Annotated in this window: 108 protein-coding genes, 2 tRNA genes, 1 other RNA gene, 2 pseudogenes and 1 riboswitch (2 of these 114 cut by a window edge); of the genes and pseudogenes, 48 read left to right on the plus strand and 65 right to left on the minus strand. The window is 59.7% G+C overall.

Annotation, left to right across the window (positions count from 1 at the left end; all coding sequences use genetic code 11):
• From lpxC to rsmI, 18 genes are all read right to left on the minus strand, one after another.
• On the minus strand, positions 1 to 886 hold the 5' portion of the coding sequence (gene lpxC / locus ACYZT8_RS24515; RefSeq protein ID WP_131059427.1) for a UDP-3-O-acyl-N-acetylglucosamine deacetylase. 26 nt of this gene lie to the left of the window's left edge; 886 of the gene's 912 nt are visible here — the first part of the coding sequence; the start codon lies at positions 884 to 886; its stop codon lies beyond the left edge, outside the window.
• Between the two features lie 112 nt (positions 887 to 998).
• Entirely contained in the window at positions 999 to 2,192 is a 1,194-nt protein-coding gene (ftsZ, locus tag ACYZT8_RS24520; RefSeq protein WP_007943486.1) for a cell division protein FtsZ, read from the minus strand.
• A gap of 71 nt (positions 2,193 to 2,263) precedes the next feature.
• Positions 2,264 to 3,523, minus strand: coding sequence for a cell division protein FtsA (gene ftsA, locus ACYZT8_RS24525; protein WP_128873758.1), 1,260 nt, complete (start codon positions 3,521 to 3,523; stop codon positions 2,264 to 2,266).
• A 15-nt stretch (positions 3,524 to 3,538) separates the two neighbouring features.
• A complete protein-coding gene (locus tag ACYZT8_RS24530) occupies positions 3,539 to 4,408 on the minus strand; it encodes a cell division protein FtsQ/DivIB (RefSeq protein WP_461976647.1) in 870 nt (289 codons plus the stop codon).
• A 4-nt stretch (positions 4,409 to 4,412) separates the two neighbouring features.
• Complete coding sequence (locus ACYZT8_RS24535) at positions 4,413 to 5,369, minus strand: D-alanine--D-alanine ligase (RefSeq protein WP_461976649.1); 957 nt, start codon at positions 5,367 to 5,369, stop codon at positions 4,413 to 4,415.
• Positions 5,366 to 6,826 (minus strand): UDP-N-acetylmuramate--L-alanine ligase, encoded by a 1,461-nt coding sequence (gene murC / locus ACYZT8_RS24540; RefSeq protein ID WP_461976651.1) that lies wholly within the window; start codon positions 6,824 to 6,826, stop codon positions 5,366 to 5,368. The genes ACYZT8_RS24535 and murC overlap by 4 nt, the downstream gene beginning before the upstream one ends.
• Entirely contained in the window at positions 6,819 to 7,889 is a 1,071-nt protein-coding gene (murG, locus tag ACYZT8_RS24545) for an undecaprenyldiphospho-muramoylpentapeptide beta-N-acetylglucosaminyltransferase (RefSeq protein ID WP_131059432.1), read from the minus strand. Before murG ends, murC begins: the two co-directional genes overlap by 8 nt.
• Entirely contained in the window at positions 7,879 to 9,096 is a 1,218-nt protein-coding gene (gene ftsW / locus ACYZT8_RS24550) for a putative lipid II flippase FtsW (protein ID WP_461976654.1), read from the minus strand. Before ftsW ends, murG begins: the two co-directional genes overlap by 11 nt.
• Complete coding sequence (murD, locus tag ACYZT8_RS24555) at positions 9,093 to 10,439, minus strand: UDP-N-acetylmuramoyl-L-alanine--D-glutamate ligase (RefSeq protein WP_461976656.1); 1,347 nt, start codon at positions 10,437 to 10,439, stop codon at positions 9,093 to 9,095. Before murD ends, ftsW begins: the two co-directional genes overlap by 4 nt.
• 5 nt (positions 10,440 to 10,444) lie before the next feature.
• Positions 10,445 to 11,527 carry a phospho-N-acetylmuramoyl-pentapeptide-transferase gene (gene mraY / locus ACYZT8_RS24560; RefSeq protein WP_131059435.1) on the minus strand — a complete coding sequence of 361 codons (1,083 nt, stop codon included), beginning with the start codon at positions 11,525 to 11,527 and terminating at the stop codon, positions 10,445 to 10,447.
• The gene (locus ACYZT8_RS24565; protein ID WP_461976658.1) at positions 11,527 to 12,894 is read right to left on the minus strand and encodes a UDP-N-acetylmuramoyl-tripeptide--D-alanyl-D-alanine ligase; all 1,368 of its coding nucleotides are present in this window, start codon (positions 12,892 to 12,894) and stop codon (positions 11,527 to 11,529) included. Before ACYZT8_RS24565 ends, mraY begins: the two co-directional genes overlap by 1 nt.
• A complete protein-coding gene (locus ACYZT8_RS24570; protein ID WP_461976660.1) occupies positions 12,887 to 14,350 on the minus strand; it encodes a UDP-N-acetylmuramoyl-L-alanyl-D-glutamate--2,6-diaminopimelate ligase in 1,464 nt (487 codons plus the stop codon). Before ACYZT8_RS24570 ends, ACYZT8_RS24565 begins: the two co-directional genes overlap by 8 nt.
• Entirely contained in the window at positions 14,350 to 16,089 is a 1,740-nt protein-coding gene (locus ACYZT8_RS24575; protein WP_461959383.1) for a peptidoglycan D,D-transpeptidase FtsI family protein, read from the minus strand. Before ACYZT8_RS24575 ends, ACYZT8_RS24570 begins: the two co-directional genes overlap by 1 nt.
• Positions 16,089 to 16,382: a cell division protein FtsL gene (ftsL, locus tag ACYZT8_RS24580; RefSeq protein WP_461976662.1), complete on the minus strand. Its 294-nt coding sequence runs from the start codon at positions 16,380 to 16,382 to the stop codon at positions 16,089 to 16,091. Before ftsL ends, ACYZT8_RS24575 begins: the two co-directional genes overlap by 1 nt.
• On the minus strand, positions 16,379 to 17,326 hold the full coding sequence (gene rsmH / locus ACYZT8_RS24585) for a 16S rRNA (cytosine(1402)-N(4))-methyltransferase RsmH (protein ID WP_461976664.1): 948 nt from the start codon (positions 17,324 to 17,326) through the stop codon (positions 16,379 to 16,381). Before rsmH ends, ftsL begins: the two co-directional genes overlap by 4 nt.
• Positions 17,323 to 17,778, minus strand: coding sequence for a division/cell wall cluster transcriptional repressor MraZ (gene mraZ / locus ACYZT8_RS24590; protein ID WP_008147486.1), 456 nt, complete (start codon positions 17,776 to 17,778; stop codon positions 17,323 to 17,325). Before mraZ ends, rsmH begins: the two co-directional genes overlap by 4 nt.
• A 354-nt stretch (positions 17,779 to 18,132) precedes the next feature.
• Positions 18,133 to 18,486, minus strand: an RNA gene (rnpB, locus tag ACYZT8_RS24595) — RNase P RNA component class A.
• A gap of 76 nt (positions 18,487 to 18,562) precedes the next feature.
• Positions 18,563 to 19,468 carry a 16S rRNA (cytidine(1402)-2'-O)-methyltransferase gene (rsmI, locus tag ACYZT8_RS24600; RefSeq protein WP_165557428.1) on the minus strand — a complete coding sequence of 302 codons (906 nt, stop codon included), beginning with the start codon at positions 19,466 to 19,468 and terminating at the stop codon, positions 18,563 to 18,565.
• A gap of 174 nt (positions 19,469 to 19,642) precedes the next feature.
• Here rsmI and ACYZT8_RS24605 point away from each other — a divergent pair, with 174 nt between their 5' ends.
• From ACYZT8_RS24605 to ACYZT8_RS24620, 4 genes are all read left to right on the plus strand, one after another.
• The gene (locus ACYZT8_RS24605) at positions 19,643 to 21,454 is read left to right on the plus strand and encodes a penicillin-binding protein activator (protein WP_461976667.1); all 1,812 of its coding nucleotides are present in this window, start codon (positions 19,643 to 19,645) and stop codon (positions 21,452 to 21,454) included.
• Positions 21,454 to 21,816 carry a YraN family protein gene (locus ACYZT8_RS24610; protein ID WP_461982603.1) on the plus strand — a complete coding sequence of 121 codons (363 nt, stop codon included), beginning with the start codon at positions 21,454 to 21,456 and terminating at the stop codon, positions 21,814 to 21,816. The genes ACYZT8_RS24605 and ACYZT8_RS24610 overlap by 1 nt, the downstream gene beginning before the upstream one ends.
• Positions 21,817 to 21,920: 104 nt before the next feature.
• Positions 21,921 to 22,514 carry a phosphoheptose isomerase gene (locus tag ACYZT8_RS24615; RefSeq protein WP_008025961.1) on the plus strand — a complete coding sequence of 198 codons (594 nt, stop codon included), beginning with the start codon at positions 21,921 to 21,923 and terminating at the stop codon, positions 22,512 to 22,514.
• Complete coding sequence (locus ACYZT8_RS24620; protein ID WP_131059442.1) at positions 22,511 to 23,089, plus strand: BON domain-containing protein; 579 nt, start codon at positions 22,511 to 22,513, stop codon at positions 23,087 to 23,089. Before ACYZT8_RS24615 ends, ACYZT8_RS24620 begins: the two co-directional genes overlap by 4 nt.
• Positions 23,090 to 23,236: 147 nt before the next feature.
• Here ACYZT8_RS24620 and ACYZT8_RS24625 read toward each other — a convergent pair whose 3' ends face one another.
• The 7 genes from ACYZT8_RS24625 to rplM form a co-directional block, all read right to left on the minus strand.
• The gene (locus tag ACYZT8_RS24625; RefSeq protein WP_008155980.1) at positions 23,237 to 23,650 is read right to left on the minus strand and encodes a ClpXP protease specificity-enhancing factor; all 414 of its coding nucleotides are present in this window, start codon (positions 23,648 to 23,650) and stop codon (positions 23,237 to 23,239) included.
• A 16-nt stretch (positions 23,651 to 23,666) separates the two neighbouring features.
• Positions 23,667 to 24,284, minus strand: a complete 618-nt coding sequence (locus ACYZT8_RS24630) for a glutathione S-transferase N-terminal domain-containing protein (RefSeq protein WP_027922678.1) — start codon at positions 24,282 to 24,284, stop codon at positions 23,667 to 23,669.
• Positions 24,285 to 24,434: 150 nt separating this feature from the next.
• Positions 24,435 to 25,217, minus strand: a complete 783-nt coding sequence (locus ACYZT8_RS24635) for a cytochrome c1 (protein ID WP_461976669.1) — start codon at positions 25,215 to 25,217, stop codon at positions 24,435 to 24,437.
• A complete protein-coding gene (locus tag ACYZT8_RS24640; protein ID WP_083375773.1) occupies positions 25,217 to 26,428 on the minus strand; it encodes a cytochrome b in 1,212 nt (403 codons plus the stop codon). The genes ACYZT8_RS24635 and ACYZT8_RS24640 overlap by 1 nt, the downstream gene beginning before the upstream one ends.
• Positions 26,428 to 27,021 (minus strand): ubiquinol-cytochrome c reductase iron-sulfur subunit, encoded by a 594-nt coding sequence (gene petA, locus ACYZT8_RS24645; RefSeq protein ID WP_007905300.1) that lies wholly within the window; start codon positions 27,019 to 27,021, stop codon positions 26,428 to 26,430. The genes ACYZT8_RS24640 and petA overlap by 1 nt, the downstream gene beginning before the upstream one ends.
• Positions 27,022 to 27,288: 267 nt before the next feature.
• Entirely contained in the window at positions 27,289 to 27,681 is a 393-nt protein-coding gene (gene rpsI / locus ACYZT8_RS24650) for a 30S ribosomal protein S9 (protein ID WP_003216038.1), read from the minus strand.
• 14 nt (positions 27,682 to 27,695) lie between these two features.
• Positions 27,696 to 28,124 carry a 50S ribosomal protein L13 gene (gene rplM, locus ACYZT8_RS24655; RefSeq protein WP_007905295.1) on the minus strand — a complete coding sequence of 143 codons (429 nt, stop codon included), beginning with the start codon at positions 28,122 to 28,124 and terminating at the stop codon, positions 27,696 to 27,698.
• Between the two features lie 245 nt (positions 28,125 to 28,369).
• Here rplM and ACYZT8_RS24660 point away from each other — a divergent pair, with 245 nt between their 5' ends.
• Positions 28,370 to 29,410, plus strand: a complete 1,041-nt coding sequence (locus tag ACYZT8_RS24660; protein ID WP_461976671.1) for an NADP(H)-dependent aldo-keto reductase — start codon at positions 28,370 to 28,372, stop codon at positions 29,408 to 29,410.
• A 137-nt stretch (positions 29,411 to 29,547) separates the two neighbouring features.
• On the opposite strand, the gene ACYZT8_RS24665 is transcribed toward ACYZT8_RS24660, so the two are convergent.
• Positions 29,548 to 30,684 carry an acyl-CoA dehydrogenase family protein gene (locus tag ACYZT8_RS24665; RefSeq protein WP_461976673.1) on the minus strand — a complete coding sequence of 379 codons (1,137 nt, stop codon included), beginning with the start codon at positions 30,682 to 30,684 and terminating at the stop codon, positions 29,548 to 29,550.
• A gap of 245 nt (positions 30,685 to 30,929) precedes the next feature.
• Between ACYZT8_RS24665 and ACYZT8_RS24670 the strand changes: the two genes are divergently transcribed.
• On the plus strand, positions 30,930 to 31,826 hold the full coding sequence (locus tag ACYZT8_RS24670) for a GlxA family transcriptional regulator (protein ID WP_461959384.1): 897 nt from the start codon (positions 30,930 to 30,932) through the stop codon (positions 31,824 to 31,826).
• 172 nt (positions 31,827 to 31,998) lie between these two features.
• On the opposite strand, the gene zapE is transcribed toward ACYZT8_RS24670, so the two are convergent.
• The 3 genes from zapE to ACYZT8_RS24685 form a co-directional block, all read right to left on the minus strand.
• Positions 31,999 to 33,093: a cell division protein ZapE gene (gene zapE / locus ACYZT8_RS24675; protein ID WP_461976675.1), complete on the minus strand. Its 1,095-nt coding sequence runs from the start codon at positions 33,091 to 33,093 to the stop codon at positions 31,999 to 32,001.
• 90 nt (positions 33,094 to 33,183) lie between these two features.
• Positions 33,184 to 34,539, minus strand: coding sequence for a tryptophan--tRNA ligase (locus ACYZT8_RS24680; RefSeq protein ID WP_461976677.1), 1,356 nt, complete (start codon positions 34,537 to 34,539; stop codon positions 33,184 to 33,186).
• 24 nt (positions 34,540 to 34,563) lie between these two features.
• Complete coding sequence (locus ACYZT8_RS24685; RefSeq protein ID WP_461976679.1) at positions 34,564 to 35,193, minus strand: alpha/beta hydrolase; 630 nt, start codon at positions 35,191 to 35,193, stop codon at positions 34,564 to 34,566.
• Between the two features lie 144 nt (positions 35,194 to 35,337).
• Between ACYZT8_RS24685 and ACYZT8_RS24690 the strand changes: the two genes are divergently transcribed.
• Entirely contained in the window at positions 35,338 to 35,772 is a 435-nt protein-coding gene (locus tag ACYZT8_RS24690) for a Z-ring associated ZapG family protein (protein WP_131059452.1), read from the plus strand.
• A gap of 267 nt (positions 35,773 to 36,039) precedes the next feature.
• Here the strand turns inward: ACYZT8_RS24690 and ACYZT8_RS24695 are convergent, their stop codons facing one another.
• From ACYZT8_RS24695 to ACYZT8_RS24725, 7 genes are all read right to left on the minus strand, one after another.
• Complete coding sequence (locus tag ACYZT8_RS24695) at positions 36,040 to 36,747, minus strand: OmpA family protein (protein WP_461976681.1); 708 nt, start codon at positions 36,745 to 36,747, stop codon at positions 36,040 to 36,042.
• A 103-nt stretch (positions 36,748 to 36,850) separates the two neighbouring features.
• Positions 36,851 to 37,492, minus strand: a complete 642-nt coding sequence (locus ACYZT8_RS24700) for an MBL fold metallo-hydrolase (protein WP_461976683.1) — start codon at positions 37,490 to 37,492, stop codon at positions 36,851 to 36,853.
• Between the two features lie 88 nt (positions 37,493 to 37,580).
• Complete coding sequence (locus tag ACYZT8_RS24705) at positions 37,581 to 40,319, minus strand: LuxR C-terminal-related transcriptional regulator (RefSeq protein ID WP_461976685.1); 2,739 nt, start codon at positions 40,317 to 40,319, stop codon at positions 37,581 to 37,583.
• 377 nt (positions 40,320 to 40,696) lie between these two features.
• Positions 40,697 to 42,061, minus strand: coding sequence for a DUF1329 domain-containing protein (locus ACYZT8_RS24710; protein WP_109634739.1), 1,365 nt, complete (start codon positions 42,059 to 42,061; stop codon positions 40,697 to 40,699).
• A 28-nt stretch (positions 42,062 to 42,089) separates the two neighbouring features.
• Positions 42,090 to 43,976: a DUF1302 domain-containing protein gene (locus ACYZT8_RS24715; RefSeq protein WP_461976687.1), complete on the minus strand. Its 1,887-nt coding sequence runs from the start codon at positions 43,974 to 43,976 to the stop codon at positions 42,090 to 42,092.
• 337 nt (positions 43,977 to 44,313) lie between these two features.
• On the minus strand, positions 44,314 to 45,996 hold the full coding sequence (locus ACYZT8_RS24720; protein WP_461976689.1) for a fatty acid--CoA ligase: 1,683 nt from the start codon (positions 45,994 to 45,996) through the stop codon (positions 44,314 to 44,316).
• A gap of 162 nt (positions 45,997 to 46,158) precedes the next feature.
• Positions 46,159 to 46,788 (minus strand): LysE family translocator, encoded by a 630-nt coding sequence (locus ACYZT8_RS24725; protein WP_461976691.1) that lies wholly within the window; start codon positions 46,786 to 46,788, stop codon positions 46,159 to 46,161.
• 302 nt (positions 46,789 to 47,090) lie between these two features.
• On the opposite strand from ACYZT8_RS24725, the gene ACYZT8_RS24730 reads away from it, so the two are divergent.
• From ACYZT8_RS24730 to ACYZT8_RS24740, 3 genes are all read left to right on the plus strand, one after another.
• A complete protein-coding gene (locus ACYZT8_RS24730) occupies positions 47,091 to 48,056 on the plus strand; it encodes a 2-hydroxyacid dehydrogenase (protein WP_461976693.1) in 966 nt (321 codons plus the stop codon).
• Between the two features lie 33 nt (positions 48,057 to 48,089).
• Positions 48,090 to 49,088: a methyltransferase gene (locus ACYZT8_RS24735; RefSeq protein WP_461976695.1), complete on the plus strand. Its 999-nt coding sequence runs from the start codon at positions 48,090 to 48,092 to the stop codon at positions 49,086 to 49,088.
• Between the two features lie 38 nt (positions 49,089 to 49,126).
• Positions 49,127 to 49,251: riboswitch (yybP-ykoY riboswitch) on the plus strand.
• 89 nt (positions 49,252 to 49,340) lie between these two features.
• Complete coding sequence (locus tag ACYZT8_RS24740; protein ID WP_131059461.1) at positions 49,341 to 49,925, plus strand: TMEM165/GDT1 family protein; 585 nt, start codon at positions 49,341 to 49,343, stop codon at positions 49,923 to 49,925.
• Positions 49,926 to 50,074: 149 nt separating this feature from the next.
• Here ACYZT8_RS24740 and ACYZT8_RS24745 read toward each other — a convergent pair whose 3' ends face one another.
• Positions 50,075 to 50,893 (minus strand): M48 family metallopeptidase, encoded by an 819-nt coding sequence (locus ACYZT8_RS24745; RefSeq protein ID WP_461976698.1) that lies wholly within the window; start codon positions 50,891 to 50,893, stop codon positions 50,075 to 50,077.
• Positions 50,894 to 51,164: 271 nt separating this feature from the next.
• On the opposite strand from ACYZT8_RS24745, the gene ACYZT8_RS24750 reads away from it, so the two are divergent.
• A complete protein-coding gene (locus ACYZT8_RS24750) occupies positions 51,165 to 53,306 on the plus strand; it encodes a methyl-accepting chemotaxis protein (protein WP_461976700.1) in 2,142 nt (713 codons plus the stop codon).
• 118 nt (positions 53,307 to 53,424) lie between these two features.
• On the opposite strand, the gene ACYZT8_RS24755 is transcribed toward ACYZT8_RS24750, so the two are convergent.
• Genes ACYZT8_RS24755 through ACYZT8_RS24765 form a run of 3 tightly spaced genes read right to left on the minus strand, consistent with a single transcriptional unit; the run spans position 53,425 to position 54,536 of the window.
• A complete protein-coding gene (locus ACYZT8_RS24755) occupies positions 53,425 to 54,048 on the minus strand; it encodes an SOS response-associated peptidase (RefSeq protein ID WP_461976702.1) in 624 nt (207 codons plus the stop codon).
• Positions 54,049 to 54,083: 35 nt separating this feature from the next.
• Entirely contained in the window at positions 54,084 to 54,344 is a 261-nt protein-coding gene (locus ACYZT8_RS24760) for a putative signal transducing protein (RefSeq protein WP_131059464.1), read from the minus strand.
• Positions 54,345 to 54,353: 9 nt separating this feature from the next.
• Positions 54,354 to 54,536, minus strand: a complete 183-nt coding sequence (locus tag ACYZT8_RS24765) for a CPXCG motif-containing cysteine-rich protein (protein ID WP_461955671.1) — start codon at positions 54,534 to 54,536, stop codon at positions 54,354 to 54,356.
• A 139-nt stretch (positions 54,537 to 54,675) separates the two neighbouring features.
• Between ACYZT8_RS24765 and ACYZT8_RS24770 the strand changes: the two genes are divergently transcribed.
• Positions 54,676 to 55,842 (plus strand): 1-acyl-sn-glycerol-3-phosphate acyltransferase, encoded by a 1,167-nt coding sequence (locus ACYZT8_RS24770; protein ID WP_461955672.1) that lies wholly within the window; start codon positions 54,676 to 54,678, stop codon positions 55,840 to 55,842.
• A 60-nt stretch (positions 55,843 to 55,902) separates the two neighbouring features.
• Here ACYZT8_RS24770 and ACYZT8_RS24775 read toward each other — a convergent pair whose 3' ends face one another.
• Positions 55,903 to 56,181 carry a hypothetical protein gene (locus ACYZT8_RS24775; RefSeq protein WP_461976704.1) on the minus strand — a complete coding sequence of 93 codons (279 nt, stop codon included), beginning with the start codon at positions 56,179 to 56,181 and terminating at the stop codon, positions 55,903 to 55,905.
• Positions 56,182 to 56,373: 192 nt separating this feature from the next.
• Here ACYZT8_RS24775 and ACYZT8_RS24780 point away from each other — a divergent pair, with 192 nt between their 5' ends.
• Positions 56,374 to 56,580: a hypothetical protein gene (locus tag ACYZT8_RS24780; RefSeq protein ID WP_010458215.1), complete on the plus strand. Its 207-nt coding sequence runs from the start codon at positions 56,374 to 56,376 to the stop codon at positions 56,578 to 56,580.
• Positions 56,581 to 56,773: 193 nt separating this feature from the next.
• Here the strand turns inward: ACYZT8_RS24780 and ACYZT8_RS24785 are convergent, their stop codons facing one another.
• Positions 56,774 to 57,358, minus strand: a complete 585-nt coding sequence (locus ACYZT8_RS24785; protein WP_461976706.1) for a YajG family lipoprotein — start codon at positions 57,356 to 57,358, stop codon at positions 56,774 to 56,776.
• A gap of 205 nt (positions 57,359 to 57,563) precedes the next feature.
• Between ACYZT8_RS24785 and ACYZT8_RS24790 the strand changes: the two genes are divergently transcribed.
• Positions 57,564 to 57,797, plus strand: a complete 234-nt coding sequence (locus ACYZT8_RS24790; RefSeq protein ID WP_131059469.1) for a hypothetical protein — start codon at positions 57,564 to 57,566, stop codon at positions 57,795 to 57,797.
• Between the two features lie 738 nt (positions 57,798 to 58,535).
• Positions 58,536 to 60,044: a malate dehydrogenase (quinone) gene (mqo, locus tag ACYZT8_RS24795; RefSeq protein ID WP_461955675.1), complete on the plus strand. Its 1,509-nt coding sequence runs from the start codon at positions 58,536 to 58,538 to the stop codon at positions 60,042 to 60,044.
• Between the two features lie 217 nt (positions 60,045 to 60,261).
• Here mqo and ACYZT8_RS24800 read toward each other — a convergent pair whose 3' ends face one another.
• Both ACYZT8_RS24800 and ACYZT8_RS24805 read right to left on the minus strand, forming a co-directional pair.
• A complete protein-coding gene (locus tag ACYZT8_RS24800) occupies positions 60,262 to 60,549 on the minus strand; it encodes a PA4642 family protein (protein WP_090180157.1) in 288 nt (95 codons plus the stop codon).
• 63 nt (positions 60,550 to 60,612) lie between these two features.
• A complete protein-coding gene (locus tag ACYZT8_RS24805) occupies positions 60,613 to 61,098 on the minus strand; it encodes a hypothetical protein (protein WP_461976708.1) in 486 nt (161 codons plus the stop codon).
• Positions 61,099 to 61,255: 157 nt separating this feature from the next.
• Between ACYZT8_RS24805 and ACYZT8_RS24810 the strand changes: the two genes are divergently transcribed.
• Positions 61,256 to 62,314, plus strand: coding sequence for an IS110 family RNA-guided transposase (locus ACYZT8_RS24810; RefSeq protein WP_461982392.1), 1,059 nt, complete (start codon positions 61,256 to 61,258; stop codon positions 62,312 to 62,314).
• 418 nt (positions 62,315 to 62,732) lie between these two features.
• On the opposite strand, the gene ACYZT8_RS24815 is transcribed toward ACYZT8_RS24810, so the two are convergent.
• Together ACYZT8_RS24815 and ACYZT8_RS24820 are read right to left on the minus strand one after the other, a co-directional pair.
• The gene (locus ACYZT8_RS24815) at positions 62,733 to 63,206 is read right to left on the minus strand and encodes a WbuC family cupin fold metalloprotein (RefSeq protein ID WP_461976710.1); all 474 of its coding nucleotides are present in this window, start codon (positions 63,204 to 63,206) and stop codon (positions 62,733 to 62,735) included.
• A 4-nt stretch (positions 63,207 to 63,210) separates the two neighbouring features.
• On the minus strand, positions 63,211 to 63,768 hold the full coding sequence (locus ACYZT8_RS24820; protein WP_008025895.1) for a hypoxanthine-guanine phosphoribosyltransferase: 558 nt from the start codon (positions 63,766 to 63,768) through the stop codon (positions 63,211 to 63,213).
• A 176-nt stretch (positions 63,769 to 63,944) separates the two neighbouring features.
• Here ACYZT8_RS24820 and upp point away from each other — a divergent pair, with 176 nt between their 5' ends.
• Both upp and ACYZT8_RS24830 read left to right on the plus strand, forming a co-directional pair.
• Positions 63,945 to 64,583, plus strand: coding sequence for a uracil phosphoribosyltransferase (gene upp, locus ACYZT8_RS24825; protein WP_461955678.1), 639 nt, complete (start codon positions 63,945 to 63,947; stop codon positions 64,581 to 64,583).
• 2 nt (positions 64,584 to 64,585) lie between these two features.
• Positions 64,586 to 65,860: a uracil-xanthine permease family protein gene (locus ACYZT8_RS24830; protein WP_131059474.1), complete on the plus strand. Its 1,275-nt coding sequence runs from the start codon at positions 64,586 to 64,588 to the stop codon at positions 65,858 to 65,860.
• A 116-nt stretch (positions 65,861 to 65,976) separates the two neighbouring features.
• Here ACYZT8_RS24830 and hemH read toward each other — a convergent pair whose 3' ends face one another.
• Positions 65,977 to 67,002 carry a ferrochelatase gene (gene hemH, locus ACYZT8_RS24835; protein WP_461976712.1) on the minus strand — a complete coding sequence of 342 codons (1,026 nt, stop codon included), beginning with the start codon at positions 67,000 to 67,002 and terminating at the stop codon, positions 65,977 to 65,979.
• Positions 67,003 to 67,015: 13 nt separating this feature from the next.
• On the minus strand, positions 67,016 to 67,918 hold the full coding sequence (locus ACYZT8_RS24840) for a TIGR01777 family oxidoreductase (RefSeq protein ID WP_461976714.1): 903 nt from the start codon (positions 67,916 to 67,918) through the stop codon (positions 67,016 to 67,018).
• Positions 67,919 to 68,114: 196 nt separating this feature from the next.
• Between ACYZT8_RS24840 and ACYZT8_RS24845 the strand changes: the two genes are divergently transcribed.
• The 12 genes from ACYZT8_RS24845 (at position 68,115) to ACYZT8_RS24900 (ending at position 78,181) form a co-directional block, all read left to right on the plus strand.
• Positions 68,115 to 69,101: an NAD(P)/FAD-dependent oxidoreductase gene (locus ACYZT8_RS24845; RefSeq protein ID WP_461976716.1), complete on the plus strand. Its 987-nt coding sequence runs from the start codon at positions 68,115 to 68,117 to the stop codon at positions 69,099 to 69,101.
• The gene (locus ACYZT8_RS24850) at positions 69,098 to 69,313 is read left to right on the plus strand and encodes a TIGR02450 family Trp-rich protein (protein ID WP_461976718.1); all 216 of its coding nucleotides are present in this window, start codon (positions 69,098 to 69,100) and stop codon (positions 69,311 to 69,313) included. The genes ACYZT8_RS24845 and ACYZT8_RS24850 overlap by 4 nt, the downstream gene beginning before the upstream one ends.
• A gap of 135 nt (positions 69,314 to 69,448) precedes the next feature.
• Positions 69,449 to 70,411 carry a YbgA family protein gene (locus ACYZT8_RS24855; protein ID WP_461976720.1) on the plus strand — a complete coding sequence of 321 codons (963 nt, stop codon included), beginning with the start codon at positions 69,449 to 69,451 and terminating at the stop codon, positions 70,409 to 70,411.
• Complete coding sequence (locus tag ACYZT8_RS24860; protein WP_461976722.1) at positions 70,411 to 71,352, plus strand: MerR family transcriptional regulator; 942 nt, start codon at positions 70,411 to 70,413, stop codon at positions 71,350 to 71,352. Before ACYZT8_RS24855 ends, ACYZT8_RS24860 begins: the two co-directional genes overlap by 1 nt.
• Positions 71,353 to 71,372: 20 nt before the next feature.
• The gene (phrB, locus tag ACYZT8_RS24865; RefSeq protein WP_461982605.1) at positions 71,373 to 72,818 is read left to right on the plus strand and encodes a deoxyribodipyrimidine photo-lyase; all 1,446 of its coding nucleotides are present in this window, start codon (positions 71,373 to 71,375) and stop codon (positions 72,816 to 72,818) included.
• A complete protein-coding gene (locus ACYZT8_RS24870; RefSeq protein ID WP_461955685.1) occupies positions 72,811 to 73,233 on the plus strand; it encodes a nuclear transport factor 2 family protein in 423 nt (140 codons plus the stop codon). Before phrB ends, ACYZT8_RS24870 begins: the two co-directional genes overlap by 8 nt.
• Positions 73,230 to 74,012 (plus strand): SDR family NAD(P)-dependent oxidoreductase, encoded by a 783-nt coding sequence (locus ACYZT8_RS24875; RefSeq protein ID WP_461976724.1) that lies wholly within the window; start codon positions 73,230 to 73,232, stop codon positions 74,010 to 74,012. Before ACYZT8_RS24870 ends, ACYZT8_RS24875 begins: the two co-directional genes overlap by 4 nt.
• On the plus strand, positions 74,009 to 75,256 hold the full coding sequence (locus tag ACYZT8_RS24880; RefSeq protein WP_461976726.1) for an NAD(P)/FAD-dependent oxidoreductase: 1,248 nt from the start codon (positions 74,009 to 74,011) through the stop codon (positions 75,254 to 75,256). Before ACYZT8_RS24875 ends, ACYZT8_RS24880 begins: the two co-directional genes overlap by 4 nt.
• Entirely contained in the window at positions 75,253 to 76,068 is an 816-nt protein-coding gene (locus tag ACYZT8_RS24885; RefSeq protein ID WP_461976728.1) for a DUF1365 domain-containing protein, read from the plus strand. Before ACYZT8_RS24880 ends, ACYZT8_RS24885 begins: the two co-directional genes overlap by 4 nt.
• The gene (locus tag ACYZT8_RS24890; protein ID WP_461976730.1) at positions 76,055 to 77,326 is read left to right on the plus strand and encodes a class I SAM-dependent methyltransferase; all 1,272 of its coding nucleotides are present in this window, start codon (positions 76,055 to 76,057) and stop codon (positions 77,324 to 77,326) included. The genes ACYZT8_RS24885 and ACYZT8_RS24890 overlap by 14 nt, the downstream gene beginning before the upstream one ends.
• Positions 77,319 to 77,822, plus strand: coding sequence for a DUF2878 domain-containing protein (locus tag ACYZT8_RS24895; protein ID WP_461976732.1), 504 nt, complete (start codon positions 77,319 to 77,321; stop codon positions 77,820 to 77,822). The genes ACYZT8_RS24890 and ACYZT8_RS24895 overlap by 8 nt, the downstream gene beginning before the upstream one ends.
• Before the next feature lie 53 nt (positions 77,823 to 77,875).
• The gene (locus tag ACYZT8_RS24900) at positions 77,876 to 78,181 is read left to right on the plus strand and encodes a YkgJ family cysteine cluster protein (protein ID WP_131059487.1); all 306 of its coding nucleotides are present in this window, start codon (positions 77,876 to 77,878) and stop codon (positions 78,179 to 78,181) included.
• Positions 78,182 to 78,309: 128 nt separating this feature from the next.
• Here ACYZT8_RS24900 and ACYZT8_RS24905 read toward each other — a convergent pair whose 3' ends face one another.
• From ACYZT8_RS24905 to hemA, 6 genes are all read right to left on the minus strand, one after another.
• The gene (locus tag ACYZT8_RS24905; RefSeq protein ID WP_461976734.1) at positions 78,310 to 78,828 is read right to left on the minus strand and encodes an acyloxyacyl hydrolase; all 519 of its coding nucleotides are present in this window, start codon (positions 78,826 to 78,828) and stop codon (positions 78,310 to 78,312) included.
• 114 nt (positions 78,829 to 78,942) lie between these two features.
• The gene (murI, locus tag ACYZT8_RS24910) at positions 78,943 to 79,734 is read right to left on the minus strand and encodes a glutamate racemase (protein ID WP_461976736.1); all 792 of its coding nucleotides are present in this window, start codon (positions 79,732 to 79,734) and stop codon (positions 78,943 to 78,945) included.
• Positions 79,727 to 80,482, minus strand: coding sequence for a molybdopterin-synthase adenylyltransferase MoeB (locus ACYZT8_RS24915; RefSeq protein ID WP_461976738.1), 756 nt, complete (start codon positions 80,480 to 80,482; stop codon positions 79,727 to 79,729). Before ACYZT8_RS24915 ends, murI begins: the two co-directional genes overlap by 8 nt.
• Positions 80,476 to 81,306: a peptide chain release factor N(5)-glutamine methyltransferase gene (prmC, locus tag ACYZT8_RS24920; RefSeq protein ID WP_461976740.1), complete on the minus strand. Its 831-nt coding sequence runs from the start codon at positions 81,304 to 81,306 to the stop codon at positions 80,476 to 80,478. The genes ACYZT8_RS24915 and prmC overlap by 7 nt, the downstream gene beginning before the upstream one ends.
• Positions 81,307 to 82,389 (minus strand): peptide chain release factor 1, encoded by a 1,083-nt coding sequence (prfA, locus tag ACYZT8_RS24925; RefSeq protein WP_461976742.1) that lies wholly within the window; start codon positions 82,387 to 82,389, stop codon positions 81,307 to 81,309.
• Positions 82,386 to 83,675, minus strand: a complete 1,290-nt coding sequence (hemA, locus tag ACYZT8_RS24930; RefSeq protein ID WP_461955695.1) for a glutamyl-tRNA reductase — start codon at positions 83,673 to 83,675, stop codon at positions 82,386 to 82,388. The genes prfA and hemA overlap by 4 nt, the downstream gene beginning before the upstream one ends.
• Positions 83,676 to 83,857: 182 nt before the next feature.
• Between hemA and ACYZT8_RS24935 the strand changes: the two genes are divergently transcribed.
• From ACYZT8_RS24935 to ychF, 8 genes are all read left to right on the plus strand, one after another.
• Positions 83,858 to 85,582, plus strand: coding sequence for a tetratricopeptide repeat protein (locus ACYZT8_RS24935; protein WP_461976744.1), 1,725 nt, complete (start codon positions 83,858 to 83,860; stop codon positions 85,580 to 85,582).
• Between the two features lie 4 nt (positions 85,583 to 85,586).
• Positions 85,587 to 86,204, plus strand: coding sequence for a lipoprotein insertase outer membrane protein LolB (gene lolB / locus ACYZT8_RS24940; RefSeq protein ID WP_461955697.1), 618 nt, complete (start codon positions 85,587 to 85,589; stop codon positions 86,202 to 86,204).
• Between the two features lie 2 nt (positions 86,205 to 86,206).
• A complete protein-coding gene (ispE, locus tag ACYZT8_RS24945; RefSeq protein WP_461982607.1) occupies positions 86,207 to 87,058 on the plus strand; it encodes a 4-(cytidine 5'-diphospho)-2-C-methyl-D-erythritol kinase in 852 nt (283 codons plus the stop codon).
• A 36-nt stretch (positions 87,059 to 87,094) separates the two neighbouring features.
• A tRNA-Gln gene (locus tag ACYZT8_RS24950) sits at positions 87,095 to 87,169 on the plus strand.
• A gap of 45 nt (positions 87,170 to 87,214) precedes the next feature.
• Complete coding sequence (locus ACYZT8_RS24955; protein ID WP_003208392.1) at positions 87,215 to 88,156, plus strand: ribose-phosphate pyrophosphokinase; 942 nt, start codon at positions 87,215 to 87,217, stop codon at positions 88,154 to 88,156.
• Between the two features lie 141 nt (positions 88,157 to 88,297).
• Positions 88,298 to 88,900, plus strand: a complete 603-nt coding sequence (locus tag ACYZT8_RS24960; RefSeq protein WP_150713983.1) for a 50S ribosomal protein L25/general stress protein Ctc — start codon at positions 88,298 to 88,300, stop codon at positions 88,898 to 88,900.
• A 170-nt stretch (positions 88,901 to 89,070) separates the two neighbouring features.
• Positions 89,071 to 89,655, plus strand: a complete 585-nt coding sequence (pth, locus tag ACYZT8_RS24965; RefSeq protein ID WP_008153430.1) for an aminoacyl-tRNA hydrolase — start codon at positions 89,071 to 89,073, stop codon at positions 89,653 to 89,655.
• Between the two features lie 22 nt (positions 89,656 to 89,677).
• Positions 89,678 to 90,778 carry a redox-regulated ATPase YchF gene (gene ychF / locus ACYZT8_RS24970; protein ID WP_046053455.1) on the plus strand — a complete coding sequence of 367 codons (1,101 nt, stop codon included), beginning with the start codon at positions 89,678 to 89,680 and terminating at the stop codon, positions 90,776 to 90,778.
• Positions 90,779 to 90,882: 104 nt separating this feature from the next.
• Here ychF and ACYZT8_RS24975 read toward each other — a convergent pair whose 3' ends face one another.
• The gene (locus tag ACYZT8_RS24975) at positions 90,883 to 92,100 is read right to left on the minus strand and encodes an MFS transporter (protein WP_461976747.1); all 1,218 of its coding nucleotides are present in this window, start codon (positions 92,098 to 92,100) and stop codon (positions 90,883 to 90,885) included.
• Between the two features lie 322 nt (positions 92,101 to 92,422).
• Here ACYZT8_RS24975 and ACYZT8_RS24980 point away from each other — a divergent pair, with 322 nt between their 5' ends.
• Positions 92,423 to 94,480, plus strand: coding sequence for a methyl-accepting chemotaxis protein (locus ACYZT8_RS24980; protein WP_461976749.1), 2,058 nt, complete (start codon positions 92,423 to 92,425; stop codon positions 94,478 to 94,480).
• 116 nt (positions 94,481 to 94,596) lie between these two features.
• A tRNA-Met gene (locus ACYZT8_RS24985) sits at positions 94,597 to 94,673 on the plus strand.
• A gap of 71 nt (positions 94,674 to 94,744) precedes the next feature.
• Here the strand turns inward: ACYZT8_RS24985 and ACYZT8_RS24990 are convergent.
• Entirely contained in the window at positions 94,745 to 95,854 is a 1,110-nt protein-coding gene (locus ACYZT8_RS24990; RefSeq protein ID WP_461976751.1) for a DUF2817 domain-containing protein, read from the minus strand.
• A gap of 163 nt (positions 95,855 to 96,017) precedes the next feature.
• Here ACYZT8_RS24990 and ggt point away from each other — a divergent pair, with 163 nt between their 5' ends.
• Positions 96,018 to 97,850: a gamma-glutamyltransferase gene (ggt, locus tag ACYZT8_RS24995; RefSeq protein WP_461976753.1), complete on the plus strand. Its 1,833-nt coding sequence runs from the start codon at positions 96,018 to 96,020 to the stop codon at positions 97,848 to 97,850.
• Positions 97,851 to 98,043: 193 nt separating this feature from the next.
• Positions 98,044 to 98,223, plus strand: a pseudogene (locus ACYZT8_RS25000) (transcriptional regulator); the annotation flags it as partial.
• Positions 98,224 to 98,298: 75 nt separating this feature from the next.
• On the opposite strand, the gene ACYZT8_RS25005 reads toward ACYZT8_RS25000, so the two are convergent.
• From ACYZT8_RS25005 to ACYZT8_RS25015, 3 genes are read right to left on the minus strand one after another with little or no spacing between them, the layout of a single operon-like run.
• Positions 98,299 to 98,643, minus strand: coding sequence for a gamma-glutamylcyclotransferase family protein (locus ACYZT8_RS25005; protein ID WP_461976755.1), 345 nt, complete (start codon positions 98,641 to 98,643; stop codon positions 98,299 to 98,301).
• A gap of 33 nt (positions 98,644 to 98,676) precedes the next feature.
• Positions 98,677 to 99,771 carry a D-alanine--D-alanine ligase gene (gene ddlA, locus ACYZT8_RS25010; RefSeq protein WP_461976757.1) on the minus strand — a complete coding sequence of 365 codons (1,095 nt, stop codon included), beginning with the start codon at positions 99,769 to 99,771 and terminating at the stop codon, positions 98,677 to 98,679.
• Between the two features lie 10 nt (positions 99,772 to 99,781).
• Positions 99,782 to 100,423, minus strand: coding sequence for a LysE family translocator (locus ACYZT8_RS25015; RefSeq protein WP_461976759.1), 642 nt, complete (start codon positions 100,421 to 100,423; stop codon positions 99,782 to 99,784).
• Positions 100,424 to 100,576: 153 nt separating this feature from the next.
• Here ACYZT8_RS25015 and ACYZT8_RS25020 point away from each other — a divergent pair, with 153 nt between their 5' ends.
• Together ACYZT8_RS25020 and ACYZT8_RS25025 are read left to right on the plus strand one after the other, a co-directional pair.
• Positions 100,577 to 101,386 carry an AraC family transcriptional regulator gene (locus tag ACYZT8_RS25020; protein ID WP_461976761.1) on the plus strand — a complete coding sequence of 270 codons (810 nt, stop codon included), beginning with the start codon at positions 100,577 to 100,579 and terminating at the stop codon, positions 101,384 to 101,386.
• Positions 101,387 to 101,463: 77 nt separating this feature from the next.
• A complete protein-coding gene (locus tag ACYZT8_RS25025; protein WP_461976763.1) occupies positions 101,464 to 101,832 on the plus strand; it encodes a cupin domain-containing protein in 369 nt (122 codons plus the stop codon).
• 12 nt (positions 101,833 to 101,844) lie between these two features.
• Here the strand turns inward: ACYZT8_RS25025 and ACYZT8_RS25030 are convergent, their stop codons facing one another.
• The 4 genes and pseudogenes from ACYZT8_RS25030 to ACYZT8_RS25045 all read right to left on the minus strand — a co-directional run bounded on the left by ACYZT8_RS25030 (position 101,845) and on the right by ACYZT8_RS25045 (position 105,260).
• Positions 101,845 to 102,444, minus strand: coding sequence for a flavin reductase family protein (locus tag ACYZT8_RS25030; protein WP_461976765.1), 600 nt, complete (start codon positions 102,442 to 102,444; stop codon positions 101,845 to 101,847).
• 57 nt (positions 102,445 to 102,501) lie between these two features.
• Positions 102,502 to 103,110: a methyl-accepting chemotaxis protein gene (locus tag ACYZT8_RS25035; protein ID WP_461959387.1), complete on the minus strand. Its 609-nt coding sequence runs from the start codon at positions 103,108 to 103,110 to the stop codon at positions 102,502 to 102,504.
• Positions 103,090 to 103,866, minus strand: a pseudogene (locus ACYZT8_RS25040) (PAS domain-containing protein); the annotation flags it as partial. The gene ACYZT8_RS25035 and the pseudogene ACYZT8_RS25040, both read right to left, overlap by 21 nt.
• A gap of 80 nt (positions 103,867 to 103,946) precedes the next feature.
• Complete coding sequence (locus ACYZT8_RS25045) at positions 103,947 to 105,260, minus strand: MFS transporter (RefSeq protein WP_461976767.1); 1,314 nt, start codon at positions 105,258 to 105,260, stop codon at positions 103,947 to 103,949.
• Positions 105,261 to 105,460: 200 nt separating this feature from the next.
• On the opposite strand from ACYZT8_RS25045, the gene ACYZT8_RS25050 reads away from it, so the two are divergent.
• Positions 105,461 to 106,879, plus strand: a complete 1,419-nt coding sequence (locus tag ACYZT8_RS25050; RefSeq protein WP_461976769.1) for a short-chain fatty acid transporter — start codon at positions 105,461 to 105,463, stop codon at positions 106,877 to 106,879.
• A gap of 34 nt (positions 106,880 to 106,913) precedes the next feature.
• On the opposite strand, the gene ACYZT8_RS25055 is transcribed toward ACYZT8_RS25050, so the two are convergent.
• Both ACYZT8_RS25055 and ACYZT8_RS25060 read right to left on the minus strand, forming a co-directional pair.
• Positions 106,914 to 107,258 carry a HepT-like ribonuclease domain-containing protein gene (locus tag ACYZT8_RS25055; RefSeq protein ID WP_461976771.1) on the minus strand — a complete coding sequence of 115 codons (345 nt, stop codon included), beginning with the start codon at positions 107,256 to 107,258 and terminating at the stop codon, positions 106,914 to 106,916.
• The gene (locus ACYZT8_RS25060) at positions 107,255 to 107,545 is read right to left on the minus strand and encodes a nucleotidyltransferase family protein (protein WP_461976773.1); all 291 of its coding nucleotides are present in this window, start codon (positions 107,543 to 107,545) and stop codon (positions 107,255 to 107,257) included. Before ACYZT8_RS25060 ends, ACYZT8_RS25055 begins: the two co-directional genes overlap by 4 nt.
• A gap of 235 nt (positions 107,546 to 107,780) precedes the next feature.
• Between ACYZT8_RS25060 and ACYZT8_RS25065 the strand changes: the two genes are divergently transcribed.
• The 3 genes from ACYZT8_RS25065 to ACYZT8_RS25075 form a co-directional block, all read left to right on the plus strand.
• Positions 107,781 to 109,478: a molecular chaperone HscC gene (locus tag ACYZT8_RS25065; protein ID WP_461976775.1), complete on the plus strand. Its 1,698-nt coding sequence runs from the start codon at positions 107,781 to 107,783 to the stop codon at positions 109,476 to 109,478.
• Between the two features lie 11 nt (positions 109,479 to 109,489).
• Positions 109,490 to 111,205: a J domain-containing protein gene (locus ACYZT8_RS25070; RefSeq protein ID WP_461976777.1), complete on the plus strand. Its 1,716-nt coding sequence runs from the start codon at positions 109,490 to 109,492 to the stop codon at positions 111,203 to 111,205.
• A 74-nt stretch (positions 111,206 to 111,279) separates the two neighbouring features.
• Positions 111,280 to 112,168: the 5' portion of a hypothetical protein gene (locus ACYZT8_RS25075; RefSeq protein WP_461976779.1), read on the plus strand. The gene runs 284 nt beyond the window's last position; 889 of the gene's 1,173 nt are visible here — the first part of the coding sequence; it begins with the start codon at positions 111,280 to 111,282; its stop codon lies beyond the right edge, outside the window.

The following is a 112,168-nucleotide window of genomic DNA, read 5'->3' on the forward strand; positions in this document are numbered from 1 at the left end:
AAGAGATCGGTGCAGTGCTGGCGTCTTCGAAAGTCACGACTTCCCAAGCATCTGTCTGCTCAATCAACTTGCGCAGCAGCTGGTTGTTCAATGCATGTCCGGACTTGAAGCCCTTGAACTCACCAATCAGGCTATTGCCCAGCAGGTAGAGGTCACCAATTGCATCGAGGATCTTGTGCTTCACGAATTCGTCTTCATAGCGAAGGCCGTCTTCGTTCAGTACACCATCCGCGTCGACCACAATTGCGTTTTCAACGCTGCCGCCGAGTGCGAGGTTGTGCTTGCGCAGGTACTCGATGTCACTCATGAAACCAAAGGTACGGGCGCGGCTGACTTCTTTTACGAACGAAGTGCTGGAAAAATCCACGCTTGCACTTTGTGTGCGGTTACGGAAAACCGGGTGATCGAAATCGATCTCGAAGCTCACCTTGAAGCCTTCGAAAGGGACGAAAGTGGCGCGCTTGTCGCCATCTTCCACTGTCACTTCCCGCAGGATCCGGATGAACTTCTTCGGTGCGTCCTGTTCTTCCAGGCCGGCCGATTGAATCAGGAATACGAAAGGTCCAGCGCTACCATCCATGATCGGGACTTCGGACGCGGAGAGCTCGACGTAGGCGTTATCGATGCCCAGGCCAGCCATGGCCGAGAGCAAGTGCTCTACCGTGTCCACTTTTACGTCACCGTTAACCAGCGTGGTGGACATAGTGGTTTCGCCGACGTTTTCCGCACGGGCAGGAATCTGCACCACAGGGTCGAGGTCAGCGCGACAAAACACAATGCCAGTGTCGACAGGCGCAGGCTTGAGGGTCAGGTAGACCTTCTCACCGGAGTGCAGGCCTACACCTGTGGCACGGATAATATTTTTCAGTGTGCGTTGTTTAATCATGGCTTGGGCCGCTTCAGCGCAAATTGCGAACTGGTATCAACAAAGGCTGGCGATGATAGCAGACCACGCCTTTGCTGAACACCAATCACCTTCATAGCCCTTATACATTCCATCAATCAGCCTGACGACGCAGGAAAGCCGGGATGTCCAGGTAATCCAGATCATCTTGCGGATTCATCTTCGCGGCAGTCGCAGCACCGGCCTGAGCCTGGTTGCGCATGACGGTCGGACGGTCCAGGTCACGGTAGTTTACCGCCGGTTGTTCCTGACGAGCGGGCGCCGATTGTTGCGGCTGGGAGGCCATGGACGTGTGAACGGTGTTGTCGATGACCTTCACAGGCTTCTCGATTTTCGCGCCCAGACCGGTGGCAACCACAGTCACGTGCAGCTCGTCGCGCATGTCCGGATCGATAACGGTACCGACCTTGACCATCGCGTGCTCGGAAGCGAAGGCTTCGATGATGCTACCCACGTCGGAGTACTCACCCAGGGACAGGTCAGGACCGGCGGTGATGTTCACCAGGATGCCGCGTGCACCTTGCAGGTTCACGTCTTCGAGCAACGGGTTGCGAATGGCCGCTTCGGTGGCCTCACGTGCACGGTTCGGACCGCTGGCGCAGCCAGTGCCCATCATCGCCATGCCCATTTCGCTCATCACGGTCCGTACGTCGGCAAAGTCGACGTTGATCATGCCCGGACGCTTGATGATGTCGGAGATACCGCGAACGGCACCGGCCAGTACATCGTCGGCCTTGGCGAAAGCCGACAGCAGGCTGGCGTCTTTACCGAGGATGGTCAGCAGCTTCTCGTTGGGAATGGTGATCAACGAGTCAACGCTTTCAGACAGCAGACGGATACCTTCGTCGGCGATCTGCATGCGCTTGCGGCCTTCGAACGGGAACGGACGAGTCACCACCGCAACGGTGAGGATCCCCATTTCCTTGGCCACTTCGGCAATGATTGGCGCAGCACCGGTACCGGTACCACCGCCCATGCCAGTGGTGATGAACACCATATTGGTGCCCTGCAGGACTTCGGCAATGCGCTCACGGTCTTCGAGAGCGGCCTGACGACCTACTTCAGGGTTGGCGCCGGCGCCCAGACCTTTGGTCACGCCGGTGCCCAGTTGCAGGATGGTCCGCGCGCCGATGGATTTCAGCGCCTGGGCATCAGTGTTGGCGCAGATGAATTCAACGCCTTCAATGTTGCTCTTGACCATGTGGTTGACGGCGTTGCCGCCGCCTCCGCCAACACCGATAACTTTAATTACCGGGCTTGCGGGGATGTTGTCTACGAGTTCGAACATTTTCCCTCTCCTTTACGTTCTCTAGTTTTTTCGCCTACTGCGTGTATCTACAACGGTGCTGCGGTAAATCTTTAGAAGTTGCCTTGTACCCAGCTCTTGAAGCGATCGAGCAAGGCGACTTTCGGTTCTTCATTGCTGTAGCTGTCGCGGCTGCTGATGCCCGAGAACGAAATCCCGTCGGACTGCTTCTGCAGGCCGTACATCAACAAGCCAACGCCGGTGGAATAAATCGGGTTGCGCACCACGTCATCCAGGCCCTTGACGCCATGGGGCACGCCCAGGCGGACCGGCATGTGGAAGATCTCTTCGGCCAGTTCGACCGCGCCTTCCATTTTCGAAGTACCGCCGGTCAGCACGATGCCGGCCGGGATCAGGTCTTCGTAGCCACTGCGACGCAGTTCGGCCTGGATCAGCGTGAACAGCTCGTCGTAACGCGGCTCGACCACTTCGGCCAGGGCCTGGCGGGACAGCTCGCGCGGTGGACGGTCGCCAACGCTTGGCACTTTGATGGTTTCACCGGCACCGGCCAGTTTGGCCAGGGCGCAGGCGTAGCGAATCTTGATTTCTTCGGCGTACTGGGTCGGGGTGCGCAACGCCATGGCGATGTCGTTGGTCACCTGATCACCCGCAATCGGGATCACCGCGGTGTGACGGATCGCACCTTCAGTGAAGATCGCGATGTCGGTGGTGCCGCCGCCGATGTCCACCAGGCACACGCCCAGTTCTTTCTCGTCGTCGGTCAGGACCGAATACGCGGACGCCAGCTGCTCGAGAATGATGTCGTCGATTTCCAGACCGCAGCGACGCACGCATTTTTCAATGTTCTGTGCGGCGTTGACGGCGCAGGTCACTACGTGAACCTTGGCTTCCAGACGTACGCCCGACATGCCCAGCGGCTCACGCACGCCTTCCTGGTTATCGATCACGTAATCCTGCGGCAAGGTGTGCAGCACGCGCTGGTCAGCCGGGATCGCCACGGCCTGGGCGGCGTCGAGGACGCGCTCAAGGTCGGCGGCGCTGACTTCGCGATCACGAATTGCCACGATGCCGTGGGAGTTCAGGCTGCGGATGTGATTGCCGGCCACGCCGACAAATGCCGAGTGGATCCGGCAACCGGCCATCAGCTGCGCTTCTTCGATCGCGCGCTGGATCGATTGCACGGTGGACTCGATGTTCACCACCACGCCTTTCTTCAGGCCACGGGACGGATGAGTGCCGATCCCGACGATTTCCAGCGTGCCGTCGTCCGAGACCTCGCCGACCAGCGCCACCACCTTGGAGGTGCCGATATCGAGACCGACGATCATTTTGCCGCTTTGCACGTTTGCCATGGGTCCTGCCTCTTCTTAATTCTTCGCGACAGCGGGTTGGGCTGTCGTGGGCGCTACAGGTTCCCGCCAGCCAACAGCGAGGCCGTTGGCGTAACGCAGATCGATGCGCGCAATGTTCGTAATCTGTTCTTTAAGCGTCTTGTCGTAGATGGCAATGAAGCGGCGCATCTTTTCCACCAGGTTGCCGCGTCCCAGCAGCAGTTCGATCCCCGGGCCCGCGCTGCCGGCGCCGGTGGTCAGGAACCAGCTGCCTCGTTCACGCAATTCCAGGCGTGCAATCGAGAAGCCCATCGGCCTGAGCATCTGGCTCAGCACCTGGTATTGCTGCATCACTTGCTGTTGAGCCCGTTGTGGGCCGAACAGCTGTGGCAAGTGTTCGTAGTTCGCCAGCTCACGCGGGGTGAACGCCTGACCCTGGTTGTTCAACAGCGATTCATCGCCCCAACGGGCCACCGGCAGTTGTTCTTCCAGGCGGATCACCACTTGATCCGGCCATACCCTGCGCACTTCGGCGTGGGCAATCCATGGCATCGTTTCAAGCTCGGTACGCATGCTCTCCAGGTCGATGGTGAAGAAGCTCGACGCCACGTACGGGGCGATGCGCTGCTGTACCGCTTGCTGACTGATGTAACTCAAGTCGCCCTGCACGTTGATCTTGGTGATCGGCCGGTCAGCGTACGGCAGCAAACGCTGTGCGCCTTCGTAGGTACCGAAGCCCAACGCAACCAACAGCACCGGCCAGAACAGACTTTTCAGAAAGCCAAAATTGGCTTTCGGCAGGCGCGCAGACATCGGCTCTTTGGCCACCATTCGGCTGGCACCCCGTGGCACCGGCTTGCGGCCGGGTGCTGGAGGGGGCTGATGTCTCAGCTGTGCGCCTTGCATGCTCTTAACCCCGCGCCTCGATACTTGCGGCCAGAATCGCCAGAACCAGTTGCTGGAAATCCAGACCGGCAGCACGGGCCGCCATCGGCACCAGGCTGTGATCGGTCATGCCCGGTGCGGTGTTGACTTCGAGGAACCAGAACTGCCCGTCGGCGTCCTGCATCACGTCTGCCCTGCCCCAACCGGCGATACCCAGCGCCTCACAGGCTTTCGCCGTGAGGTCCATCAGTTCTTTTTCTTTGTTGCTGTCCAGGCCACACGGGATCCGGTACTGGGTATCGGAAGCCACGTACTTGGCGTCGTAGTCGTAGAAGCTGTGCGTGGTGCCCAGGGCAATCGGTGGCAACACCTGGTCACGCAGGGTGGCGATGGTGAACTCCGGACCTTGAATCCATTGCTCGACCAACACTTGCGAATCGTAGGTACTGGCCGCTTTCCAGGCGTCGATCAACTCCGACGCGGAACTCACTTTGGCCATACCGATACTTGAACCTTCATGGGCCGGTTTGACGATCAAAGGGAAGCCCAGTTCCGTCGCTGCCGAAATACAATCGGCCTCTGAGGTCAGTACCGCGTGGCGTGGCGTCGGGATGCCGAGGCTGTGCCAGACCTGTTTGGTCCGCAGCTTGTCCATGGCCAGTGCCGAAGCCAGAATGCCGCTGCCGGTGTACGGAATGCCGAGGCATTCCAGCAGGCCCTGCATGCTGCCGTCTTCACCGCCACGACCGTGGAGGATGACGAAGGCACGGTCGATCTTTTCGTTCAGCAAACGCTGCAGAAGGTCATCGCCCACATCGAGGCCGAACGCATCCACACCGGCACTTTGCAGCGCGTCGAGAACAGCGCGACCCGACTTCAGGGAAACCTCACGCTCGGCACTCTTGCCGCCGAACAGCACGGAGACGCGGCCGAAGTCTTTCGGCGCGACAGTGGAGACGAGGTTGGCGTAAGCAGCAGTCATTTCAATTTCCCCACAGTCGGCGCGGCAACAGCACCCGCGAATAGCGGACTGGCCAACAGTTTCGGGGCGAGACCACCGATATCACCGGCGCCCTGGCACAGCAGAATGTCGCCGGCACGCAGCAGCGGCTTGACCAGCGGCGCGAGATCGACGCCACGCTCGATGTAGATCGGGTCGAGCTGACCACGCTGGCGAATGCTGTTGCACAACTTGCGGCTGTCGGCGCCCGGGATCGGCTCTTCACCGGCCGGGTAGACTTCCATCAGCAGCAGGACGTTGGCATCGGCCAGTACATTGACGAAATCGTCGTACAGGTCGCGGGTGCGGCTGTAACGGTGCGGCTGGTAAACCATCACCAGACGGCGCTCCGGCCAGCCACCGCGTACGGCCTTGATCACGGCTGCGACTTCGGTCGGGTGGTGACCGTAGTCGTCGACCAGCATCACGTTGCCGCCGTCTACCGGCAGTTCGCCGTAGACCTGGAAGCGACGGCCGACACCCTGGAACCCGGACAGGCCCTGGACGATGGCTTCATCGCTGACGCCTTCGTCGCTGGCGATGCAGATCGTCGCCAGCGCATTCAAGACGTTGTGGTTGCCCGGCATGTTCACCGAGACATCCAGCGGCTCGCGTTCAGGACGCAGCACGGTGAAGAAGGTCTGCATGCCTTGCTGGCGTACATTGATGGCGCGCACGTCGCAGTCATCGCCGAAGCCATAAGTGACCGTCGGGCGTTTCACCAGCGGCAGGATTTCACGCACCACCGGGTCGTCCAGGCACACCACCGCCAGACCGTAGAACGGCAGGTTGTGGAGGAACTCGACGAAGGTTTTCTTCAGTTTGTTGAAGTCACCGTCGTAGGTCGCCATGTGGTCGGCGTCGATGTTGGTGACCACAGCCACCAGCGGCTGCAAGTGCAGGAAACTGGCGTCGCTTTCGTCGGCTTCGGCAATCAGGTAGCGGCTGGTGCCGAGCTGGGCATTGGTGCCCGCGGCATTCAGTCGGCCACCGATGACGAACGTCGGGTCCAGGCCACCGGCCGCGAACACCGAAGCGATCAGGCTGGTGGTGGTGGTTTTGCCGTGCGTACCGGCGACGGCGATGCCGTGGCGATAGCGCATCAGCTCGGCCAGCATTTCTGCGCGAGGCACCACCGGAATGCGGCGTTCCAGCGCGGTGGCGACTTCCGGGTTGGACGTGTTCACGGCGCTCGACACTACCAGCACGTCGGCGGCAGCGGCGTTCTCGGCACGGTGGCCGATAAAGATCTGCGCGCCAAAGGACTCGAGACGCTCGGTCACCGGCGATGCTTTCAGGTCGGAACCGGACACTTCATAGCCCAGGTTCAACAACACCTCGGCGATGCCGCACATGCCCACGCCGCCGATACCGACGAAGTGGATGCGACGGATGCGGCGCATTTCCGGTTGCGGCATGGCTTTCTGTTTCTCAACCATGGGCCACCTCCAGACAGGTATCGACCACGTTACGGGTTGCATCGGGTTTGGCCAGGCGGCGTGCTGCGGTGGCCATGTCGTTGAGTCGTTGTGGTTGCATCAGGACCTCGGTCAGGCGTGCGGCAAGATCCGCTGCGCCAGTCGTTCTTTGCGGCATCAGGAAGGCAGCGCCTTCACGGGCCAAATAATCGGCGTTGCGGGTCTGGTGATCGTCAATCGCGTGGGGCAAAGGCACCAGCATCGAGGGCAGACCGGCGGCAGCCAGTTCACTGATGGTCAATGCGCCTGCGCGGCACACCACCAGGTCGGCCCAGCCATAGGCTTGGGCCATGTCTTTGATGAAAGGCTGCACTTGCGCCTCGACGCCAGCCGCGCGATAGCGCTCTGCAGTCACTTCATCGTGGTTTTTGCCGGCCTGATGAAACACTTCCGGGCGCAGGTCGGGGGCGACTTGCGACAGGGCTTCAGGCAGCAACTTGTTCAACGGCTCTGCGCCCAGGCTTCCGCCCAGGATCAGCAAACGCGCCTTGCGACCCGCCAGGGCGGGGCGCTGTGTTTCGAGGAACAGCTCGGTGCGCACCGGGTTACCGGTGGTCCGACGGCTGTCCGACAGGGTAAAGGTGTCGGGGAACGCTTCACAGACGCGGGCGGCCAACGGCACCAGCAACCGATTGGCGGTACCGGCCACGGCGTTCTGCTCATGAACGATCACCGGCACGCCGGCCAGTTTGGCTGCAACGCCACCAGGGCCGGTCACATAACCACCGAAGCCGACCACACACACCGGCCGCAGCTGACGAATGATCGCTCGCGCCTGCCAGACGGATTTGAGCAACATGAACGGGGCCTTGAGCAGGGACAACTTGCCCTTGCCGCGCAACCCGCTGGCATTGATCCGGTGCAGCTCGATCCCAGCCATCGGCACCAGTTCGTTCTCGATCCCGCGCGGCGTTCCGAGCCAGTGCACGGTGTAACCGCGGGCCTGGAATTCGCGGGCGCAAGCCAGCGCCGGGAACACGTGGCCACCGGTGCCGCCCGCCATGATCAAAACGTTAGCGCCCATGGGTCGGCTCCTCGGCGAAGTCGCTCTCATGGAACTCCATCTCCTCGCTGCCCAGGTGGGTTCGACTCTCCCACTCGATGCGCAACAACAAGCCGAGACAGGCCCCGCAGATCACCAACGAACTGCCGCCATAACTGAGGAACGGCAGGGTCAGGCCTTTGGTCGGCAGCAGGCCGACGTTCACCCCGATGTTGATCAGGAACTGGCCGATCCACAGGAACGACAAGCCGTACGCGATGTAGGCGGCGAAGAACTGCTTGGCCTTCTCGGCCCAATAACCGATGTACATGCCACGCACACACACGAAGACGAAGAGCGCGACCGTGCACAAGGAACCCACCGCACCCAGCTCTTCGGCCAATACCGAGAACACGAAGTCAGTGTGGGCTTCCGGCAGGTAGAACTGTTTCTGCACGCTGTTGCCCAGGCCAACGCCCAGCCATTCACCGCGACCAAAAGCGATCAATGCCTGGGACAACTGATAGCCGGCACCGAACTGGTCGGCCCACGGATCGGCAAAGTTGGTCAGGCGCGCCATTCGATACGGCTGCACTTGAATCAACAGCACCACCGCCCCGACCGCGAGGACCACCATCAAGGAAAAACGGAACAGCCCCACCCCGCCGAGGAACAGCATCGCCGCCGCCGCGCCCATCATGACAACGGTGGCGCCGAAGTCCGGCTCCATCAGCAACAGACCGGCCATGGGCAGCAGCACGATGAACGGCTTGAAGAAGCCCATCCAGCTTTCGCGCACTTCTTTCTGGCGACGTACCAGATAACCGGCGAGGTAAATCACCACGAACACCTTGGCGATCTCGGAAGGCTGGACGTTGAAGAAACTGAAGCCGATCCAGCGCATCGAACCGTTCACTTCACGGCCGATCCCCGGGATGATCACCATCACCAGCAAGCCGAAGGCACCAATCAGCATCAGCCAGCCCAGGCGTTGCCAGGTGGCGATCGGAATCATCATGGTGACGATGCAGGCACCCAGGCCCAGCACGATGTAGATCAGGTGGCGAATCATGTAGTACAGGGCACTGCCCGACTGCACCGCCCCCACTTCGGTCGAGGCCGAGGCAATCATGACCAGCCCGAGGCCGATCAAGGCCAGGCAACCGGCGAGCATCGGGAAGTCGAGGTCGATCCCGCGCCCGGTGATGATCGGCGACGGATAAGGCTTGATGATATTGAGCAGGCTCATGCCAGTTCCTCCACGACGCGGACGAACTGATGACCACGGTCTTCGTAATTCTTGAACATGTCGAAACTGGCGCAGGCTGGCGACAGCAGCACGACGTCGCCCGGTTGCGCAGCGGCGCGGCACTGCTCGACGGCTTCGATCAGCGAAGCAGCGCGGATCAGCGGCACGGCGTCGCCGATGGCCTCACCGATCTTGTCGGAGTCACGGCCCATCAGGATCACGGCGCGGCAGTTGGCCGCCACCGGATCACGCAGATCATTGAACTCGGCGCCCTTGCCGTCGCCACCGGCGATCAGCACGACCTTGCCGTCGATATCCGCGCCCAGCCCTTCGATGGCCGCCAGTGCAGCACCGACGTTGGTGGCTTTGGAATCGTTGTAGTAGCCCACGCCATCCAGGTCACGGACCCATTGGCAGCGATGCTCGAGGCCAGCGAAGGTGCGCAGGCTCGAGAGCATGGCGTCGAACGGCAGGCCGACGGCGTGGCCCAGCGCCAATGCCGCCAAGGCGTTGGACTGGTTGTGGGCGCCACGAATTTTCAACTCGCGCACCGGCATCAGGTTCTGGAATTCGAAGGCGAGGTATTTCTCGCCGTCTTCTTCACGGATACCGAAGGCCTTGAAATCGGGTTTGCTCAAACCGAAGGTCCAGCACGGCTGGCCCTCGCCCATCAGCGGACGACTCAGAGCGTCCTGACGGTTGACCACAAACTGCTTCGCACCACGGAAGATCCGGTGCTTGGCCAGGTGATAGGCCGGCAGACCGCTGTAACGGTCCATGTGGTCTTCACTGACGTTGAGCACGGTCGCCACTTCGGCGTTGAGTTGATCGGTGGTTTCGAGCTGGAAGCTCGACAGCTCCATCACGTACAGCTCGACGTCGTCGCGAAGCAGATCCAGCGCCGGCGTACCGAGGTTGCCGCCGACCGCGACACGCTTGCCGGCCGCCGCAGCCATCTCGCCGACCAGGGTGGTGACGGTGCTTTTTGCGTTGGAACCGCTGATGGCGACAATCGGCGCCTTCGCGTTACGCGCGAACAGCTCGATGTCACCGGACAATTTCACACCACGGGCGGCAGCAGCCTGCAGGGCCGGGGTCGCCAGCGCCAGGCCGGGGCTCACGTAGAGTTCGTCGGCACGGCACAGGAATTCGACGTCCAGCTCGCCACAACGCACTTCCACGTGCGGATAGTCACGCTTGAGCGTGGCCAGTTCCGGTGGATTTTCCCGCGTATCGGCCACAGCAAACGACGTGCCCCGGTTCGCCAGGAAGCGAACCAGGGACATGCCGCTCTTGCCGAGGCCGACAACGATGCGGAAGTGGTCAGAAGCGATCAGAGACACTCGTTCTACCTCAGCTTCAGGGTGGCAAGGCCGACCAATACGAGAATCACGGTGATGATCCAGAAACGGACGATCACGCGCGGCTCGGGCCAGCCCTTGAGTTCAAAGTGGTGGTGAATCGGTGCCATGCGGAACACGCGGCGACCGGTCAGCTTGAAAGACGCAACCTGGATAACGACGGACAGGGTCTCCATCACGAACACGCCGCCCATGATGAACAGGACGATTTCCTGACGGACGATCACCGCGATGGTGCCCAGGGCCGCGCCCAGCGCCAGTGCGCCGACGTCGCCCATGAAGACTTGCGCCGGGTAGGTGTTGAACCAGAGGAAACCCAGGCCCGCACCGATCAAGGCACCGCAGAACACGATCAATTCACCGGCGCCCGGTACGTAGGGGATCAGCAGGTATTCGGCAAATTTCACGTTACCCGACAGGTAGCAGAAGATCCCCAGCCCGCCGCCGACCATTACGGTCGGCATGATTGCCAGACCGTCGAGACCGTCAGTCAGGTTCACCGCGTTGCTCGAGCCGACAATCACGAAATAGGTCAGAACGACGAAGCCTATGCCCAGCGGAATGCTGTAGTCCTTGAGCATCGGCAGGATCAGGGTGGTTTCCACCGGGGTGGCGGCGGTCATGTAAAGGAAGATCGCCGCGCCGAGGCCGAACACCGACTGCCAGAAATACTTCCAGCGGCTCGGCAAGCCACGGGAGTTCTTCTCGATGACTTTGCGGTAGTCGTCGACCCAGCCAATAGCGCCGAACAACAACGTCACCAGCAACACGGTCCAGACATAGCGGTTGCTCAGGTCGGCCCAAAGCAAGGTGCTGACACCGATGGACGACAGAATCAGGGCGCCGCCCATGGTCGGGGTGCCCGACTTGGACAGGTGCGATTGTGGACCGTCATTACGAACGGATTGACCGATCTGACGGTTCTGCAAAGTGCGGATCATCCACGGGCCAAAGCACAGCGACAAAACCAGCGCGGTCAGCACACCGAGGATCCCGCGCAGGGTCAGGTACTGAAAGACCGCGAAGCCTTTGTAGAACTGTTGCAGATACTCCGCTAGCAGCAGCAGCATTAATGTTTCTCCAGGCTGGACCCGCACAAAGCGGCGACGATGTTTTCCATCGCAGCGCTGCGCGAGCCCTTGATCAAAATGGTGGTGTTTGTGTCTTGCTCGGCGCCCAGGGCCTTGATCAGCTCAGCCTGTGTGCTGAAGTGAAAGGCCTGGGGACCGAATGCGTTCACGGCGTGAGCCATCAATGGCCCGACGGCGTAAAGCGCGGAAACCTTGCCACGGGCGTACTCGCCCACATCGCGGTGGCCCTGCTCCGCCCAATCGCCCAGTTCGCCGATATCTCCGAGCACCAGAACGGTGCGGCCGGAAAAGCCGGCGAGTATATCAACGGCGGCGCACATGGAGGTGGGGTTCGCGTTGTACGTGTCATCGATCACGCGCATGCCATTGGTGGCCAGTTGCGCGACGGTGCGACCCTTGACCGGTTGCACCGCGCCGAGACCGGTGGCGATGCCGAACAGCGACACGCCCAAAGCATGGGCGGCAGCGGCGGCGGCCATGGCATTGGCGACGTTATGGGTGCCGAGCAGGTTCAGTTGAACGCGCTCCACACCTTCAGGACTGTGCAGGTTGAAGGCCGGGCAACCGCGCGCATCGCGATCCAGGTCGCTGGCGTAGAAGTCGGCGCTGACATTGCTCAAGGCGAACGTCAGGACTTTGCGACCGGCAGCGCGGGTCTTCCAGATACCGAACGCCTTGTCGTCAAGATTCAGAACGGCGACGCCATCGGCATCCAGCCCTTCAATGATCTCGCCCTTGGCTTCAACGATTTTTTCCGGCCCGCCGAACTCGCCGACATGGGCGGTCCCGGCGTTATTGAGTACGGCCACATGCGGCTTGGTCATGCCGACGGTGTAGGCAATTTCGCCCAGACGCGAAGCACCGAGTTCGATCACGGCGGCGGAGTGTTCCGGCGCAAGTTCGAGCAGGGTCAGCGGCACGCCGAGGTCATTATTCAGGTTGCCACGGGTCGCCAGGACCGGACCGCGCGTGCGCAGTATGCTGGCGAGCATTTCCTTGACCGTGGTTTTACCGCTGGAACCGGTGATCGCCGCGACAGGGTTGGTAAACGCCGCACGGTTCATCGCGCCCAGCTGGCCCAACGCCTCGCGGGTATCTTTGACCAGCAATTGCGGCAGCGCGCTGTCGGCGACTTCGCGCTCGACCAGTGCGGCGACCGCGCCTTTGCTGGCAACGTCGTTCAAATAGTCATGACCGTCGAATCGCGGACCGGTCAGGGCAATAAACAGCTGGCCTGGCTTGATTGCGCGGCTGTCGATGCTGACACCCTCGAACGTGGCATCGGCCGCGATCAACTGTGCTTTCAGTGCGCCAGTCAGTTCGCTCAGTTTCAAGGCTTTAAGCATGGGCCACCTCCCACGCGGTCAAGGCGTGATCGGCCTCGACCAGATCGGAGAAGTCGTGGCGTTCGCCGTTGATTTCCTGATAGTCCTCGTGACCTTTACCGGCCAGGACAATCACGTCATCTGCCGAAGCGCTGGCGATCAACTGGGCAATCGCCTGACCACGGCCAGCGACGAAAGTAACTTTATCCACAGCCGTGAAGCCGGCGCGGATGTCATCGAAAATAACTGCCGGGTCTTCGGTACGCGGATTGTCATCGGTCACCAGCACACCGTCGGCCAGACGCTCGACCACTTCCGCCATCAACGGACGCTTGCCGCGATCACGATCACCGCCGCAGCCGAACAGGCACAACAAACGGCCTTTGGCGTGTGGACGCAGGGCCATCAATACTTTTTCCAGCGCATCCGGGGTGTGGGCGTAATCGACCACCACCAGTGGCTGGGTGCCGCCGCCAAGACGCTGCATGCGACCGGCCGGGCCTTCGAGTTTCGGCAGGACCTTGAGAATTTCGTCCAGCGCGTAGTCCAGGCCAAGCAAGGCGCCGACCGCGGCCAGCACGTTGCTCAGGTTGAAACGACCGAGCAGGGTGCTGCGCAAATGATGCTCGCCCTGGGGTGTGACCAGCGTGGCGCGTACGCCTTCGTCGTTGAACTGCGCTTCACGGCAATAGAGGTAGGCACTTGAGTCTTCAAGGCTGTAGGTGATCAGGCGCGACTCACGTTTGTCCGCAGCCAGTTGGCGGCCGAATTCGTCGTCGAGATTGATCACCCGGCACTTCAAATCGTTCCAGGCAAACAGCTTGGCCTTGGCTTCGCCGTAGGCTTGCATGGTGCCGTGGTAATCCAGGTGATCGCGGGACAGGTTGGTCATCACTGCCACATCGAACGCCAACGCCGTCACGCGGCCCTGATCCAGGCCGTGGGAAGACACTTCCATGGCGACTGCTTTGGCGCCGGCCTTTTTCAGGTCAGCCAAGGTCGCTTGTACGGCAATCGGGTTCGGCGTGGTGTGCAGGCCGCTTTCCAGCGCGCCGTAGAAACCGGTGCCCAGGGTGCCGACAATGCCGCAGTGTTGGCCGAGCAAGTCCAAGGCTTGCGCGACCAATTGCGTCACGCTGGTTTTGCCATTGGTGCCGGTTACGCCAACCAGGTTCAGGTGCCGGCTCGGGTCGCCATAAAAGCGACCGGCGATGTCCGACAGCTGCGCCGCCAGGCCTTTGACCGGAATCAGCGGCGCATCAGTGATCGGCAATACCGTTGCGCCTTCAACCTCATAAGCCACGGCAGCAGCGCCGCGTTGCAAGGCATCGGCGATGTGCGCGCGACCGTCGTACTTGCCGCCAGGGACAGCGAGAAACAGATCGCCAGCCCGCACGTTGCGGCTGTCCAGGGTCAGTTCGCGGATCAACAGATCGCGGCCGGCGTGGGCAAAAATCTTGTTCAGGCTCAGAGACATTAGCCGCGCCCTCCATTGGCTTTCAGCGGAACGACCGGTGTGGCGTTAGCGGTTTGGGTCGGTGGCAGGTTGTCCGGCGTGATGTTCATCAGGCGCAGTGTCCCGGACATCACTTTGCTGAACACCGGAGCCGATACCAGACCACCGAAGTAACCGGCCTTGGTTGGCTCATCGATCACCACGACGATGGCGTAGCGCGGATCGCTCATCGGGCCGAAGCCTGCGAACAGCGAGCGGTAGGAATTCTCGGCGTAGCCTTTAGTGCCTACCGACGTTTTACGCGCGGTACCCGACTTTCCGCCCACGTGATACGCCGGCACTTGGGCACGGAATACACCGCGCGGGGCTTCGATCACTTGTTGCAGCATGGTTTGCATGGTTTTCGCGACAGCTTCCGGCAATACCTGTGTGGTTTGCGGCGCCTTGTCGGTTTTGATCAGGGTCAGCGGCGCGAGGCGACCATTGTTGGCCAGGGCCGAGAAGGCGTGGACCAACTGGATCGCGGTGACGGAAATACCGTAGCCGTAGGACAGCGTGGCGGTTTCAGCCTTGCGCCATTCGCGGTAGTTCGGCAGGTTGCCGACGCGCTCGCCCGGGAAGCCGAGACCGGTGTCCTGGCCGAGGCCGACTTTCTGCGCCAGACGGAAAATCGTTTCGCCGCCGATATCGAACGCGACCTTGCTCATGCCGACGTTACTGGAATTGATCAGAATGCCAGTCAGGTCGAGTACCGGACCTTCGCTCTTGGATACGTCCTTGATGGTGTATTTACCAATCTGCAAGGTGCCCGGGTACACCTCGACGGTATCGGTCGGCTTCCAGCGCCCGGTTTCAATCGCGGCACTCATGGAAATCGCTTTCATGGTCGAACCCGGCTCGAACACGTCGATCATTGCGCGGTTGCGCATCATCGCCGGTTGCAGGTTGCGACGGTTGTTCGGGTTGTAGGTCGGCTGGTTGACCATCGCGAGGATCTCGCCGGTCTTCACGTCCATGATCACCAGGCTGCCGGCCTTGGCGCCGTTCTCGATGATCGCGTTACGCAGCTCGCGGTTGGCCAGGTATTGCAGACGCAGGTCAATGGACAACGCCAAGGGCTTTCCGGCCTTGGCGTTTTTGGTGACCTGGACATCCTTGATCAGCCGGCCACGCCGGTCCTTGATCACCTGTCGCTTGCCGGGGACCCCGGCCAGCCATTCGTCGTAGGCCAGTTCGACCCCTTCACGACCGTGGTCATCGATGTCGGTAAAACCGACCATGTGCGCGGTGACTTCACCGGCCGGGTAGAAGCGGCGGAATTCTTCGATGCCGTAAACACCCGGCACTTTCAGGTCGAGCACAGACTGGCCCTGCTCGGGGGTGAGCCCACGCACGAGATAGATGAATTCTTTGTTGGCCTGAGCTTCGAGACGTTCGGCCAGGGCTTTCGGGTCCTGCCCCAAGGCAGCCGCCAGTGCAGGCCACTTCTCTTTGGCCGTTTGCATTTCCTTGGCATTGGCCCAAAGGGTGGTGACTGGGGTACTCACAGCCAAAGGCTCGCCGTTACGGTCGGTGATCAGACCACGGTGAGCCGGAATCGGGATATGACGAACGCTGCGCGCATCGCCCTGACCTTTAAGAAAGGCACGGTCAACTACTTGCAGATCGATAATGCGCCAGGCAATCGCCGCGACCATGACGCCGAGCAAACCCAGCACCAGGCGGAAACGCCATGGGAACAGCGCGCCTTCGAGTTTCATCATGGCGCCACCATCTGCACTTCAGCGGCGCCGGGAATGCGCATCTTCAGTTGCTCGGAGGCCAGGACTTCGATACGGCTGTGCGCGGTCCAGGTGCTCTGCTCGAGAATCAACCGGCCCCACTCCGCCTGCGCCTTGTCGCGTACGCTCAACTCGGCGTAGAGCGAGTTCAGCAACTGGCGGTTCCAGTGGGCGCTATACGACACGCCAATGGCCGACACGAGCACGCCGATAAACAGCAGCAGCATGAAAAAGCTGCCGCCGGGCAGTGGCTTGGCGAAGAGCTTGCTCACCGCAGCTTCTCCGCGACGCGCATGACGGCGCTGCGGGAACGTGGGTTGGCTTTGAGTTCGGCGTCGGAGGCCGTCTGCGCTTTGCCATGGACTTTGACTTTCGGTTCGAAGGCTACATGCCGAACCGGCAGGTTGCGCGGCAGGTTGTCGGCTTCGCCTTTCACCAGTTTGCGCATGAACAGTTTGACGATACGGTCTTCCAGCGAGTGGAAGCTGATCACGACCAGACGACCACCGATTTCCAGGCAGTCCAGCGCGGCTTCGAGGCCGGCTTCCAGATCGCCCAGTTCATTGTTGACGTGAATACGCAGGCCCTGGAACGCACGGGTGGCAGGGTTTTTGCCCTTTTCCCATGCCGGGTTGGCGACTTTCAGGACTTCAGCCAGATCGGCCGTACGCTCGAACGGCTTGATGTCGCGGCGCTCGGCCACGGCACGGGCCATGCGGCCGGAGAAACGCTCTTCGCCGTATTCCTTGAACACCCGGGCGATTTCTTCCGCCGGTGCGGTGTTGACGAATTCGGCAGCGCTGATCCCGCGGGACGGGTCCATGCGCATGTCCAGCGGGCCATCGTTGAGGAAACTGAAGCCGCGCTCAGGGTCGTCGAGTTGCGGCGAAGACACGCCCAGGTCGAGCAAAACACCGCTGACCTTGCCGTGCAGACCGCGTTCGGCCACTTCCGAACCGAGCTCGGCAAAGCTGCGTTGCACAACGACAAAGCGGCCGTCTTCGGCCGCTAGCGTTTGCCCGGTGGCAATCGCTTGAGGATCTTTGTCGAATCCGAGGACCCGACCATCGGGACCGAGTTGGCTCAAGATCAACCGACTGTGCCCGCCGCGCCCGAACGTACCGTCCAGATAGCAGCCATCAGGACGTACGGCGAGAGCCTCCACGGCTTCGTCAAGCAGTACGGTGATGTGGTTAAAGCCGCTATCAATAGTCACAGGATCAAATCACGCAGTTCATCAGGCATGGCGCCCGGTTGTTGAATAGCAGCCAGGTCAGCGGCAGAAACCGCATCCCAGGCATCCTCGTCCCACAATTGGAACTTGTTCAGTTGGCCTACCAACATCGCGCGCTTATCCAACTTGGCATATTCACGAAGACGCGGTGGAACCAGAAAACGACCACTGCCATCGAGCTCGAGGTCGACGGCATTACCAATCAGTAAACGTTGCAGGCGGCGGTTCTCTTCGCGAAGCGAAGGCAGTGCGCGCAGTTTGGTTTCGATAATTTCCCACTCATCGAGGGGGTAAACACACAAACACGGATCAACGGCATCAATTGTGACGATCAACTGACCGGAACTACGCGAAACGAGCTCGTCACGGTACCGGCTCGGCATGGCGAGACGGCCCTTTGCGTCGAGACTGATAGCGTTAGCTCCGCGAAACACGTCAGCGTTTCTCCAAATATTAGCGTTTTACGTTCAAAAAACCCACTTCATGCCACTTTCCGCCACTTGCGCACACTATAGGAATGCGGCCACCGCACCGTCAAGGCGCGGATTAAAGGAAAACCCTTACAGAACTGAGATTTAGGAGCGTAGGAGGAGGTGTTGCGAGAATCTGACGCGTCAATCGACTCAATAACTTGATTCAGCACTGAAGGCTGCGATCGAAAGTTAAAGTAGTTTGTTAAGAGTAAGATTTTTTCGGTATTACGAAAGTGTTCTGGCAATGATTCTGGAAGGAGGGAAAAGGCTACTACCAGCGCCCTGCTCAATGATTAAAGCAGGGAGAAAAAAAAGGTGGAGAGTCGATCTGTAAGCCGGGTTCTGTCTTGAACAGTCATTCGTCTACGATGGCCATCACTGGACATCTTTAGCAACCTACCCGGTCCCAGCGCGGGCTACGCCTTGGGACCCTATTTGGTCTTGCTCCAAGTGGGGTTTACCTAGCCACGAACTGTTGCCAGACGTGCGGTGCGCTCTTACCGCACCTTTTCACCCTTACCGGCGCCGAAGCGCTTAGGCGGTTATTTTCTGTGGCACTTTCCGTAGGCTCACGCCTCCCAGGCATTACCTGGCACTTCGCCCTATGGAGCCCGGACTTTCCTCCCCCCCCTAATTTTCATAGAGGGCAGCGACTGTCCGATCGACTCTCCGCCGCGAAGGTTAACGGCAGAGCGGCCGAAGAACAAGCGATAAACGCCTATGGCCGCTCCTGCACGTCGGGTTTTTACTCGCCCTTCTGTTTATCCAGCGCCACCTGATAGAGCACGTTCTTGCGTTCACCGGTAATTTGCGCCGCCAATGCCGCCGCACGCTTGAGCGGCATCTCTTCGAGCAACAGATTGAGGATGCGCATGGCTTCGCTGCTGACCGCGTCCTCGGTCTCGGGTGCCGACCAGCCTGCCACCAGCACCACGCACTCGCCGCGCTGCTGATTGCTGTCCGACTCGACGAACTCACGCAACTCGGCCAACGGCAAACCTTTAAGGGTTTCGAAGGTTTTGGTCAGTTCACGCGCCAGCAACGCCGGACGCTCGGGGCCGAACACCAACTCCATGTCTTGCAGGCATTCAAGGATGCGATGTGGCGCTTCATAGAAAATCAGCGTGCGCGGCTCTTCCTTCACCAACTCCAGACGAGCGCGCCGGCCGACGGCCTTGGCCGGCAGGAAGCCCTCAAATATGAAGCGGTCCGACGGCAGACCCGCCGCCGATAACGCCGCGATCAATGCGCAGGCCCCAGGAACCGGCACCACGTTGATCCCGGCGGCACGAGCCTGACGGACCAGGTGATAACCCGGATCGGAAATCAACGGCGTGCCCGCATCGGAGATCAGCGCCACGTCATCGCCCGCCAACAAACGGGTGATAAAGCGGCTGCCTTCATCTCGCTCGTTATGCTCATGACAGGCTGCCAGCGGCGTGGGAATGCCAAAATGCTGCATCAAGCGCTGGGAGTGACGGGTGTCTTCGGCGGCGATCAACGCGACGTCACGAAGGATTTTCAGCGCACGGGCACTGATGTCGTCCAGGTTGCCGATGGGCGTCGCCACCACATAAAGCGAGCCAGCAGCGGAATTCAAAGCACCTGGAGCAGTCAAAGCGCACACCTCATGATCGGTAAAAGGCGACATTGTAGCGCGTAGCGGCGCTTGCGATCGCCCCGCCCTCCTCGGGTTTTCAGGCGTTTGTGCAGCGCTGCAACATTTGCACGAGCTAAATTGATCGATTCACGCCAGTAACATCGCGCCCCGGCCAGCGCTTGGGTACAATTCCACGCTAATTTGATCGAGTATCAGGAACACTACATGATCGCTTGCCTGCGGCTGTTCACTGCCCTCTGCCTCGCTGCCTTGCTGGCGGCTTGCGCCAGCTCGCCCTCTTCCAGCCTTGGCGAACTTCCACGGACCCCGGACGCCAGTATCGAGCAGTTGCTCGAACAGGCCGCTCAAAGCAAGGACCCGGAAAAAGCCTCGCTGTTGCGCCTGAGCGCGGCAGACCTGGCCTATCGTCAGGGTAATGCCGGCCAGTCCGCGCAAATCCTGCAACAGGTTCCGGTGGAGCAACTCAAGCCCGGCCAACAAGTCTTCGCCAGCACCCTGGCGGCTGAACTGGCCATGGTGCGCAACCAGCCCAAGGCAGCGTTGACTGCCTTAAGCCATCCGAGCCTGCAACGCCTGAGCGAGTTGCCAGTCGAGCAACAGGTTCGCACTGGCACTGTCCATGCTCGCGCCCTTGAAGCCGACGGACAGACGCTGGCCGCCGCACGGGAGCGTATCTTCATCGCGCCAATGCTCGAAGGTGAAGCGGCCGCCAAAAACCACGAGGCGATCTGGACCCTGGTCGCCTCGCTGCCGACCGACCAATTGCAGCCAACCACCACCGACGACCTCGGCGGCTGGATGGCTCTGGCGTTGGCCGTGAAAACCGCCGGCACCCTGGAACAGCAGCAGGCCGCTATCGACGCCTGGCGCGCCCAGAATCCTAAGCACCCGGCCGCCATTCAGCTGCCGCTGCCACTGACCAAACTCAAGGAACTGGCCAGCCAACCCCTGAGCAAGATCGCCCTGCTGCTGCCCCAAGACGGCCCACTGGCCTCGGTCGGCAAAGCACTGCGGGAAGGCTTCATGGCCGCTCACTACCAGGCTCAACAAGCCGGGCAGAAGCCGCCAGCCATTGAGTTCTATGACAGCTCGAAACTGACTACTCTGGACGAGTTCTACCGCAAGGCCCAGGCCGACGGCGTGCAACTGGTGGTTGGCCCGCTGGAAAAACCGCTGGTCAAACAGCTGAGTGCTCGCCCGCAACTGCCAATCACTACCCTGGCCCTGAACTACAGCGAAGGCGAACAAGGTCCGGCTCAGCTGTTCCAGTTTGGACTGGCCGCTGAAGATGAAGCCCGCGAAGTGTCTCGTCGTGCTCGCGCCGACGGCCTGCATCGCGCCGCCATCATGGTGCCGAAAGGCGAATGGGGCGATCGCGTGATGCGAGCGTTCAGCCAGGACTGGCAAGCCAACGGCGGCAGCATCGTCGCCACCGAACGCGTTGACCAACCGGTTCAACTGGCCCAGCAGATTGCCGACATGTTCCAGCTGCGTCAGAGCGAAGGTCGCGCCAAGAGCCTGCAAAGCACCGTTGGCTCGCAGGTAGCGGCCCAGCCTTCGCGTCGTCAGGACATCGAGTTCATTTTCCTGGCCGCCACTCCGCAACAGGCCCAGCAGATCAAACCGACCCTGAACTTCCAGTACGCGGGCGATGTGCCGGTTTACGCCACGTCCCACGTATTCAGTGCCAGCGGCGACGTGAACCAGTACAACGACATGAATGGCATCCGCTTCTGCGAGACCCCATGGTTGCTGGACGCCAATGATCCGCTGCGCAAGCAGGTCACCGCACAATGGCCACAAGCCGCAGGCAGCCTGGGCCGCCTGTACGCGATGGGCGTGGATGCGTATCGCCTGGCGCCGCGCCTGGGGCAACTCAAGGCGCTGCCGGACAGCCGCATTGAAGGCCAGTCGGGCAGCCTGGGCATGACTCAAAACCAGCGTGTGGTGCGCCAGTTGCCGTGGGCGCAGTTCGTCAGCGGTCAGGTTCAACGCCTGCCGGATACCCCGCGCTGATGCCTGACAGGTCACGCCATCAAAGCGGTAAAGATGCCGAGCGCCATGCGCTCGAGCATCTTCAACAACAAGGTCTGCGCCTGCTGGCGCAGAACTGGTTGTGTAAACGCGGCGAGCTTGATCTGGTCATGCTTGATGGCGATACAGTAGTATTCGTTGAAGTCCGCTACAGAAAAAACACCCAGTGGGGTGGAGCGCTCGACAGCATCGATGGGCGCAAACGGCAGAAACTGATTTTCGCCGCGCAGTATTTTCTTCAGCGCGAGTCGCGTTGGGCCAATTCCCCCTGCCGCTTCGACGTGGTTGCCATCGACAGCAGCCTCGATCAGTTGAACTGGTTACAGAATGCCTTTGACAGCTGATTGCGTGCACCCCGAAGCGGACACCTTTACCCAACACTTTTGCTCTTTGCTTTGCGGGCTGCACATTCATGTGCCGAGTAGCCGCGCTAATTAAGGTCACACAGATGGACATGCAATCCCGAATTCGCCAGCTTTTTCAGGCCAGTATCGACACCAAGCAAATGGCGATGGACGTACTTGCACCGCACATCGAGCAAGCCAGCCAGGTGATGGTCAACGCCCTGCTCAACGAGGGCAAAATGCTTTCCTGCGGCAACGGCGGTTCCGCCGGTGACGCCCAGCATTTTTCGTCCGAGCTGCTCAACCGCTTCGAGCGCGAACGTCCGAGCCTGCCAGCCATTGCGCTGACCACCGACAGCTCGACGATCACCTCGATCGCCAACGACTACAGCTACAACGAAATTTTCTCAAAACAGATCCGCGCCCTCGGCCAGCCGGGCGACGTATTGCTGGCGATTTCCACCAGCGGCAACTCGGCAAACATAATTCAAGCGATCCAGGCCGCACATGATCGCGAAATGATTGTCGTAGCATTGACTGGTCGCGATGGCGGCGGCATGGCGTCGCTGCTATTGCCTGAGGACGTCGAGATTCGCGTACCGGCCAACGTCACCGCACGTATTCAGGAAGTCCACCTGCTGGCGATCCATTGCCTTTGCGATTTGATCGACAGCCAACTGTTCGGGAGTGAAGAATGACCCCTAATCGCCTAGGCCTTCTGGCCTTGACCCTGTGCCTCGGCATCAGCGGCTGCACCTCGGTGGTGAACGCCAGCCGTGAAGCGCCGATTGAAGATGACCGCGGTACGCGCACCTTCGGCAGCAAGATCGACGACTCCCTGATCGACACCAAGGTCGGCGTGAACGTCGCCAAGGCCGACCCTGCCCTGGACAATGACTCACACATCGTCGTCACCAGCTTCAACGGTGTCGTGCTGCTTGCCGGGCAAACGCCGACCGCAGACCTCAAGGCCAAGGCCGAGCAGGCTGCTTCCGCCGTCCAGCGCGTGAAGAAGGTTCATAACGAGCTGCAGGTCCTGCCACCTTCAGGCTTCCTTGCTCGCCAGAACGACACCTGGCTGACCTCCAAGATCAAGACCCAGATGCTCACCGACCCGAACATCCCGGGCTCGCGCATCAAGGTCGTGACCGAGAATGGCATCGTCTATTTGCTGGGCCTGCTGACCAAGCAGGAAGCCGCTCAAGCCACCAATCTGGTGCAGAGCGTTTCTGGCGTGCAGAAGATTGTGAAGTTGTTTGAGTACATTGACTGATATCTGCTGACCGACGATGGCATCTTTGAGATTGCCATCGACCTGTAGGAGCCGGCTTGCTGGCGATGGCGATTTCCAAGACGCCATCACCAACAAGCCGGCTCCTACAGTAATAAAAAAGGCGATCCTTGCGGATCGCCTTTTTTATTACTTCACCACTTTCAAACTGGGTCGACCGCTGGGACGCGGCGGTTCGCTGTCGGGTGGCGGAATATCATCATCCGGCTCGATCTCTTCCTCGTCTTCCATAGGCGATTCCAGATCGAACACCATGCCCTGACCATTCTCCCGGGCGTAAATACCCAGGATCGATGCAATAGGCACGTACAGGGTGTGTGGTACGCCACCGAAGCGCCCTTCGAAGCTGACCGCCTCGTTGTCCATGTGCAGATGACGCACAGCAGCCGGTGATACGTTCAGGACAATCTGTCCGTCACTGGCAAAACCCTGAGGCACCTGCACCGACGGATACTCGGAATTGACCAGCATGTGCGGGGTGCAATCGTTGTCCACAATCCACTCGTAGAGCGCGCGGACCAGATAAGGTCGACTGGAGTTCATAGCGGCTCCTTAAGCCTTAGCGCATATCGCGTTCGACACCAGACAGACTCGCCTGGAAAGCCTCACGCGCAAACGAGCGCTCCATGTAATCAAGCAGCGGCTTGGCAGGCCGCGGCAGTTCAATACCCAAAATCGGCAAACGCCAGAGTATTGGCAATAGGCAGCAATCCACCAGACTTTGTTCCTCACTGAGGAAAAACGGCTTGTCGGCGAACAGCGGCGACACGCCAGTCAGGCTTTCACGCAACTCTTTACGAGCCACGACGCGGGCGGCTTCCTTGGTCTTCGAATCCAGGATCAGATCCACCAGACCACACCAGTCACGCTGAATACGATGAATCAGCAGACGGCTGTTGGCACGCGCCACAGGATAAACCGGCAGCAAGGGCGGGTGCGGGTAACGCTCATCCAGATATTCCATCACCACGGTCGACTCCCACAACGCCAGGTCACGATCGACCAGGGTGGGCAGGCTTCCATAAGGGTTCACTTCAATCAGTTTAGGCGGCTGGCGACCAGCTTCCACGTAAATGATCTCTGCGCTGACACCCTTCTCTGCAAGTACGATACGCACTCGGTGGGAATAGTGGTCGGCGGGGTCGGAGTAACAGGCCAACCGATTGGTCACGCCCATGGCGGTCCTCCTCGCTTGTTGAAATTATCGGAAACGGAAAAACGCACACGCCCAGAGGACGCCTCCCGTAACGCCTGGCTTGCCAGACTCGTTACACCTTCAGAGACGCCCCTGGGCGCGTGCGATTAACAGCAATTGCTTACAGCTTTATCAATGGACGTCTTTCCAGTATTCACGCTTGAGCAAGTAAGCGAATACGAAGAAGAACGCCAGGTACAGCAACACATAGGTACCGATGCGCTGATGCTGCAGCTTCACCGGGTTGGCCGAGTAGGCCAGGAAGGTCACCAGATTCTTGACCTTCTCGTCGAACTGCTCTGCGTTCAGCGTGCCGGTTTTTGGCACCACGGTCAGCTGGTCACACGCCTCATGAGTCAGAGCCGTACCGGTCAGCGGATCGTATTGCTTCTTGCCGTCTTCGACGATTTGAACTTGTTTGCAGCCTACCACCTGACGACCCTGCAGGCCGACCAGAACGTTAGGCATCCCGACGTTCGGGAAGACCTTGTTGTTCACGCCCCAAGGACGCGATGGGTCTTCGTAGAAAGATTTCAGGTAACCGTAGAGCCAGTCAGTACCACGAACGCGAGCGACCAGGGTCAGGTCGGGCGGCGCCGCACCGAACCAGGTCTTGGCGTCAGCCGGCTGCATGCCGATGCTCATGTGGTCGCCGATCTTGGCGCCGGTGAACACCAGCTTCTCAAGCATCAGCTCATGAGGAATGCCCAGATCATCGGCGACACGCTCGTAACGCTGGAACTTGGCGCTGTGACAGCCCATGCAGTAGTTGGCAAAAGTACGTGCGCCATCCTGCATTGCAGCCTTGTCGGAAACGTCGATGTCGACCTTTTCCAACTCGGGAGCGCCAGCTGTCGAGGCGAACGAGAACACAGGCATCGCCGCAAGAATCAGTACAGCAAATAGCTTTTTCATCAGCCAGTCACCCTTTCCGGAACCGGTTTGGTCTTCTCGAGCCTGGTGTAGAACGGCATCAGAATGAAGTAGGCGAAGTACAGGAAGGTACATACCTGCGACAGCAACGTACGACCTGGCGTCGGGGCCAGAACACCTAGAATGCCGAGGATCACGAACGAAACGCAGAACACCACCAGCCAGATTTTGCTCAGCCAGCCTTTGTAGCGCATCGACTTGACCGGGCTTCGGTCCAGCCATGGCAGGACGAACAGCACCGCGATGGCGGCGCCCATGGCAATAACGCCCAGAAGCTTGTCCGGAACCGCCCGCAAAATCGCGTAGAACGGCGTGAAGTACCAAACCGGAGCGATGTGCTCTGGCGTCTTGAAGGCGTTCGCCACTTCAAAGTTCGGCTTCTCGAGGAAGTAGCCGCCCATTTCCGGGAAGAAGAACACGATCGAGCAGAAGATGAACAGGAACACCACCACGCCGACGATATCTTTCACGGTGTAGTACGGGTGGAAGGCAATGCCGTCCAGCGGTACGCCGTTTTCGTCTTTGTGTTTCTTGATGTCCACGCCGTCCGGGTTGTTCGAACCGACTTCGTGCAGCGCCAGAACGTGCAGCACCACCAGACCGAGAATCACGATCGGCAAGGCCACAACATGCAGGGCGAAGAAGCGGTTCAGGGTGATACCGGAAATCAGGTAGTCACCACGGATCCATTGGGTCAGGTCGTTACCGATGACCGGAATCGCACCGAACAGCGAGATGATTACCTGGGCACCCCAGTAGGACATCTGGCCCCACGGCAGCAGGTAACCCATGAAGGCTTCAGCCATCAGCGCCAGGTAGATCAGCATCCCGAAGACCCACACCAGCTCACGCGGCTTCTGGTACGAACCGTAGAGCAAGCCACGGAACATGTGCAGATAAACCACGATGAAGAACATCGAAGCGCCGACCGCGTGCAACATACGCAGGATCGAGCCGTACTCGACGTCGCGCATGATGTATTCGACGGAGGCAAATGCTTCTTCCGCCGACGGGGTGTAGCTCATGGTCAGCCAGACACCGGTAACGATCTGGTTGACCAGAACGAGCAGCGCGAGGGAGCCAAAGAAATAGAAGAAGTTGAAGTTCTTCGGGGCGTAGTACTTGCTGAGATGGTCTTCCCACATTTTGGTGGCGGGAAAGCGCGCATCAACCCAATCCATGAACTTGCTCATCACGCTTTCTCCGTATCGACGCCAATGACAATGATGTCATCGGTCTCATAGGAATGCGGGGGAACTGGCAGGTTCAAAGGCGCAGGTTGCGACTTGTAGACGCGGCCAGCCAGATCGTAGTGGGAACCGTGGCAAGGGCAGAAATACCCACCTACCCAGTCCTTGCCCAGATCCGCAGGTGCCACTTCTGGACGGAAGGTCGGCGAGCAACCCAGGTGCGTGCAAATACCGATCAGCAGCAGAACCTCTGGCTTGATCGAACGCGTTTCCGGGTCGACATAGGTCGGTTGTGTCGAGTTCTTGGAGGTCGGGTCAGACAGCTGGCCCTCGATCTTTTTCAGATTCCCCAGGATTTCCTCGGTACGGCGGACAATGAACACCGGCTGACCGCGCCACTCAGCAATCATCTGCTGACCTGGTTCGATTTTGCTGACATTCACTTTCACCGGTGCACCTGCGGCTTTCGCCTTGGCACTGGGAAACCATGACCCCACGAACGGGACCGCAGCCCCCACCGCTCCTGCAGCACCCACCACGGATGTGGCTGCTACCAAGAAGCGACGCCGGCCTGCATTCACGCCGTCATTGCTCATTCAGTCCTCTCCCATCAGCTTTGTGGCCTGTTAAATCAGGCGTCTACTAAGTAAAAATCTGAACTTATAAAAATTTTGCCGAATGGTAATGAAAAGCCCCAATTCTGACAAGGTAATTACCGAGGGGCTCCACTGCCAAGCCTTGCAGTATAGGGCCTCTACGGCTGTGGCAAGTTGTCACAGAGCAATTCTTTGATAAATCGCGCCCATAAAAAAACGCCCAGCTTCGCGAGGAAACTGGGCGTTCTTTTTGAACGCGAAAGCGAATTAACGCTTCGAGTACTGCGGACGCTTACGCGCTTTACGCAGACCAACTTTCTTACGTTCAACTTCACGAGCATCGCGAGTAACGAAGCCAGCTTTGCGCAGAGCGCCACGCAGGGTTTCGTCGTACTGCATCAGTGCGCGAGTGATACCGTGGCGGATTGCGCCAGCTTGACCACTTACACCACCGCCGATCACGGTGACGTAGATGTCGAACTTCTCGACAGTCTCAGTCAATTCCAGCGGCTGACGAACTACCATGCGGGCAGTTTCGCGGCCGAAGAAATTTTCCAGGGTGCGGTTGTTGATGGAGATGTTACCAGTACCCGGACGCAGGAAAACGCGTGCGGTTGCGGTCTTGCGACGGCCAGTGCCGTAATTTTGAGTCGCCGACATAATGAACTATTCCGTTAAAACTTCAGTTCTTGGGGCTGCTGAGCAGTATGAGGGTGTACAGCGCCCGCATAGACTTTCAGCTTACGATACATGTCGCGACCCAGCGGGTTCTTAGGCAGCATGCCTTTGACCGCGGTCTCGATCACGCGCTCAGGGGCTTTAGCGATCAGCTTTTCAAAGTTGATCGACTTGATGCCGCCCGGGAAACCGGAGTGGGAGTAGTAGATTTTGTCGGTGGTTTTAGCACCGGTTACACGAATCTGCTCGGCATTGATAACGACGATGTAATCGCCAGTGTCAACGTGAGGAGTGTACTCAGCTTTATGCTTGCCACGCAGACGGCTCGCGATTTCGGTGGCCAGACGACCCAGGGTCTGACCTGCAGCGTCGACGACAAACCAGTCGCGCTGTACTGTTTCCGGTTTAGCAGTAAAAGTTTTCATTCTTTATAGCCTCAGGGGCCGCCCTGTAAATTAGACGGCGGATCTTACTGAATAGTGCGTACTTTGACAAGTCAAAGGCAGCCGGATACAGACGCTTTCGGGGGCTCGGGTCGGCGCGTCCGTTCAACGGCAAGATTCTTCGGCGGCGGCGCATCACTTCCACTGCAGAAAGAGGTGCGCAATTATGCAGATTGCGAAAAATATTTCAACCTGCTTTTATGATTGTTTTGCCCAAGGAGCACCCGATGGACTATCGCCAGCTAGGCCGAACCAATCTGAACGTGAGTGCCCTCTGCCTCGGAACCATGACCTGGGGCGAGCAAAACACTGAATCTGAAGCCTTCGCGCAGATCGAACGGGCCAAAGGCGCCGGGATCAATTTCATGGACACCGCCGAGATGTACCCGGTACCGCCGAAGGCCGAAACCTACGCCACCACCGAACGTTACATCGGCAATTACTTCAAAAGTCGCGGTGATCGCGCCGACTGGATCCTGGCGAGCAAGATCGCCGGCCCCGGCAATACCATCGACTACATCCGCGACAAAAACCTGCGGCACAACCGTCAGCACATCACCGAAGCCGTGGACGCGAGCCTCAAGCGCCTGCAAACCGACTACATCGACCTCTATCAACTGCACTGGCCGGAACGCAGCACCAATTTCTTCGGCCAGTTGGGCTACAAACACAAGATCGAAGCCAACCTGACGCCGCTGGAGGACACCCTCGAAGCGCTGGACGAACAGGTCAAGGCCGGCAAGATCCGCCACATCGGCCTGTCCAATGAAACGCCGTGGGGCACCATGCGCTTCCTCGCCCTGGCCGAAGCCCGTGGCTGGCCGCGCGCGGTGTCGATCCAGAACCCGTACAATCTGCTCAACCGCAGCTTCGAAGTCGGCCTGGCGGAAATCGCCATCCGCGAACAATGCGGCCTGCTCGCCTATTCGCCGCTGGCGTTCGGTTTCCTGTCGGGCAAGTACGAAGGTGGCGCTCGCCCGCCCAAAGGCCGCCTGAGCCTCTACAGCCGCTTCAGTCGCTATTTCAACCCGCAGTCGGAAGCAGCGTGCAGTCGTTATGTAGCACTGGCCCGGGAACACGGCGTGGATCCGGCGCAGATGGCGTTGGCGTTTGTCACTCAGCAACCGTTCGTGACCAGCAACATCATCGGCGCTACAACCATGGAGCAGCTTGAAAGCAATTTAGCGAGTTTCGAGCTGAAACTTTCCGATGAAGTGTTGGCGGGGATCGAGGCGATTCACAAGGATCACCCGAATCCGGCTCCTTGATTGATTTTTAGATGATGATCGTTCCCACGCTCTGCGTGGGAATGCATCCCGTGACGCTCTGCGTCACATTTCAGAAGCGGAACGCAGAGCGTCCCTGGCGGCATTCCCACGCAGAGCGTGGGAACGATCACGCTGCATTACAGCGACCGCGCAATAATCTCCTTCATGATTTCATTGGTCCCCGCATAAATCCGTTGCACCCGCGCATCCGCCCACGCCCGGGCGATCGGGTATTCCCACATGAACCCGTAACCGCCATGCAGCTGCACGCATTCGTCGAGCACCTTGCATTGCAAGTCAGTGCCCCAGTACTTGGCCATCGCTGCCGTCGGCACATCCAGCTTGCCTTGCAGGTGCAGTTCCAGGCAGCGATCAACAAAGACCCGGCCGATCTGGATTTCAGTCGCCATTTCCGCCAACTTGAAACGAGTGTTCTGGAAGTCGGCGATCGCCTTACCGAACGCCTTGCGCTCACGGGTGTAATCCAGCGTCCACTTCAACGCGGCTTCGGCCGAAGCAAGCCCGCCGATGGCAACAGTCAGGCGCTCTTGAGGCAATTCCTGCATCAGGTAAGCGAAGCCCATTCCGGCTTGCCCCAACAGGTTTTCCTTCGGTACCCGCACGTCCTGGAAGAACAGCTCCGAAGTGTCCTGAGCCTTCATGCCGACTTTTTCCAGGCGCTTGCCCTTGTCGAAGCCCGGCGTATTGGCCTCGACCAGAAACAGACTGGTGCCCTTCGCGCCCGCCTTCGGATCCGTCTTGGCCACGACAATCACCAGATCAGCCAGATAGCCGTTGGTGATGAACGTCTTGGACCCGTTGATCACGTACTCGTCGCCATCCAGCACGGCGGTGGTTTTCACCCCTTGCAGGTCAGAACCGGCGCCCGGCTCGGTCATGGCAATGGCCGTCACCATCTCACCCGACACCAGTTTCGGCAGGTATTTGTGCTTCAGCGCTTCACTGCCGTAGTGCAGGATGTACGGCGCCACAATGTCCGAATGCAGGGAAAAACCGATCCCGGTGAGACCCAGTCGCCCCACCTCTTCGATCACCACCGCGCTGTAGAGAAAGTCCGCCCCCAGCCCGCCGTACTCCTCCGGGAGGTGCGAGCAGAGCATCCCCGCCTCCCCTGCCTTGTTCCAGAGTTTACGGTCGATGTAGCCTTGTTTTTCCCATTGTCCATGGAACGGCACGGCCTCTTTTTCGAGGAACGTTCGCACGCTGTCGCGAAACAATTCGTGCTCGGAACTGAACAAGGTTCTGGGGATCATGGGGCACCTGTCGTTAATTGTTAGAAGAGGTTGACCTTCAGAGACTAAGCCTCGCATCCGATACAGGACACTGGACACATCAGACAAAAAATAAGACGATCCAGCCGTCTGGTGACCACTTTCCCCTATAAGAATAAAGTTGAATTATGTCTAACCAAGTCTCCACGCCCTTGCGGCGCGTCAGCATCCTGGCTATCGACCGGGTTTTCGCTTCCACCCTCATGCAAGCCAAGGATTTCTTCCACCTGGCCAGTCTGCGCTACGGCAAACAGCTGGGTCAGGGCCTGACTCCAGCGTTCGAAACCCGACTGGTCAGCCCCGACGGCAAACCGGTGAACAGCTTCAGCGATGTGATCATGCCGGTGGACGGCGGCCTGGAAAACGCCGACATCATTGTCCTTCCAGCCTTCTGGGACGATTTCGACACCCTTTGCCAGCGTTATCCACAGGTGCTGCCATGGCTGCGTCAGCAACACGCTCGCGGCGCCGTGCTTTGCGGCGAGGCGACCGGGGTGTTCTGGCTGGCCGAGGCCGGACTGCTTAACGGCAAGGAAGCGACCACGTACTGGCGCTTCTTCAATGCCTTTGCCGAGCGCTTCCCACAGGTTCAGCTCAATCAGGACAAGCACCTGACCGACGCCGACAACCTGTATTGCGCGGGCGGCACCACCTCGGCGTGTGATCTCTACATCTACCTGATCGAACGCTTCTGCGGCGCCAACGTATCTCAGGCTGTGGCCCGGGACATTCTCTACGAAGTGCAGCGCAGCTATTCGCCGGGACGCATCGGTTTCGGCGGGCAGAAGTTGCATCAGGATGTGATCATCCTGCAGATCCAGCACTGGCTCGAAGAACACTTCGCCGACAAATTCCGCTTCGAAGACGTCGCCCGCGAACACGGCATGAGCATCCGCAACTTCATGCGCCGTTTCCAGACTGCCACCGGCGACAAGCCGCTGCATTACCTGCAACGCCTGCGCATCGAGACGGCCAAGGGTTTGTTGTCGGGTAGCCGCAAGAGCATCAAGACCATCAGTTATGAAGTCGGCTACGACGACGCGAGCTTCTTTGCGCGACTGTTCCGCCAGCACACCGAATTGTCGCCGAACCAGTATCGGCAGCAGTTTCAGCAAGCGGCATAACCCTCCCCTAATGATCGTTCCCACGCTCCGCGTGGGAATTCCGCCATGGACGCTCTGCGTCTGCTTCGAAATGTGACGCGGAGCGTCACGGGATGCATTCCCACGCGGAGCGTGGGAACGATCAGCATAAAAAAGGCCTGCAATGCAGGCCTTTTTTATTTTCCGAAATGTCCTACGGCTTATGCGCCCGAGACAGGAATTCGTGCGACTGCATTTCCAGCAAACGACTGAGGGTGCGCTGGAACTCGAAGTTCAAGCGACCGCCGGTGTAGAGGTCCTTGAGTTCGACTTCTGCGGAAATAATCAGCTTGACGTTACGGTCGTAGAACTCGTCGACCATGTTGATAAAGCGGCGGGCAATGTCGTCGGTAGTGACGCTCATCTGCTCGACACCGCTGAGCAACACGGCGTGGAAGATCTTGCCCAGTTCGATGTAATCGTTCTGGCTACGCGGGCCGTCGCACAGTTCGCGGAAGTCGAACCAGGCCACGTCATCGCAGGTACGCAGCGCGCGAATCTCACGATTCTCGATCATCAGCACGTCATTCTCGATGGCGGCCGTGCATTCCGGCGTCAGGGCGCGGAAGCTCTTGCGCAGGCTTTCATGTGCGGCTTCGTCCAGCGGGAAGTGGAACAGCTCGGCTTGCTCGAGGTGACGCAGACGATAATCGACGCCGCTGTCGACGTTGACGATGTCAGTGTTCTGCTTGATCAACGCAATGGCCGGCAGGAAACGCGCACGTTGCAGGCCATCCTTGTACAGACCGTCCGGCACGATGTTCGAGGTCGCGACCAGGGTCACGCCGTTCTTGAACAACTCTTCCATCAGCGTGCCGAGGATCATCGCATCGGTGATGTCGGACACGAAGAATTCATCGAAACAGATCACCCGGGCTTCGTCAGAGAAGCGCTTGGCGATGATGGTCAGCGGGTTCTTCTCGCCGCCGAGGGTCTTCATCTCTTCGTGCACACGCTTCATGAAGCGGTGGAAGTGCGTACGGACCTTTTCCTTGAACGGCAGCGCTTCGAAGAAGGTGTCGACCAGGTAAGTCTTGCCGCGGCCAACGCCGCCCCAGAAATACAGACCCTTGACCGGTGCCTGGTCTTTCTTGCCAAACAGTTTGCCGAGCAGGCCCGGTTTGTTGTTCGACGCCGCGACCAGATCGTCGTACAGGCGCTGCAAATGGCGCACCGCAGTTTCCTGCGAGGCGTCATGGAAGAATTCCGGGCGTTTCAGATCAGCTTGATATCGTTCTAGGGGCGTCATAATTCGTTAGCAAGGCAACAAAAACGGGCCGTCACTGTAGCGACGGCCCGTGGGAATGGCAATCGGCCCTTGGTCGGACCGAGCCGCTGATTATTCCTGAACCGGCGTCAGAGCAACCCGCAAGGCGTCGATGGCGAGGTCGCGAGCCGTGTCGTCAGCAAACGTCGGGCTGTCGGCCACGCACTCGCCTTCCAGCCAGACACTGAAGCTGCGGTCTTCACTGCGCACATCCAACGGCTGACCCGATTGCAATTGCTTGGTCACCTGACCTGCGGTTTTGCCGTCGGCGAAGTTGCGCGACAGCAGCAATTGCTCGCCATCGGCCGCCAGCAGACGGAAACGGAAACTGCTGTCTTCTTCACGGAAGCTGACAAAACGCGCGGCTTTCGCGGCTTTCTTCTTGGTGGTGGCAGCGACTTGGGTCTGGGCCACAAAAGAACGCAGGCCGACCGCTTCGCGCAGTTCGTGGAGGAACGGCGTCGCTACGGCACGGGCCTTTTTCGCGCCGATTTGCAGGATGTCTTCCAGATCAGCCGGACGCTCAATCAGCTGGTAATAACGCTCACGGGATTCGCCCAGTTCGCTGTCCAGCAGCTGGAACAGACGATTCTTGGCCTCGCCCCAACCCAAGCCCTGCAACAGTTCGCTGCGGAACTCGTCGGACTGCGCCGGCGTAGCGAAGGCCTGGAACAAGGTGAATAGGTGCGAGTTGTCCGGATCTTTCGCTTCACCCGGCGCGCGGGAGTCGGTGACGATCCGCGAGATAGCGTCCTTCATTTCCTTGGCGCTGCTGAACAACGGGATGGTGTTGTCGTAGCTCTTCGACATCTTGCGACCGTCGAGGCCTGGCAGTGTGGCGACGCTTTCTTCGATCAGCGCCTCGGGCATGGTGAAGAACTCTTTGCCCTGGCCAAACAGGTGGTTGAAACGCTGGCCGATGTCACGGGCCATTTCCACGTGCTGGATCTGGTCACGACCGACCGGCACCTTGTGAGCGTTGAACATCAGAATGTCCGCGGCCATCAGCACCGGGTAGCTGTACAAGCCCATGGTGATGCCGGCGTCCGGGTCTTCGCCGGTTTCGACGTTCTTGTCCACCGAGGCCTTGTAGGCATGGGCGCGGTTGAGCAGGCCCTTGGCGGCAACGCAGGTCAGCAGCCAGGTCAGCTCGGGGATTTCCGGGATGTCGGACTGGCGATAGAACGTTACGCGGTCAACATCCAGGCCACCGGCCAGCCAGGTCGCGGCGATTTCCAGACGCGAGCGCTGGATGCGCAGCGGGTCATCGCATTTGATCAGGGCGTGGTAGTCGGCCAGGAAGTAGAACGAATCGGCATTGCTGTCACGGCTGGCGACGATCGCCGGGCGGATGGCACCGGCGTAGTTGCCCAGGTGCGGCGTGCCGGTAGTGGTGATGCCGGTGAGGATACGGGTACGAGTCGTCATGGGTAATCGCTTGTCAGACTGCAATCAATTCGAAAGGCGCGGCAGAATCAGATCCTTGAGATCGGTCAGCTTGCCATGAAAAAAGTGTCCGCATTCTGCCACTTTCAGCAGCTCATGGGGACGTTCGAGTGTCGAGGACCAATCGTAGACGGCTTGCGGATCGATGACTTCGTCGGTTTCCGGCTGGATCAGGGTCAGCTCGCCGTGTTGCGGCAGTTGATCTTGATCGCCGAGGCGCATGACAGCGGGCGCGACCATGAACAGATGCTTGAGCTGCTCGCCCTTGGCTTCCAGGCGCCCGCCGAGACTTGCTGCAACAAAACCGCCGAAGGAGAATCCGAACAGGGTCAGCGGCAAATCCGGGTGTTTGGCCCGCAGCCATTCGGCAACTGCCTGGGCATCATCGACTTCGCCGGTACCCATGTCGTGGCTGCCTTCGCTGGCACCGACGCCACGGTAGTTGAAACGCAAAGTAATCAAACCGGCGTCGCGCGCGGTGCGCTGCAGGGTCGAGACCACTTTGTTGAGCATGGTGCCGCCCTGCACCGGGTTCGGATGACAGATCAGCGCGATGCCGCGCGGCTGCTCGTTGTCGAGGTAAAGGGCTTCCAATTGGCCGACCGGGCCATCAATCACTACAGGGGTTTCGCGCATAAGCAAGGAAGGAACTCCGTGACCTCAAATCGGGTCGACTCGTCTAGCAAATTGTCTGTGCCAATCTATTGCGAGTGAATCGCGGTATACAGCGCAGGTTCGAGCCGTTAACGTAAAGCAAAGCCGTTTATAGAGGAAGGACTCGTGGAACACTCGCTCTTAGTTTGGTTGTTGCCGACTCTTGCCCTGGTTGTGGGTGTCGCCATTGGTTTCCTGATCGCTCGCCTGGTGCCGAATGCCGCGCCTAGCAGCACTCAACGTCAGCTGGATGACATTCAGGAACGTTTCGACAGTTATCAGAACGAGGTGGTCACCCACTTCAACAGCACTGCAACACTGGTCAAGAAACTCACTGCGAGCTATCAGGAGGTGCAGGATCACCTCGCCGAGGGTGCCAACCGCCTGGCCCTGGACGAGCAGACTCGTCAACGCTTGCTGGCCGCCCTGCACGCTGACGCTGCCGTGGCACCACGGGAACGCCTGACGCCACCGCGCAATCAGGAGCCGCCTCGCGACTACGCCCCCAAAGCCCCGAACGCGCCGGGCATGCTCGATGAGCATTACGGCCTGAAAAAGTAATCAGGTTTCGCGCGACACAAAAAAGCCCTTGGACGAGTGATTGTCCGGGGGCTTTTTTAATTATGAAGTTTTCATCGCTTGCTCGGCCCCCATCGCGAGCAGGCTCGCTCCCACAGGTGACCGCGTACTGATCCAACACTCGGTCCACTGTGGGAGCGAGCTTGCTCGCGATGGGGCCAGAACTGGCGACACAAAAAAACCCGCCCGATCTGCTGAGGATCGGGCGGGCTTTTTTACGCCTGGGGTTCAGTCAGGCTTTTGCTGTCACTACTGGGTCGGTTGCGAATACTGCTGGCCCGGAATCGCCTTCAGGTTGACCTCGACCCGACGGTTCTGCGCCCGGCCATTGGCGTCGCCGTTGCTGGCAATCGGGTTATCCGGCCCGGCACCGCGAGCCGACAGGTTGGCACCGCTGACACCTTGCGAGGTCAGGTAAGTCGCCACGCTCTGGGCACGACGCTGGGACAGGTCCATGTTGTGCTGACGGGCACCCGTGCTGTCGGTGTAGCCGACGATTTCGATCTGGTTCTGGCTGAACTCCTTGAGCGAGCCTGCCAGATTGTTTAGCGGTTGATAGAAGCTGGAGGCGATATTCGCCGAATCTGTGGCGAACGTGATGTTACCCGGCATGATCAGCTTGATCTGATCGCCCTGACGCTGCACTTCGACACCGGTGTTGGCCATGCTGGCGCGCAGCTTTTTCTCTTGCTGGTCGGCGTAATAACCGTAACCGGCAGCGGAAGCACCTACCACGGCGGCGCCAATCAGCGCGCCCTTGCCACGGTTATCGTGACTGATGGCGGCACCGGCCAAAGCACCGGCCAGAGCGCCGAGGCCACCGTATTTAGCGGTTTTGCTCATGCCCGTGGAGCCACCGTCGGCCTGGCCCTGGTTGTCGTAAGGATTAGGCGAGGCGCAGCCAGACAGCAAGGCCACAGCCGTAGCGACAATAATCAAACGCTGCTTGGTGAACATGAAGAGCTCCTACTTTTTTGCATTCTGGGGTGCAACGGACTAAGGCATTGAACCTTTGCGGGCGTTGGATCATTTTGGCCGGCGAAAATTCCGTCGGTCACATTTATGCCCGCACAAACGGGTTCTCGCGCATTTCATCGCCCAGCCGTGTGTCCGGACCATGCCCGGTCACGACCGTCGCTTCTTCATCGAGCGTATAGAGCCGCTGCTTGATTGACCGCACGATGGTCGCCTGATCGCCGCCCCACAAATCCGTGCGCCCTACCCCGCGACGAAACAACGTGTCACCGGCAATCAGCAGCTTAGCCTCGGAAAACCAAAAGCTCATGGAACCCGGCGTATGACCCGGCGTGTGCAACGCCACGCCACAACCGCAGGCCAGTTCTTCATCGTCGGCCAGCCAGCGATCCGGCGACGGCACCGGCGTGTAAGGCACACCGAACATCTGGCACTGCATCTCCAGATTGTCCCAAAGAAACTGATCTTCTTTATGCAGATGCAGGGTCGCGCCGGTTTTCTCCTTGAGCTGACCGGAGGCCAGGAAGTGATCCAGGTGCGCATGGGTGTGGATGATGCTGACCACCTTCAAGCCCAAGGCATCGAGGCGCGCGAGGATCAGTTCGTGATTGCCGCCCGGGTCGACCACGATGGCTTTTTTGGTGATCGGATCGCCGATGATTGTGCAGTTGCACTGCAAGGGGCCGACGGGGAAGGTTTCGCGGATCAGTTTGGGCTGCTGGGACATCTGGGCATGCTCGGAAAACAGGGATGGGCAATTTTGGCACAAAACCGTATCAAGTCTTTTTGTGGACCCGGTGGATCTCGAAAATGCGCTATTTCAGCAGTCCAAACTCTTTGGCCCGAGCCACCGCTTGTGTACGCCGCTCAACCCCAAGCTTGCTGTTGATATGGCTGGCGTGGGTCTTGACCGTGTGCAGCGAGATGAACAGCTGATCGCTGATCTCCTGGTTAGAGCAACCTTGGGCAATCAGTTGCAGGACGGCCAGCTCACGAGTACTGAGCGTTTCCGCGCCTGGGGATAACTCCAATGCCGGACGCGAAGTTGCGGCAGGCAGTTTTTCTACAAGGTTTTGCGAAACAGCTGTTTGGGTACAGAGTTGCAGTTGCCCGCGCAGCCAGTCCGGGTGTTCAGCCAGCAACCCGTCGAACGGTTGCAGGACACCACCGGTTGCCGCTTCCAGCGCCTGGACCAGCGCCTTGCGGGCCTCGGGTTCACGGCCGCCCGCCAGCAACAAGGCAATTTTCTGCGTCAACGCCATCACGCTGAGCATTTGCCGTCCCGATTTCTGCCCATGCTCAAGCAACGCGTTCAAACGCCCCTCTGCCAGCATCGGCTGCCCCTGGATCACCTCGAGCATGGCTTGCTGCAATTCGATATGCAGCGGCAGCTGTGGATGGAATTCCGGCGGCGCTGCCGCGTGGTCGCCGTTGTAGGTCTGGCCCAGTCGCGCCAGCCAGGCTTCGGCCAGATCGGTACGCCCCTGAGCCAGCCAGAGTTCGCATTTGACCAGGGTGATCATCGCCAAGTAATAGATCGGCGGCACGTCCCAGATGTGCATCAGGCGTTCGGCTTCGGCGAGTTCGGCGAAGGCTTTGGCGAACTCGCCGCTGCTGCCCTCAAGCCGGGCAATCACACAGTGGCCGATCAATACACTGATATCGCGACAGGCTCGGGCTTCACTCAGCCCGGCCTGTAAACGCGCTCGCGCAGCTTGCGGTTGCAAGCGCACGGCCAGTAAAAAGCCTTCGTACAAGGTCAGGCGTGCACGCACGGCGTAAAGCCGTTGCGGGGATAACCCTTGCAGACGTTGCAAGCCCTGACGGACTTCTTGCAGCGAGCGCATGATTTCCCCCCGCGCTTGCAGCACCCGCGCGCGGTCGTAATGGGCCAGCGCCTCGAAGAGCGGGTTGCCGACCCGCTGCGCCAACTCCAGCGATTCGCGGTTCAAGCTGCGTGCGCGCCACAAGTCGCCGTCGGCTATCGCCAGGTTGGACAGGGTCGAAAGGCACATCAGCCGTTGCCCGTAGCGCTTGGCCGGCAGGCTCTCCAACGCTTCGGTGCAGTAGAGTTGCGTGAGCGCGCGATTGCCACGCCCCCGGGCGATAATGCCGCTCAGCGCTAGCCATTGCGCCAGCATGGATTTCTGCGCGGTGGCCGACGGGGCTGGCAGGAAGCGGCTCAAGTGGGCCGCCAGCTCCTCGGCAGCGTCCAACTGACAAGCCAGCCCCAAGGCCCAGCTGTAGAGCACGATCAGTCGCGGCGTGCTGATCAGCAGGCTGTCGGGCAAATCCATTTTCCAGCGCAGCAGCATGCCGACGTTCTGTTCGGCGAGCAGTTGTTCTTCAGAGAGGTTTTGCACCAGGTTCGCCGCAACGTCCAGGTGCCCGGCGCGCAACGCCTGCTCCACCGCCTCGTCGAGCAGCCCTTGTGCATTGAACCAGCGACAGGCGCGCAGATGCAGGCTTGCGGCCGGCACTATCGACTGAGCGGTGGGCCGGGTACGCAGCAGGTCGGAAAACAGGTGGTGATAGCGATACCAGTGGCCGTGCTCGTCCAGCGGCACCAGGAAAACCTGGTGCGCCTGAAGGAAACGCAGAATTTCGGCACTGTCATGGGCCTCGCGAACGGCATCGCAGAGCTCGCTGCAAAAACGCTCTTGAGGCGCGGTGTCGTAAAGGAATGACTGCACTTCGGCGGGCAGGCAGTCGATGACTTCTTCGAGCAGGTAATCACGAATCAGCCCTTCCCCGCCATGCAGCGACTGCGGCAACGCACCGTTGGTGCCCGCCTCGGAGGCCGCCAGCAGCCAGAAGCGCAGGCCGGCGACCCAGCCTTCACTGCGCTGGATCAGGTTTTCCAGTGCCTCGCCACGCAAGGAGCTGCTATGCCGATCGAGCAACGTGAGCGCTTCGTCGTGAGTCAGTCGAAGGTCCTGCTCATGCAACTCGAGCAGTTGCCGCGACAGGCGCAAACGCGCCAGGTGCCAATCCGGACGCTGTCGACTGGTCACCATGACCAGCAAGCCATCGGGTAGGTGATTGAGGAAAAACTGCAGGCAGCGATCGAGCACCGGGCCCTGGGCCAGATGATAGTCATCCAGCACCAGCAGCAAAGGAGTCATCGGCGAAAGGTGAATGGCCAGCTCATCAAGCAAACCATCGAGCCACTCTTCGAAGGCGAATGGTTGATGGCGTTGGCGCATTTTCAGCAGGCCCAGGGCCTGGCTGCCAAGCTTCGGAAAGTAATCCTGAAGACCTTCGAGCAACCGCTCGAGGAAACGCCCCGGATCGCTGTCCCGAGGACTCAACCCCAGCCACAGACTGTGCCAATGGGCCGGCAGCCCTTGGCAGAACTCCACCGCCAATGAACTCTTGCCGAAGCCGGCGGGTGCACTGACCAGCAACAGCCTGCCACCGAGGCCGGCACTCAGGCGCTCGCACAGACGAGGCCGCAGCACATGGCCGTCGGGCAACGGGGGCCGAAAAAAGCGCCCGTCCAGTGCCGCGACGGCAACGCTTGCAGGGCCCGGGAGTGGGGACAGATCAGTCATGGCCGGCTCTTGTTTGAATTGCGGGTGGCGGCGTTGCAGATGTCCGCAGACTATCGGTAAACGAAGAGGGAATGAAGGTTATTGCTACAAATGGCTACAAAAAGAATACAAGCAAAGGTGTCGGCCAAACCCGACAGCCACACAGGTCTCGTAGCAGCTGTCGAGCTTGCGAGGCTGCGTTCGGCTGCGAAGCAGTCGTGAAGTCAGGCGATTACCTATTTCAGGAAGACCGAGGATTGCGGTTTAGCGACTGCTGCGCAGCCGAACGCAGCCTCGCAGGCTCGACAGCTGGTACAGCGACTTGGTGTGAACGGCAAAAAAAACGCCCCGAACCAGTCGGGGCGTTTTTCGAGGGTGCGGCCTCTGTTCAGTGCAGGTTAACGAACCCCGTCCTGACGCAGTGCAGCGGGTGTGAAATCGCTGGTGGTCGCGGTGAAGCCGAAGTCATAAGCCGACTTCTCTTCGTTCTTCATGCCCAGCGCCAGGTAACGGCCCGATTGCAGGTCGTACAAGGTTTCCAGGGTGTACCAAGGCACTTGAACGTTGTAGTAGTTCTGGGAGTGAGCTTCCGCCACACGCCACAGTTGATTGCGGCCGTCGTAGTGATCGATCACCGCAGCTTGCCAAGTGTCTTCGTCGATGTAGAAGTCACGTTTGGCGTAGATGTGACGCTGACCTTCCTTCAGGGTGGCGACCACATGCCAGACCCGGCGCAGCTCGTAGCGAGCCAGGTCCTGGTTGATGTGACCGGCCTTGATGATGTCGTCGTACTTGAGTTGAGGCGAGTCGAGCTTGTAGCTGTCGGAGGCAATGTACATCTCTTTCTTGCCTTCGAGTTTCCAGTCGTAGCGATCCGGCGCGCCGTTGTACATGTCCAGGTTGTCGGAGGTCCGCAGGCCATCCGCCGCAGTACCCGGCCCGTCATAGGACACTTGTGGCGCACGACGCACACGACGTTGACCGGCGTTGTAGACCCACGCCGAACGCGGTTCCTTAACCTGGTCGAGGGTTTCGTGCACCAGCAGCACACCACCAGCCAGACGTGCCGGCGCGGTCACTTTCTGCTTGAAGTAGAACAGGATGTTGCCCGGGTTCGCCGGATCGTAATCCTTCATCTTGTCGCGGAACACGAACTGGTCCTGGAAGTACACCAGGCTGTACGAGCCGTTCGGCTGCGGCGTGGCCTGGGTCACCAGACGGGTCACGCTGCCACCGCGATAGCGGGTGATGTGGTTCCAGATGACTTCAACGCCGGTCTTCGGAATCGGGAACGGCACGGCCGTTTCGAAGTTCTCCAGACCGTTGCCGCCGGACACCAGGTTGGTGCTGGTGGCGTTTTTCTTGATCGAGGCAAACACAGCGTCCGGCACGGTCGCGCCGCGATGGGACGGGTAAACCGGCATCTTGAAGGTTTCCGGGTAGCGCTTGAACATCGCGTACTGGCCCGGAGCGAGTTTGTCCTTGTACTGGTCGACGTTCTGCGCCGTGATGGTGAACAGCGGTTTTTCACTGGCGAACGGGTCAGACAGGAAGCCTTTGCCGTCGACGGTGCCGGCGTTCTTCGCCATCGGTTTCCAGGCTGGGATCGAACCGTCGGCGTTACCCGCCATCTCGGCGCCCATCGGTGTCAGGCTCTTGCCCAGTTTGTCCGCTTCGGCGGCAGGCACGGCTGCCATGACGCTGGTCGCCAGCAGCGAAAGCCCCAGAACACCAGCGTGGAACAGACTCTTTGTTATTTTCATATGTGCGTTCGTCCTGAAAAAACAGTGCTTAGAAGTTCACGCCGAAGCTGAGCGCAACGAAGTCGCGGTCATCGACGGTGGTGTACTTGCCATCAAAGAAGTTGGTGTAGGCCAGGCTCGCGGTGTAGGTGTTCTGGTACTCGGCATCGACGCCCAGGCTCACTGCTTTGCGACCTTCCTCGAAGTTGCCGCCAGGGCCAGGCGAGTAACCGCTGACGTCGTGGGACCAGGCCACGTTCGGCTTGAGGTTCACACCGGCGAACACGTCGTTGTATTCCCAGATGGCCCGACCGCGATAACCCCACGAAGTGGACGTGGTGAAACCTTCGTCGTTGCAGTTGCGGCTGCGGTTGTTGGTCGGAGTACCCGGGCCGGCACCGTTGATGGTGCTGGTGTTGAGTGCCACGCACGTATTCACCGTGCCAGTGGCTGGCAACTCACCCGGGCCGTAGACCGGATCGCGGCCATAACGGACGTCGGAGGTGCTTTCCAGGCCGCCGACGTGAGTCACGCCCACTTCGCCCACCAGGGTCAAACGGCTCGCGCCCATGACTTGGTCAAAGAAGTGCGTCAGGGTGGTCTGGAACTGGGTGATTTCTTTACGACGATAGCCGTGCAGGTCTTGACCCGGGGGGGCCGAGAGCAGCGAAGCGTTACCCAGGGCGCCGCCCAAGGGACGTACACCGGCGAACAGGATGTCGGTGGAGTTGAGCTGCACCGGCGCGTTCGGACGGTAGCTCAGTTCACCGCTCCACGCCGTACCGGTAGGCAGGGTGGTGGAGAAGCTCAGGCCGTAGAGGCGAATGTCTTCCGGGTATTCGATGAAGTATTTCGAGTTACCCGCCACCAGCAACGGTGCGAGTGCCGCGAAAGGACCTGGCAGCGCAGCCGCCGTGTTATAGACCGACTGTGGCGCGCCCGTGGCGCTGAAGATCGGTGCACGGCTGTGGTAGTTCATGAAGTAGGCACCGAACTCGGTGTCCAGCGGCTCGAACATGTACTTGAGGGACGCGCCCCACTGGCCGCTGTCTCGTGCATCGCGGTCCGGGCCGCGACGGACCAGTACGCCTTCTTGGTTGACATCAACGCCGTTGGCGGCCAATGGCCCCAGCGCAACGGCTGGAATCTGCGAGCGCTTGTTCAGCACACGCAGGTTGGTGTCGCAACCATCGGCAACGATGTCCGGCTGCGAGAAGAACGTACCGCAGTTATCGACAACGGTCTGGTCCCATTCCAGCTGATAGAACGCTTCAGCCGACAGGTTTTCAGTCAGGCTCTGGGACACATAGAACATGTTGACCGGGATCAGGCCTTCCTTGATCTCGGCACCCGGACGACGGAACGCGGACACGTCGATCGGGTTGATCGAGTTGATGCCGCCGCCGATGAAGGTACTTTCACCCCAGCTCACTACCTGCTTGCCCAGACGCACGGAACCCGGCTGATCGGCAACGGAGTAGTTGTGGTAGACGAAGGCGTCGAGGATCTGACCGCCGGCGGACTTGGCGCCTTCCTTGCGGTTGCTGTCGCTGATGTCCTTGAACGGACGGCTTTCGTCCTTCAGTTCAAAGTCGTACCAGTATTTGCCACGGACGAAAACGCCGGTGTCGCCATATTTCAATTCAAGGTCATGGATGCCCTTGAAGATCTTCGAGAAGGTTTTACCGCTCTCGAAGTTCAAGTGACCGTCATCGGAGGTCTGGGACAGACCGCGGCCACCGTTGTTGACGCCGATGAGGTTCTTGTTGGCGCTCTCGGTCGACCAACTGGCACCGATCGACAGGGAAGAGTCGAACTGACCTTCGATTTCACCGACGTTGAAACTGACGCCGAATGCAGGCCCGGCGAGCGAAGAGGCGAGACTGACCGCCAGGGGCAATTTCGCCCGGCGCCAGAACTTGTTTACTGATGTCATCGACGCTACTCCATGTGCATTATTGTTATGGCAGTTAGCACTTCTAAAAACGTTGTGGGTGACGGGGAGCCAAGGCGTCCCGAAGTCACTCCAAAATTGCATCGCCCCGTTTTGTGCGTTTGCTCCGTTCTTAAAAATCCTTGAGCGGACTATAGCCAGCAGGTAGTAGAGCTTGATCCCTCTAAAGTGTGATTTGCACCTGCCGGCCACTCTGGAACAGTCCTTTCGCCAGTCCGACGCATGTCGGCACCGCAAGGATGGCTGAAAATTCGGATTTCACAAGCCAAGCGCTTGCTTGGTGGGGCTGGCGTGCCCTTTTGGGCACGCCAGAAGGCGCTTAAAGCGTCGAGAGGAAGGTGCTGTTGTTAGCCTGCCATTCAGTGATGTCGAGGCGGATACGCTTTTTGTCGAGCTTGCCGACACTGGTCTTGGGAATTTCAGTAACAAGGGCGATCTGACTCGGAATCGCCCACTTGCTCAGGTGCCCCAATTCCACGAATGGCTTGAGATGCTCCTTGAGCTCTTTAGCCCCGATCTCATGCCCTTCGCGGATCACCAGCAGCGCAAACGGGCGCTCGCCCCACTGCGGATCGGCGATGCCCACCACTGCTACTTCGCGTACCGCCACGTGACGGCTGATCAAATCTTCGAGGTCCAGGGAGGAGATCCACTCGCCGCCGGTCTTGATCACGTCTTTGATCCGGTCGCGGATGTCGATCACGCCCATGCTGTCCAGCGTCGCCACGTCGCCGGTGTGCAGCCAGCCCCCGGCCCAGAGCTCGGCGCCCTTCTGCGGCTCGTTGAAGTAGCCCTCGGTGAGCCACGGCGCACGCAGCACCAGCTCGCCCTGAGTCTCGCCATCGGCGGGCAGGAAGTTGCCGTCGGTGTCGACGATCGCTGCCTCCACCAAAGGCCCCGGTACGCCGGCCTTGATGCGATACGTGGTGCGTTCGTCTTCGGTGCCGGCCATCAGCTCATCGTTGAGGTGAGCACAGGACACCAATGGCCCGGTTTCCGACATGCCGTAAGCCGCGGTCAACTGAATGCCCTTGGCCTTGGCCGCTTCGTACAGCGCACGGTTCAGCGCACTGCCGCCGATGACGATTTTCCAGCCACCAAAGTCGGTGGTTTGCGCGGCTTTGGAGTTAAGGACCATTTGCAGAATGGTGGGTACGCAATGGGAAAAGGTGACCTTCTCCTTGCGCCACAGCTCCACCAGGTATTCCGGGTCGTAACGACCGGGATAAACCTGCTTGAGCCCGAGCATGGTCGCCACATATGGCAAACCCCAGGCATGCACGTGGAACATCGGCGTGATCGGCATGTACACGTCGTTGGTGCCCAGCAGGCGCACGCTGTCGATGGCGCCCATGATGGTCGACACGCCCATGGTGTGCAGCACCAGTTGCCGATGGGTGAAATACACACCTTTAGGGTTACCGGTGGTGCCCGTGGTGTAGAACGTGGTCGCGACCGAGTTTTCGTCGAAATCCTGGAAGTCGTAGTGCGTGCTCGCGGCCGCCAGCAACTGCTCATACTCGCCCACCAGATTCGGCAGGTCGGCGGTTTTTTCCGGCAGGTCGGTCAACAGCAGGGTTTTCTCGACCGTGGTCAGGTGTCCGGCAATCGCCTGGTACAGCCCGACGAACTCGCTGTTGACCAGCACGAAGCGGTCCTCGGCGTGGTTCATGGTGTAGAGGATCTGTTCCGGTGACAGGCGCACGTTGATGGTGTGAATCACCGCGCCGATCATCGGGATGGCGAACATGCACTCCAGATACCGATGGCTATCCCAGTCCATCACCGCCACGGTATCACCGGCCTTGACCCCGGCTTCCGTGAGCACGTTGGCCAGCCGCGCAACCCGCTCGATCAGGGTCGGATAGCTGTAGCGCAACTGGTCGCGGTAAATAATCTCGCGGGTTTTCTCGTAACGAGCGCCGGACATCAGCAGCCGTTTGATCAGCAGCGGATACTGGTAAGCGCCTTCGGCTGGGGGGATAACGCGAGTCTGCAACATAAGAATCCCTTTTCTGACTGCACGGTGTTGGCTTTAGAGGTAAACACTCTAGAACCCTTGTACGCCGGCCAAATCAGCCAAAGGAATGATTTGCAGAGCCATACAAATGCTAGCTTTGCGCCAGCACTTGCGGGATTTCGTTATCCGAAAGGCGCTTCGCGATCAATGCGCCTCGGTGAAGGCGAGTTTCACGCCGATGGCGATCAGCACCACGCCCATGGTCCGGTCGAACCAGTGGCCCATCCGGGCGAAACCGGCGCGCACGCGTTGCTGGCTGAACAGCCGCGCCACCAGGCAAAACCACACCGCCGTTGCCGCCGCGAGATAGATCCCGTAGCCAGCCTGCACCGCCAGTGGCGTGTGCGGGTTGATGACCACGGTGAATAACGACAGGAAGAACAGCGTGGCTTTCGGGTTCAGGCCGTTGGTCACGAAACCTGAGGTGAAGGCACCGCGAGGCGTGCGTTCACCGGCTTCTTTGTGCAGATCGTCGGCAACCGGTTTGGCCGGTTGCGCGCGCAAGGCCTTGTAGCCGATGTACAGCAGATACGCGGCAGCCGCCCATTTCAAGGCGTTGAACAGCACGATCGACTGCGACACGATCAGGCCGATGCCGAGCAGCGAATAACCGACGTGCAGGAAAATCGCCGTACCGACGCCCAGCGCGGTCCAGGTCCCGGCGCGACGGCCGTGAGTCACGCTCTCACGTACTACCACGGCGAAATCCGGGCCGGGGCTGGCGACGGCGAGCAAGTGAATCAGGGCAACGGTCAAGAACTCTGTCCAGTACATGGGGGCTCCTCTAAGGCAGATCGGTCAAATAAAAAAACAGGCAACAACATCATCTGTAGCAGCTGGCGAAGCCTGCGTTCGGCTGCGAAGCAGTCGTAAACCCTGAGAATGCGGTCTATCTGTTAGACCGCATAGCCTGATTTCACGACTGCTGCGCAGCCGAACGCAGGCTTCGCCAGCTGCTACAGGGGCGTCGTTGCTTCATCAACTCGCGAACGATTTTGTGCAATGGGTAACCATTTGTTTCATCTGGTAGGCTCGGCAGATTACGCCTTCAGTTCACTGCACAAAAGGTACAGTTGATGACGAACTCTCGCCGCGCCGTTTTCCTCGACCATCCTTCCCTGGACCTGGGCGATCTCGACCTCAGCCCGTTGCGCGACTGCTTCGACGACTTGCAGCTGTTCGCACAAACCGCGCCGGATCAGGTGATCGAACGCCTCAAGGGCGCCACCGTGGCCATCAGCAACAAGATCCTGATCGACGCCGCCGCCATCGCCGCGAGCCCTGATCTGAAGCTGATTTTGATCACTGCCACCGGCACCAACAACGTCGACCTCGCGGCCGCCCGTGCCCACGGCATCACGGTCTGCAACTGCCAGGGTTACGGCACGCCGTCAGTGGCGCAGCACACGATCATGTTGCTGCTCAACCTGGCCACGCGCCTGGCCGATTATCAGAAAGCCGTCGGTGAAGGCCGCTGGCAGCAAGCGAAACAGTTTTGCCTGCTGGATTACCCGATTGTCGAACTCGAGGGCAAAACCCTCGGGCTGCTCGGCCATGGAGAACTGGGTGGCGCGGTCGCGCGGCTGGCCGAAGCTTTCGGCATGCGCGTGCTGTTGGGCCAGATCCCGGGGCGCCCTGCCCGGCCGGATCGCTTGCCGCTGGATCAACTGCTACCGCAAATCGACGCCCTCACCCTGCATTGCCCACTCAACGAACACACCCGGCACTTCATCGGTGCCCGAGAACTGGCCTCGATGAAACCCGGTGCTTTCGTGGTCAACACCGCGCGCGGTGGCTTGATCGATGAACAGGCGTTGGCCGATGCCTTGCGCAACGGACATCTGGGCGGCGCGGCCACCGATGTGCTGAGCGTCGAGCCACCGACTGCCGGCAACCCCTTGCTGGCCCATGACATCCCGCGGCTGATCGTCACGCCGCACAACGCCTGGGGCAGTCGCGAGGCACGCCAGCGGATCGTCGGTCAATTGACCGAAAACGCGCTGGGCTACTTCAGCGGTAAAGCGCTGCGGGTCGTCAGTTGATAGACTGCGGCACTTTTTTTCACAGGAGCAGTTATGGATCCGCGCAGTGAAGTACTGCTTCGTCAGGCCGAGTTATTCCAGGGGTCGGTGCTGCTGGCCGGTTTGCCCGCCGACGATTTGCTGGGCCGACTGCCCGATGCCCACGGTTGGTGCTGGCACGCCGGCGATCAAGCGGCACTGGACGCGCGCTTCCCCGAGCGCAGCCATTTTGGTGTGAACGCACCCCAGCGTGAGTTCGAGACGGCCGTGGTGTTTTTGCCCAAGTCCAAGGACCTGACCGACTACATCCTCAACGCCCTCGCCTCGCGCCTGGCCGGTCGCGAGTTGTACCTGGTGGGTGAAAAACGCAGCGGCATCGAAGGCGCGGCCAAGCAACTGAACCCGTTCGGCAAGCCACGCAAGCTCGACAGCGCGCGGCATTGCCAACTCTGGCTGGTCACCGTAGCCAACGCGCCAGAAGCCAAATCGCTGGAAAGCCTGGCCGAGACTTACGAGTTGCCGCTGGCCGAAGGCCCGCTGAAAGTCATCAGCCTGCCGGGCGTGTTCAGTCACGGTCGGCTGGATCGTGGCAGCGCGTTGCTGCTGGAGCATCTGGACAAGTTGCCGAGCGGCCACTTGCTCGACTTCGGTTGCGGCGCGGGTGTGTTGGGCGCCGCGGTGAAACGTCGTTATCCGCACAATCAGGTCACCTTGCTCGACGTCGACGCATTCGCTGCCGCCAGCAGCCGCCTGACACTGGCCGCCAACGGTCTGGAAGCCGACGTGATTACCGGTGACGGCATCGACGCGGCACCGATGGGTTTGAGTGCAATTCTGAGCAATCCTCCGTTCCATGTCGGCGTCCACACCGATTACTTCGCCACCGAAAACTTGCTGCGAAAAGCGGCCAAACATCTGAAAAACGGTGGCGAACTGCGCTTGGTCGCGAACAGCTTCCTGAAGTATCAACCACTGATCGAGGAGCACCTGGGCGTGTGTGCGATCAAGGCTGAAGGACAGGGTTTCAGGATTTACCGGGCCAAGCGCGGATAAAACTTCTGCTTGCCCAATCGGATTTGCCTAGGCAGAATCCGCTCCGTCCTAGGGGAGTAGTCTCCCACGAGCGCCATGCTCGTCCGGCATACGTCAACATACTTGGTCAACAGACCATGGCGTATGCGACCCAAGCGTCCGCATCAGACGGATCGCAGGGTTTGACAAGACCTATGACACGAACACCTTACCCGGGGCGGGAAGGCTGTACGTGTCATAGCCGTGTCGACCCGCCCCTTAGGAAAACCCCTGATGCTGGATTCTCTGCTCGTTCCCACCGCTATCGTTGCCTTGGCCGAAATCGGCGACAAGACGCAACTGCTCGCGCTCATTCTCGCTGCACGCTTTCGCAAACCCTGGCCGATCATCGCCGGCATCGTCGCCGCAACCCTGGCCAACCACGCGGCAGCCGGTGCGGTAGGTGCCTGGTTCGGCAGTTTCTTCTCGGATGCGGTGTTGCACTGGATCCTCGCAGCGAGCTTCGCAGCGACTGCGCTGTGGACCCTGGTGCCGGACAAGATGGACGACGATGAAGCCAGCACCGCCCGCAAGTTCGGGCCGTTCCTGACCACGCTGATTGCATTTTTCCTGGCCGAAATGGGCGACAAAACCCAGGTCGCCACGGTGATGCTCGCCGCGCAATACCCGGAGCTGTGGCTGGTGATCATCGGCACCACCGCAGGGATGTTGATTGCCAACGTGCCTGTGGTGTTGGCGGGTAACTTTGCTGCAGACAAATTGCCGCTTACCCTGATCCGTCGACTGGCGGCTTCGGCGTTCTTTATCCTGGCGATTGTGGCGGTGTACAAGGCGATGCAGAGCAGCGGGTGGGTTTGACGCGGTAGGTCGTTAGACCGCGTTATCGTTCTTCGCGGGCAAGCCACGCTCCCACAGGTTTTGTGTCGTACACACATTATGTAATCGACCAAAAGCTTGTAGGAGCGAGGCTTGCCCGCGAAGGCGTCAGCAGCCTCACTGCATGACTATCAGGATTTAGGCGCTTTCTCGTACAACGGCATCACCTTCGGAATCGCTGCCTGCAACGAGGCAATCCGACTGGACGACGCCGGGTGAGTGCTCAAAAACTCTGGCGGCGCGCCTTCCGAGGCTTTGCTCATTTTGTTCCACAACGTGATCGCCGCGTTCGGATTGAATCCGGCACGGGCTGCCAGTTCGAGGCCAATCAAGTCCGCCTCGTTTTCATTGCCACGGCTGTTGGGCAAGGTCATGCCGTATTTCGCCACGGTGTCCGCCAGGGCCAGGCTGTCCTGACCCAGCCCCAGCAGCGCACCTGCGCCCTGCTTGGCCATCTCGACGCCGTACGCCTTGGACATCGCTTCACGACCATGCTCGCGCAGGGCATGAGCGATTTCATGACCCATGATCGCGGCGATTTCATCGTCGGTGAGTTGCAGTTTATCGATCAGTCCCGTGTAGAAAATGATCTTGCCGCCAGGCCCGCAGTTGGCGTTGAGCTCGTCGCTCTTGATCAGATTGACCTCCCATTTCCACTGGGCCGAATCCGGGCGGAAAACCGGCGCCTGGGCAATCAGTCGATCGGCAATCAACTGAACGCGCTTGGCGTCGTTACTGGTCTTGTCCAGCACGCCTTTGGTGTTCGCCTCTCCGACAGTCTTTTGATACGACTGAGCGTACATCTGGTTGACTTCGTCGGTGGACAACATGCTGAACATGTACTGCTTGCGCTCAACACCCACGGCGCCACCGCTGGTGGTATTGACCGACTGACAACCGGCAAGCAGCAAACCTGCACTCAGCGCACACACAACCAATGTCTTGTTCATCAAAAAACTCCCTGGAAACATGGCGCGTATCCTGGGCGGGAATGGTATCGACGCCAGTTACGCAAATGAGTAGACGCACATTTCAGCCAAAACTCTCATGGCCGTAGGAAAAAATTCACATACCGACGCCCGCCACGGCCGACAACGGCCCGCAATGATTCATTTGCGACATCCAGCACTCCAAAACAGCCATTTCGCCCGACCCCGCTCATGGCCCTCCGGGCTCCTGCCGATACACCACCGCAGACGTCCTCTTGCGTGCGGAGCACCCATGAAATTCAAGTCGATCCAGTTTTCCGTGGCCGCCCTCGCCGGCGCCATCGTTCTTAGCGTAGTCGCCGCGCTGGTGCTGTACGCACTGTTTTCCGGTGCCCGGACGCAGGACATGGTCCAGGAGCGGACCCAGGCGCAATTCGAGCAAGTGATCGAGCAACGCCTGACCTCTCTGGCGCAAACCCAGGTCAGCCAGATCCAGCGCGAACTCGAAGCGCCGCTGCTGATCGCCGGCGGCCTGGTGCGGGTCAACGCGCTGATCGGCACACCGGGCGCCGATGGCCAGCCGCAACTGAGCCTGAGCCGCGAGCAATTGATCAGCCTGATCAAGGAAAACGTGGCCAGGAACCCGAAGATTCTCGGCACTTATATAGGATGGGAAAAAAACGCGCTCGACCACAACGACGCCGCCTACGTCGACACCAAGGTGGTTGGCATCGACGCCAGCAACGGGCGCTTCCTGCCGTGGTGGTTCCGCAACGAGGACGGCACCCTGGGCCTGGACAAACTGGTGGACGTTGATGATCAGAAAACCTTGTCCACCGGGGTTCGCGCCAGCGAGTACTACCTGTGTTCGAAAGAAACCAAAAAATCCTGTGTGATCGATCCGGCGCCCTACAAGGTCGGCGACAAGATCGTCATGCTCGCTTCCTTCATTGAACCGATCATGCTCAACGGCGCCTTCCAGGGCATTGTCGGTGCCGACCTGTCGGTGAACTTCATCCAGGAAATGTTGCTCGGCGCGAATCAGAAACTGTACAGCGGCGCAGGGGAAATGGCGCTGATCGGCGGTAATGGCCGGATCGTTGCCTACACCAAAGACCCGAGCAAATTCGGTGAGAAGGTCAGCGACATCCTCGACAGCAAACAGATCGCCAACATGGCCAACCTCAAGCGCGGCGAAGTGACTTACACCGTCGACAAGACTCAGGGCCGGATCGAGTTGTACCTGCCGTTTGGCATCGGCCAGACCGATGCGCGCTGGACCTTGATGCTGCAACTGCCGCTGAACGCAGTGATGGCCGACCTGCAAAAACTTCAGGGCGACCTGGACGCCCAGCGCAAGTCCGACACCTTCGGCATGGCCATGGTCGGTTTGTTGATCGCTGGCATCGGTTTGCTGGTGATCTGGCTGGTGGGCCATGGCATTGCCCGCCCGCTCAAGCAAATGGTCGCGATGCTCGACGATATTGCCAAAGGTGAAGGCGACCTGACGCGCCGCCTGACCAGCGACCGCGCCGACGAACTGGGTTCGATCGCCAAAGGCTTCAACACGTTCCTGGCCAAGTTGCAGGCGATGATCACCCAGGTCGTGACCTCGGTGCTGAGCGTCAGCGATTCGTCTGAACACACCGCCGATATCGCCATCCGCACCAACATCGGTGTGCAGAAACAAATGGCCGAGATCGATCAAGTGGCCACCGCCGTGCATGAAATGACCGCAACCGCGCAAGACGTGGCGCGCAACGCGACCCAGGCTGCGCAAGCCGCCAGCCATGCCGATCAGGCCGCGGCCCAGGGCATGCAGATCGTGCGCGATACGTCGAACTCGATTGGCGTGCTGGCCGTGGAAATCGGCAAGGCTGTTGGCGTCGTGCAGACCCTGGCCAAGGACAGCGAGAACATCAACGCGATCCTGACCGCCATTCGCGGGATCGCCGAACAAACCAATTTGCTGGCCTTGAACGCGGCCATTGAAGCCGCCCGCGCTGGCGAACAGGGCCGTGGTTTTGCGGTGGTGGCCGATGAAGTGCGCAACCTGGCGCAGAAAACCCAGAAGGCTACCGAAGAAATCCAGACCATGATCCAGCAGTTGCAACAAGGCACCCGCGACGTGGTGCGGGTGATGGAGGACAGCCAGAACCGCACTGACGAAAGCGTGCAGCATGCGGCGAAAGCGGCTGAAGCACTGGAGACGATTACTCAGGCGGTGTCGGTGATCAATGACATGAACACGCAGATTGCCAGCGCGGCCGAGGAACAGAGCGCGGTGGCGGATGACATCAACCGCAACGTGATCAACATCGGGCAAGTGGCCAATGAAGTGGCTGGCGGGGCGGATGAATCGAGTGTGGCGAGTGCGGATTTGACCAAGCTGGCCGAGCAGCAGCGGCGGTTGATCAATCAGTTCAAGGTTTGAGTTTCAATGATCGTTCCCACGCTCTGCGTGGGAATGCAGCCATGGACGCTCCGCGTCCACTGTGACGCAGAGCGTCACGGGATTCATTCCCACGCGGAGCGTGGGAACGCTCAATACGTCAGCCCGGGGTAAGACACTCCGGCCCATTGAGCTTCGGATCATTCACCAGATTCGCCAACACCCGCTCGCGCAACGCCGCGGGCTCACTGGCGAGCAACGCCTGCAACGCATGCAAGGGTGTTTCAGGATTCAGCCACGTCTCCTGCCCCGCCGCATTCAGAATCAACGGTCGACGTTGACTCGCCGCCGGCTGGGTGATCACTGCCGTGCTCAACCACACCTGTTCCTGCACCGGATACGCTTCCCAGATCGCAGCGAAAAACAACGTCGAGCCCTCCCCCGGCGTCAGCCAATAGGGCCGCTTGCGGGTCGTGCCACGCCATTCGTAAAAACCATTGGCCGGCAGCAGGCAACGGCGTTCGCGCAAGGCCTGGCGAAACATCGGTTGTTCAGCGACCGTTTCGGCCCGGGCATGGGCCGGGGTACGGGAAAGATCGGTCAGCCACGGCGGCGTTAAACCCCAGCGCGCTCGAGCCAGCTCACGCTGACCGTCGACGCCTGCACGCAGCATCAACACCGAATCGTTGGGGGAAATATTCCACTGGGCCTGCTGATCGGCGGGGAAGCCAGGCAGGGCCGCGAAGGCGGGGTTCCAGCGAAACAGGGCATAACGTCCACACATGGGGCAACACGACTCTCAATAAAACGAACGCCAGCCTAACAGACCAGCGTGCCGGGAAAACTGTCTGGTTCATCACCGGGCAGTGGCAGCGCGGCATTGTACGCAGTGATCAGCTCGCGGGCGTATTCGGCCTGGTCGTTATCCACCGACAAGCCCAGCAGGCCATAGACCGGCAATTCGCCGGTCCCGCCAAGCAAGTCGCGCCCCACCAGATGCGCCTCGATGCCCTCGCTGGCCAGCATGCCTTGCAGCAACTCACCTTCCATCAGGTTTTCCGGCTCATAGATTCGCTGCATAGACGCCCCTCACTCATTTTCGCTGAACACTTCGAGATGCCATTCCGCTCCGTCAACCTGCAACACAAACGTGATCGGCCGACAGCACACCTGGCAGTCCTCGATATAGGTCTGATCGCCCCCGGACAGATCCACGGTCGTCTCAACCTCTTCACCACAATACGGACATTCATACAGCGCAGTTTCCAGCATCGCGGTCTCCCAGGTGACTTGTGCGTATAATCGCCGGTCTATTTGCAGGGCTATTTTTGTCTGGCTACCTTTTCAGACCGTGCCCCGTTGGTTTTCGAGCAAAACCTTTACTTACCCTAGCCGTTTCTAACAAGAGAGCATGATGGGCGAATTCGATGCCATCCGACCGTACGACGATAGCGAAGTCCCAGCGGTGCTGGACCGGCTGCTCGGCGACAAGGCGTTTCTAGACATCCTCATCCACTTCCGCTTCCCGCGTTTTGCCGGAGCTTTCGGCTGGGCGCTCAAACCTCTTATAGCTCATCGGCTGCGCCGTGAGTTCGCCGGCGTCACGTCGGTGGCCACGTTGCAGGATAAAGTCGAGATGTACGTCGACCACACCATCGAGCGAGCCACGGACGGTGTGACGTACACCGGCGTCGAGCAGTTCAAGTCCGGCAGCGCGTACCTGTTCATCGCCAACCACCGCGACATCGTGATGGACCCGGCCTTCGTCAACTACGCCGTGTACCACGCCGGCCTGCCGACACCGCGCATCGCGATCGGCGACAACCTGCTGCAAAAGCCCTTCGTCAGCGATTTGATGCGCCTGAACAAGAGCTTCATCGTGCACCGTTCGATCACCGGTCGTCGCGAGAAGATGGCGGCGTATCAGCTGCTGTCGGCCTACATCAACCACTCGATCCGCAACGATTGCGCCTCTATCTGGATCGCCCAGGCCGAAGGTCGGGCCAAGGACGGCGATGACCGCACCGAGTCGGCGATCCTGAAAATGTTCCACATGAGCCGCAAGGACGAGCCGTTCGGCGAAGTCATCCGCTCGCTGAACGTCAGCCCGGTGTCGATCAGCTACGAATACGACCCGTGCGACCAGGCCAAGGCTCGCGAGCTGTTCATCCGCGCCACCACCGGCAGCTACACCAAAGTCCCGGGTGAGGACGACGTCAGCATCGCCAAGGGCATCACCGGCTACAAGGGCCGGGTGCATGTGAACTTCGCCGCGCCGATCACCGAACTGTTCGACGACACCAAGCAATTGGCGATCGAAATGGACCGGCAGATCCTCGGCGGCTACCGGTTGTTCCCGGTGCACTACCTGGCCTACGCCCAGTGGAAAGACGCCGATCCGCAATTGCAGGTGCCGAAAGCCGCCGAAGTGTTTGCGGCCGACGAACTGGCCAAGGCCCAGGAGGAATGGCAACGCCGACTGGAAGCCTGCCCTGAGGAACATCGCCCGTTCATGGTGCTGCAATACGCCACGCCAGTGCGCAATCAGTACCGTGTGAAAGCGGGATTGCCGCTGTAAGGTTTTGGGCTGGATACGACAACGGCGCCCTTGGGCGCCGTTTTTGTTTGTCTGGCCGATTCAGACCCGTGTGCTGATCCACGACACCAGCAACGCCAACCCCAGGCAGGCGAAACCGAAACGGTAGAAGAACCGGTTCATACGCAAGGTCGCCCAATCCAGAGTGGGCTCTTCGCTCGGGCGGCTCTGGCGCTGTGCTACCAGGCTGGCCATGGCGCGCTGTTCGCGGCGACGAGTGGCGTGCAGCAGCCAACCGCCCGGGAAGGCCAACAGCAAGGCCAGCAGGTTGATCAACTTGGCGGGATGGTTGGTGAACAGCGAAATCAAATGCAACGACATCACGGACCTCGGCAAAACAGGTGTGGCAGACGCCGAACCGACGACTGCGGCGCGGATTCTACCGAAAGCCTGTCCACCTGCCCTGCCTTTCCGATAAATAACGAAACATCTGACCAAATGCTGCCCTGTGTCACGGCTCCGTCATCTGAATACGCCAGTCTGGCGGCCCTCGAAACCGACACGGAAACCGTCATGCTTCACGCCGAAAACCAGGACCGCCTCTATCTCATCGCCCAGAGTGACGAACAGCAAAACCTCGTAGGAAGCCTCGCCTTTAACGTTCAGGACCGCCACTGGCTGGTTTATTGCGCGCTGGGCGGGCATCAACATGCGGATTTGCCAGAGACGGATTTGCTGACAGGTGTGAGCGTGCTGGATTTTTATTCACAAGCGGCCTGACCAACGATGTTCCCCTTGTGGGAGCGAGCCTGCTCGCGAAGGCGGTGTGTCAGCTGCATTGATGTTGACTGACACTCCGTCATCGCGAGCAGGCTCGCTCCCACAGTTGTTCGATGTAATGCCTGAATAATCAGTGGGCATGAAAAAGCCCGGGGCCATTGCTGGCACCGGGCTTTTTTGAATCTCGCGAACGTTACTCGCTGAGAATCTGACCAATCGTCGGGTCCTTGAACAGACGCGTCAGCGCATCGCTCAACACATCACTGACCAGCTTGGTGTTGGTTTCCTGATTCGGCGCCATACCAAAACGCTGATCAAGGGACGCACCGTAACGACCGCTGTAACGACGATTGGCGTTCTGCACATCAGAGCGGAACGTCGCGCCGATGGTCGCCTCGGTCACGTACATGCCTTCTTTGGGCGACTGATATTTCAGCTCGGCCAGGGTCACCGTCAACTGCGGAGCATTCGGCGCATTCGACGTCGGGGTAAAGCCCAGCAGCCGCACGGCCGCCTCGGCCTGAGCCTGCAACTTCGGCAGGATCTGCGCGCCCTGCACGGTGATTGCGCTGGTCTCAGGGTACAAGCCACCACGGGTGCCCAGGGTTGGCGACGGACGACCGTCCACCACACGCACCACCACTGGCTGACCATGGCCGACCGGCGCCAGCTGAGTGGTGAGCTTGGGTTCAGGGTTCAGTTGTTGCGGGCTGTGGGCGCAGCCGACGAGGGTCAAACTGGTCACAGTGATCAAACCGAACAACAGGCGTTGCAACATGCTCTTCTCTCCAGAATCAGGCACAAACAGGCCCGCAGTATAGCTGTGCGCCACTGCCGCTAACTAGGGCAGTGCAATGATTGAAGTAATTTCCTACAAACCCACCAGAAACCGCCTCGTGTCACACATCTGTCATCGCCCATACACTTTCACGTCACGGCTCGCTGGCAACCTTCACAGCAGGTCACCCACAAGGTACTTCCCCATGCGTTATCTGATCTCGCTGTTCGCGCCACGTCCGTTGCACCGCAGCTTTGCCCTGCTCGACCGCAATGGCCACTGCCAGGCGTTCAAGCAGTGCAGCCTCCAGCCGATGGGCGATGGCTGGGTCGAAATCGAAGAAATCCGCCTCAACTGGTTGCACCATCCCCTGCCTCCAAGCGCCCGTGTCAGCCAGCGCCAGCCACGTGCACGGGTGCAACATCTGTTGACCACCTGACCAGACGCCTAATAAAAGTCATTAAACACGTCCATTTCCCCGCGTTTCTTAGATACAATCTCCCCCCGATTATAAGGACGTCTCCTGATCGGGCCTCGCAGCATCGTCAATGCTTCGGTATTGGCACCCCGCACCGCCCACAGAGAGCCGCCCACACAGATCGAGTGAAGCTGGCGCGCTTGCTGTTCCTTGAGCAAAAACCCCACTTTTCGCGAATCTGCAGAGCTGTCATTACGCTCGGTCACTGAGCTGTTTGCCCGTTTTGCCTGTCATGTACCCCATGGCGGCAATCCATCCGGGCACGGTGCCAGGCTGGGACAGCCCTTTTTTGAGGTTCACGTCTTCAAAAGAGCGTGAAAAAAACGGGTTTTCACAACTTCACAAGAGTGTGGCGAGCAAATGAATAGTTTTGCGTCTGAACATGCACCATTAGCGTCTGAAACAGCCCAACGACACAGGACCGAGTACTCCTCGAACACCGGAGCCTGAAGCCTGTCCGCTACGGATTTGGTTGCACAAACGGATGTCTCGACCATAAGTCGAATTGCCAGTCGCGCGTTGAAATGAGTTCATAGACCTCATTGACCCGGCCGGTAGCGTCCGTCGAAGTTGCGAAAAATTGCGAAGATTCGGACATGGCAACACTGACCATGGATAGCTGGGGCATCACTGACACGCCCCTGAACGCCTGGCAGCCATGCCGACAATTTGGTGCTGCAGATTTTGGAGACGCGTTAAATGGCGCATAACGAAGCAGTCGACGTAGTACTGGTTGGGGCCGGCATCATGAGTGCCACCCTCGCCGTACTGCTCAAAGAACTCGACCCCGCGATCAAGCTGGAAGTCGTCGAGCTGATGGATTCCGGTGCCGCGGAGAGTTCGAACCCGTGGAACAACGCCGGTACCGGTCACGCCGGGCTGTGTGAACTCAATTACACGCCGCAGGCCGCCGACGGCAACGTCGACATCAAGAAAGCCGTGCACATCAACACTCAGTTTGAAGTGTCGAAGCAGTTCTGGTCCTACCTGACCAAAAAAGGCACGTTCGGCTCGTGCAAGACGTTCATCAGCCCGGTGCCGCACCTGAGCTTCGTGCAAGGCAATGATGGTGTTTCCTTCCTCAAGGAACGCTTCAAGACCCTGAGTAAGCACCACGCGTTCTCGGACATGGAATACACCGAAGACAAGGCCACCATGGCCGAGTGGATGCCGTTGATGATGCCGGGCCGTCCAGCCGACGAAGTCGTCGCGGCCACCCGCGTGATGAACGGCACCGACGTCAACTTCGGCGCCCTGACCAACCAACTGCTCAAGCACCTGACCAGCGCACCCGATGCCCAGGTCAAGTACTGCAAGCGCGTGACCGGCCTCAAGCGTAACGGCAGCGGCTGGACCGTCAGCATCAAGGACGTCAACAGCGGCAACTCCCGTGAAGTCGACGCCAGGTTCGTCTTCCTCGGCGCGGGCGGCGCGGCACTGCCGCTGTTGCAGGCGTCGGGCATCGAAGAAAGCAAAGGCTTCGGCGGCTTCCCGATCAGTGGCCAGTGGCTGCGTTGCGACAACCCGGAAGTGGTCAAGCATCACCAGGCCAAGGTCTACAGCCAGGCAGCCGTGGGTTCGCCACCGATGTCGGTGCCGCACCTGGACACCCGTGTGGTCGATGGCAAGAAATCTCTGCTGTTCGGACCTTACGCCGGTTTCACCACCAAGTTCCTCAAGCACGGCTCCTTCATGGACCTGCCAATGTCGGTTCGCGCCGGCAACATCGGCCCGATGCTGGCCGTGGCAAAAAACAACATGGACCTGACCAAGTACCTGGTCAGCGAAGTGATGCAGTCGATGGAACAGCGTCTCGATTCCCTGCGTCGTTTCTACCCTGAAGCGAAAGCCGAAGACTGGCGCCTGGAAGTGGCTGGCCAACGGGTGCAGATCATCAAGAAAGACCCGAAAAAGGGCGGCGTTCTGCAGTTCGGTACCGAGCTGGTCGCGGCCAAGGACGGTTCCCTTGCCGCCCTGCTGGGCGCGTCCCCGGGCGCTTCGGTGACCGTTTCGATCATGCTTGAGCTGATCGAAAAATGCTTCCCGAACAAGGCGTCCGGTGAGTGGGCTGCCAAACTGGCGGAAATCTTCCCGGCTCGGGAAAAGGTTCTGGAAACCGACGCTGCGCTGTATCGCAAGATCAATGCGCACAACAACGTCGCGCTGGAACTGGTTGAAGCCAGTAACGAGACCGAAAGCTACGCTTGATTCGGCTGCATAAAAAACGCCCCGTTCTCAGTGAGAGCGGGGCGTTTTTTTATGGGCACTGAAATCATCTTTGTGGCGAGGGAGCTTGTCGGATCGCCGCACCGTCCCGCTTGAGTGCGCAGCACTCACAAAATCTCCGCCGTTCGCAGAATTTTGGGGCCGCTCCGCAGCCCAGCGGGAGCAAGCTCCCTCGCCACAAATGACGGTGTGTCTGAGGTTAACCGCGAGCCTTGGCGATCAACTCGATGTACTCGGCCGCATTGCGCTGATCCTTGATCAGGGCGACGAAGTCATTGCCGTGCTCATCCTTGCCATCCAGGTCCAGGCCGGCTTCGACGAAGAACGTCAGAAAACGCTCGAAGTCATCGATGCGCAGGCCACGGTAGGCCTTGATCAGTTTGTGCAGGGACGGCGAAGTGGCGTCGACCGGCTCGAAATCGAGAAACAACTTGATCTGCTCATCGCCGATCTCGTCACCAATCACTTGTTTCTTATCTTTACGCATTGCCGTCTCCAGCTCGCAGACATTTCACGGGGCGGGCAGTTTACCCCTGCCCGGGCACAAGGCTCAACGCGGACGAACAGCCCCGGTGTGCAGATCGGCCCAGACATGGCCGTTGGCGTAGCTGAGGAACTGGCAATACACCGTGTCATTGCGCAGCAAGTCGATCACCACCCGGTACTGCGCCATCGGGTAAAACAGCGTCAGTGTCTTGTTCTTTTCGTCGTAGATCGGCTTTTTCAGGCTTTTGCTTTCGCCATCGAAGTTGACCAGCACCTGGTTGATGGTCGCGCCCTTGTTCAAGGATTTACCCTTGAGGCGGATCAGCAAAGGTGAAGTGACCGGAATCGGCTGTTGATTGGACTGACGCTGGCTGCCGACCACCACCGAATACTCGGTGACCTGCAACAGCTGTTGCTGCTCGGGCTCCGCGTCACGCAGGGTCAGGTCGTCAGGCGGCAGGAACTGCGCGTGCATCGGCACCGGGGCGGCCGCCAGAGGCAGGCTGAGGGTCAGCAACAGGGCGGCGCAGCTGCGGATCAAAAGGCTCATGACGGGCTCCCAAGGCGAAGTTGGGCACTGTAATTGGATGGACTCGCCCAAGTCGAGGCGTCAATGCGCCACGATGGCAGTCTAAACAGCCAACGACAGCGAGGGCGAGTCCATGAAAAAGCATACTTCGGTTGATCAATCCCTGTCTTCTTCCGATTTGTCGGCCTGCACAACCGTAGCGGTCGATTTGGCCAAGCAGGTCTTTCAGGTCGCCGGGGAAGATGTCCTCGGCCAGGTGCACTACGAGCAGCGGATCAAGTCGCGCGAGGCGTTTTATGAGTTTCTACGCCAGTTGCCGCCTCATGTCGTGGTTCTGATGGAGACCGGTCCGGGTGCTCAAGCCTGGGCCCGGCAGCTGCAAGACCAAGGCAATCTGGCGCGGATTCTTCCAGCCCGTTTGGTGGCCACACATCGTAGCGGGCCTAAAAATGATCGCAACGATGCGCTGGCGATTCTGCGGGCTGGTCGCGATGAAAAGATCTACGCAGTGCCGGTCAAAAGCGTTGCGGCGCTGGCAATGCAGGCGTTGCATCGGGCCCGCCAAGGCTATGTGCGTCGACGCACGGCGGTGAGCAATCAGATGCGCGGCCTGCTGCTCGAGCATGGCGTGGCCTTGGCGCAGGGCGATGTTGCGATCAGCCAGAAAATTCCGCGGGTACTGGAAGATGCCACCCAGCCGGTGCCGGGCCTGCTGCGTGAACTGATCGACGAACTGTTGGCCGAGTGGCGCCATTTGGGCGAACGCATCAGCGTGCTGACGGGGCGCCTGGAAGTGGCCGCCAACGCCGACATGACGGCGAAGCGACTGATGACTGTGCGCGGCATCGGCCCAGTCACTGCCACGGCACTGGTGGCCAAGGAAACCAAGCCTGAGCGATTTCCCAATGCCCGCAAGTTTGCCGCGTACTTTGGCATGGTGCCAGACCAGCACAGCAGCGGGCAGACGGTCCGGCTGGGGGACATGACCAAGCGAGGCGATGTTTATTTACGCAGCCTGATGATCCAGGGAGCCCACGCGGTACTGCAACAACTACGACCTGATTCCCAGCAACCCGATGACCGCCGCTTGTTGCGCTGGATGAGCCGGCTGGGTCGTAAGGAGGCTGCGATCAGGTTGGCCAACCGCAACCTGCGAATCGTCTGGGTGCTTCTACAGAATGACCAGACTTATCGTCGCCAGGCGGGTGATGGCCAGCAAGCGACGATGAGCCACTGAGCGACAGAGTTCTGCCACCGAGGTACCAACTGTCCGACCCTTTGCTGAAAAACATTGACCCCAGGTAAGACCGGCGTGGATTGATGCCTTAGCTGCTACTGGCCTTCGAGGCCTGACTGTAATCGGCATACCACGAGCTCTTCCAATTTTGGCCAGAAGCCGAAGACGGCTTCCTCGAATAGGCCTAATACATAGATGCAACGGGGCGGCGGTTTTTCAAAAGCGGGTAGACAGTGGGGGCGAGTCCATACATAGCAGCTGGCGCAGCCTGCGTCCGGCTCGGGCCGCGTTCGGACGCAGCAGTCGTAAAACAGGCAACGCGGTTTTTCAGTTAAACCGTAGGCTCAGGGTCTGCGTCTGCTGCGCAGCCGAACGCAGGCTGCGCCAGCTGCTACAGAAATCTGTGGCGGACTGAAGATCAATCAAACTGCGCGCGCATCCACGCCTGATACTCGGCCACACCCGGCTCGCCTTCGCGCGGAGCCCAGTGCGCCAGCTCACCCTCGCCGACCGGGCGATAAGGGCCGGCCTTGCACTCGAACATCAGGCTGTCGGCTTCCAGGACTACCAGGCCATGGAACACACCGGTTGGCAGGTCCACGCCGACACAATCACCACCCGCCACGAGGATTTGTTTCTTCACGACCACGCCGGACTCATCGAAGATCAGCAAACCGAGCCGGCCTTTGAGGACCAACAAGGTTTCGGCCTTGTTATCGCCCAAGTGTCGGTGAGGCGGAATATACGTGTTTGGCTGCAAGCCCACCGCCATGCGATGGCACGACTCTTCCATCTGATGGAAGTTGTGATGCTGACGCCCGCGAGGATTCGCCGCCGCTTTCTCGGCCAACCCGGCGAACAGTGTTTGATCAAGAAAGCTTGGCGCGCTCATGTTCTTACATTCCTTTAACAGCAAAAATCCCGTTTGCGTTACGCCAGTAGCCTTTGTAGTCCATGCCGTAACCGAAGATGTAACGGTCGATGCATGGCAGGCCGACGAAATCGGCTTTCAGGTCCGGGCGAGCCTTGCGGTCGTGGTCCTTGTCGATCAGCACGGCGGTGTGCACTTTACGCGCACCGGCGTGTTTGCAGAAGTCGATGATCGCGCCCAGGGTGTGACCTTCGTCGAGGATGTCGTCGATGATCAGCACGTCACGGTCGATGAACGAGACTTCCGGCTTGGCTTTCCAGAACAGGTCGCCCCCGCTGGTTTCGTTGCGATAACGGGTGGCGTGCAGGTAGGACGCTTCCAGCGGGAATTGCAGATGGGTGAGCAGCTTGCCGGCGAAAATCAGCCCGCCGTTCATCACACAGAACACCACCGGGTTAGTGTCAGCCATCTGTTCGTTGATGTGTGCACCGACGCGGGCGATGGCCGCCTCGACTTCAGCTTCGGTGTACAGGCAGTCAGCCTCTCGCATGATTTGACGGATATGCTCGAGATCAGCGGACATGGCGCTCTCCAAGGGGTTTGGGGGGAGGGACGGATTCGGAAAAGCGGGCAAAGGTACGCATCAAGCGAGGCCAGATCAAGCGTTTGTGGACTAACGTACTCTATTGTCTATAGGACAACACCCTCGGATAGATTAATCTAGGCCGGTTTTTTTGCCCGCCGCCGGAGCCTTTCCCCATGCCCATCCTCGAGATCCGCCATCCGCTGATCCGTCACAAACTCGGCCTGATGCGCCGCGCCGACATCAGCACCAAGAATTTCCGTGAGCTCGCTCAGGAAGTCGGTGCCCTTTTGACCTATGAAGCCACCAAAGACCTGCCGCTGGAATCCTACGACATCGAAGGCTGGTGCGGCACGGTGTCGGTGGAGAAAATCGCCGGCAAAAAAATCACCGTGGTGCCGATCCTGCGCGCCGGTATCGGCATGCTCGAAGGTGTGCTGAGCCTGATCCCGGGCGCCAAAGTCAGCGCCGTCGGCGTTGCCCGCAACGAACAGACCCTGCAGGCCCACACCTATCTGGAAAAACTGGTTCCGGAAATCGACGAACGCCTGGCGATGATCATCGACCCGATGCTCGCCACCGGCAGCTCCATGGTCGCGACCATCGACCTGCTGAAAAAGGCCGGTTGCCGCGACATCCGCGCCATGGTGCTGGTGGCCGCGCCCGAAGGCATCGCTGCTGTAGGGAAAGCTCACCCGGACGTGATGATCTACACCGCCTCGATTGACGAAAAACTCAACGAGCACGGTTACATCATCCCAGGCCTGGGCGATGCCGGTGACAAGATCTTCGGTACCAAGCAGAAGGACGCTTGAGCATGCAGCAAGAGTTCAACGATCCGCTCTGGCGCACGGTGCTGTCTGGCGCACAGATGCTGTTCGTGGCCTTCGGCGCTCTGGTATTGATGCCGCTGATTACCGGCCTCGACCCGAACGTGGCGCTGTTCACCGCGGGTCTGGGGACGATTCTGTTCCAGATCGTCACCGGGCGTCAGGTGCCGGTATTCCTGGCGTCGAGCTTCGCCTTCATCACCCCGATCATTCTCGCCAAGGGCCAGTTCGGCCTCGCGGCGACCATGGGCGGCGTGATGGCGGCGGGTTTCGTCTACACCTTCCTCGGCCTTGCCGTGAAGATCAAAGGCACCGGTTTTATCGACCGCCTGCTGCCACCGGTGGTGATTGGTCCGGTGATCATTTCGATCGGCCTGGCCATGGCGCCGATTGCCGCCAACATGGCGATGGGCAAGGCGGGCGACGGCACCGAGCTGATTCACTACCAGACCGCCATGCTGATCTCGATGCCGGCGCTGCTCACCACCCTGATCGTCGCGGTGTTCGGTAAGGGCATCTTCCGCCTGGTGCCGATCATTTCCGGCGTGCTGGTCGGTTTTGCCATGGCCTTCTATTTCGGCGTGGTTGATACCGCGAAGATTGCCGCGGCACCTTGGTTCGCGATTCCGCACTTCACCGCGCCGGAATTCAACTGGCAGGCGATTCTGTTCATCGTTCCGGTGGCCCTGGCGCCGGCCATCGAGCATATCGGCGGCGTGATCGCCGTCGGCAGCGTGACCGGCCGCGATTACCTGAAGAAACCCGGCCTGCACCGGACCCTGCTCGGCGATGGCATTGCCACCACCGCGGCGGGCCTGTTCGGCGGTCCGCCCAACACCACGTACGCCGAAGTGACGGGCGCGGTGATGCTGACCAAGAACTACAACCCGAAAATCATGACCTGGGCGGCGATTTTCGCCATCAGCCTGGCGTTCGTCGGCAAGTTCGGCGCGCTGCTGCAAAGCATTCCTGTGCCAGTGATGGGCGGGATTCTGTGCCTGTTGTTTGGTTCGATTGCTGCGGTGGGGATGAACACGCTGATTCGCCACAAGATCGACCTGGGCGAGGCGCGCAATCTGGTGATTGTGTCGGTGACGCTGGTGTTCGGGATTGGCGGTGTGCTGGTCGGCACCGGGACTGGCCCGGACGACTTCGGCCTAAAAGGCATCGCGCTGTGCGCGGTGGTGGCAATCGGGCTGAATCTGCTGCTGCCGGGCAATGACAGCTGGAAGCACAAGAAGGCGGATGAGCCGTTGTTGTAACAGACGACTCGATGATCGTTCCCACGCTCTGCGTGGGAATGCAGCCCGTGACGCTCCGCGTCACTGGACGCGGAGCGTCCCTAGAGGCATTCCCACGCAGAGCGTGGGAACGATCATCAGAGGGCCAACGGTGCTCGTTCACATAGAGTATTCAACGCCCGCGCCCACTGCGGATCATCGTTGAGGCACGGCACCAGCACCAGCTCCTCTCCTCCCGCCTCGCGGAACAGTTCCTTCCCGCGATCACCGATCTCTTCCAGCGTCTCGATGCAATCGGCAACAAACGCCGGGCACATGACCAGGACTTTCTTCACGCCCATTCCGGCCAATTCATCGAGGCGCGCCTCGGTATAGGGTTCAATCCATTTCGCACGACCCAGACGCGACTGGAATGACACCGACCACGTACCATTCGCCAGCCCCATGCGCTTGGCGAACTCCGACGCCGTGCGCAGGCATTGCGCGCGATAGCAGGTGGCCAAGACCTCTGGTGAAGCGTTCTTGCAGCAATCCTCATTCTTGAAGCAATGCTTCCCCGTGGGATCGAGCTTGGTGAGGTGGCGCTCCGGCAACCCATGGAAGCTCAGCAGCAAGTGATCGTAATCCTGCTGCAAATGCGGCTTGGCACTGGCTACCAAGGCATCGAGGTATTCCGGCTGATCGTAGAACGGCTGGAGAATCGAAAGCTGCACATTGAGATTCTTCTCGCGCAACACCCGCTTGGCTTCTTCGACCACGGTGGTCACGGTGCTGTCGGCGAACTGTGGATAAAGCGGCGCGAGGGTGACTCTTTTGTGGCCCTGGGCCGCCAGCTGAACCAGTTTCGTCTCAATCGACGGTTCGCCGTAACGCATAGCCAGCTCTACCGGACCGTGGGTCCACTGGGCGGTCATGGCCTGTTGCAGGCGACGGCTGAGCACCACCAACGGCGAGCCCTCCTTCCACCAGATCGAGGCGTAGGCGTGGGCCGACTGCTCCGGACGCTTGATCAGAATCAGCGACACCAGCAAGCGTCGCACTGGCCATGGCAGATCGATCACGTACGGATCCATCAGAAATTGATTGAGGTAGCTGCGCACATCCGCCACCGAGGTGGAAGCAGGTGAACCCAGGTTAACCAGAAGCAATGCGTGATCGGTCATGCAACGTCCTATTTCAAAGGCGGCTGGACAGATCGTCCAGGGCCGCGCGCAAATCAGTGAACTGGAAAGTGAAACCCGCTTCCAGCAACCGCGCCGGTACGGCCTTCTGGCCGCCCAGCAACAGCAGTGACAACTCGCCCAGGCACACTTTCAGGGCCAGGGCCGGCATCGGCATGAACGCCGGACGGTGCAGCACGCTTCCCAACGTTTTGGCGAACTCGCTGTTGCGCACCGGTTTCGGCGCGCAGGCATTATAAGGACCGCTGGCGTCGTTGCGATGCAGAAGAAAATCAATCAGGGCGATTTGATCGTTGATATGAATCCATGGCATCCACTGCCGACCACTGCCCAGAGGCCCACCCAGCCCCAACTTGAACGGCAGCAACAACCGCGACAAAAAGCCGCCCTCGGCGGACAACACCAACCCGGTTCGAATCAGAATCACCCGAACGCCCAAGGCCTCGGCGCGCTGGGCGGTTTCTTCCCAGGCGATGCACAACTGACTGGCGAAATCATCGATGACGGGTGGAGACGCTTCAGTCAGCTCCCGCTCGCCACTGTCGCCGTACCAGCCAATGGCGGATCCCGAGATCAGTACCTGCGGTTTCTGCTCACGGGTTTCGAGCCAGGCCAACAAGGTTTCGGTCAGGGTGATGCGACTGCTCCAGAGCAAGGCTTTACGCCTGGAGGTCCATGGTCGGTCAGCAATGGGCGCGCCCGCCAGGTTGATAATTGCGTCCACCGGTTCTTGCCCGAGGTCTTCGAGCGATGCGATGCCGCGAACTTGGGCACCGCAGATTTTTGCGACTTTTTCCGGCGTGCGACTCAAGACTGTCAGTCGATGTCCCTGGCTCAACCAGTGCCGGCAGAGTTGACGTCCTATCAAACCAGTACCGCCGGTCAGCAATATGTGCATGACTTCTTCCTCGCGTGGCGTTTTACCCTGTTCACTAGTCTATTTTTATAAGCAGGGATCTTTGATATCGGGCAGTGTCTGTGTTTAACAATAGGCCAAGCTGTCAGATCGAGAACGCTAAAAGTTATACCGAAAAACAATATTGTACAGGTTTAATCCACGGCGTAGTCTGTACAGAAAGGTAAACGAGGCCCCTATGACTGTACCTATCGCAATCATCGGCACCGGCATCGCCGGGCTCTCAGCCGCCCAGGCCCTGACAGACGTAGGGCACATCGTTCAACTTTTCGATAAAAGTCGCGGCAGTGGCGGACGCATGTCGAGCAAGCGCAGCGATGCGGGTGCCCTGGACATGGGCGCCCAGTATTTCACTGCCCGCGACCGTCGTTTTGTCACCGAAGTCCAGCGCTGGCAATCCAACGGCTGGGTCGCCGAATGGACGCCGCAGCTCTACACCTTCCATGGCGGCCAGCTCAACCTGTCGCCGGACGAACAGACGCGCTGGGTCGGTACGCCACGCATGAGCGCCATCACTCGAGGACTGCTCGGCGATCTGGAAGTGCATTTCGCCTGCCGGATTACCGAGGTGTATCGCGGTGAAGAACACTGGCACCTGCAAGACGCCGAAGGCTTCACCCACGGTCCGTTCAGCCACGTGGTGATCGCCACGCCAGCGCCTCAAGCCACTGCACTTCTGGCCTCCGCGCCGAAACTCGCCGGAGCCGCCGCCGGGGTAAAAATGGAGCCGACCTGGGCCGTAGCGCTGGCATTCGATATACCGCTGGACACCCCCATGGAAGGTTGCTTCGTGCAGGACAGCCCGCTCGACTGGCTCGCGCGCAACCGCAGCAAACCCGGGCGCGACAACACCCTCGACACCTGGGTGCTGCATGCGACCAGTGCCTGGAGCCGGCAGCATATCGACCTGCCCAAGGAAGCAGTGATCGAGCAATTGCACGGTGCGTTTGCCGAGCTGTTGCACAGCGCCATGCCCGCCCCGACCTTCAGCCTCGCACACCGCTGGCTTTATGCGCGCCCTGCCAACAGTCACGAATGGGGTGCCTTGGCCGATGCCGACCTGGGCCTCTATGTGTGTGGCGACTGGTGCTTGACCGGGCGTGTCGAAGGCGCCTGGCTCAGCGGCCAGGAAGCTGCGCGCCGCTTGCATGAGCACTTGCAGTGAATCGCATTACGCCGAGTAAATTGCTGCTGTCGAAATGGACAGCAGCCCATCCGCAAAACCGCGAAAAACATTTCCTGGTGACCGAGTTGTTCCGCGATGAGGAAGGCACGGTGCTGGACGTCGAGTTGCAGGCGGTGCTGACCCAACGCAATCAGCGTTTCGCCTGGCAGATTCTGAAAGATAGCGACGCTTGGGTGTTGGGCTGGAAATAAGTCGCTCCCACAAGGGAATGGATTCCCTCTCGAAAACTTATACAAATAATTTGACTTGTACACCTTTGAATCTATGATGAAGAACATGTTGTACAGAATTATCACTCTGTACAGGTTTAGATTCGAGGTGCTCCGATGCGCGAACAGCCAACGACCCGTCCGAAAATCGCCATCAGCGCCTGCTTGATGGGGGCCGAGGTGCGTTACAACGGCGGGCACAAGGAATCACGGCTGTGCAGTCGAACCTTCACTGACTATTTCGACTTCGTCCCGGTGTGCCCGGAAGTCGCCATTGGCCTGGGTATTCCTCGCGAACCGATCCGCCTGATCGGCGACCCCGAACACCCCGAGGCGGTCGGCACCGTCAACCCTGAGATCAACGTCACCCGGCCGCTCGCCGAGTACGGTCAGAAAATGGCCGCGGAACTGGGCGATATCTGCGGCTACATCTTCATGCAGAAATCCCCTTCCTGCGGCCTCGACCGGGTCAAGGTCTACCACGCCAACGGCGCGCCGGTGGACGGTGGTGGACGCGGCATCTACGCCCAGGCGTTCTGCGCCTTGCACCCGGACTTGCCGGTGGAAGAAGCTGGCCGTCTCAACGACCCGGTGCTGTGCGAAAATTTCCTCACCCGCGTGTTCGCCTACAGCGCTTGGCAGCAGTTGCTGCAAGAAGGCCTGACCCGACGCGGCCTCACGGACTTCCACTCGCGCTATAAATACCTGCTGATGGCCCACAACCCGGTGCAATACAAAACCCTGGGCAACCTGCTGGGCAACATGGGCCAGACCGATCCAGGCGAACTCGGCCCGCGCTATTTCAGTGAGCTGATGGTGGCATTGAAAAAATGTGCCACGCGCCGCACTCACACCAATGTGCTGCAACACATCAGTGGTTACCTCAAACAGGTCATCAGCCCTGAAGACAAACAGGAAGTGCAGCACGTCATCGGCCAGTACCGACACGGCATCGTGCCGCTGGTCGTGCCAATGACGCTGCTCAAACATTACTTCCGTCAACACCCGGATCCGTATATTGCGCAGCAGGTTTACCTTCAGCCGCACCCGGAAAACCTCAGCCTGCGAAACGCAATCTAATGAAAATCCCAATCGACACCAGCGCCCAGGAAGACCTCGGCGATGACTTCAAGAAAGCCCTGGACGAAGGCTGGCTGCCGATCCGCGAAGTGGCGCGGCAGACCGGCGTGAACGCCGTGACCCTGCGTGCCTGGGAGCGACGTTATGGGCTGATCGTGCCTCAGCGCACGCCCAAGGGGCATCGCCTGTTCTCTGCCGAGCATGTGCAACGAATCTTGACGATCCTCACCTGGCTCAATCGCGGCGTGGCCGTCAGCCAGGTCAAGCAACTGCTCGACACGCCTCAGGCCTTTACCGAAACCCTCTCAAACGATTGGCAGGTGCTGGGCCAGACGTTGCTGCAAGCGGTGACCCAACTCAATGAACGCACGCTGGATGACACCGTCAATCAAGCCATGGCGCTGTATCCGCCACGCACCTTGTGCGAACAACTGCTGATGCCGTTGCTGGCGGAACTGGAACAACGCTGGCAAGGCCAGTTCGGCGCGCAGATGGAGCGGGTGTTTTTCTACTCCTGGCTGCGCAGCAAATTCGGCGCACGCATCTACCATAACAACCGTCAGTTACGCACCGCGCCGTTGTTGTTGATCAATCACTCGGACCTGCCACTGGAACCTCACCTGTGGCTGACCGCGTGGCTGATCAGCAGCGCCGATTGCCCGGTGGAAGTTTTCGACTGGCCGCTGCCGGCGGGCGAACTCGCGCTGGCGGTCGATCACCTGCAAGCCCGCGGCGTACTGCTTTATTCCAGCAAAGCCATGAATCTTTCGCAGCTGCCGAAACTTTTGAATGGCGTCAGTTGCCCAAAAATAATTGCCGGACCAACGGTATGCATCCACCACGCCGAACTGTCCGTAAGAACTTCCGAGATTGCTGATTTGTTCCTGGCTGAAGACCCGCTTTCGGCACATCAGGAACTGGTCGAGCGTGGGCTTATTTAATGAAACGTACGGACACCACCATGCAACTGATCTGGCTGCGCAGTGACTTGCGCCAACACGACAATACCGCCCTCTCGGCTGCCGCAGCGCGCGGCCCGACGGTGGCGGTCTACCTGTTGAGCCCGGAGCAATGGCTGGAACACGATGACGCGCCGTGCAAAGTGGATTTCTGGCTGCGCAATCTGGGTGAACTGAGCCGCGCGCTGGGCGAACTGAACATCCCCCTGCTGATCCGCCAGGCCTCTCGCTGGGATGAAGCGCCGAACGTTGTGCTCGATCTTTGTCAGCAATTGAACATTGAAGCAGTGCACGTCAACGAGGAGTACGGCATTCATGAAAGCCGTCGTGATACGGCGGTAGCCGAAACACTGAAGGGCAACGGCATCGATTTCTTTAGCTACCTCGATCAACTGCTGTTCAAACCGGGCACCGTGCTGACCAGGACCGGCACTTACTTTCAGGTCTTCAGCCAGTTCCGCAAAGTCTGTTACGAACGCCTGCACCGCTCTCTTCCGGGACGGGTTGCTGCACCGGCCGTCCAGGATCCTTTGAACATCAGCAGCGACGACATCCCGTCGAGCATTGAAGGTTTCGAAATGCCGAGCGACAGCTTGCGCAAGCTCTGGCCGGCCGGTGAAGCCGAAGCTCGGCGCCGCCTCGACACCTTCGCCGACGCACAAATCGACTACTACAAAAACGAGCGCGACTTCCCGGCCAAACCCGGCACCAGCCAGCTCTCCGCCTATCTCGCCGCCGGGGTGATCTCCCCACGCCAGTGTTTGCACGCGGCCCTGCAAAGTAATCAAGGCGAGTTCGAAAGCGGCAAGGTGGGCGCGGTCACCTGGATCAACGAGCTGCTGTGGCGCGAGTTCTATAAACACGTTCTGGTGGGCTACCCACGGGTCTCGCGTCATCGCGCCTTCCGCCCGGAAACCGAAGCGCTGGCCTGGCGCGACGCCCCGGAAGAACTGTTGGCCTGGCAGCAAGCCCGTACCGGCCTGCCGATCATCGACGCGGCCATGCGCCAACTGCTCGAAACCGGCTGGATGCATAACCGCTTGCGCATGGTGGTGGCGATGTTCCTGACCAAGAACCTGCTGATCGACTGGCGCGAAGGCGAACGCTTTTTCATGCGCCACTTGATCGACGGTGACCTGGCGGCGAACAACGGCGGCTGGCAGTGGAGCGCTTCCACGGGCACTGATTCGGCTCCTTATTTCCGCATTTTCAACCCGTTGAGCCAGTCGGAAAAATTCGACGCCGAAGGCGTGTTCATCAAGCACTGGCTGCCGGAACTGGCCGGGCTGAACAAGAAAGAAGTGCACAACCCGGCGAACCTCGGCGGCTTGTTCGGGGTTGCGGATTATCCATCGCCAATCGTCAACCTGAGTACCAGTCGCGCACGTGCCCTGGCTGCGTTCAAGGACCTGCCCTCGCGACAGAGCGCAGGAGGTGCTTATGAGTGATTTCCTGCGGCATTTTGCCCGGCAGTTCGCGCAGCTGGACAAAGACAATTTGCAACGCCTCGGTGAGCTCTACACCGAAGACGTGCGATTCACCGATCCGCTGCACGAAGTGCAAGGACTCGGACAGTTGCGCAATTACTTCGCCGAGCTCTACGCCAACGTCAGTGAACTGCGCTTCGATTTTCATGGCTTCGACCAGACCGGCGAAGGCGAAGGGTATCTGCGCTGGGTCATGAGTTACCGCCATCCGCGCCTGAGCGGTGGCCAGTTGATTCGCGTTGACGGGTGCTCGCACCTGCGCTGGCGCGACAAGGTTTATTGCCACCGGGATTACTTCGATGCCGGGGCACTGCTTTACGAACATTTACCCGTATTGGGCCGGGCGATTGCCTGGTTGAAAAGGAGAATGGGATGAGCCTTACACCTCCACGTCGATACTGGTTGACGGGCGCCAGTAGCGGCATTGGCGCTTCGCTGGCCGAAGAAATACTGAAAACCGGCGCACATCTGGCCGTGAGTTCGCGCTCCACAGCGGCACTGAAAGTCTTGTCCCTGCGTTATCCCGGGCAAGTGCTGGTCGTGCCGGGCGATCTCACCGACAGTCAGACAGTGCGCGAAATCGGTGAACAAATTGCTTATGCCTGGGGCTCTCTGGACACGGTCATCCTCAACGCCGGCACCTGCGAATACGTCGACGTCAAGCAGTTCGACTCGTCGATCGTCGAGCACGTGGTGCGCACCAATTTGCTCGCGAGCGCCTATTGCATCGAGGCCGCGTTGCCCCTGTTGCGCAAGGGCACCGCGCCGCATCTGGTGGGCGTGGCCAGTTCGGTGACCTACCTGCCGCTACCCAGGGCCGAAGCCTATGGCGCGTCGAAGGCCGGGTTGCGTTACCTGTTTGAATCCCTGCGCATTGATCTTGCGCCGGAAGGCATCGAAGTCACGGTGGTCAGCCCGGGCTTTGTCGAGACACCGCTGACAGCAAAAAACGATTTCCCGATGCCGCTCAGTTGGCCAGTGGCCAAAGCCGCCCGGCACATCTTCGCCAAGCTCAAGAACCGTCCACTGGAAATCGCCTTCCCAGGGCTGTTCATGGCGGCTCTCTGGCCGCTGTCGAAAATGCCCAACTGCGTGAAACTGGCCATCGGCAAACGCATGGTGCGCAGCAGTCCGCCGATCCGGGATGTGCCATGAACATCGCCATCATCGGCAGCGGGATCTCGGGGCTGACCAGCGCCTACCTGCTCAATCGCAGGCATGAGATCACCCTGTTCGAGGTCAGCGACTGGATCGGCGGTCACACCCACACCGTGGACGTGACCGTCGATGACCAGCGCTATGCCGTGGACACCGGTTTCATTGTGTTCAACGACTGGACCTACCCGAATTTCATACGCCTGCTGGGCCAGATCGGCGTGGGGTTCAAACCGACTGAAATGAGTTTCTCAGTGACGGATCCGGACTCGGGCCTGGAGTACAACGGCAATAACCTCAACAGCCTGTTCGCCCAACGTCGAAATCTGTTGTCGTCAGGTTTCTGGGGCATGTTGCGCGACATCCAGCGCTTCAATAAAGAGGCTCAGCGCGACCTGGTCGAGGGGCGGATCGACGCCGACACCACGCTGGACGAGTACCTGAAAAACGGCCGCTACGGCGAGCGCTTCGTCCTGCATTACATCGTCCCGATGGGGTCGGCGATCTGGTCAATGTCCATGGCCGACATGCTCAGCTTCCCGCTCCAGTTCTTTGTCAGGTTTTTCAAGAATCACGGCCTGTTGTCCGTCAGCAATCGCCCGCAATGGCGTGTAATCGAAGGGGGCTCGAGTGCTTACATCGGGCCATTGACGGCGACCTTTAAAGAGAAGATCCGTCTCAGCTGCCCAGTGACCCAGGTCGAACGCGATGCGGATGGCGTCATTGTCCACAGCGCCGCCGGCAGCGAACGATTCGACAAAGTGGTGTTTGCCTGCCACAGCGATCAGGCCCTGAAGCTGCTCGCCAAGCCGAGCGATGCCGAACACTCAATCCTCAGCGCCCTGCCCTACGCCGACAACGAAGTGGTGCTGCACACCGACACACGCCTTCTGCCCACCCGAAAACTCGCTTGGGCCAGCTGGAATTATCGCCTCGGTGGCCCGGGCCACACACGAGCCGCCGTCACCTACGACATGAACATCCTGCAAGGCATCCAGAGCGATACCACGTTCTGCGTCAGCCTCAACCAAAGTGCAGGCATTGAGCCGAGCAAAGTGCTCGCCAAATACACATATGCCCATCCGCAATTCAGCCTGGCGGCCGTCGCCGCACAAAACCGTTGGGAAGAACTGGACGGCGCACAACATTCCTACTATTGCGGTGCCTATTGGGCCAACGGTTTCCATGAAGACGGCGTGGTCAGCGCGTTGCGCGTCGCTCGCTCGTTTGGCGAAGTGTTATGAACAGCGCCCTTTACAGCGGCTGGATCGCCCATCGACGGTTCGCCCCCAAGCCTCATGCATTCCGCTACCGGATCGGCCTGTTGTACCTGGACCTCGACGAACAGGACGCCGTGCTCGGTTTGTCGCCGCTCTCAGGCGCCAGTCGCTTCGCCCCGTTTTCGTTTCGCGAGAGCGATTACCTCAAAGCCTATACCGGCAACGGCACGCGCCTGATTGATGCGGTGCGCCAACTCGTCAGTCAGGCCATCGGCCATGCACCGCAAGGTTCGATCTGCCTGCTGACCCAGGCCCGCAGTTGGGGCCTGTCGTTCAACCCGGTGAGTTTTTTCTACTGCCATGAGGCTGACGGACAACTGGCGGCGATTCTTTGCGAAGTCACTAACACCCCGTGGCGCGAGCGTTATTACTACGTATTACCCGCCAAGGCCCCGGTGAATCTGTCTGATTTCCATCAACACTTCGCCGTGGCAAAGGCGTTCTACGTATCGCCGTTTTTACCGCCAGACCTGGAGTACCGCATGAGTTTCAGTCCTGCGGCGCAAAAGCTCGGCGTGCACATGGCGGACTGGCAAGGCGAACTGAAATTGTTCGACGCCACGCTCAACCTGGAACGCGAAGCTCTGGATCGCGCCAGCCTGCACCGTTACTTGCGGCGCTTTCCATGGATGACGGCGAAAACCTGCCTGGCGATCTATTGGCAGGCCCTGCGCTTGCTGCTCAAACGTGCACCGCTATTCGCTCATCAGGCTGCCGATGGCAGCTTTCAAAAAGCCATGGTTCCGCCCAAGGATCGCCGTCATGAAATCCACTAGTGCTTCGGCCAAAGTCAATCTGCTCAGCACCCATGGCCTGACCGGATCGTTGCTGCGCCGTGGCGTGCTGCGGCAACTGACGCAACTCAAACATGGGCAATTGGTGGTCATCGAAAACGGCGAACGGCATGTCTTCGGTACTGCTGGCAGCCAACTGATCGGCGAGATCCATATCCTCGACGCTGCTGCCTGGGGATTGGTGGCGGGTAACGGGTCGATCGGCGCTGGCGAAGCGTTTATCCACGGCTATTGGAGCTCACCGGACCTGACCGCGGTGGTTCGCGTGTTCGTCAGCAACCTGGAGGTGCTGGATGCGCTGGAGGGTGGCCTGGCGAAACTCGGCCGCCCCTTCGTTCAAGGGCTGCACTGGCTCAATCGCAATACGCGCAAGGGCTCGCAGAAAAACATCGCGGCCCACTACGACCTGGGCAACGACTTGTTCGAACAGTTTCTCGACCCGACCATGATGTATTCCGCCGCGCAGTTCCTGACGGACGAAGACACACTGGAACAGGCGCAGTTGAACAAGCTGGAACGGATCTGCCAGAAGCTCGCGCTGAAACCGAGTGATCATTTGCTGGAAATCGGCACCGGCTGGGGCAGCATGGCGCTTTACGCGGCACAGCATTACGGCTGCAAGGTCACCACCACCACGCTGTCAAAAGAACAGTACGCCTTTACCGCACAACGCATCGAAGCCCTCGGCCTGCAAGACCAGGTCACGCTGCTGCTCAAGGATTACCGCGACCTCACCGGGCAGTACGACAAACTGGTGTCGATCGAGATGATCGAAGCCGTCGGCCATCGCTTCCTGCCGGTCTATTTCAAACAATGCGCGCAGCTGCTCAAAAGCAACGGTTTGATGCTGTTGCAGGCGATCACCATCCGCGAACAGCGCTACGAACAGGCCAAGGGCAGTGTCGATTTCATTCAGCGTTACATCTTCCCCGGCGGCGCCCTGCCCTGTGTGCAGAAGATGCTGGAAGTCATCAGCCGCGACACCGACATGAACCTGCTGCACATGGAGGACTTCGGCCTGCACTACGCCCGAACCTTGCGTCTGTGGCATGAGAATTTTCGCCGAGCCCAGGGGCGCTTGAGCGAACTGGGTTACGACGATTATTTCCTGCGGTTGTGGGAATTTTATCTGTGCTACTGCGAAGGGGGATTCCTGGAGCGCACCATCGGCACCGCGCAAATGCTGCTGGCCAAACCGTCGGCGATGCCGGCGCCGCTACTGGGTCGCTTTGATGCTTGAGCGCGTGGCCAATGCCGCGCTGTTTCAGCTCGGCTGGTTTGCCTGTGTGGCGGGCGGCAACAGTTTGTGGCTGTTAGTGCCGCTGGCGGTGCTGGTCATTCATCTGCTGTGGATAAGTCGCTGGGCCGATGAAGGCCGGCTGATCCTCAGTGTTGTGCTGCTGGGCACCACCGTCGACAGTTCGATGCGCTGGCTGGGGGTGTTCGACTTCGCCGAGGTCGCGCCATTGATTCCGCTGTGGCTGATGCTGTTGTGGGCGTTGCTGGCAACGACCTTGCGCCATTGCCTGCAATGGACCGCGAACCCTTGGTGGCTCGGCAGCCTGCTGGGCGCGGTGGGTGGACCGGTGTCGTATTTCGCGGGAGGGAAACTGGCAGACGTGCAGTTTCCTTACGGTCAGGTGCCCACGCTGGTGGGCATCGGGCTGCTCTGGGCCTTGCTGTTTCCCGCGCTGCATTTCATGGCTCAACGACTGGCGACGGACACCCGCCGCTAAGCGTCCGTCAGGCCTTTCACACAGCTTCGGCCCACTGCCTTACACTGCGCGCCATGAAAACCATTCCCCACACGCAAATCACCGAGCCGGCCGTCACGTGCTCGACCTGCGCAGCCTGCTGCTGTCAGCTCGAAGTCATGCTGATCACCGACACGGGCGTGCCCGAGCGTTTTATCGATACCGATGATTGGGGCGGGGAAGTCATGCTGCGCCTGGATGACGGCTGGTGCGCCGCGCTGGATCGCAACAGCATGATGTGCACCATCTACGAAAAACGCCCGCTGATCTGCCGGGAGTTCGAGATGGGGGCACCGGAATGCATCGAAGAGCGCCAGGGGATTACTACGGCGTATCGGTGAATTCAGATCATTGAAGATCCATTGTGGGAGCGGGCTTGCTCGCGAAAGCGGATTGTCAGTCAACATCAAAGTTGAATGTTAAACCGCATTCGCGAGCAAGCCCGCTCCCACATTTAGATCACCTAGTCTTACAACGGCATCGTGTAGTGCAGGGCGTAGCTTTCTACACCGTTGTTCGGGCTACTGAGCCCGGCATTGGAATAGTGCGTCGCACGAATCCCGACTTCATGTCCGCCCGCAAAGCGCAGGCCGAAGCCGAAGCGGTCTTCAAACTGGAAGGAACTGCCGAGCTGATTGTTTTCGACTTCGGTATTGGCGAACACCGCGACGCCGACGCCCAACTCCACGTAGGGCTTGACCGTCTGGCCGGCAAACTCGTAAACCAACACCGGCGAGAACGAAAGGCTGTGGTTACTGGAGGTCTTGTCACCATCCCAGTAGGTGTAGGCGCCGCTCCAGTACCCGGTCAAACGACCGACATCACTCTGCAACCAACTCTTGTCCCAATCGAATTGCATGCCCAGTCGGTAGGTCATGGTCGACTCGCTGGTCTGCCCGACTGCGAACTCCACGCCTGCCGCCTGTGCGGTAATACTTTGCCCCATCAGTGCGGCCGCAATCGCGGCCAAGCAGAATAGTCGCTTCATTAGAAACATCCTTTTCCGAATAATTTCGTAAGGTTTTTTTTGTTGCTCACCGCTATAGAAGTCGACGCTTAATCAGAAGTTCACCCCAATTATTCGTGTGCCCCAGGATTTGGTTTACTTCTTGAAGCTTTGCACAACGCCAGCGGTATTCCACAAGGTCGGCAAGATATTTCTGAAATGCTCCGGATCGGCACTCGTCCAGAACAGCGCAGCACGTGCAGGCCCCTCGGCGAGCAATTCACGCTCAGCCAACAGACGCTGAAGTTGCCGCGCTACAGCGGCGCCCGTGTCGATCAAGCTGATGTCATCCGGGATCATCTGCTTAAGCAAAGGCTTTAGGAAGGGATAATGCGTGCAGCCGAGAATTATCGTATCGCACCCGGCGCCGAGCAGCGGCCCGACATACCCGGCCAGTAACTGACGCAATGCCTCGCTGTGCAGATCGCCGTTTTCAATCAGCTCCACCAGGCCGGGGCACGGCTGAGTAATGACGCGCACATCGGTGGCGAAACGGTCGAGCAAGGCAGCAAACTTGGCGCTCTGCAGCGTACCGGTGGTGGCGAGCACGCCAACCACGCCACTGCGGGTCGCGGCAGCGGCGGGTTTGACGGCGGGTTCCATGCCGACGATGGGCCACTCAGGGAAATCGCGGCGCAGATCCGCAACACCGGATACGGTCGCCGTGTTGCAGGCTAGCACCAAGGCCTTGGCGCCCTGCTGCTGAAAAAATTCAGCCATCACGCTGCAACGCTGCTGGATGAATTCCGGGGTTTTCTCACCGTAGGGAATATTGCCGCAATCGGCGACGTACAGCAGAGACTCGTTGGGCAGCAAACGCTGGATCTCGGCCAGCACCGAAAGCCCACCGACACCGGAGTCGAACACGCCGATAGGCGCTTCACGCATGTTTCGAACCACAGACGCTGCAGCCCGGATCACGCTTGACCCGCAACTCACGGAAGCGCGAGCCCAAGGCATCGATCAACAACAGGCGCCCTACCAGCGGCTCGCCGAAACCCACCAGCAGTTTCAAGGCTTCCAGCGCCTGGAGGCTGCCAACCAGCCCAACCAATGGACCGACGACGCCAGCTTCACTGCAGGTCAACTCGGTTTCGCTGCCGTGACCGTATAAACAGTGGTAACACGGACTCTCTGGGCGACGCGGGTCGAACACCGACAATTGCCCTTCGAGGCGAATCGCCGCACCGCTGACCAGCGGCTTACCGGCGGCAACGCACGCAGCGTTGACCGCTTCACGGGTAGAAAAATTGTCGGAGCAGTCCAGCACCAGATCCACCGCAGCCACGGCGGCGGCCAGGGAATCTTCGTCCAGCGCGGTGCGATGGGCGATCAACTGGATCTCGGGATTGATCGCGCTCAGACGGCGAATCGCCGAATCGACTTTGCTCAGGCCAACGCTGTCAGTGTCGTGAACGATCTGGCGTTGCAGGTTGGTCAGGTCAACGGTGTCGAAGTCCGCCAGGTGCAGCTCGCCGACACCGGCTGCTGCCAGATAAAGCGCAACCGGTGAGCCGAGACCGCCGAGGCCGACGATCAACACGCGGCTTTCCTTCAGTCGCAACTGGCCGTCGATGTCGACGTGTTGCAACAGAATCTGTCGGCTATAGCGCAACAATTCCTGATCATTCAGCACGGCAGGCGCCCCAGGCTGATACGTTCGTGGCCGCCCAGATCGGTGCGACTGTGGACTTCTTCAAAGCCGCGGGTCAGCAGCAATTCGCGTACTGCCACCGCTTGATCGTAGCCGTGTTCGAGCATCAGCCAGCCACCGGCCTCCAGATAATCCGGCGCCTGGGCCACGATCAGACGCAGATCTTCGAGCCCGTCGACACCAGCCACCAAGGCACTGGCCGGTTCGAAGCGCACATCGCCTTCCACCAGATGCGGATCGGCGGAGGCAATGTAAGGCGGATTGCTGATGATCAGTTGAAAACGCTGACCTTCCAGAGCGCTGAACCAATGGCTGCTCAACACCGTGGCATTGTTCAAGTGCAGGCGCTGACGATTGCGCTCGGCCAGGGCCACGGCTTCGAGCACGCGATCCACGGCAGTCACTTTCCATGCCGGACGTTCGCTTGCCAGGGCCAACGCAATGGCGCCGCTGCCGGTGCCGAGGTCGAGCACGTTGGCCGGCGTGGCGGGCAACAATTCCAGTGCGGCTTCCACCAGTAATTCGGTGTCCGGGCGCGGGATCAGCGTGTGCGGCGCGACTTCCAGATCAAGCTTCCAGAACCCTTGCTGACCCAGAATGTACGCCACCGGCTCACCGCCACGACGACGTTGCAGGTACTCGGAGAATTTCAGTGCCGCGTCGCTCGGCACAATGCGTTCCGGCCAAGTGTGCAGAAAACTGCGGGACTTGCCCAACGCAGCGGCCAGCAATAATTCTGCATCCAGACGCGCCGTGGGCGAGTCAGGCAAATCGGCTGCGCGCAACAAACTGGCAATGATCGTCATTTACTCACCTATCGCTGCCAATTGATCGGCCTGGAACTCGGCCAGTAAGGGTTCGATCACCGCCTCGACGCCGCCGGCGAGGATTTCGTCGAGGGAATACAGCGTCAGGTTGACCCGGTGATCGGTCACCCGGCCCTGGGCAAAGTTGTAGGTGCGGATCCGTTCGGAGCGATCGCCCGAACCGACCAGCAACTTACGCTCGCTGGCGATGGCGTTCGCGGCGGCGCTGGTTTGCTGATCGTTTAGTTTGGCCGACAGCCAGGACATCGCCCGGGCGCGGTTCTTGTGCTGGGAACGTTCTTCCTGGCACTCCACGACAATGCCGGACGGCAAGTGCGTGATGCGGATTGCCGAGTCGGTCTTGTTGACGTGCTGACCACCGGCACCGGAGGAGCGATACGTATCGACCCGCAGATCTGCCGGGTTGATCTCGATTGTTTCCTGCTCGTCTGGCTCGGGCAACACGGCCACGGTACAGGCCGAGGTATGGATGCGACCCTGGGATTCGGTGGCCGGCACCCGTTGCACGCGGTGCGCGCCGGATTCGAATTTCAGTTTGCCGTAGACGTTTTCGCCTTCAACCCGGGCGATAACCTCTTTATAGCCGCCGTGCTCGCCGATGTTCTCAGAGAGGATTTCCACTCGCCACCCACGCCGCTCGGCGTAACGCGAGTACATGCGGAACAGGTCGCCGGAGAAAATCGCCGCCTCGTCACCGCCGGTGCCGGCACGGATTTCGAGGAACACGTTGCGCCCGTCATTCGGGTCCTTGGGCAGCAGCATGCGTTGCAGGCTGGCTTCGATGTCGATCAGTTGCTCTTTGGCTTCGCGAACTTCTTCCACGGCCATTTCACGCATGTCCGGGTCGCTGTCCTTGAGCAGTGCCTGGGCGCCTTCGAGGTCGCCTTGCACTTTGAGCAGCTGTTTATAGGTGGAGACAATCGGTTCGACTTCCGCGTATTCCTTGGAATAGGTGCGGAATTTGGCCTGATCGGAAATGACTTCGCCATCGCCAAGCAAGGCGGTCAATTCCTCGAAACGGTCCTGGAGGATGTCCAGCTTATTGAGCAGTGACGCTTTCATTGCGGTTTTTTATCCGAAAAGCTATCCGATGAGCCCTCATTCAGGGCAAAGAGTTCCTGGGCCATGGCCAGCGCATCGAGGCGGCCTTCGGCAGAAAGCTTTTTCAACTGCACGCTTGGTGCATGCAAGAGTTTGTTGGTCAGGCCGCGCGCCAGTTGCACCAGCACCTCTTCGGCGCTGCTGCCGTTGGCCAGCATGCGCTGGGCCTTTTGCAGTTCTTCGTCGCGCATGCGCTCGCTTTGTTGGCGATAGGCCTTGAGCACATCCACCGCCGCCAGTTCACGCAGGCGGACCATGAAATCTTCGGCACCGACCGAGACCATCTCTTCGGCCGCCTGGGCTGCACCCTGGCGACTCTTGAGGTTCTCGGCGACCACTTCGTGGAGATCGTCGACGCTATACAGGTAAACGTCGTCCAGTTCGCCGACTTCCGGCTCGATATCCCGAGGGACGGCGATGTCCACCATGAAAATCGGTTTGTGCTTGCGCAGTTTCAAGGCGCTTTCCACGGCGCCCTTGCCGAGGATCGGCAACTGGCTGGCGGTGGAGCTGATAACGATGTCGCTGCGCACCAGTTCCGCCGGAATGTCCGAGAGCAATACGGCGTGAGCACCAAACTGCTCGGCGAGGATGCTCGCGCGTTCCAGGGTACGGTTGGCGACGACGATGCGCTTCACACCCAGTTCATGCAGATGGCGGGCGACCAGGGTGATGGTCTCGCCGGCGCCGATCAGCAAGGCCTGGCTGCGTTGCAAGTCACTGAAAATCTGTTTCGCCAGGCTGACTGCGGCAAACGCCACGGACACCGGGTTTTCGCCGATGGCCGTGTCGGTGCGCACTTGCTTGGCGGCATTGAACGTCGCTTGAAACAAACGCCCGAGCAGCGGACCGATGGTGCCGGCCTCACGTGCTACGGCGTAGGCCGATTTCATCTGACCGAGAATCTGCGGTTCGCCCAACACCAGCGAGTCGAGCCCAGAGGCAACCCGCATCATGTGACGAACTGCCGCATCATCTTCGTGCACATAAGCGCTCGCGCGCAGCTCTTCGAGGCTCAAATGATGATAATCGGCCAGCCAGCGCAGCACGATGTCAGCCGAAAGGTGATCCTGTTCTATATACAGTTCACTGCGATTGCAGGTGGAGAGGATCGCAGCTTCGCGGCTGTCGGTGAGTCGGCAGAGCTGCTGCAAGGCCTCCACCAGTTGCTCAGGGGTAAAGGCCACGCGCTCGCGGACGTCTACTGACGCAGTCTTGTGGTTGATACCGAGTGCAAGGAAGGCCATTCAAGGTCGCTGATGGTGACGTGAAGCCGGCAATTGTCCTACTTCGACAGAGCCAGAACAACTACCGCTGACTATTGTCCCAATGACCTGCCTCTATAAAGGCATCAATCGAGACTCGGTTATGTTTGGCCGAAGGCTTGTGTCATGATGATCCGACCGCAGGTTAGTCGTCCTCTTCCTATATGAATAGATCTTCCGCGTTGCTCCTCGCTTTTGTCTTCCTCAGCGGCTGCCAGGCCTTGGCACCCGTCTCGTCGGACGGTACGCCGCCGGTCGAAGACAGCACTCCGGCCCCTGAAAAGCCCAAGGTTTACAGCTCATTCAGTGAAGAAACCGTCTTCAGCCTGTTGAGCGCCGAACTGGCTGGCCAGCGCAATCGCTTCGACATTGCCCTGGACAATTACGTGACCCAGGCCATCAATACCCAGGATCCGGGCATCTCCGAGCGGGCTTTCCGCATCGCCGAGTACCTGGGCGCCGATCAGGCCGCCCTGGATACCGCGTTGATCTGGGCGAAAAACGCCCCGGACGATCTCGAGGCGCAACGTGCGGCGGCCGTGCAGCTGGCTCGCGCCGGGCGTTATGACGACTCCATGGCCTATATGGAGAAAGTCCTGCTCGGCAAGGGCGACACGCATTTCGACTTCCTCGCCCTGTCCGCGGCCGATACCGACCAGGACACGCGCAACGGCTTGATGAAAAGTTTTGACCGTTTACTGCTGCGCCACCCGAACAACAGCCAGTTGATTTTCGGCAAGGCCTTGCTACTGCAACAGGACGGCGACACCAAAGGCGCGCTGACCCTGCTGGAAGACAATCCACCGGACGACGGCGAAATTGCCCCGATCCTGCTGCGTGCGCGCCTGCTGCAAGGGCTCAACCGTGGCGACGAAGCCTTGCCGCTGCTGCAAAAGAGCATCAAGAAATACCCGGACGACAAACGCCTGCGCCTGACCTATGCGCGCATGCTGGTTGAACAGGACCGCATGGACGACGCCAAAGTCGAGTTCTCAAGCCTGGTTCAGCAATACCCGGAAGACGACGAACTGCGTTATTCCCTGGCGCTGGTGTGCCTGGAAGCCAAGGCCTGGAACGAGGCCAAGGGTTACCTGGAAGATTTGATTGCCCGGGAAAGCCACGTCGATTCGGCGCACCTGAACCTCGGCCGTATCGCTGAAGAACGCAACGATCCACAAGGCGCGCTGATCGAGTACGCCCAGGTCGGCCCGGGCAATGACTACCTGCCCGCACAACTGCGCCAGACCGACATCCTGATCAACAACGGCAAGACCGCCGAAGCCCAAAGCCGTCTGGCCACGGAACGCGATGAGCAACCCGATTACGCGATTCAGTTGTACCTGATCGAAGCCGAGACCTTGTCTGCCAATAATCAGCCCGACAAGGCCTGGAAGGTTCTGCAAACCGCATTGCAAAAATACCCGGACGATCTGAACCTGCTTTACACCCGCGCCATGCAGGCGGAAAAACGCAATGACCTGGCGCAGATGGAAAAAGACCTGCGCCTGATCATCAAGCGCGACCCGGACAATGCGATGGCGTTGAACGCCCTCGGCTATACCCTGTCCGACCGCACGACGCGTTACGCCGAAGCCAAGGCCCTGATCGAACAAGCGCACCAGATCAACCCGGAAGACCCGGCGGTACTCGACAGCCTCGGCTGGGTGCACTTCCGCCTGGGCAACCTCGATGAAGCCGAGCGCTACCTGCGTCAGGCCCTGGAGCGTTTCCCCGATCAGGAAGTTGCCGCTCACCTGGGTGAAGTCCTGTGGGCCAATGGCAAGCAACGCGAAGCCAAGCAAATCTGGGGCAAGTTCCTCAAGGAACAACCCGACAGCCCCATCCTGCGCAGCACCATCAAGCGCCTGACCGGATCAGAGACTCTTTAAGATTATGTTTTTGCGCCACCTCATTGTTTTCAGCTTCATCGCCCTGCTCGCCGGTTGCGCGGGCTTCGGCGCTCGCGAATCGGTCCAGGGTCAAGGCAACCCGGCCCAATGGCGCGAGTACAAGCAACAGCTGGCAGGGCTCGATGGCTGGCAGATCAACGGCAAGATCGGTATTCGTGCGCCAAAGGATTCGGGCAGCGGCACGCTGTACTGGCTGCAACGACAGGACTACTACGACATTCGCCTTTCCGGCCCGCTGGGACGCGGTGCTGCTCGCTTGACCGGTCGCCCCGGCAAAGTCTCGCTGGAAGTGGCCAATCAGGGCCGCTATGACGCAACGACTCCCGAAGCGCTGGTCGAAGAACAGCTCGGCTGGAAGCTGCCGGTGTCCAATCTGGCCTGGTGGGTTCGCGGGCTCCCGGCGCCGGACAGCAAAAGTCGCCTGACCCTGGATGCCGACAGCCGCCTGGCCAATCTCGAACAGGATGGCTGGCAAGTGGAATACCTCAGTTACGCCGAGCAAAACGGCTATTGGCTGCCCGAGCGGATCAAACTGCACGGCACCGACCTTGATGTCACGTTGGTGATCAAGGAATGGCAACCACGCAAACTGGGGCAGTGAACATGACTGCTCCGCGCTTGACGCTGCCCTCCCCGGCCAAACTCAATTTGATGCTGCACATCCTCGGTCGCCGTGAAGACGGTTATCACGAGTTGCAGACAATTTTTCAGTTTCTCGATTACGGCGATGAAATCACTTTCGCCGTGCGCGACGACGGCGTGATTCAACTGCACACCGAATTCGACGGCGTTCCTCACGACAGCAACCTCATCGTCAAAGCCGCGAAAAAACTTCAGGAGCAATCCGGTTGTTCGCTCGGCATCGACATCTGGATCGAAAAAATTCTGCCCATGGGCGGTGGAATCGGTGGCGGCAGCTCAAATGCCGCGACGACTTTGCTCGGTCTGAACCATCTCTGGCAACTGGATTGGGATGAGGATCGACTGGCCGCGCTGGGCCTGACACTGGGGGCCGACGTCCCGGTTTTCGTGCGTGGCCACGCGGCTTTTGCCGAAGGCGTAGGGGAGAAACTCACCCCTGTAGACCCCGAAGAACCGTGGTATGTCGTGCTCGTGCCGCAAGTCTCTGTAAGTACAGCAGAAATTTTTTCAGATCCGTTGTTGACACGTAACTCTTCTCCCATTAAAGTGCGCCCCGTTCCCAAGGGAAACAGTCGAAATGACTGCTTACCGGTGGTAGCAAGGCGTTATCCAGATGTACGTAACGCATTGAATTTGTTAGGTAAATTTACCGAAGCAAAACTCACCGGAACTGGAAGTTGTGTGTTTGGGGGCTTCCCAAGCAAAGCTGAAGCTGATAAAGTCTCGGCCCTTCTTACAGAGACCCTTACAGGGTTTGTAGCAAAAGGAAGCAACGTTTCGATGTTGCATCGCAAGCTACAAAGTCTGCTCTAAAGGAACCGATTACTGGGTAATCGTTGCAACAGATACAGGGGCGTCGCCAAGCGGTAAGGCAGCAGGTTTTGATCCTGCCATGCGTTGGTTCGAATCCAGCCGCCCCTGCCATTTTCTATACTCATCCAGGTTACCCTCAGCCTCTAGGTACTGCGCGTGTCCAAGATGATGGTCTTTACGGGGAATGCTAACCCCGATCTGGCTCGGCGTGTCGTACGTCAGCTGCATATCCCTCTCGGTGACATCTCTGTCGGTAAGTTCTCCGACGGCGAAATTACTGCCGAGATCAATGAAAACGTCCGCGGTAAAGATGTCTTCATTATTCAGCCGACTTGCGCTCCGACCAACGATAACCTGATGGAACTGGTAGTGATGGCTGATGCCTTCCGCCGCTCCTCGGCTACTCGTATTACTGCTGTTATTCCTTACTTTGGTTATGCCCGTCAGGATCGCCGTCCGCGTTCCGCACGTGTGGCTATCAGCGCGAAAGTCGTTGCTGACATGCTTACCGTAGTCGGCATCGACCGTGTTCTCACGGTTGATCTGCATGCTGACCAAATCCAGGGTTTCTTCGATATTCCGGTAGATAACATCTACGGCTCCCCGGTTCTGGTGGATGACATTGAAGATCAGCGCTTCGAAAACCTGATGATCGTGTCCCCGGACATTGGCGGCGTCGTGCGTGCACGTGCTGTTGCCAAATCCCTGGGCGTGGATCTCGGGATCATCGACAAACGCCGTGAGAAAGCCAATCACTCTGAAGTGATGCATATCATCGGTGATGTCGAAGGGCGTACCTGTATTCTGGTCGATGACATGGTCGATACCGCCGGCACTCTGTGCCACGCGGCAAAGGCCCTGAAAGAGCATGGCGCTGCCAAGGTTTTCGCCTACTGCACACACCCTGTGCTGTCCGGTCGGGCGATCGAAAACATTGAAAATTCCATGCTGGACGAACTGGTGGTGACTAACACCATCCCGTTGTCCGCTGCTGCTCAAGCCTGTTCGCGTATCCGTCAACTGGATATCGCGCCGGTAGTTGCCGAAGCGGTCCGCCGCATCAGCAACGAAGAATCGATCAGCGCGATGTTCCGTTAAGGGCCCTGCCCTTCTCGACTGTCTCGTTGACGAAAAGCGCCCCGCCCCGGCATTCCTGTCGGGGCGGGGCTTTTTTGCCCATATCGCCTTTAGCGCTGGTCGCAACCGCTGGGGCGAATGTGGTTATTTTGGAGATACAACATGAACGATTTTACTCTGAATGCTGAAGTGCGTTCCGACCTGGGGAAAGGTGCGAGCCGCCGCCTGCGTCGTCTCGCAAGCCTGGTACCAGCTGTAGTTTACGGTGGCGAAAAAGCCCCTGAATCCATCAGCATGCTGGCTAAAGAAGTTGCCAAACTGCTCGAAAACGAAGCGGCTTACAGCCACATCATCGAGCTGAACGTTGGCGGCACCAAGCAAAACGTAATCATCAAAGCTCTGCAACGTCACCCGGCCAAAGGCCACGTGATGCACGCTGACTTCGTACGCGTTGTAGCTGGCCAGAAACTGACCGCTATCGTGCCTGTACACTTTGTTGGTGAAGAAGCTCCGATCAAGAAAGGCGGCGAAGTTTCGCACGTTGTTTCGGAAATCGAAGTGACCTGCCTGCCAAAAGACCTGCCTGAATTCATCGAAGTCGACCTGGCTAACGCCGAAATCGGCTCGATCATTCACCTGTCCGACCTCAAAGCCCCTAAAGGCGTTGAGTTTGTTGCTCTGGCACACGGCGATGACAAGGCTGTTGCCAACGTCCACGCTCCACGTGTTGCTCCAGAAGCTACTGAAGAAGGCGCAGCAGAGTAATTCACTCTGTCATGCCGGAGTGACCCGGTAACATCGCGGACTGGAACGTAGCGAGAAAGCGGGCGAGAACGCGGAGTTTACATAATGGTAAATGAGCACTTGTCGTCCACTTTCGCCGCACACACTGATTTCGGCGATGTTATCCACCACTCCAAGGAAGGGCCCCTATCGTGACTGCCATCAAACTGATCGTTGGCCTGGGAAATCCAGGCGCCGAATACGAACAGACCCGGCATAACGCAGGGGCCCTTTTTGTTGAGCGCATCGCGAACGCACAGGGCGTAAACCTTGTGGCCGATCGCAAATATTTCGGCCTGACCGGGCGCTATTCGCATCAGGGTCAGGATGTTCGTCTGCTGATTCCCACCACGTACATGAACCGCAGCGGCCAGGCCGTCGCGGCACTCGCCGGCTTCTTCCGCATTACGCCTGAAGAAATCCTCGTGGCGCATGACGAACTCGACCTGCCACCGGGCGTTGCCAAACTCAAACAGGGCGGCGGCCACGGCGGTCACAACGGGTTGCGCGACATCATTGCGCAACTGGGCAATCAGAATACCTTTCACCGCTTGCGGCTTGGCATTGGCCACCCGGGCGTTGCCAGTATGGTTTCAAATTTCGTCCTGGGTCGTGCGCCACGCGCCGAACAGGAAAAACTCGATGCCAGCATCGACTTTGCCCTCGGCGTGCTGCCGGATATCCTCGCCGGTGAATGGAACCGTGCGATGAAAAACCTGCACAGCCAGAAGGCCTGACTCTAATCCGAGGGGAAACACCATGGGATTCAATTGCGGCATCGTCGGCCTGCCTAACGTCGGCAAGTCCACCCTGTTCAACGCCCTGACCAAATCCGGGATCGCGGCCGAGAACTTCCCCTTCTGCACCATCGAGCCGAACACCGGTATCGTGCCGATGCCGGATTCGCGTCTGGAAGCCCTGGCGGCCATCGTCAATCCAAAGCGCATCTTGCCGACCACCATGGAATTCGTCGACATCGCAGGCCTTGTTGCCGGCGCCTCGAAAGGTGAAGGCCTGGGCAACAAATTCCTCGCCAACATCCGCGAGACCGATGCCATCGCTCACGTGGTCCGCTGCTTCGAAGACGAGAACGTGATTCACGTCTCCAACAGCGTCGACCCGAAACGCGACATCGAAATCATCGATCTGGAACTGATTTTCGCCGACCTCGACAGCTGCGAGAAGCAACTGCAGAAAGTCGCACGCAACGCCAAGGGTGGTGACAAGGACGCCGTGGTCCAGAAAGGCCTGCTGGAGCAATTGATCGCTCACTTCACCCTCGGCAAGCCAGCGCGCACCCTGATGAAGACCATGGGCGCCGACGATAAAGCGGTGATTCGTGGTTTCCACCTGCTGACCACAAAGCCGGTCATGTACATCGCCAACGTCGCTGAAGACGGTTTCGAGAACAACCCGCTGCTGGACATCGTCAAGGCCATTGCCGAAGAAGAAGGCGCCATGGTGGTTCCGGTCTGCAACAAGATCGAAGCCGAAATCGCCGAGCTGGAAGACGGCGAAGAGAAAGACATGTTCCTCGAAGCGCTGGGCCTCGAAGAGCCAGGTCTGAACCGCGTGATTCGCGCCGGCTACGAAATGCTGCACTTGCAGACCTACTTCACCGCCGGTGTCGAAGAAGTCCGCGCCTGGACCGTCCGCGTCGGTGCCACCGCACCACAAGCCGCTGGCGTGATCCACACCGACTTCGAAAAAGGCTTCATCCGCGCCGAAGTCATCGCGTATGACGACTTCATCCAGTACAAGGGCGAAGCCGGCACCAAAGAAGCCGGTAAATGGCGTCTGGAAGGCAAGGACTACATCGTTAAAGACGGCGACGTGATGCACTTCCGTTTCAACGTCTGAGTTTTTCAAGACGAAGCAGCCGCACAAGAAAAAGCCGCGTTTGATACGCGGCTTTTTTGTGCCTGCAATCCGGGCAACACCCCATCCGGTAGGAGCGAGCGGTGCTAGGGCTTTTTGGTTCTCGGCAGGAAGATCGCCAACACACCAAACAACGGCAGGAACGAGCACAGAAAGTACACGTATTCGATGCCGTGAACATCCGCCAGATGCCCGAGCAACGCCGCGCCAATCCCGCCAAAACCGAACATCAAGCCGAAGAACACCCCGGCAATCATCCCGACATTGCCCGGCACCAGTTCCTGGGCGTAAACCACGATGGCCGAGAACGCCGACGCGAGGATGAAGCCGATTACCACACTGAGAATGCTGGTCCAGAACAGGTCAACGTGAGGCAGGATCAGCGTGAACGGCGCAACGCCGAGGATCGAGAACCAGATCACCGCCTTACGCCCGATCCTGTCGCCGATCGGCCCACCGAAGAACGTCCCCGCCGCCACTGCGCCCAGGAACAGGAACAGATGCAGCTGCGAACTGGCCACAGACAGGTCGAACTTCTCGATCAGGTAAAAGGTGAAGTAGCTGGTGAAGCTCGCCATGTAGAAATACTTGGAGAACACCAGCAGCCCGAGCACCACCAGCGCACTGATGACTCGGCGTTTTGACAGGCCGTGGGTCGCCGCCTGACCTTGCTTGAGCTTGAACAGGTTCAAGTGGTTGGCGTACCAGCGGCTGATCCGATAGAGCACGAACAGCGCAAACACGGCGAACAAGCCGAACCAGGCTACGTGGCCTTGACCGAAGGGAATAATGATCGCCGCCGCCAGCAACGGACCAAAGGCTGAACCGGCATTACCGCCGACCTGAAAGGTTGATTGCGCCAGACCGAATCGCCCACCCGAGGCCAACCGCGCAATACGAGAGGCTTCCGGGTGAAAGGTCGAGGAGCCGATACCGATCAACCCCGCCGCCAGCAGAATCATCGGGAAGCTGCCGACCACCGACATCATCAAAATGCCGATCAGCGTGCAGACCGTCCCCGCCGGCAGCAGCCAGGGTTTGGGATGGCGATCGGTGTGGTAACCGACCCATGGCTGCAACAGCGAAGCCGTTAGCTGGAACGTCAAAGTGATCAAGCCAACCTGGGTGAAGGTCAGCCCATAGTTGGCCTTGAGCATCGGATAAATCGACGGCAGCACTGACTGAATCAGGTCGTTGATCAAATGCGCCAGCGCCACGGCGCCGATGATGCGCATGACCAGCGGGCTGGTTTGCGGAGTCGCGGGTGCCGACGTCGCGCCGGTCTGAGCATTCGTAATAGCCATGAGAATTTCCGTACAACAGATGGTGCACACGGGCAGGTGCGTCAATGTGCCATTTTTCAGTGCAGCAGCGCCATCCCCTTAGCCAGCTAACGAACTAAATTCAGTCGCTGATAGCTCAACGCCATGGTCTGAATCTTGCCTTGTTTATCACCTTCAACGCGGCCCCTTACAAAGGGGACCGAGAATGGGAAGTTTCGCCACAGAGTCGGCCTACAGAGCTGACAAGGGTGAACTTTCGAGGCCTTTTAAAGGGGCACAAGTCGCGGTCGCAACGGCCTCGACGCACGCCAATGGTGCGTGGTGTCCAGAGGAGTCATGGGGCATGCAGGCTTTTTTATCACCGGGGATCGGATTGCTGGGGCGTTTTGGCTTCGCACGCAAATTTCAGTTGTTGTTTCTGCTGTTTATCCTGCCGCTGGCAGGCAGCCTGTTGATGATCGGTCAGGACTATCGCGCCAAGCTGAACCTGATCTCCGGCGAACGTGCCGGCGTTCGTCAACTGCTGGCCCTGGATGCGCTCGATAACTTGCTCGCCGCCCAACGTGACCGCGCCGCCCGCTGGCGTGCGACGGAAACCAATCGCCAGCCAACACCGGCGACTCTTGCCGCGATGGCCGCGTTCGATGCGGTTCAACCCGCCGTCGCCCAAGCCACCTCAGACCTCGGTAACGCGCTGAAAACCGAAGGCGCCGAGGGCGAAACCCTGAGCCGTTACCAGGCCCTGCAAACCGCTCTCAACGGCCTCGACTCGAAAAGCCTGAGCAGTGTCGGTTGGTGGCCGGATGGCTACGATCGTTTCACCAACGCCTTGAGTGCGCTGCAAGCCTTGCGCGAGCAGATCGCCATGGACAATCGCCTGACGCTCGCGCCCTGGCTGGAAACGTACCTGCTGACGCAGATTTCCACGCAACACGCGCCGGACCTGATTGAACGAGTCGGCCGTCTGGCCAGTGTCGGTCAGGCGTCGGTGGTGTCCGGGCAATTCACCCTGCAAAGCCGCCTGCAATTGCGCGACTTGCGCAGCCGTATCGGCGATGCCCGGGAACAGTTGGCGAAAACCGCGAGCCTCCTGGAAGCACGCCTGCCCAGCGCCTTGCAAAGCTGGGCCGGGCAATACCACGACAGCCTCAAGCATTTGGACGCCGAACTGAAAGTCCTCGACGACGGTGTTTTCGGCGGCAGCATCAAGCTCAAACCGGAAGAGTTCGAACGCAGCCTCGACGCCCTGCTCACCGACCTTGCCTCGCTGCGCCAGCAGTCGCTGGTGTCGCTGGATCAGCGTCTGGATTACTACCATGGATCGGCGATCCGTCAGTTCATTCTGGTGGCGACGATCTTTGGCTGCCTGCTGTTGGCCGCGCTGTACCTGTTCATCTGCTTGCAGGCTTCGATTCGTCGCAGCGCCAGCGGCATCACCTTGCTGGCTGAAGCCTTGCGCGACGGCAACCTCAGCCTGCAAGTGCCGGTACAGGGGCGCGACGAACTGGCGGCCATCAGCACCGCCCTGAACGTCGCGGTGGTGCAACTGCGCAACAGCTTGCTGGGGGTCGACCACGAAACCTTGCAGGTGAGCAATGCGGTGCGCACCCTCAACCATCACTCCAGCGGCGCCCTCGGCGAAGTTGAAGCGCAGCAATTGCAGATCAGTCAGATCGCCGCAGCGGCCACGCAATTGGCGGCGACCTCTCAAGGGGTCGCCCAGAGTTGTGAACAGGCGTCCGGTAGCGCTCAGCACACCCAAAGGATTGCGGCCGACAGCAGCCGCGACAGTCAGCGCACCACGGCGAGCATTCAGCAGCTCAATCAGCGTTTGAACGACACGGCGGCGGCACTCGGGCGGGTCAGCGAACAAGGGCAGCAGATTCAATTGGTGGTCGACACCATTCGCGGCGTGGCCGAGCAGACCAACTTACTGGCGCTCAACGCGGCGATCGAGGCGGCTCGCGCTGGCGAACAGGGTCGTGGGTTTGCGGTCGTGGCGGATGAAGTGCGCAGCCTCTCGCAACGCACGCAGTCCTCCACGGCGCAGATCGCCGGCACTGTCGACAGCCTGCGCAGCACGGTGAATGAAGCGGTCAGCCTGATGGAAGCGGCCTGTAGCCAGGCACAAAGTGATGCCCAGTCAGTCACCGGCCTGGGTGAACGCCTGGGCGAAATTGCCCACGCGGTACAAGGCGTGACCGACACCCTGGCGCAAATCGCCACGGCAGTAGAGGAACAGGCCAGTACTGCCGATGAAGTCAGCGGCAACATCCAGCAGGTCGATCAGGCAGCGGTAAGATTGCTGGAAGGCGCACGGGCGGTGAACCTGGCGGCGGACACCTTGAGCCAGGGCAGCAAGGCATTGAGTGCCAATACCGGGAGATTTCAGCTCAGTTGAAGCCCTCCCCTGGTCCGATTTTTCGGCTCAGGTGGATAAGCGGTTGAAAGCGTAGAGAAATATTTTAGATTTACGCTTGACGCATCTGCATTACCGGTGAATAATGCGCGCCACTTGGCTACATAGCTCAGTTGGTTAGAGCATAGCATTCATAATGCTGGGGTCCGGGGTTCAAGTCCCTGTGTAGCCACCAAGTACTAAAAACGGCTTACCGAAAGGTAGGCCGTTTTTTTATGCCTCGAGAAAAGTACCTCGAAAATCACATCAGGAACGAACCGTCGGCAACGCCGACAACGCGCGCTCCCAGATCTGCCAGGTCCGCAGCCAGACCATCGCCTGCCAGTCGCTGTCGGCAGGATAGAACTGCTCCAGCAGGTTCAGTTTGATCTCACGCCCCACTGCATCACTCGGATTACCGTGCAGGTGCAGCCAGTGGTCATCGCGCAAATGACGATGAACGTCCGGCCCCGGGTAAGTCCCGCACTCGATCACAAACGGCATCAGTTTTACCTGCGGCAATGCATTGACCAGTGCCTGCGAGGTGTAGCCCGTAGCGGTGGCTGCCACACCGGTTTCACTCAAGGTATCGGCACCGGTCAGCAACGTGTAGAGCCACGGACCGTAAATGGCCTGCGCCTCGGGAAGCGCGGGATAAGCCGCCTCGGTGATGGTCAGCAACATCGGATGACCGTACTCGCCAGCACCGGTGTGCAAGTCAAAACACATCGCGACCTCGGCGTAGGCAATATGCTTTTGCATGATTTCGTGCAGCGTGCGGTTCGACCAGCTCGGCGCCAGCCCGCCATAAAACAGGCCATCGGGATGACTGTGCTGGCCGCCCTCGACAATCGACATCACCGCCGGCCAGCCGTGCTCGCGAATCTTCCCGTCGAGCAAGGCATCGGCGCGATCACGCTCGGGACCTCGCAACTCGGTGAAGGCATAGATGTCATGCAGCGCTGCGTAGGCTTGATTGTCCGGCAGCGGGCGTTCGAAGTTCAGGTGATTGCGGTTCAGGTCGATGTTGTCTTCGTTGACTCGGCGCAGCCACGCGGTGCCCCAGGGATTGATCAGGTGAATCATCACCACCGCGACATCGGCCGGCAGTGAACGCTTGCCCAACTCCTGCATCCACTTGATCTGGCATCCTGAGCCATAGAAACCTTCCACCCCATGGGTACCGCTCAAGACGATCAGCAGTCGCTTGGCGCCCGGATCGCCCAACACCGCCACATCGGTGCTCAGCGACTCGCCAAAAGGCCCTTTGAGTGGATGCGGATACGTGGTCAGTGTCGCTCCGGCCGCCGTCGCTGCCGCGAGGAATTGTTCACGTTGTGCGCGGTAACTCGGCTGGGTAGGAAACTCCGTCTGCATGGCTGCCTCTTGTTGGTTTTCTGGCTCGTCTGTTCTCTAGACCCTACAGAAAACCCGTTGACTCATGAAGGACAAAAGCGTCTTTGCTGTAGTCCGTGGTTTGCACCTCGCCCTGTCGGTCGATAAAGTCCCCTGATCTTTTCCCACGGACGGAGTGCCCCACGTGTTCTCAGCCTTCCACTTGAGCCGCTATCGCCTGTCAGCCTTGTCGCTGATCGCCACCGCGCTGACCCTCGCTGCCTGCAACGCCCCGCCGACTTCAACGTTGCCAGTCGCACCGGAAGTCGCCTCGGGTTATCGCACCGACCTGCAAACCCGCCACGCCTCGAAACACATGGCCGCAGCGGCCAACCCTCTGGCAGCCGAAGCCGGGCGGGAGATGCTGCGCCAGGGCGGTTCGGCGATAGATGCCGCCATCGCCATGCAAGCGGTGCTGACGTTAGTGGAACCCCAATCCTCGGGCATTGGCGGCGGCGCGTTGATTGTGTTGTGGGATGGCAAGAACGTGCGTACTTATGACGGTCGCGAAACCGCACCGGCCGGCGCTACAGAGAAGCTTTTCCTTCAGGCCGACGGCAAACCGATGACCTTCACCCAGGCGCAGATTGGTGGTCGCTCAGTGGGAACACCCGGCGTGTTGCGAGCGCTTGAGCTGGCTCATCAGAAACACGGTCGCCTGCCGTGGGCGCAATTATTCGAACCGGCCATCAGACTCGCGGAGCAAGGCTTCGCCATCTCACCGCGCCTGCATCAGCTGATCGCTTCAGACTCCTCCATGCGACGCTCGCCGGACATGGTGGCGTACTTCCTCAATGCTGATGGCAGCCCGAAAGCGGCCGGTACGCAGTTGAAAAACTTGGCACTGGCTGCAGCATTCATACGCATCGCCAAAGAAGGGCCGGATGCGCTGTACAAAGGGCCGATTGCGCAAGAAATCGTGGCCAAGGTCCAGGGCCACGCCAACCCTGGCAGCCTGTCGCTGAACGATCTCCAAGGTTACAAGGCCAAGGAACGCGCGCCGCTGTGCACCGACTATAAACGTTGGCAGGTCTGCGGCATGCCGCCGCCATCATCGGGCGGGATCGCCGTGGCGCAGATCCTCGGCACACTCCAGGCGTTGGAGGCTCGCGATCCGCGCTTTGCCTTGGCCTCAATGAAACCGCTCAAGACTGAAAAAGCCGCCGGCATCGAGCCGACGCCTGAAGCCGTTCACCTGATCTCCGAAGCCGAGCGCCTGGCCTACGCGGATCGCGCGCTCTATCTGGCCGACGCCGACTTCGTTCCCGTCCCTGTCAAAGGTCTGGTGGACCCGACGTATCTGACCAGCCGCGCCGCCCTGATCGGCGATCGCAGCATGGGCACGGCCAAACCCGGCACCCCTCCGGGCATCAAGGTCGCCTACGCACCGGACCGTTCGCCGCTGCGCATCTCCACCTCGCAAGTGGTGGCGGTCGATGACGAAGGGAGCGCGGTGTCCATGACCACCACCGTCGAATCTGCATTCGGCTCGCACGTGATGGTGCAAGGTTTCCTGCTCAACAATCAGATGACCGACTTCTCGTTCATCCCCGAAGAAAACGGCCAGAAAGTCGCCAACCGCGTCGAACCCGGCAAACGCCCCCGCTCGTCCATGGCACCGACGCTGATCTTCGATCGCCAGAGCGGCGAATTCCTCGCCACCCTCGGTTCGCCCGGCGGCTCGCAGATCATCGAATACGTCGCCAAATCCACCATCGGCCTGCTCGACTGGAACCTCGACCCGCAAGCGGCCATCGGCCTGCCCAACTTCGGCAGCCGCAACGGCCCGACGGAACTGGAAGAAGGCCAGTTCAGCGCCGGGCTGATTCAGGCGTTGAAGGACAAAGGGCACAGCGTGAACGAGATCGACATGACCAGCGGCACCCAGGCGATTGTTCGGGTGAAGGATGCGCAGGGGAAGGCTTCGTTGGCGGGCGGGGCCGATCCTCGGCGTGAGGGGGCGGCGTTGGGGGATTGAGTCCTACGAGTGAATGAGCAAGGGCTTACCGGAAGGTAGGCCCTTTTTTACATGTAATGAGTCCTGATCGGCTTTCTCGCGCCGCCCTTTCCTATCCGCAAAAAGCTGCCTTTTCGATAGAGTTGGGAAACTGTCAATCCTCACAAACAAGTGCGAAGCGATCGACGCCGATACCGTCGAGATGGAGTAATCAATGAGCATTCAAACCGACGAGGACTATCACGTGGCCCTCAGGAATGTATCTGCGCTATTCGACAATGAGCCAGAGCCAGGCACCCCTGAAGGGGACTATTTCGACATCATGATCACGCTTATCGAAGCTTATGAATCGAAACAATTTCTGGTCGAAGAGATTCCTGTAGAAGCGTCAAAAAATTCATCCGGCTGACGCCGAAATATCCTCTCCGACTAATCTGATATCAAGCCGGCACAACGGCGTGTTGCGCAACTACACGCTCACATACACCCACGCTTCAATCCCGGATTGAAGGATCACGCTGACACGCTTGTAATCCGCTACTTCATAGCTGTCGGCGGCCGCCAACTCCTCGGGGGTGATCTGGAACACCATCCCCGGAATCGGCGCGCTGCTGTCCCTGCCCGGGCGAAGAATCGGATGGTGGGTCTTGCCGCTGGTGGCCAACACCTCAGGGTCGGTTATTTCCACCCAGGACTGCTCGTAACCCAACATCGCGTCGGCACTGCCGGTCAGCTCGCGCCCGAAGTTGGCCAGTTGCACGGCTTTGTCCTGCAGGGTGCCGTAGGAAAACAGGTACACCGTTGAATCGCTCATCCATACATCCTTGATTGAATAGTCGCGCGCCACTCAGCGAGTAATCTTCAACGCTTGCCGGGCCTTGTGCTTTTCCAGCGCCAGATCGATCAAGCGGCTGACCAGCTCGCTGTAGGTCATGCCAGTGGCCTGCCAGAGTTTTGGATACATGCTGATTCGGGTGAAGCCGGGCAACGAGTTGATTTCGTTGATCAGCACTTCGCCGCTGTCAGTCAGGAACACATCGACCCGCGCCAGCCCGGAACAGCCCAGCACTTGAAACGCCTCGACCGCCAAGGCACGGATGCGCTCACTGGCCTCGATGCTGATGTTGGCCGGCACCACGACCTCTGCGGCCTGAGCGTCGATGTATTTACTGTCGTAGGAATAGAAACCGCTGCGCACCACGATCTCGCCACACCCGCTGGCGATGGCGTCCTCGTTGCCGAGTACGGCGCACTCGATCTCGCGGCCGCTGACGGCGGACTCGATCAATACTTTTTCATCGAAACCCAGGGCCAGTTCCACTGCCGCCGTGTACTCGGCTTCGTCGCTGACCTTGCTCACGCCCACCGACGACCCCTGATTCGCCGGTTTGACGAACAGCGGCAGGCCGAGTTTGCCCTGGACCTCGGCGAACCCGGTGCGTGCGGCGCTGGCACGTGTCAGGGTCACGAACGGCGTGACCGCCAACCCGGCGTCACGTAGCAGGCGCTTGCTGATGTCCTTGTCCATGCAGACTGCAGAGCCGAGCACGTCGGAGCCGACAAAGGGCAAGTCCGCCATGCGCAGCAAGCCTTGCAGGCAGCCGTCTTCACCCAGCGTGCCGTGCACGATCGGGAAGATTACGTCGACGTGGCCCAGCAGTTCCTGGCCGGATGTTTCGATCAATTGCTGACTGGCCTTGCCCGGCACCACGGCCAGTTCGAGGTTGGACTGGTTGAGGGCGATCAGTGCCGGATTTTCCTGGTTGAGCAGGAAGTTCGAAGGGTCGTTGAGGTGCCAATGGCCTTGCTTGTCGATACCGATCAGCACCGGTTCGAAGCGCGACCGGTCCAGCGCATCGACAATGTTTTTCGCCGACTGCAGCGACACTTCATGCTCCGCCGAACGGCCACCAAAAATAATGCCTACCCGCAGTTTGCTCATTCCATACACCTCAACGATTGGCCACCAGATGCGCGCCGAACAGCAGATAGCAACTGCCGGCGAAGCGATCCAGCCATTTGCGCGAACGCTCATAGGCGCCCGCGACCCGACGGCTGGCAAACAGCAGTGCGACGCTGCAATACCAACTGAACGACAAGGTCGCCATCGTCAGCACGGCCAGCGCGAGCAACATCGGCGGCGGAGAGGCAGGCATGGCCGTGGCGAAAATCGTCGCGACGAACAGCGCTGCCTTGGGATTGGTCATATTGCCGACAAAGCCCCTACCATAAGCCGAGAGCAGCGTGCGTCCCGCCCCGTTCAACGAGACGCTATCGCCCGGCATCACCGCCGGAGTGCGCTTGAACTGCTTCAAGCCCAGATAGATCAGGTAACAACCACCGGCAATCTTGAAGCTTAAGTACAGCGTCGGCGCCGCACTGAACAGGGACTTGATGCCCAAGCCTCCCGCCAGTCCCCAGAGCACGGTGCCAGTCGCCACGCCCAATGCGGCCACCACGCCATGACGGCGGGAGCAACTGGCGGCCAATTGCGCGGTATTGAAGAAGTTGGGGCCCGGCGTCACTACCGCGACCGTCCATAACAGCGCCAGAGACAACAGCGGTGCAGCGTAGCTCAGAGGATTCATTTCCATGGTGTGAGGCGCCTTCTTGGCTTTAGTGAGTGCTCGATACCTTGCAACATTTACACGTTGTTTTCTACCAGCCTCATGGGTTTTATCGGCCCGCAGACAGGTGGCCGGTCACTGGGTTACCGTGTTCTGCATTGAGTTCAAGACAACGACGCTATGGCCAAGCACACGCCTCCCATCGACTGGTTCCACCGCGCGCCCAATATCGGCGGGCTGGAGCGTATCGAGGCGTTTTTTGCCGGTCACGGCTACGACCTTCATCGCCACGACACCTATGCCATCGGCCGCACGCTGGCCGGGGTGCAGAGCTTTCAGTACCGCGGCGGTTGGCGTCACAGCCTGCCGGGCGGCACCCTGGTGCTGCACCCGGATGAACTGCACAATGGCGAGGCCGGCACCGACAGCGGTTTCCACTACCGAATGATGTACATCGAGCCGGCGCTGATCCAACAGATACTCGGCGGCCAGCCATTGCCGTTTATCAAGACAGGCCTGTCCACCGATCCACGCTTGTTCGCCGCCACCGATGTGCTGATGCGAAGCCTGGACGACCCACTCGACCCGCTGGAAGAACAGGACGCGTTGTTCGATCTGGCACACGCCTTGAGCACCGTCTCCGGCGCGCCCGGTAAACGCAAAAGCTTCGACTACGTGGCGGCGGAGCGCGCGCGGGAGTTCATCCACAGCGCCCTGGATCGCACCGTGACCCTGGAGGAACTGGCGCAACACAGCGGCCGGGATCGCTGGGGTCTGTCGAGGGATTTTCGCCTGTTGTTCGGCACCAGCCCTTATCGATACCTGACGATGCGCCGCCTGGACCTGGTCCGCGCCCTGCTGATCCAGGGCCAGTCACTGGTCAGTGCCGCGCTGATCGCCGGCTTCACCGACCAGAGCCACATGACCCGGCAATTCAGCAAGACCTACGGCCTGTCGCCGGCACGGTGGATGAAAATGCACCGCCGCTGAGCCACGCACAATCGTACAAGAAACCTGCTGTCGCGCTGACTATCGTGGAGTCACGATCAACCACGAGAGCTTGCGTCATGACCGCTTATCAAAGCCTGAACTTCGCTGAAAAAATCGCCCGGATCGACTCGCACTGGAGCCCTCGAGTCATCGCCGAGATGAACGACTATCAGTTCAAGGTTGTGAAATTGCTCGGGGATTTCATCTGGCACGATCACCTGGATACCGACGAAACCTTCATCGTTCTTGAAGGGCAATTGCGCATCGACTTTCGCGATGGCCACGTTTTGCTGAACGCGGGTGAAATGTATGTGGTGCCGAAGGGAGTCGAGCACAAACCCTGCGCCGTGCAAGAGGTGAAACTGCTGTTGATCGAACCCAAGGGTGTACTGAACACGGGCAGCGAAGGCGGCGAACGCACGGCGCAGAATGACGTGTGGGTGTGAAAGGCAAGTGGCTTACGGCTGCAGGTTCTTGCCGTCCACCGGGTCGCCGATCGTCAGGAAATGCCCGCCAGCCACATGGTGCAAGGTGCGTAATGCATCGTGCCCTTCGAAGTGCCAACGGCCCTCGCTGAACACACGCTCATCGGCCTGAGCGGCAATCACCTCGGCCACGAACAGGTCATATTGCTGGTGATTATTGGGCTCTGGCAGCAGTCGGCATTCGAGCCATGCGACGCATCCTTCAAGCATCGGAGCGTCGATCAACTCACCGCTGAACGTCTGCAGGCCGTACACCTGAAACTTGTCCAGACCCTGGCCCTGGGTCAGTTCCAGGCCCGACGTCGAGCCAACGGTCTGTGCGATATCGGCCTGGGCGGCGCAGGGAACGTTCAACACGAAGGTTCCCGACGCTTCCAGCAGTTGTCGGGTCCAGGTGGACTTGTCCAGCACCACGGCGATTTTCGGCGGCTCGAAGTCCAGCGGCATGGCCCAGGCGGCGGCCATGATATTGCGTTGGCCGTCATGCGCTGCGCTGACCAGCACGGTCGGCCCGTGATTGAGCAAGCGATAAGCCTTGGACAAAGGAACCGGACGGCGATGGGAAACGCTCATGAGGGCTGCTCCTGGGGAAAACGCCGATTGTAGCGATTTCCACCAGGAGGTCAGGTATCAAGTCGACAACTGATTGGCAAACTGCCCAACCGCGTTCACCACTTTCTGTGCACCGTCCTGGATCTCGACGATCACCGTGCCCGCCTCCGCCGCCAGCGCCAGGCCTTGCTCTGCCTGGAGTTGACCGTCGGTCATCAGGGCCACGGCATTGCGCGCCATGTCCTGGTTCTGGCGCACCACGCCAACGATTTCATCGGTGGCCTGGCTGGTGCGCGAAGCCAGCTGCCGGACTTCGTCCGCGACTACGGCAAAACCTCGGCCCTGTTCACCGGCACGCGCCGCTTCGATGGCCGCGTTAAGCGCCAGCAGGTTGGTCTGTTCGGCAATGCCGCTGATGGTTTTGACGATGGTGCCAATCACCAGCGATTGCTCGTTCAGCGCTTCGATGCCTTCGCCGGCGGTTTGCATGTGTCTGGCCAGGTCGCGCATCACGTCCACCGCCTGAGTCACCACGGCGGTGCCGCGCTGGGCGCTTTGATCGGTTTGCTGGGAGGTGCTGTAAGCGATGTTGGCCGCTTCGGCGACCGCCTGCTCCTGATTGACCTGATCGGTAATCACCGTGGCGAACTTCACCACTTTGTAGAGCGTGTTGTTGGCGTCGACCACCGGGTTGTAGGACGCCTCCAGCCAGACCACACGACCGTGGCTGTCCACACGCTTGAAACGGCCCGCGACGAATTCGCCAGCGTTCAGGCGGCGCCAGAAATTCTGGTATTCAGCGCTGTTGTAATCCTCCGGCTCGCAGAACGCACGGTGATGTTTGCCTTTGATCTGCGCCAGGCTGTAACCCATGCCGCTGAGGAACCGCTCGTTGGCCGCCAGCACGTTGCCACTGAGATCGAACTCGATGACCGCCGTCGAACGCACCAGCGCGCCGATCAGGTTTTCATGTTCGCGGGACGCTTCGATGGTGCGGGTCAGGTCGCTGGAGTAAATCGAGAAGTGCTTGATGCGACCTTCCGAAGAGCGCACCGGTTGTGCTATCGAGCGCAGCCAAGCTTCCTGGCCATTGCCACGCAACAAACGCACGGCGCCGGCGAAGTGCTCGCCACGGGTCAGCGCGGCCCTGAAGCGGTGGTGGAATTCGTCCGATTTCACATGGGCCGGGACGATGTCTTCGAGGTGCCGGCCAATCAGGTCGCTGCTCTTGTAGAGCATCTCGCCGAGGAAGTTCTGGTTGACCGATTGAATCCGTCCATCAGGATCCAGGGTCAGGACCAGCATCTCGCTTTCCAGACTTTCCTTCACTTGCTGAAGGCTGGAGAGTTCTTCGCGAAGAGCCGACAGCTCCTGCTTCAAGCGTTTGTTGAACATGGAAAGCACCGATGGACAGGGATAGAAAGCGGCATGCAGCCTAGCCATCGGCCTTGCGGATGTTTTCTGAAGAGTGTTTCAGGGTTGTCCTACAAAAATAGTTACGGCACGCCTGCCGGACTTTTCATTCATGCCGCGCCGGCGGCCGTGCAGCGTTCGATCCGTGGCATCCGCGCACCGAAGTACGCCGCGCTGCTCACGCCCACCGCCCCCATCACCGCGCTGAAGATCACGCAAATCCACGGACTCCACGGCATCAGACCGATCAGCAACAACGGTGTGATACTTGCCCATGCCGCGTAGGCAATGTTGTAGGTGAAGGAAATCCCCGAGACGCGAATCCGCGCCGGAAACAGGCTGACCATCACCGACGGCACCGCGCCGACCACCCCGCAACCGAGCCCGGCAATCGCGTACGCCAAGCCAATCCACTGACCGCCGGTGATCAGGCACGTGTAGAGCACGCCGATGCCCAGCGGTAGCAGCAAGCTATAGAGCATGACCGTGCGCCAGGCACCGATGCGATCGACGAGCAGCCCGGCGAGTACGCAGCCGATGTTCAGGAACACAATGCCCAAGGCACTCAAGGCGAAGGTATGGCTGGCGGTCATGCCGAAAGTCTTCTGCATCATGGTCGGGGTGATGACCACGAACACCACCACCGCCGATGTCAGCACGCAGGTGAGGATCATCGCCGGCAATATCGCCAGACGATGTTCACGCAAGACGGTGCGCAGCGGCAGCTCGACGGCGGCATCGCGCTGCGCCTGCATGGCCATGAACACCGGGGTTTCGCTGAGCCAGCGGCGCAGCCAGACACCAATCACCCCGAACACGCCGCCCAACAGGAATGGGTAACGCCAGGCGTAATCGAGGATTTCCGTCGGGGTGAACGCCTGCGCCAGAAAGGTCGCCGTCAGGGCGCCGATCAGGTAGCCAAAGGTCAGCCCGGCCTGCAGGAAGCCAAGGGCATAACCGCGATGCCCCACCGGCGCGTGCTCGGCGACGAACACCCAGGCACTCGGTACTTCACCGCCGACCGCCGCGCCCTGCAGCACGCGCAGGAACAACAACAGTAGCGGGGCGAAATAACCGATCTGGGCGTAGGTCGGCATGATCCCGATCAGCAGGCACGGCAGCGCCATCATCAGGATGCTCAGGCTAAAGACCTTCTTGCGCCCCAGCCTGTCGGCGAAATGCGCCATCAGAATGCCGCCCAATGGGCGCGCCAGATAACCGGTGACGAAGATGCCGAAGCTTTGCAGCAAGCGCAGCCACTCGGGCATGTCCGGCGGGAAGAACAGCTGGCTGAGGGTCAGCGCGAAAAATACGAAAATGATGAAGTCGTAAATTTCCAGCGCCCCGCCAAGGGCCGCCAGGCCAAGGGTCTTGTAGTCCGAGCGGCTGAACGGCGCCGGGCGCGAGTGGGTGTCGGCAGTCATGAAAGAACTCTGGCATGGGCAAAAAACCAAGGCGCCCATGGTCTACGCAAACGCGCCCACGGACAACCCGTTAGACCAAAGTCTCGGACTGGTTAATCTTCGTCACAAAATATGACCGATTGATTTACTGTTGGCACCTGTCCAGACGGGCCTTTGCGGCCCCAAAGACCACAATAAACATAAAAATTCGAGGTACTCCCGTGGCCGCTGATATCGAAGATACCCGCTCCGCCCGCTTTGCCCTGCGCTGTTCAAGTTTTGCCGAACGCTGGTTCCCCGACTCCTGGGTATTTGCCGCGCTGGCGGTGATCATCGTTGCCGTGGCCACCATGGCCATGGGTGCCAAACCTACCGATGCTGCGATGGCTTTCGGTGACGGTTTCTGGAGTCTGATCCCGTTCACCATGCAGATGGCGTTCGTGGTGATCGGCGGTTATGTGGTTGCGAGCTCTCCGCCTGCGGTGAAACTCATCGACCGTTTGGCGCGGATCCCGAAAAACGGCCGCTCGGCCGTGGCCTGGGTCGCGCTGATTTCCATGGTCGCGTCACTGCTGAACTGGGGCCTGTCGCTGGTATTCGGCGGCCTGCTGGTGCGCGCCCTCGCCCGCCGCACCGATCTGAAAATGGACTACCGCGCCGCCGGTGCTGCGGCCTATCTGGGCCTTGGCGCGGTGTGGGCATTGGGCTTGTCGTCGTCCGCCGCGCAATTGCAGGCCAACCCGGCCAGCCTGCCGCCGTCGATTCTGTCGATCACCGGTGTCATTCCGTTCACTCAAACGATCTTTCTGTGGCAGTCAGGTGTCATGTTGCTGGCACTGATCGTGATCTCGCTGATCATCGCCTACGCCACCGCTCCGGGTCCGAACACGGCCCGCGACGCCGAAGCCTGCGGCATCGACCCGAGTTTCAACCTGCCACCGCTGCAACCGCGCACCCGTCCCGGCGAATGGCTGGAACACAGTCCACTGCTGACAATTCTGCTGGTGCTGCTGGCGGCGGGATGGTTGTTCCACGAGTTTTCGACCAAACCTGCAATCAGCGCGATCTCGGGCCTGAACACTTACAACTTCCTGTTCATCATGCTCGGCGCGCTGCTGCACTGGCGCCCGCGCAGCTTCCTCGATGCCGTGTCCCGCGCGGTGCCGACCACCACCGGCGTGCTGATCCAGTTTCCGCTCTATGGCTCGATCGCCGCGCTGATGACCACCGTCAAAGGCTCCGACGCTCAGACTCTGGCGCACCACATCTCGACCTTTTTCGTCAGCATTGCGTCCCACGACACCTATGCGGTGCTGATGGGCGTTTACTCGGCGATCCTCGGTTTCTTCATCCCGTCCGGCGGCGGCAAATGGATCATCGAAGCGCCGTACGTCATGCAAGTGGCCACCGACCTGAACTACCACCTGGGTTGGGCCGTACAGATCTACAACGCGGCTGAAGCCCTGCCGAACCTGATCAACCCGTTCTACATGCTGCCGCTGCTGGGCGTGCTCGGGCTGAAAGCGCGGGACTTGATCGGCTTCTCGTTCGTGCAACTGCTGGTGCACACGCCGCTTGTGCTGTTTCTGCTGTGGGCGTTGGGGACGACACTGACGTATACGCCGCCGGTGATGCCGTAAACGAAATTGATTGCACCTGCTGGGGCAGGTGCAATCAGGTTTGATCGATGGGTAAAACCTTCAACAACTCAGGCAACGCCGTCTGAACGGTATCCCACACCACTTCAAGATTGATATCGAAGTAGCCGTGAGCAATACGGTTGCGCATACCTCGCATGCTGCGCCACGGCACCTGTGAGTTTTCACTCGCAAAATCCGAATAGCCATCCATTACTTTGGTAGCTGCTTCACCAATAATGATGAGGCTCATGATCACCGCTTGCTGGGTACGTTTGTCTTCGAAAAACTCTTCTTTACTCAAGCCCTCGACAAAAACCAGCGCATCGCCCGCGGCTTGCCGCATATGGTCAAGGTAATCTCCAAGACGGTTAACAGTCATACGGGACGAGCCTGCTCGAGTACCTGTTGACGGAATTTCAACGGGAGATCTCCCGGCGTCAGCAGATCAACACTGACCCCCAACAAATCCTCGAGCTCGACTTGAAGCCCTCCGAGATCGAAAAGCGTGGCCCCGGGGAGAGCGTCCACCAGCAAATCAAGGTCACTCCCCTCTTTATCTGTTCCGAGTAACGCGGAACCAAATACACGAGGGTTGGACGTAGGAAATCGACCAACGGCCTCGCGGACGGCTGCTCGTTTTAGATCCAGTGCAGTAGAAGGTTTCATGGTTGACCTTTGCCAAGTCCAGTAATGTGCCAGTCTAGCAGTGCTCGGAAACGGTAGACACTGCACCTCTTGTAACCCTCTGTCACACCCCACGCCATCCGGGCCAAACCACGCCCCGTCGCAAATAATAGCTCAGTGCCACTACTTTCCTTTACCGCCCCGCTGCTCCGGTAATATCCTTGCGCGAATATTATCTGTTTCAACTTTTTGCGGGCCGGAAAGGGAGTTCATCGCAATGATCGTAGGGATTGACCTGGGGACCACCAACAGCCTCGTCGCCGTCTGGCGTGGGGAGTCCAGCGAGTTGGTGCCCAATGCCCTCGGCCAGTTCCTCACTCCGAGCGTGGTCGGTCTCGACGATCAGGGCCGCGTTTTGGTCGGCCAAGCCGCTCGCGAACGTCTGCACACCCACCCGCGCCAGACCGCTTCGCTGTTCAAGCGGCACATGGGCAGCGCCACGGAAGTACGACTCGGAGACAGGTCATTCCGTCCTGAGGAGCTTTCAGCGCTGGTACTCAAAAGCCTGAAGGAAGACGTCGAACGGGCCTTCGGTGAAACCGTGCATGAAGCGGTGATCAGCGTGCCGGCCTACTTCAGCGACGCCCAGCGCAAGGCCACGCGCATTGCCGGTGAACTGGCGGGTTTGAAGGTTGAAAAGCTGATCAACGAGCCGACCGCGGCGGCGCTGGCGTATGGGCTGCACCAACGGGACAAGGAAACCTCGTTCCTGGTTTTCGACCTCGGTGGCGGCACCTTCGACGTGTCGATCCTGGAACTCTTCGACGGGGTCATGGAAGTGCGCGCCAGCGCGGGCGACAACTTCCTGGGCGGTGAAGATTTCGACAGCGTGCTGCTGGAACACTTTCTCGAGCACCATCGCAACACCGATAACTTTCCTGACCGCGCCAGCATCACCCAGCCGTTGCGTCGCGAGGCCGAGCGCGTGCGCAAAGCCCTGGGCCAGAACAGCAGCGCTGAATTCAGCCTGCGGGTCGACGGCCAGCAATGGACGCAAACCATCACCCAATCTCAACTGGCGACGCTCTACACGCCGTTGCTCGAACGCCTGCGCACACCGATCGAGCGGGCCCTGAGAGACGCGCGCATTCGGGTCAGCGATCTCGATGAAATCCTGTTGGTGGGCGGTACGACGCGCATGCCACTGGTTCGCAAACTGGCGGCGGGCCTGTTTGGGCGTTTCCCTTCGATCAGCCTCGACCCGGACGAAGTGGTGGCCCACGGTGCGGCGATCCAGGCGGCTTTGAAAGCACGCTCCGCAGCGCTGGAAGAAGTGGTGCTGACGGACGTCTGTTCCTACACATTGGGGATCGAGACTTCGACCCAAATCGGCCAGCAATACGAAAGCGGGCATTACCTGCCGATCATCGAGCGCAACAGCATCGTGCCGGTGAGCCGGGTCAAGACGGTGTACACGCTGCAAGATAATCAGGATCACGTGCTGCTGAAGATCTTTCAGGGCGAAAGTCGCCTGGTCAAAGACAACGTGGCGCTGGGCGAACTGGACATCAAGGTACCGAAACGCAAGGCCGGTGAAGTTGCCCTCGACGTGCGTTTCACCTACGACAACAACGGTTTGCTCGAAGCCCAGGTGGTCATCCCGCTGACGGGCGACAAGCATTCACTGGTCATCGAAAACAATCCCGGCGTGCTCACACCCGAGGAGATTCAGCAGCGACTGGAGGGCCTGGCGCTGTTGAAGATTCATCCTCGCGATCAGCAGGTCAACACGGTGTTGACCGCACGTCTTGAGCGTCTCTATCAGGAAAGCCTGGGGCAGATGCGTGAACAGATCGGTCATTGGGCCAAACAGTTTCAGCACGTGCTTGATTCCCAGGACGAGCGCCGGATCCGTGAAGCGCGCAGCGAACTGACCCAGCAACTGGGCACGCTGGACAACGGTCTCTGGCAGTAAGGAGCGGCAACATGGATTGCTGGTCTGTGCTGGAACTGCCCGAAGACGCCGACGCGCGCACCATCAAGCGAAGCTATGCGCGACTGCTGAAAACCTTCCGGCCCGATGAAGATCCGGAAGGCTTTCAACGCTTGCGCGAAGCTTATGAGCAAGCGCTGGATGTTGCTCAATGGCGGGCCGAATACGCCGCCGAAGAACTTGAAGTCGCAACGGCCGAAGTTGGCGAGCAGACGAATCACACTGACCTTCAGGCGTGGTCCGATGTGCTCGACGTGCGTCCGTTGAGTCTTCAAAGTCCGCCACCACTTCGCCCCTTGAACCTTGAAAGTCCGCCCCCTCTTCGCTCGCTGAACCTTGCACCGCCCCACTCCCTGCACGAACCGGTCTTCGCGCCGGACGAACTGGCAGCGCGTGCACTGCTCGACGGGCTTTCGGAGCAAAATCTGACCGAGCGCTGGGCGCAAGCGCAACAACAGCACTGTGCCCAGGCGTTTGAAAAATTGCTGCTGGAGTTGTGCTTCGATCACCCGGGCCTGCGCAATTCGGTTGCCGCCTGGGCGGTCCAGCACCTCGATTGGCTCGCGCCCTGGCAAAACGTCAAAATGACCGATTGGCAGCGAGACGCCCTCGCCAGCGGTTTGCTGCAGGATTATCGGCAGGCGTTGCAGGAATTGCTCGAAGACAAAAAAGAGCGTGAGTTTCTGACCCTGCTCAAACGTTACACCGCACAACCCTGGCTGCAGGTGTTCGATCGACGCCAGGAATGGCAGCGAATCCTCCTGCAACTGTTCAACGACACCGAATGGAGCCTGCCGCTGTTCGACCGCGTCGGGCAGGTGTTTGGCTGGGACGATAAAAAAGGCATTCATCCAGAACCGGCGTCGACGTGGGGGGCATTGATCGCGCGCTGCAATCAGGAAAGCTTCTACGAAAACCTGCAGGCCAAGGCGCAAGACAGCCGGACATGGGCCGCGGACGTTCAGGCCGCCCATTTGCTGATGAACCCGATGAAGCCCGGGCAACAGAAGAAAATGATCGACGGCTTTGGCCGAAACGAATGGCAGGCCTGTCATGACCTCGCGCAAACCCTTAAGTGGCGTTACCCGGAATTGCGCTTACGGTTGCCACACGCCGATGTTTTTCACTGGCGACGTTATCTGCCGCGCCCCATCACCGATGAAACCTGGGTGCGTGTCTGGGCCGGCATCGCAATGGCGCTGTTTTTGTTTTGTTTCCCGGCCCAGTACAAATCCCATGGCTACAGCATCAGCATCCCAATGATATTCACCTCTTTGGTATTCGCCTGCGTTCCGGTCTGGTTCCTCCGTTTCGCCATGAGCTGGTGGGTGCCGATCATCTCGCATGCCATTGTCCAGGACCTGTGGCTGACCGAAGGCCTGGTTCCCCGCCACTGGAACCCCGATACCCGCTGGCTGGTGATGCGACACGGTGTTCCACAAGCCGTCCTCACGCTGCTGTTCGGGCTTCTGTTGGGTTGGCCGGGCATGGCGACTTATGTCGGTTTTATGCTGATCGGTCTCTTGCACAAGCGCCGTATCGGTCAGCTTGATCCTGAACTGGCCGCTCGGCGCCCATGGTTGACCGCGTTGCATTGGGCGCATTTCAGTCCGTTGCAGTTAGGGTTTTTGCTGGTGATGGTCGGCTTCATCTTCGTGTGCCGGATGTATTTCCCGGATTATCACCTGACTCATTTGATGTTCAGCTGAGCGATTCTCGGCCGATCTGCTTAAGTAGCTATTGCCCGCGATCAACGCGGACCCACGCTGAAAAGGATCTGAGCATGTTCAAACTGACAGGACTTACCCTTGCGGCCCTCACCCTGAGCGCCGCCGCCCACGCCAATGTCGATCTGAAACTGGGCAGCACCGAACGCGTCACCCGGCTGTTCGCCTACCCCAACAACTGCAACGTGATCTGCTTCCGTAACTGGACGCTTGAGCAAACCGTCGAGCACTACCTGACCCAAAGCGTGCAACGCGATGGTTACAGCGCCGCGAAAGTGCGGGTCAAAACCGATAACGATCAGCTTTACGCCGACATCAGCGGCGTGCCAAAGGGCTATGAAAAACCGTTGGCCGCGCTGCTCAATGCCGGTGATCTGGCCTACACCGGCGCCAAAAAACTCAACGTTGATGGCAAGTGGGCTTACAGCTGGAATCTGTTCCTGCCGTTGGGCATGGCCCTGGAAAACCGCAAGAGTGTCGAATTGCTGCATTTCCCGCCGGATTACTCCCTGACCCAAGCCCAGGATTACCTGCGCTCCGCCACCACTGATCGCTGGGCCACGCTGCTGACGGACAACGGTATCCCCGCCGATCAGACGCCGGGCTATCAGACCATCATCGACATTGCGCCGATTGCGGCGCCGGCCAGTGCAGGCAAGGATCTGGAAGGCGTCTACGACTACTTCAAGGACTACCAGACCACCATGGTCAAGGAAGTCAGCCAGAACGCCCGCGGTGCTGCGTTGCCGATGGTCGCGTTCGGCGCGCCGGTGCGTAACTGGATCAAGCAGCAATACGGGCCGACCGTTGGTGTGCTGGGTCTGGCCACGATCAGCCCGAGCGCCGGGTTGAAAGTGCCGGTGCTGGGTTCCAACCACCCAAGCTACATCTGGTACGCCGCCAACCCGGACAGCTACACCGGCGACGATGCTCAGGCCCAAGCCG

This window comes from Pseudomonas sp. LB3P93 (assembly GCF_054898025.1).

What these genes read in the sequence shown, in the direction of transcription:
- ACYZT8_RS24755 (WP_461976702.1), bottom strand. Translation starts at nt 54,048, where the DNA reads ATGTGTGGACGTTATGCCCTGTTTCGCTGGAACCCCGCCTTCGCGGCC.
- ACYZT8_RS24700 (WP_461976683.1), bottom strand. Translation starts at nt 37,492, where the DNA reads ATGTCCCAGCAGCCCAAACTGATCCGCGAAACCTTCCCCGTCGGCCCC.
- ACYZT8_RS24815 (WP_461976710.1), bottom strand. Translation starts at nt 63,206, where the DNA reads ATGAGCGCGCCAAGCTTTCTTGATCAAACACTGTTCGCCGGGTTGGCC.
- murG (WP_131059432.1), bottom strand. Translation starts at nt 7,889, where the DNA reads ATGGGCGCTAACGTTTTGATCATGGCGGGCGGCACCGGTGGCCACGTG.
- ACYZT8_RS24720 (WP_461976689.1), bottom strand. Translation starts at nt 45,996, where the DNA reads ATGTTGCAGACTCGCGTTATCCCCCCAGCCGAAGGCGCTTACCAGTAT.
- rpsI (WP_003216038.1), bottom strand. Translation starts at nt 27,681, where the DNA reads ATGTCGGCGACTCAAAATTACGGCACTGGCCGTCGCAAGACCGCAACC.
- phrB (WP_461982605.1), top strand. Translation starts at nt 71,373, where the DNA reads ATGCAACTGATCTGGCTGCGCAGTGACTTGCGCCAACACGACAATACC.
- ACYZT8_RS24960 (WP_150713983.1), top strand. Translation starts at nt 88,298, where the DNA reads ATGAACGATTTTACTCTGAATGCTGAAGTGCGTTCCGACCTGGGGAAA.
- ddlA (WP_461976757.1), bottom strand. Translation starts at nt 99,771, where the DNA reads ATGAGCAAACTGCGGGTAGGCATTATTTTTGGTGGCCGTTCGGCGGAG.
- ACYZT8_RS24895 (WP_461976732.1), top strand. Translation starts at nt 77,319, where the DNA reads ATGCTTGAGCGCGTGGCCAATGCCGCGCTGTTTCAGCTCGGCTGGTTT.
- ACYZT8_RS24765 (WP_461955671.1), bottom strand. Translation starts at nt 54,536, where the DNA reads ATGCTGGAAACTGCGCTGTATGAATGTCCGTATTGTGGTGAAGAGGTT.
- ACYZT8_RS24640 (WP_083375773.1), bottom strand. Translation starts at nt 26,428, where the DNA reads ATGAGCAAGTTCATGGATTGGGTTGATGCGCGCTTTCCCGCCACCAAA.
- ACYZT8_RS24680 (WP_461976677.1), bottom strand. Translation starts at nt 34,539, where the DNA reads ATGACGACTCGTACCCGTATCCTCACCGGCATCACCACTACCGGCACG.
- ACYZT8_RS24710 (WP_109634739.1), bottom strand. Translation starts at nt 42,061, where the DNA reads ATGAAAATAACAAAGAGTCTGTTCCACGCTGGTGTTCTGGGGCTTTCG.
- prfA (WP_461976742.1), bottom strand. Translation starts at nt 82,389, where the DNA reads ATGAAAGCGTCACTGCTCAATAAGCTGGACATCCTCCAGGACCGTTTC.
- ftsA (WP_128873758.1), bottom strand. Translation starts at nt 3,523, where the DNA reads ATGGCAAACGTGCAAAGCGGCAAAATGATCGTCGGTCTCGATATCGGC.
- ACYZT8_RS24750 (WP_461976700.1), top strand. Translation starts at nt 51,165, where the DNA reads ATGAAATTCAAGTCGATCCAGTTTTCCGTGGCCGCCCTCGCCGGCGCC.
- ACYZT8_RS24575 (WP_461959383.1), bottom strand. Translation starts at nt 16,089, where the DNA reads ATGAAACTCGAAGGCGCGCTGTTCCCATGGCGTTTCCGCCTGGTGCTG.
- ACYZT8_RS24860 (WP_461976722.1), top strand. Translation starts at nt 70,411, where the DNA reads ATGAAAATCCCAATCGACACCAGCGCCCAGGAAGACCTCGGCGATGAC.
- ACYZT8_RS24905 (WP_461976734.1), bottom strand. Translation starts at nt 78,828, where the DNA reads ATGAAGCGACTATTCTGCTTGGCCGCGATTGCGGCCGCACTGATGGGG.
- ftsW (WP_461976654.1), bottom strand. Translation starts at nt 9,096, where the DNA reads ATGAGCCTGCTCAATATCATCAAGCCTTATCCGTCGCCGATCATCACC.
- rsmI (WP_165557428.1), bottom strand. Translation starts at nt 19,468, where the DNA reads ATGTCGCCTTTTACCGATCATGAGGTGTGCGCTTTGACTGCTCCAGGT.
- ACYZT8_RS24790 (WP_131059469.1), top strand. Translation starts at nt 57,564, where the DNA reads ATGCGTTATCTGATCTCGCTGTTCGCGCCACGTCCGTTGCACCGCAGC.
- ACYZT8_RS24615 (WP_008025961.1), top strand. Translation starts at nt 21,921, where the DNA reads ATGGACATGCAATCCCGAATTCGCCAGCTTTTTCAGGCCAGTATCGAC.
- ACYZT8_RS24880 (WP_461976726.1), top strand. Translation starts at nt 74,009, where the DNA reads ATGAACATCGCCATCATCGGCAGCGGGATCTCGGGGCTGACCAGCGCC.
- ftsZ (WP_007943486.1), bottom strand. Translation starts at nt 2,192, where the DNA reads ATGTTCGAACTCGTAGACAACATCCCCGCAAGCCCGGTAATTAAAGTT.
- ACYZT8_RS24885 (WP_461976728.1), top strand. Translation starts at nt 75,253, where the DNA reads ATGAACAGCGCCCTTTACAGCGGCTGGATCGCCCATCGACGGTTCGCC.
- ACYZT8_RS25065 (WP_461976775.1), top strand. Translation starts at nt 107,781, where the DNA reads ATGATCGTAGGGATTGACCTGGGGACCACCAACAGCCTCGTCGCCGTC.
- ACYZT8_RS24735 (WP_461976695.1), top strand. Translation starts at nt 48,090, where the DNA reads ATGGATCCGCGCAGTGAAGTACTGCTTCGTCAGGCCGAGTTATTCCAG.
- ACYZT8_RS24830 (WP_131059474.1), top strand. Translation starts at nt 64,586, where the DNA reads ATGCAGCAAGAGTTCAACGATCCGCTCTGGCGCACGGTGCTGTCTGGC.
- ACYZT8_RS24705 (WP_461976685.1), bottom strand. Translation starts at nt 40,319, where the DNA reads ATGACTGATCTGTCCCCACTCCCGGGCCCTGCAAGCGTTGCCGTCGCG.
- ACYZT8_RS24625 (WP_008155980.1), bottom strand. Translation starts at nt 23,650, where the DNA reads ATGAACTCCAGTCGACCTTATCTGGTCCGCGCGCTCTACGAGTGGATT.
- ACYZT8_RS24620 (WP_131059442.1), top strand. Translation starts at nt 22,511, where the DNA reads ATGACCCCTAATCGCCTAGGCCTTCTGGCCTTGACCCTGTGCCTCGGC.
- ACYZT8_RS25060 (WP_461976773.1), bottom strand. Translation starts at nt 107,545, where the DNA reads ATGAAACCTTCTACTGCACTGGATCTAAAACGAGCAGCCGTCCGCGAG.
- ACYZT8_RS25055 (WP_461976771.1), bottom strand. Translation starts at nt 107,258, where the DNA reads ATGACTGTTAACCGTCTTGGAGATTACCTTGACCATATGCGGCAAGCC.
- ACYZT8_RS25070 (WP_461976777.1), top strand. Translation starts at nt 109,490, where the DNA reads ATGGATTGCTGGTCTGTGCTGGAACTGCCCGAAGACGCCGACGCGCGC.
- ispE (WP_461982607.1), top strand. Translation starts at nt 86,207, where the DNA reads ATGACTGCTCCGCGCTTGACGCTGCCCTCCCCGGCCAAACTCAATTTG.
- ACYZT8_RS24845 (WP_461976716.1), top strand. Translation starts at nt 68,115, where the DNA reads ATGACTGTACCTATCGCAATCATCGGCACCGGCATCGCCGGGCTCTCA.
- ACYZT8_RS24630 (WP_027922678.1), bottom strand. Translation starts at nt 24,284, where the DNA reads ATGGGCGTGACCAATCGGTTGGCCTGTTACTCCGACCCCGCCGACCAC.
- ACYZT8_RS24890 (WP_461976730.1), top strand. Translation starts at nt 76,055, where the DNA reads ATGAAATCCACTAGTGCTTCGGCCAAAGTCAATCTGCTCAGCACCCAT.
- ACYZT8_RS24800 (WP_090180157.1), bottom strand. Translation starts at nt 60,549, where the DNA reads ATGCGTAAAGATAAGAAACAAGTGATTGGTGACGAGATCGGCGATGAG.
- mraY (WP_131059435.1), bottom strand. Translation starts at nt 11,527, where the DNA reads ATGCTGCTGCTGCTAGCGGAGTATCTGCAACAGTTCTACAAAGGCTTC.
- hemA (WP_461955695.1), bottom strand. Translation starts at nt 83,675, where the DNA reads ATGGCCTTCCTTGCACTCGGTATCAACCACAAGACTGCGTCAGTAGAC.
- ACYZT8_RS24780 (WP_010458215.1), top strand. Translation starts at nt 56,374, where the DNA reads ATGCTTCACGCCGAAAACCAGGACCGCCTCTATCTCATCGCCCAGAGT.
- ACYZT8_RS24775 (WP_461976704.1), bottom strand. Translation starts at nt 56,181, where the DNA reads ATGTCGTTGCATTTGATTTCGCTGTTCACCAACCATCCCGCCAAGTTG.
- hemH (WP_461976712.1), bottom strand. Translation starts at nt 67,002, where the DNA reads ATGACCGATCACGCATTGCTTCTGGTTAACCTGGGTTCACCTGCTTCC.
- prmC (WP_461976740.1), bottom strand. Translation starts at nt 81,306, where the DNA reads ATGACGATCATTGCCAGTTTGTTGCGCGCAGCCGATTTGCCTGACTCG.
- ACYZT8_RS24840 (WP_461976714.1), bottom strand. Translation starts at nt 67,918, where the DNA reads ATGCACATATTGCTGACCGGCGGTACTGGTTTGATAGGACGTCAACTC.
- ACYZT8_RS24565 (WP_461976658.1), bottom strand. Translation starts at nt 12,894, where the DNA reads ATGCTTAAAGCCTTGAAACTGAGCGAACTGACTGGCGCACTGAAAGCA.
- ACYZT8_RS24685 (WP_461976679.1), bottom strand. Translation starts at nt 35,193, where the DNA reads ATGCGCGAAACCCCTGTAGTGATTGATGGCCCGGTCGGCCAATTGGAA.
- ACYZT8_RS24535 (WP_461976649.1), bottom strand. Translation starts at nt 5,369, where the DNA reads ATGACTGCTGCTTACGCCAACCTCGTCTCCACTGTCGCGCCGAAAGAC.
- ACYZT8_RS24635 (WP_461976669.1), bottom strand. Translation starts at nt 25,217, where the DNA reads ATGAAAAAGCTATTTGCTGTACTGATTCTTGCGGCGATGCCTGTGTTC.
- ACYZT8_RS24605 (WP_461976667.1), top strand. Translation starts at nt 19,643, where the DNA reads ATGATCGCTTGCCTGCGGCTGTTCACTGCCCTCTGCCTCGCTGCCTTG.
- ACYZT8_RS25015 (WP_461976759.1), bottom strand. Translation starts at nt 100,423, where the DNA reads ATGGAAATGAATCCTCTGAGCTACGCTGCACCGCTGTTGTCTCTGGCG.
- ACYZT8_RS25045 (WP_461976767.1), bottom strand. Translation starts at nt 105,260, where the DNA reads ATGACTGCCGACACCCACTCGCGCCCGGCGCCGTTCAGCCGCTCGGAC.
- ACYZT8_RS24855 (WP_461976720.1), top strand. Translation starts at nt 69,449, where the DNA reads ATGCGCGAACAGCCAACGACCCGTCCGAAAATCGCCATCAGCGCCTGC.
- ychF (WP_046053455.1), top strand. Translation starts at nt 89,678, where the DNA reads ATGGGATTCAATTGCGGCATCGTCGGCCTGCCTAACGTCGGCAAGTCC.
- ACYZT8_RS24785 (WP_461976706.1), bottom strand. Translation starts at nt 57,358, where the DNA reads ATGTTGCAACGCCTGTTGTTCGGTTTGATCACTGTGACCAGTTTGACC.
- ACYZT8_RS24875 (WP_461976724.1), top strand. Translation starts at nt 73,230, where the DNA reads ATGAGCCTTACACCTCCACGTCGATACTGGTTGACGGGCGCCAGTAGC.
- ACYZT8_RS24770 (WP_461955672.1), top strand. Translation starts at nt 54,676, where the DNA reads ATGATGGGCGAATTCGATGCCATCCGACCGTACGACGATAGCGAAGTC.
- ACYZT8_RS25030 (WP_461976765.1), bottom strand. Translation starts at nt 102,444, where the DNA reads ATGAGCGTTTCCCATCGCCGTCCGGTTCCTTTGTCCAAGGCTTATCGC.
- ACYZT8_RS24805 (WP_461976708.1), bottom strand. Translation starts at nt 61,098, where the DNA reads ATGAGCCTTTTGATCCGCAGCTGCGCCGCCCTGTTGCTGACCCTCAGC.
- ACYZT8_RS24760 (WP_131059464.1), bottom strand. Translation starts at nt 54,344, where the DNA reads ATGCAGCGAATCTATGAGCCGGAAAACCTGATGGAAGGTGAGTTGCTG.
- ACYZT8_RS24730 (WP_461976693.1), top strand. Translation starts at nt 47,091, where the DNA reads ATGACGAACTCTCGCCGCGCCGTTTTCCTCGACCATCCTTCCCTGGAC.
- ACYZT8_RS24990 (WP_461976751.1), bottom strand. Translation starts at nt 95,854, where the DNA reads ATGCAGACGGAGTTTCCTACCCAGCCGAGTTACCGCGCACAACGTGAA.
- ACYZT8_RS24530 (WP_461976647.1), bottom strand. Translation starts at nt 4,408, where the DNA reads ATGCAAGGCGCACAGCTGAGACATCAGCCCCCTCCAGCACCCGGCCGC.
- ACYZT8_RS25025 (WP_461976763.1), top strand. Translation starts at nt 101,464, where the DNA reads ATGACCGCTTATCAAAGCCTGAACTTCGCTGAAAAAATCGCCCGGATC.
- ACYZT8_RS24665 (WP_461976673.1), bottom strand. Translation starts at nt 30,684, where the DNA reads ATGATCCCCAGAACCTTGTTCAGTTCCGAGCACGAATTGTTTCGCGAC.
- upp (WP_461955678.1), top strand. Translation starts at nt 63,945, where the DNA reads ATGCCCATCCTCGAGATCCGCCATCCGCTGATCCGTCACAAACTCGGC.
- petA (WP_007905300.1), bottom strand. Translation starts at nt 27,021, where the DNA reads ATGAGCAATGACGGCGTGAATGCAGGCCGGCGTCGCTTCTTGGTAGCA.
- rplM (WP_007905295.1), bottom strand. Translation starts at nt 28,124, where the DNA reads ATGAAAACTTTTACTGCTAAACCGGAAACAGTACAGCGCGACTGGTTT.
- murC (WP_461976651.1), bottom strand. Translation starts at nt 6,826, where the DNA reads ATGGTTGAGAAACAGAAAGCCATGCCGCAACCGGAAATGCGCCGCATC.
- zapE (WP_461976675.1), bottom strand. Translation starts at nt 33,093, where the DNA reads ATGACGCCCCTAGAACGATATCAAGCTGATCTGAAACGCCCGGAATTC.
- ACYZT8_RS24695 (WP_461976681.1), bottom strand. Translation starts at nt 36,747, where the DNA reads ATGTTCACCAAGCAGCGTTTGATTATTGTCGCTACGGCTGTGGCCTTG.
- ACYZT8_RS24570 (WP_461976660.1), bottom strand. Translation starts at nt 14,350, where the DNA reads ATGTCTCTGAGCCTGAACAAGATTTTTGCCCACGCCGGCCGCGATCTG.
- ACYZT8_RS24870 (WP_461955685.1), top strand. Translation starts at nt 72,811, where the DNA reads ATGAGTGATTTCCTGCGGCATTTTGCCCGGCAGTTCGCGCAGCTGGAC.
- ACYZT8_RS24975 (WP_461976747.1), bottom strand. Translation starts at nt 92,100, where the DNA reads ATGGCTATTACGAATGCTCAGACCGGCGCGACGTCGGCACCCGCGACT.
- mqo (WP_461955675.1), top strand. Translation starts at nt 58,536, where the DNA reads ATGGCGCATAACGAAGCAGTCGACGTAGTACTGGTTGGGGCCGGCATC.
- ACYZT8_RS24715 (WP_461976687.1), bottom strand. Translation starts at nt 43,976, where the DNA reads ATGACATCAGTAAACAAGTTCTGGCGCCGGGCGAAATTGCCCCTGGCG.
- ACYZT8_RS24660 (WP_461976671.1), top strand. Translation starts at nt 28,370, where the DNA reads ATGGACTATCGCCAGCTAGGCCGAACCAATCTGAACGTGAGTGCCCTC.
- ACYZT8_RS24725 (WP_461976691.1), bottom strand. Translation starts at nt 46,788, where the DNA reads ATGTACTGGACAGAGTTCTTGACCGTTGCCCTGATTCACTTGCTCGCC.
- ACYZT8_RS24935 (WP_461976744.1), top strand. Translation starts at nt 83,858, where the DNA reads ATGAATAGATCTTCCGCGTTGCTCCTCGCTTTTGTCTTCCTCAGCGGC.
- murI (WP_461976736.1), bottom strand. Translation starts at nt 79,734, where the DNA reads ATGCGTGAAGCGCCTATCGGCGTGTTCGACTCCGGTGTCGGTGGGCTT.
- ACYZT8_RS24980 (WP_461976749.1), top strand. Translation starts at nt 92,423, where the DNA reads ATGCAGGCTTTTTTATCACCGGGGATCGGATTGCTGGGGCGTTTTGGC.
- ACYZT8_RS25005 (WP_461976755.1), bottom strand. Translation starts at nt 98,643, where the DNA reads ATGAGCGATTCAACGGTGTACCTGTTTTCCTACGGCACCCTGCAGGAC.
- lolB (WP_461955697.1), top strand. Translation starts at nt 85,587, where the DNA reads ATGTTTTTGCGCCACCTCATTGTTTTCAGCTTCATCGCCCTGCTCGCC.
- ACYZT8_RS24610 (WP_461982603.1), top strand. Translation starts at nt 21,454, where the DNA reads ATGCCTGACAGGTCACGCCATCAAAGCGGTAAAGATGCCGAGCGCCAT.
- ACYZT8_RS25020 (WP_461976761.1), top strand. Translation starts at nt 100,577, where the DNA reads ATGGCCAAGCACACGCCTCCCATCGACTGGTTCCACCGCGCGCCCAAT.
- ACYZT8_RS24820 (WP_008025895.1), bottom strand. Translation starts at nt 63,768, where the DNA reads ATGTCCGCTGATCTCGAGCATATCCGTCAAATCATGCGAGAGGCTGAC.
- ACYZT8_RS24745 (WP_461976698.1), bottom strand. Translation starts at nt 50,893, where the DNA reads ATGAACAAGACATTGGTTGTGTGTGCGCTGAGTGCAGGTTTGCTGCTT.
- ACYZT8_RS24740 (WP_131059461.1), top strand. Translation starts at nt 49,341, where the DNA reads ATGCTGGATTCTCTGCTCGTTCCCACCGCTATCGTTGCCTTGGCCGAA.
- ACYZT8_RS24900 (WP_131059487.1), top strand. Translation starts at nt 77,876, where the DNA reads ATGAAAACCATTCCCCACACGCAAATCACCGAGCCGGCCGTCACGTGC.